This window comes from Paraburkholderia dioscoreae (assembly GCF_902459535.1).
GTDB lineage: Bacteria > Pseudomonadota > Gammaproteobacteria > Burkholderiales > Burkholderiaceae > Paraburkholderia > Paraburkholderia dioscoreae.
The window spans coordinates 4057502-4169523 of record NZ_LR699553.1; the positions used below are offsets into that span (position 1 = coordinate 4057502).

121 protein-coding genes, 1 tRNA gene and 1 riboswitch (2 of these 123 running past the window's edge) are annotated in these 112022 nt (G+C 62.2%); of the genes, 22 read left to right on the forward strand and 100 right to left on the reverse strand.

Features of this window, described 5'->3' with window-relative positions; all coding sequences use genetic code 11:
• A protein-coding gene (locus tag PDMSB3_RS18285; protein WP_007180250.1) for an Hsp70 family protein crosses the window boundary here: on the reverse strand, positions 1-1172 show its 5' portion. Its footprint begins 79 nt before the window's first position; only the first 1172 of its 1251 coding nucleotides appear in the window; its start codon is at positions 1170-1172; the stop codon falls past the left edge of the window.
• 188 nt (positions 1173-1360) lie between these two features.
• Here PDMSB3_RS18285 and PDMSB3_RS18290 point away from each other — a divergent pair, with 188 nt between their 5' ends.
• Positions 1361-2854, forward strand: a complete 1494-nt coding sequence (locus PDMSB3_RS18290; RefSeq protein ID WP_007180249.1) for an MFS transporter — start codon at positions 1361-1363, stop codon at positions 2852-2854.
• A gap of 55 nt (positions 2855-2909) precedes the next feature.
• Here the strand turns inward: PDMSB3_RS18290 and PDMSB3_RS18295 are convergent, their stop codons facing one another.
• Both PDMSB3_RS18295 and PDMSB3_RS18300 read right to left on the reverse strand, forming a co-directional pair.
• Positions 2910-3503 carry a nitroreductase family protein gene (locus PDMSB3_RS18295; protein WP_007180248.1) on the reverse strand — a complete coding sequence of 198 codons (594 nt, stop codon included), beginning with the start codon at positions 3501-3503 and terminating at the stop codon, positions 2910-2912.
• Positions 3504-3692: 189 nt separating this feature from the next.
• Positions 3693-4976, reverse strand: coding sequence for an MFS transporter (locus PDMSB3_RS18300; protein ID WP_165187130.1), 1284 nt, complete (start codon positions 4974-4976; stop codon positions 3693-3695).
• A 155-nt stretch (positions 4977-5131) separates the two neighbouring features.
• Here PDMSB3_RS18300 and PDMSB3_RS18305 point away from each other — a divergent pair, with 155 nt between their 5' ends.
• Both PDMSB3_RS18305 and PDMSB3_RS18310 read left to right on the forward strand, forming a co-directional pair.
• The gene (locus tag PDMSB3_RS18305) at positions 5132-5782 is read left to right on the forward strand and encodes a TetR/AcrR family transcriptional regulator (protein WP_007180246.1); all 651 of its coding nucleotides are present in this window, start codon (positions 5132-5134) and stop codon (positions 5780-5782) included.
• Positions 5783-5876: 94 nt separating this feature from the next.
• Positions 5877-6431 carry a DUF1415 domain-containing protein gene (locus PDMSB3_RS18310; RefSeq protein WP_007180245.1) on the forward strand — a complete coding sequence of 185 codons (555 nt, stop codon included), beginning with the start codon at positions 5877-5879 and terminating at the stop codon, positions 6429-6431.
• 43 nt (positions 6432-6474) lie between these two features.
• Here PDMSB3_RS18310 and PDMSB3_RS18315 read toward each other — a convergent pair whose 3' ends face one another.
• A complete protein-coding gene (locus PDMSB3_RS18315) occupies positions 6475-7317 on the reverse strand; it encodes a class I SAM-dependent methyltransferase (RefSeq protein ID WP_007180244.1) in 843 nt (280 codons plus the stop codon).
• Positions 7318-7704: 387 nt separating this feature from the next.
• Between PDMSB3_RS18315 and PDMSB3_RS18320 the strand changes: the two genes are divergently transcribed.
• The gene (locus PDMSB3_RS18320; RefSeq protein ID WP_007180243.1) at positions 7705-8025 is read left to right on the forward strand and encodes a type II toxin-antitoxin system HicA family toxin; all 321 of its coding nucleotides are present in this window, start codon (positions 7705-7707) and stop codon (positions 8023-8025) included.
• Positions 8026-8117: 92 nt separating this feature from the next.
• Here the strand turns inward: PDMSB3_RS18320 and PDMSB3_RS18325 are convergent, their stop codons facing one another.
• Positions 8118-8327, reverse strand: coding sequence for a DUF1059 domain-containing protein (locus tag PDMSB3_RS18325; protein ID WP_007180242.1), 210 nt, complete (start codon positions 8325-8327; stop codon positions 8118-8120).
• A 384-nt stretch (positions 8328-8711) separates the two neighbouring features.
• Here PDMSB3_RS18325 and PDMSB3_RS18330 point away from each other — a divergent pair, with 384 nt between their 5' ends.
• The gene (locus tag PDMSB3_RS18330; RefSeq protein ID WP_007180241.1) at positions 8712-9995 is read left to right on the forward strand and encodes a TIGR03862 family flavoprotein; all 1284 of its coding nucleotides are present in this window, start codon (positions 8712-8714) and stop codon (positions 9993-9995) included.
• Positions 9996-10040: 45 nt separating this feature from the next.
• Here PDMSB3_RS18330 and PDMSB3_RS18335 read toward each other — a convergent pair whose 3' ends face one another.
• From PDMSB3_RS18335 to PDMSB3_RS18370, 8 genes are all read right to left on the reverse strand, one after another.
• A complete protein-coding gene (locus PDMSB3_RS18335) occupies positions 10041-11165 on the reverse strand; it encodes a methyltransferase (protein ID WP_165187132.1) in 1125 nt (374 codons plus the stop codon).
• Positions 11166-11856: 691 nt separating this feature from the next.
• Positions 11857-11932, reverse strand: a tRNA-Thr gene (locus PDMSB3_RS18340).
• 19 nt (positions 11933-11951) lie between these two features.
• The gene (locus tag PDMSB3_RS18345; protein WP_165187134.1) at positions 11952-12461 is read right to left on the reverse strand and encodes a ClpXP protease specificity-enhancing factor; all 510 of its coding nucleotides are present in this window, start codon (positions 12459-12461) and stop codon (positions 11952-11954) included.
• A 70-nt stretch (positions 12462-12531) separates the two neighbouring features.
• Entirely contained in the window at positions 12532-13143 is a 612-nt protein-coding gene (locus tag PDMSB3_RS18350; protein WP_006052302.1) for a glutathione S-transferase N-terminal domain-containing protein, read from the reverse strand.
• A gap of 95 nt (positions 13144-13238) precedes the next feature.
• The gene (locus PDMSB3_RS18355) at positions 13239-13994 is read right to left on the reverse strand and encodes a cytochrome c1 (protein ID WP_007180225.1); all 756 of its coding nucleotides are present in this window, start codon (positions 13992-13994) and stop codon (positions 13239-13241) included.
• 21 nt (positions 13995-14015) lie between these two features.
• Positions 14016-15395 carry a cytochrome b gene (locus PDMSB3_RS18360; RefSeq protein WP_007180224.1) on the reverse strand — a complete coding sequence of 460 codons (1380 nt, stop codon included), beginning with the start codon at positions 15393-15395 and terminating at the stop codon, positions 14016-14018.
• Positions 15395-16015, reverse strand: coding sequence for a ubiquinol-cytochrome c reductase iron-sulfur subunit (gene petA / locus PDMSB3_RS18365; protein ID WP_035517856.1), 621 nt, complete (start codon positions 16013-16015; stop codon positions 15395-15397). Before petA ends, PDMSB3_RS18360 begins: the two co-directional genes overlap by 1 nt.
• 231 nt (positions 16016-16246) lie before the next feature.
• A complete protein-coding gene (locus PDMSB3_RS18370; protein WP_165187136.1) occupies positions 16247-16993 on the reverse strand; it encodes a Nif3-like dinuclear metal center hexameric protein in 747 nt (248 codons plus the stop codon).
• A 19-nt stretch (positions 16994-17012) separates the two neighbouring features.
• Here PDMSB3_RS18370 and PDMSB3_RS18375 point away from each other — a divergent pair, with 19 nt between their 5' ends.
• Positions 17013-18236 (forward strand): Do family serine endopeptidase, encoded by a 1224-nt coding sequence (locus tag PDMSB3_RS18375; protein WP_007180221.1) that lies wholly within the window; start codon positions 17013-17015, stop codon positions 18234-18236.
• A 21-nt stretch (positions 18237-18257) separates the two neighbouring features.
• On the opposite strand, the gene PDMSB3_RS18380 is transcribed toward PDMSB3_RS18375, so the two are convergent.
• The 30 genes from PDMSB3_RS18380 to PDMSB3_RS18525 all read right to left on the reverse strand — a co-directional run bounded on the left by PDMSB3_RS18380 (position 18258) and on the right by PDMSB3_RS18525 (position 40937).
• Positions 18258-18608 (reverse strand): DUF1493 family protein, encoded by a 351-nt coding sequence (locus PDMSB3_RS18380; protein ID WP_007180220.1) that lies wholly within the window; start codon positions 18606-18608, stop codon positions 18258-18260.
• Positions 18609-18770: 162 nt separating this feature from the next.
• Entirely contained in the window at positions 18771-19550 is a 780-nt protein-coding gene (tatC, locus tag PDMSB3_RS18385) for a twin-arginine translocase subunit TatC (RefSeq protein ID WP_007180219.1), read from the reverse strand.
• A gap of 34 nt (positions 19551-19584) precedes the next feature.
• Positions 19585-20112, reverse strand: coding sequence for a Sec-independent protein translocase protein TatB (gene tatB, locus PDMSB3_RS18390; protein ID WP_007180218.1), 528 nt, complete (start codon positions 20110-20112; stop codon positions 19585-19587).
• 39 nt (positions 20113-20151) lie between these two features.
• The gene (tatA, locus tag PDMSB3_RS18395; protein ID WP_007180217.1) at positions 20152-20391 is read right to left on the reverse strand and encodes a Sec-independent protein translocase subunit TatA; all 240 of its coding nucleotides are present in this window, start codon (positions 20389-20391) and stop codon (positions 20152-20154) included.
• A 239-nt stretch (positions 20392-20630) separates the two neighbouring features.
• On the reverse strand, positions 20631-20996 hold the full coding sequence (locus PDMSB3_RS18400) for a histidine triad nucleotide-binding protein (protein WP_007180216.1): 366 nt from the start codon (positions 20994-20996) through the stop codon (positions 20631-20633).
• An 81-nt stretch (positions 20997-21077) separates the two neighbouring features.
• Positions 21078-21473, reverse strand: a complete 396-nt coding sequence (locus tag PDMSB3_RS18405; protein ID WP_165187139.1) for a DUF4870 family protein — start codon at positions 21471-21473, stop codon at positions 21078-21080.
• Between the two features lie 128 nt (positions 21474-21601).
• The gene (locus tag PDMSB3_RS18410; protein ID WP_011489988.1) at positions 21602-21997 is read right to left on the reverse strand and encodes a phosphoribosyl-ATP diphosphatase; all 396 of its coding nucleotides are present in this window, start codon (positions 21995-21997) and stop codon (positions 21602-21604) included.
• Complete coding sequence (gene hisI / locus PDMSB3_RS18415; protein ID WP_197740238.1) at positions 21994-22404, reverse strand: phosphoribosyl-AMP cyclohydrolase; 411 nt, start codon at positions 22402-22404, stop codon at positions 21994-21996. Before hisI ends, PDMSB3_RS18410 begins: the two co-directional genes overlap by 4 nt.
• Position 22405: 1 nt before the next feature.
• Entirely contained in the window at positions 22406-23179 is a 774-nt protein-coding gene (gene hisF, locus PDMSB3_RS18420) for an imidazole glycerol phosphate synthase subunit HisF (RefSeq protein ID WP_007180212.1), read from the reverse strand.
• A gap of 217 nt (positions 23180-23396) precedes the next feature.
• Entirely contained in the window at positions 23397-24149 is a 753-nt protein-coding gene (hisA, locus tag PDMSB3_RS18425; RefSeq protein ID WP_007180211.1) for a 1-(5-phosphoribosyl)-5-[(5-phosphoribosylamino)methylideneamino]imidazole-4-carboxamide isomerase, read from the reverse strand.
• 214 nt (positions 24150-24363) lie between these two features.
• Complete coding sequence (gene hisH / locus PDMSB3_RS18430) at positions 24364-25005, reverse strand: imidazole glycerol phosphate synthase subunit HisH (protein ID WP_165187143.1); 642 nt, start codon at positions 25003-25005, stop codon at positions 24364-24366.
• Positions 25002-25622 (reverse strand): YchE family NAAT transporter, encoded by a 621-nt coding sequence (locus PDMSB3_RS18435; protein WP_007180209.1) that lies wholly within the window; start codon positions 25620-25622, stop codon positions 25002-25004. Before PDMSB3_RS18435 ends, hisH begins: the two co-directional genes overlap by 4 nt.
• A gap of 75 nt (positions 25623-25697) precedes the next feature.
• A complete protein-coding gene (gene hisB / locus PDMSB3_RS18440) occupies positions 25698-26285 on the reverse strand; it encodes an imidazoleglycerol-phosphate dehydratase HisB (protein WP_064267519.1) in 588 nt (195 codons plus the stop codon).
• 114 nt (positions 26286-26399) lie between these two features.
• On the reverse strand, positions 26400-27470 hold the full coding sequence (hisC, locus tag PDMSB3_RS18445) for a histidinol-phosphate transaminase (protein WP_007180207.1): 1071 nt from the start codon (positions 27468-27470) through the stop codon (positions 26400-26402).
• A gap of 120 nt (positions 27471-27590) precedes the next feature.
• The gene (gene hisD, locus PDMSB3_RS18450) at positions 27591-28913 is read right to left on the reverse strand and encodes a histidinol dehydrogenase (RefSeq protein WP_007180206.1); all 1323 of its coding nucleotides are present in this window, start codon (positions 28911-28913) and stop codon (positions 27591-27593) included.
• 53 nt (positions 28914-28966) lie between these two features.
• A complete protein-coding gene (hisG, locus tag PDMSB3_RS18455; RefSeq protein WP_007180205.1) occupies positions 28967-29665 on the reverse strand; it encodes an ATP phosphoribosyltransferase in 699 nt (232 codons plus the stop codon).
• The gene (gene murA, locus PDMSB3_RS18460) at positions 29662-30924 is read right to left on the reverse strand and encodes a UDP-N-acetylglucosamine 1-carboxyvinyltransferase (RefSeq protein ID WP_007180204.1); all 1263 of its coding nucleotides are present in this window, start codon (positions 30922-30924) and stop codon (positions 29662-29664) included. Before murA ends, hisG begins: the two co-directional genes overlap by 4 nt.
• Positions 30925-31035: 111 nt before the next feature.
• Complete coding sequence (locus PDMSB3_RS18465; RefSeq protein ID WP_007180203.1) at positions 31036-31275, reverse strand: BolA family protein; 240 nt, start codon at positions 31273-31275, stop codon at positions 31036-31038.
• 15 nt (positions 31276-31290) lie between these two features.
• A complete protein-coding gene (locus tag PDMSB3_RS18470) occupies positions 31291-32055 on the reverse strand; it encodes an ABC transporter permease (protein WP_007180202.1) in 765 nt (254 codons plus the stop codon).
• A complete protein-coding gene (locus tag PDMSB3_RS18475) occupies positions 32052-32984 on the reverse strand; it encodes an ABC transporter ATP-binding protein (RefSeq protein ID WP_165187145.1) in 933 nt (310 codons plus the stop codon). The genes PDMSB3_RS18470 and PDMSB3_RS18475 overlap by 4 nt, the downstream gene beginning before the upstream one ends.
• Before the next feature lie 171 nt (positions 32985-33155).
• A complete protein-coding gene (locus PDMSB3_RS18480; protein ID WP_007180200.1) occupies positions 33156-33449 on the reverse strand; it encodes an STAS domain-containing protein in 294 nt (97 codons plus the stop codon).
• Positions 33446-34078 (reverse strand): MlaC/ttg2D family ABC transporter substrate-binding protein, encoded by a 633-nt coding sequence (locus PDMSB3_RS18485; RefSeq protein WP_035518479.1) that lies wholly within the window; start codon positions 34076-34078, stop codon positions 33446-33448. Before PDMSB3_RS18485 ends, PDMSB3_RS18480 begins: the two co-directional genes overlap by 4 nt.
• Positions 34079-34195: 117 nt before the next feature.
• Positions 34196-35227 (reverse strand): MlaA family lipoprotein, encoded by a 1032-nt coding sequence (locus PDMSB3_RS18490; RefSeq protein WP_007180198.1) that lies wholly within the window; start codon positions 35225-35227, stop codon positions 34196-34198.
• Between the two features lie 11 nt (positions 35228-35238).
• On the reverse strand, positions 35239-35784 hold the full coding sequence (gene mlaD, locus PDMSB3_RS18495) for an outer membrane lipid asymmetry maintenance protein MlaD (RefSeq protein WP_007180197.1): 546 nt from the start codon (positions 35782-35784) through the stop codon (positions 35239-35241).
• A 91-nt stretch (positions 35785-35875) separates the two neighbouring features.
• Positions 35876-36643: a lipid asymmetry maintenance ABC transporter permease subunit MlaE gene (gene mlaE / locus PDMSB3_RS18500; RefSeq protein ID WP_165187147.1), complete on the reverse strand. Its 768-nt coding sequence runs from the start codon at positions 36641-36643 to the stop codon at positions 35876-35878.
• A complete protein-coding gene (locus tag PDMSB3_RS18505) occupies positions 36640-37461 on the reverse strand; it encodes an ABC transporter ATP-binding protein (protein WP_007180195.1) in 822 nt (273 codons plus the stop codon). Before PDMSB3_RS18505 ends, mlaE begins: the two co-directional genes overlap by 4 nt.
• A 94-nt stretch (positions 37462-37555) precedes the next feature.
• Positions 37556-38659, reverse strand: a complete 1104-nt coding sequence (gene thiE / locus PDMSB3_RS18510) for a thiamine phosphate synthase (protein WP_007180194.1) — start codon at positions 38657-38659, stop codon at positions 37556-37558.
• Positions 38656-39471, reverse strand: a complete 816-nt coding sequence (locus tag PDMSB3_RS18515; protein WP_007180193.1) for a thiazole synthase — start codon at positions 39469-39471, stop codon at positions 38656-38658. The genes thiE and PDMSB3_RS18515 overlap by 4 nt, the downstream gene beginning before the upstream one ends.
• Before the next feature lie 56 nt (positions 39472-39527).
• Positions 39528-39725, reverse strand: a complete 198-nt coding sequence (thiS, locus tag PDMSB3_RS18520) for a sulfur carrier protein ThiS (RefSeq protein ID WP_007180192.1) — start codon at positions 39723-39725, stop codon at positions 39528-39530.
• 81 nt (positions 39726-39806) lie between these two features.
• Positions 39807-40937 carry an FAD-dependent oxidoreductase gene (locus tag PDMSB3_RS18525; RefSeq protein WP_007180191.1) on the reverse strand — a complete coding sequence of 377 codons (1131 nt, stop codon included), beginning with the start codon at positions 40935-40937 and terminating at the stop codon, positions 39807-39809.
• Positions 40938-41154: 217 nt separating this feature from the next.
• A riboswitch (TPP riboswitch) is annotated at positions 41155-41278 on the reverse strand.
• A 383-nt stretch (positions 41279-41661) separates the two neighbouring features.
• Between PDMSB3_RS18525 and PDMSB3_RS18530 the strand changes: the two genes are divergently transcribed.
• The 5 genes from PDMSB3_RS18530 (at position 41662) to PDMSB3_RS18550 (ending at position 46504) form a co-directional block, all read left to right on the forward strand.
• Entirely contained in the window at positions 41662-43413 is a 1752-nt protein-coding gene (locus PDMSB3_RS18530; RefSeq protein ID WP_007180190.1) for an ABC transporter ATP-binding protein/permease, read from the forward strand.
• Positions 43410-44210 (forward strand): SDR family NAD(P)-dependent oxidoreductase, encoded by an 801-nt coding sequence (locus tag PDMSB3_RS18535; protein WP_007180189.1) that lies wholly within the window; start codon positions 43410-43412, stop codon positions 44208-44210. The genes PDMSB3_RS18530 and PDMSB3_RS18535 overlap by 4 nt, the downstream gene beginning before the upstream one ends.
• Positions 44211-44496: 286 nt before the next feature.
• On the forward strand, positions 44497-44964 hold the full coding sequence (locus PDMSB3_RS18540) for a hypothetical protein (RefSeq protein WP_007180188.1): 468 nt from the start codon (positions 44497-44499) through the stop codon (positions 44962-44964).
• 68 nt (positions 44965-45032) lie between these two features.
• Positions 45033-45674: a hypothetical protein gene (locus tag PDMSB3_RS18545; RefSeq protein WP_007180187.1), complete on the forward strand. Its 642-nt coding sequence runs from the start codon at positions 45033-45035 to the stop codon at positions 45672-45674.
• Between the two features lie 92 nt (positions 45675-45766).
• A complete protein-coding gene (locus PDMSB3_RS18550) occupies positions 45767-46504 on the forward strand; it encodes a response regulator (RefSeq protein WP_007180186.1) in 738 nt (245 codons plus the stop codon).
• A gap of 72 nt (positions 46505-46576) precedes the next feature.
• Here PDMSB3_RS18550 and PDMSB3_RS18555 read toward each other — a convergent pair whose 3' ends face one another.
• The 3 genes from PDMSB3_RS18555 to PDMSB3_RS18565 are packed head-to-tail and all read right to left on the reverse strand — an operon-like array spanning position 46577 to position 48182.
• Entirely contained in the window at positions 46577-47245 is a 669-nt protein-coding gene (locus PDMSB3_RS18555; protein ID WP_007180185.1) for a flagellar basal body L-ring protein FlgH, read from the reverse strand.
• Positions 47246-47297: 52 nt separating this feature from the next.
• Positions 47298-48011, reverse strand: coding sequence for a hypothetical protein (locus PDMSB3_RS18560; RefSeq protein WP_007180184.1), 714 nt, complete (start codon positions 48009-48011; stop codon positions 47298-47300).
• Positions 48012-48014: 3 nt separating this feature from the next.
• A complete protein-coding gene (locus PDMSB3_RS18565) occupies positions 48015-48182 on the reverse strand; it encodes a DUF6726 family protein (protein WP_007180183.1) in 168 nt (55 codons plus the stop codon).
• Between the two features lie 638 nt (positions 48183-48820).
• On the opposite strand from PDMSB3_RS18565, the gene PDMSB3_RS18570 reads away from it, so the two are divergent.
• A complete protein-coding gene (locus PDMSB3_RS18570; RefSeq protein ID WP_007180180.1) occupies positions 48821-49561 on the forward strand; it encodes a response regulator in 741 nt (246 codons plus the stop codon).
• Positions 49558-50829, forward strand: a complete 1272-nt coding sequence (locus PDMSB3_RS18575) for an ATP-binding protein (protein ID WP_007180179.1) — start codon at positions 49558-49560, stop codon at positions 50827-50829. Before PDMSB3_RS18570 ends, PDMSB3_RS18575 begins: the two co-directional genes overlap by 4 nt.
• Positions 50830-51003: 174 nt before the next feature.
• On the opposite strand, the gene PDMSB3_RS18580 is transcribed toward PDMSB3_RS18575, so the two are convergent.
• On the reverse strand, positions 51004-51951 hold the full coding sequence (locus tag PDMSB3_RS18580) for a tyrosine-protein phosphatase (protein WP_007180178.1): 948 nt from the start codon (positions 51949-51951) through the stop codon (positions 51004-51006).
• Between the two features lie 221 nt (positions 51952-52172).
• On the opposite strand from PDMSB3_RS18580, the gene PDMSB3_RS18585 reads away from it, so the two are divergent.
• Together PDMSB3_RS18585 and PDMSB3_RS18590 are read left to right on the forward strand one after the other, a co-directional pair.
• Positions 52173-53432, forward strand: coding sequence for an MFS transporter (locus PDMSB3_RS18585; RefSeq protein ID WP_007180177.1), 1260 nt, complete (start codon positions 52173-52175; stop codon positions 53430-53432).
• 17 nt (positions 53433-53449) lie between these two features.
• Entirely contained in the window at positions 53450-54724 is a 1275-nt protein-coding gene (locus tag PDMSB3_RS18590) for a D-amino acid dehydrogenase (protein WP_165187149.1), read from the forward strand.
• 165 nt (positions 54725-54889) lie between these two features.
• Here PDMSB3_RS18590 and PDMSB3_RS18595 read toward each other — a convergent pair whose 3' ends face one another.
• The 3 genes from PDMSB3_RS18595 to PDMSB3_RS18605 form a co-directional block, all read right to left on the reverse strand.
• Entirely contained in the window at positions 54890-56359 is a 1470-nt protein-coding gene (locus PDMSB3_RS18595) for a glutamate synthase subunit beta (protein ID WP_007180175.1), read from the reverse strand.
• Between the two features lie 115 nt (positions 56360-56474).
• Entirely contained in the window at positions 56475-61178 is a 4704-nt protein-coding gene (locus PDMSB3_RS18600) for a glutamate synthase-related protein (protein WP_007180174.1), read from the reverse strand.
• A 304-nt stretch (positions 61179-61482) separates the two neighbouring features.
• The gene (locus tag PDMSB3_RS18605) at positions 61483-62190 is read right to left on the reverse strand and encodes a transposase (protein ID WP_007180173.1); all 708 of its coding nucleotides are present in this window, start codon (positions 62188-62190) and stop codon (positions 61483-61485) included.
• Between the two features lie 187 nt (positions 62191-62377).
• On the opposite strand from PDMSB3_RS18605, the gene PDMSB3_RS18610 reads away from it, so the two are divergent.
• Both PDMSB3_RS18610 and PDMSB3_RS18615 read left to right on the forward strand, forming a co-directional pair.
• A complete protein-coding gene (locus PDMSB3_RS18610) occupies positions 62378-63103 on the forward strand; it encodes an OmpW/AlkL family protein (protein WP_007180172.1) in 726 nt (241 codons plus the stop codon).
• A gap of 349 nt (positions 63104-63452) precedes the next feature.
• The gene (locus tag PDMSB3_RS18615; RefSeq protein WP_007180171.1) at positions 63453-63833 is read left to right on the forward strand and encodes a DUF883 family protein; all 381 of its coding nucleotides are present in this window, start codon (positions 63453-63455) and stop codon (positions 63831-63833) included.
• A 138-nt stretch (positions 63834-63971) separates the two neighbouring features.
• Here the strand turns inward: PDMSB3_RS18615 and PDMSB3_RS18620 are convergent, their stop codons facing one another.
• From PDMSB3_RS18620 to pilM, 7 genes are all read right to left on the reverse strand, one after another.
• Entirely contained in the window at positions 63972-65177 is a 1206-nt protein-coding gene (locus PDMSB3_RS18620) for a deoxyguanosinetriphosphate triphosphohydrolase (RefSeq protein ID WP_165187151.1), read from the reverse strand.
• 72 nt (positions 65178-65249) lie between these two features.
• Positions 65250-66335, reverse strand: a complete 1086-nt coding sequence (aroB, locus tag PDMSB3_RS18625; protein WP_007180169.1) for a 3-dehydroquinate synthase — start codon at positions 66333-66335, stop codon at positions 65250-65252.
• Positions 66335-66886: a shikimate kinase gene (locus PDMSB3_RS18630; RefSeq protein ID WP_035517848.1), complete on the reverse strand. Its 552-nt coding sequence runs from the start codon at positions 66884-66886 to the stop codon at positions 66335-66337. The genes aroB and PDMSB3_RS18630 overlap by 1 nt, the downstream gene beginning before the upstream one ends.
• Positions 66887-67091: 205 nt before the next feature.
• Entirely contained in the window at positions 67092-68867 is a 1776-nt protein-coding gene (locus PDMSB3_RS18635) for a type IV pilus secretin PilQ (RefSeq protein WP_165187153.1), read from the reverse strand.
• Positions 68864-69796, reverse strand: a complete 933-nt coding sequence (locus PDMSB3_RS18640) for a hypothetical protein (protein WP_007180166.1) — start codon at positions 69794-69796, stop codon at positions 68864-68866. Before PDMSB3_RS18640 ends, PDMSB3_RS18635 begins: the two co-directional genes overlap by 4 nt.
• Positions 69793-70524 carry a hypothetical protein gene (locus PDMSB3_RS18645; protein ID WP_007180165.1) on the reverse strand — a complete coding sequence of 244 codons (732 nt, stop codon included), beginning with the start codon at positions 70522-70524 and terminating at the stop codon, positions 69793-69795. The genes PDMSB3_RS18640 and PDMSB3_RS18645 overlap by 4 nt, the downstream gene beginning before the upstream one ends.
• Positions 70521-71513: a type IV pilus biogenesis protein PilM gene (gene pilM, locus PDMSB3_RS18650; RefSeq protein WP_007180164.1), complete on the reverse strand. Its 993-nt coding sequence runs from the start codon at positions 71511-71513 to the stop codon at positions 70521-70523. Before pilM ends, PDMSB3_RS18645 begins: the two co-directional genes overlap by 4 nt.
• A gap of 253 nt (positions 71514-71766) precedes the next feature.
• Between pilM and PDMSB3_RS18655 the strand changes: the two genes are divergently transcribed.
• Positions 71767-74166, forward strand: coding sequence for a penicillin-binding protein 1A (locus PDMSB3_RS18655; protein ID WP_007180163.1), 2400 nt, complete (start codon positions 71767-71769; stop codon positions 74164-74166).
• 129 nt (positions 74167-74295) lie between these two features.
• On the opposite strand, the gene cyaY is transcribed toward PDMSB3_RS18655, so the two are convergent.
• Complete coding sequence (gene cyaY / locus PDMSB3_RS18660) at positions 74296-74613, reverse strand: iron donor protein CyaY (protein WP_007180162.1); 318 nt, start codon at positions 74611-74613, stop codon at positions 74296-74298.
• 35 nt (positions 74614-74648) lie between these two features.
• Here cyaY and lptM point away from each other — a divergent pair, with 35 nt between their 5' ends.
• Positions 74649-74990 (forward strand): LPS translocon maturation chaperone LptM, encoded by a 342-nt coding sequence (gene lptM / locus PDMSB3_RS18665; protein WP_007180161.1) that lies wholly within the window; start codon positions 74649-74651, stop codon positions 74988-74990.
• A gap of 9 nt (positions 74991-74999) precedes the next feature.
• The gene (gene lysA / locus PDMSB3_RS18670; protein ID WP_007180160.1) at positions 75000-76262 is read left to right on the forward strand and encodes a diaminopimelate decarboxylase; all 1263 of its coding nucleotides are present in this window, start codon (positions 75000-75002) and stop codon (positions 76260-76262) included.
• 83 nt (positions 76263-76345) lie between these two features.
• On the opposite strand, the gene msrQ is transcribed toward lysA, so the two are convergent.
• The 5 genes from msrQ to PDMSB3_RS18695 all read right to left on the reverse strand — a co-directional run bounded on the left by msrQ (position 76346) and on the right by PDMSB3_RS18695 (position 82550).
• Entirely contained in the window at positions 76346-77068 is a 723-nt protein-coding gene (msrQ, locus tag PDMSB3_RS18675; protein WP_007180159.1) for a protein-methionine-sulfoxide reductase heme-binding subunit MsrQ, read from the reverse strand.
• A gap of 11 nt (positions 77069-77079) precedes the next feature.
• Positions 77080-78075, reverse strand: a complete 996-nt coding sequence (gene msrP, locus PDMSB3_RS18680) for a protein-methionine-sulfoxide reductase catalytic subunit MsrP (RefSeq protein WP_007180158.1) — start codon at positions 78073-78075, stop codon at positions 77080-77082.
• A 197-nt stretch (positions 78076-78272) separates the two neighbouring features.
• Positions 78273-79484 carry a c-type cytochrome biogenesis protein CcsB gene (ccsB, locus tag PDMSB3_RS18685; protein ID WP_007180157.1) on the reverse strand — a complete coding sequence of 404 codons (1212 nt, stop codon included), beginning with the start codon at positions 79482-79484 and terminating at the stop codon, positions 78273-78275.
• A 4-nt stretch (positions 79485-79488) separates the two neighbouring features.
• Positions 79489-81702, reverse strand: a complete 2214-nt coding sequence (locus PDMSB3_RS18690) for a cytochrome c biogenesis protein ResB (RefSeq protein WP_007180156.1) — start codon at positions 81700-81702, stop codon at positions 79489-79491.
• 194 nt (positions 81703-81896) lie between these two features.
• Positions 81897-82550, reverse strand: coding sequence for a c-type cytochrome (locus PDMSB3_RS18695; protein WP_007180155.1), 654 nt, complete (start codon positions 82548-82550; stop codon positions 81897-81899).
• Positions 82551-82814: 264 nt separating this feature from the next.
• Between PDMSB3_RS18695 and yihA the strand changes: the two genes are divergently transcribed.
• Positions 82815-83468: a ribosome biogenesis GTP-binding protein YihA/YsxC gene (gene yihA, locus PDMSB3_RS18700; RefSeq protein ID WP_007180154.1), complete on the forward strand. Its 654-nt coding sequence runs from the start codon at positions 82815-82817 to the stop codon at positions 83466-83468.
• Positions 83469-83719: 251 nt separating this feature from the next.
• On the forward strand, positions 83720-84718 hold the full coding sequence (hemB, locus tag PDMSB3_RS18705; protein ID WP_007180153.1) for a porphobilinogen synthase: 999 nt from the start codon (positions 83720-83722) through the stop codon (positions 84716-84718).
• Between the two features lie 100 nt (positions 84719-84818).
• Here hemB and dsbD read toward each other — a convergent pair whose 3' ends face one another.
• From dsbD to rpoC, 37 genes are all read right to left on the reverse strand, one after another.
• Positions 84819-86705, reverse strand: a complete 1887-nt coding sequence (gene dsbD, locus PDMSB3_RS18710; protein WP_165187155.1) for a protein-disulfide reductase DsbD — start codon at positions 86703-86705, stop codon at positions 84819-84821.
• Complete coding sequence (gene cutA, locus PDMSB3_RS18715; RefSeq protein WP_007180151.1) at positions 86698-87030, reverse strand: divalent-cation tolerance protein CutA; 333 nt, start codon at positions 87028-87030, stop codon at positions 86698-86700. The genes dsbD and cutA overlap by 8 nt, the downstream gene beginning before the upstream one ends.
• A gap of 431 nt (positions 87031-87461) precedes the next feature.
• Positions 87462-87854, reverse strand: a complete 393-nt coding sequence (gene rplQ, locus PDMSB3_RS18720) for a 50S ribosomal protein L17 (RefSeq protein ID WP_006052227.1) — start codon at positions 87852-87854, stop codon at positions 87462-87464.
• A 179-nt stretch (positions 87855-88033) separates the two neighbouring features.
• A complete protein-coding gene (locus PDMSB3_RS18725) occupies positions 88034-89011 on the reverse strand; it encodes a DNA-directed RNA polymerase subunit alpha (protein ID WP_006052226.1) in 978 nt (325 codons plus the stop codon).
• 124 nt (positions 89012-89135) lie between these two features.
• Positions 89136-89759: a 30S ribosomal protein S4 gene (gene rpsD / locus PDMSB3_RS18730; RefSeq protein ID WP_007180123.1), complete on the reverse strand. Its 624-nt coding sequence runs from the start codon at positions 89757-89759 to the stop codon at positions 89136-89138.
• A gap of 147 nt (positions 89760-89906) precedes the next feature.
• The gene (gene rpsK, locus PDMSB3_RS18735; protein ID WP_006052224.1) at positions 89907-90311 is read right to left on the reverse strand and encodes a 30S ribosomal protein S11; all 405 of its coding nucleotides are present in this window, start codon (positions 90309-90311) and stop codon (positions 89907-89909) included.
• 28 nt (positions 90312-90339) lie between these two features.
• Positions 90340-90705 carry a 30S ribosomal protein S13 gene (rpsM, locus tag PDMSB3_RS18740; protein WP_006052223.1) on the reverse strand — a complete coding sequence of 122 codons (366 nt, stop codon included), beginning with the start codon at positions 90703-90705 and terminating at the stop codon, positions 90340-90342.
• 41 nt (positions 90706-90746) lie between these two features.
• Positions 90747-90863, reverse strand: a complete 117-nt coding sequence (gene rpmJ, locus PDMSB3_RS18745; protein WP_004199844.1) for a 50S ribosomal protein L36 — start codon at positions 90861-90863, stop codon at positions 90747-90749.
• Between the two features lie 20 nt (positions 90864-90883).
• A complete protein-coding gene (gene infA, locus PDMSB3_RS18750) occupies positions 90884-91102 on the reverse strand; it encodes a translation initiation factor IF-1 (protein ID WP_004521905.1) in 219 nt (72 codons plus the stop codon).
• 8 nt (positions 91103-91110) lie between these two features.
• On the reverse strand, positions 91111-92457 hold the full coding sequence (gene secY, locus PDMSB3_RS18755; protein ID WP_091798353.1) for a preprotein translocase subunit SecY: 1347 nt from the start codon (positions 92455-92457) through the stop codon (positions 91111-91113).
• A gap of 46 nt (positions 92458-92503) precedes the next feature.
• Positions 92504-92938 carry a 50S ribosomal protein L15 gene (gene rplO, locus PDMSB3_RS18760; RefSeq protein WP_007180125.1) on the reverse strand — a complete coding sequence of 145 codons (435 nt, stop codon included), beginning with the start codon at positions 92936-92938 and terminating at the stop codon, positions 92504-92506.
• A gap of 29 nt (positions 92939-92967) precedes the next feature.
• Positions 92968-93150 carry a 50S ribosomal protein L30 gene (rpmD, locus tag PDMSB3_RS18765; protein ID WP_007180126.1) on the reverse strand — a complete coding sequence of 61 codons (183 nt, stop codon included), beginning with the start codon at positions 93148-93150 and terminating at the stop codon, positions 92968-92970.
• 10 nt (positions 93151-93160) lie between these two features.
• On the reverse strand, positions 93161-93679 hold the full coding sequence (gene rpsE / locus PDMSB3_RS18770; protein ID WP_007180127.1) for a 30S ribosomal protein S5: 519 nt from the start codon (positions 93677-93679) through the stop codon (positions 93161-93163).
• 14 nt (positions 93680-93693) lie between these two features.
• Positions 93694-94059, reverse strand: coding sequence for a 50S ribosomal protein L18 (gene rplR, locus PDMSB3_RS18775; RefSeq protein WP_006052218.1), 366 nt, complete (start codon positions 94057-94059; stop codon positions 93694-93696).
• Positions 94060-94071: 12 nt separating this feature from the next.
• On the reverse strand, positions 94072-94602 hold the full coding sequence (rplF, locus tag PDMSB3_RS18780; protein ID WP_012434569.1) for a 50S ribosomal protein L6: 531 nt from the start codon (positions 94600-94602) through the stop codon (positions 94072-94074).
• A gap of 18 nt (positions 94603-94620) precedes the next feature.
• Positions 94621-95016, reverse strand: a complete 396-nt coding sequence (gene rpsH / locus PDMSB3_RS18785; protein WP_006052216.1) for a 30S ribosomal protein S8 — start codon at positions 95014-95016, stop codon at positions 94621-94623.
• Positions 95017-95030: 14 nt separating this feature from the next.
• Positions 95031-95336, reverse strand: coding sequence for a 30S ribosomal protein S14 (gene rpsN / locus PDMSB3_RS18790; protein ID WP_006052215.1), 306 nt, complete (start codon positions 95334-95336; stop codon positions 95031-95033).
• Between the two features lie 7 nt (positions 95337-95343).
• Positions 95344-95883, reverse strand: a complete 540-nt coding sequence (gene rplE, locus PDMSB3_RS18795; RefSeq protein WP_006052214.1) for a 50S ribosomal protein L5 — start codon at positions 95881-95883, stop codon at positions 95344-95346.
• 17 nt (positions 95884-95900) lie between these two features.
• On the reverse strand, positions 95901-96209 hold the full coding sequence (rplX, locus tag PDMSB3_RS18800) for a 50S ribosomal protein L24 (RefSeq protein ID WP_006052213.1): 309 nt from the start codon (positions 96207-96209) through the stop codon (positions 95901-95903).
• A 9-nt stretch (positions 96210-96218) separates the two neighbouring features.
• Entirely contained in the window at positions 96219-96587 is a 369-nt protein-coding gene (gene rplN, locus PDMSB3_RS18805; protein WP_006052212.1) for a 50S ribosomal protein L14, read from the reverse strand.
• A 290-nt stretch (positions 96588-96877) separates the two neighbouring features.
• The gene (gene rpsQ, locus PDMSB3_RS18810; RefSeq protein ID WP_007180129.1) at positions 96878-97150 is read right to left on the reverse strand and encodes a 30S ribosomal protein S17; all 273 of its coding nucleotides are present in this window, start codon (positions 97148-97150) and stop codon (positions 96878-96880) included.
• Positions 97147-97341: a 50S ribosomal protein L29 gene (rpmC, locus tag PDMSB3_RS18815; RefSeq protein ID WP_007180130.1), complete on the reverse strand. Its 195-nt coding sequence runs from the start codon at positions 97339-97341 to the stop codon at positions 97147-97149. Before rpmC ends, rpsQ begins: the two co-directional genes overlap by 4 nt.
• A 10-nt stretch (positions 97342-97351) precedes the next feature.
• Positions 97352-97768, reverse strand: a complete 417-nt coding sequence (rplP, locus tag PDMSB3_RS18820; RefSeq protein ID WP_007180131.1) for a 50S ribosomal protein L16 — start codon at positions 97766-97768, stop codon at positions 97352-97354.
• A 2-nt stretch (positions 97769-97770) separates the two neighbouring features.
• Positions 97771-98577 carry a 30S ribosomal protein S3 gene (gene rpsC, locus PDMSB3_RS18825; RefSeq protein WP_007180132.1) on the reverse strand — a complete coding sequence of 269 codons (807 nt, stop codon included), beginning with the start codon at positions 98575-98577 and terminating at the stop codon, positions 97771-97773.
• 11 nt (positions 98578-98588) lie between these two features.
• Positions 98589-98921 carry a 50S ribosomal protein L22 gene (rplV, locus tag PDMSB3_RS18830; RefSeq protein ID WP_007180133.1) on the reverse strand — a complete coding sequence of 111 codons (333 nt, stop codon included), beginning with the start codon at positions 98919-98921 and terminating at the stop codon, positions 98589-98591.
• 7 nt (positions 98922-98928) lie between these two features.
• Entirely contained in the window at positions 98929-99204 is a 276-nt protein-coding gene (rpsS, locus tag PDMSB3_RS18835) for a 30S ribosomal protein S19 (protein WP_004199273.1), read from the reverse strand.
• Between the two features lie 10 nt (positions 99205-99214).
• Complete coding sequence (gene rplB, locus PDMSB3_RS18840; RefSeq protein WP_121315897.1) at positions 99215-100042, reverse strand: 50S ribosomal protein L2; 828 nt, start codon at positions 100040-100042, stop codon at positions 99215-99217.
• A gap of 2 nt (positions 100043-100044) precedes the next feature.
• Entirely contained in the window at positions 100045-100359 is a 315-nt protein-coding gene (rplW, locus tag PDMSB3_RS18845; protein WP_007180135.1) for a 50S ribosomal protein L23, read from the reverse strand.
• Positions 100356-100976: a 50S ribosomal protein L4 gene (rplD, locus tag PDMSB3_RS18850; RefSeq protein ID WP_007180136.1), complete on the reverse strand. Its 621-nt coding sequence runs from the start codon at positions 100974-100976 to the stop codon at positions 100356-100358. Before rplD ends, rplW begins: the two co-directional genes overlap by 4 nt.
• Positions 100976-101635 (reverse strand): 50S ribosomal protein L3, encoded by a 660-nt coding sequence (rplC, locus tag PDMSB3_RS18855; protein WP_007180137.1) that lies wholly within the window; start codon positions 101633-101635, stop codon positions 100976-100978. Before rplC ends, rplD begins: the two co-directional genes overlap by 1 nt.
• A 201-nt stretch (positions 101636-101836) precedes the next feature.
• Positions 101837-102148 (reverse strand): 30S ribosomal protein S10, encoded by a 312-nt coding sequence (gene rpsJ, locus PDMSB3_RS18860; protein ID WP_006998489.1) that lies wholly within the window; start codon positions 102146-102148, stop codon positions 101837-101839.
• 131 nt (positions 102149-102279) lie between these two features.
• A complete protein-coding gene (gene tuf / locus PDMSB3_RS18865) occupies positions 102280-103470 on the reverse strand; it encodes an elongation factor Tu (RefSeq protein ID WP_007180138.1) in 1191 nt (396 codons plus the stop codon).
• A gap of 47 nt (positions 103471-103517) precedes the next feature.
• Complete coding sequence (fusA, locus tag PDMSB3_RS18870) at positions 103518-105620, reverse strand: elongation factor G (protein ID WP_007180139.1); 2103 nt, start codon at positions 105618-105620, stop codon at positions 103518-103520.
• A gap of 134 nt (positions 105621-105754) precedes the next feature.
• Positions 105755-106225, reverse strand: coding sequence for a 30S ribosomal protein S7 (gene rpsG / locus PDMSB3_RS18875; protein ID WP_006053291.1), 471 nt, complete (start codon positions 106223-106225; stop codon positions 105755-105757).
• A gap of 179 nt (positions 106226-106404) precedes the next feature.
• Positions 106405-106785: a 30S ribosomal protein S12 gene (rpsL, locus tag PDMSB3_RS18880; RefSeq protein ID WP_006998493.1), complete on the reverse strand. Its 381-nt coding sequence runs from the start codon at positions 106783-106785 to the stop codon at positions 106405-106407.
• Between the two features lie 221 nt (positions 106786-107006).
• Entirely contained in the window at positions 107007-108854 is a 1848-nt protein-coding gene (gene recQ / locus PDMSB3_RS18885) for a DNA helicase RecQ (protein WP_165187157.1), read from the reverse strand.
• A 219-nt stretch (positions 108855-109073) separates the two neighbouring features.
• Positions 109074-112022, reverse strand: the 3' portion of a protein-coding gene (rpoC, locus tag PDMSB3_RS18890; protein ID WP_007180141.1) for a DNA-directed RNA polymerase subunit beta'. Its footprint extends 1290 nt past the window's final position; only the last 2949 of its 4239 coding nucleotides appear in the window; its start codon lies beyond the right edge, outside the window; its stop codon occupies positions 109074-109076.

Below are 112022 nucleotides of genomic sequence, written 5' to 3' on the forward strand. Positions count from 1 at the left end.
TCGGGAAATGCCGCCGCCAATGCGCCCGATAAAAACGCCAGACCCGTCGAGCCGCCGGTGAAATAAATCGCGTCGACGTCGCGTGTCGCGACGCCGGCAGCCTGCACCGTATCGCGCGCTGCCTGCACGATGCGCAGCGTCTCGTCCTGTCCGGCCGCGATGAGTTGTGCTTCGTCGAATGCAAGGCGCAGATCGTCTTCCACTTCGTCGAGATCGATTACGGTCTCTCCACCCGCCGCCACGCCGATCTTCGCCTCTTCCGCATGCGCTGCCAGCGCATGGCCGAGGCGCCGGTCCACGACGCGCATCAGGCGGTCGTGATGCTTGACCTCGGTGAATAGATGGCGCATCAGCGCGAGTTCGCTGACCCGCTTCGGGGAGTAGACGGTGTTGATCAGATGCCAGGTCGCCAGATCGAAGTAGACCCGGTTCGGGATCTCGCGCCCTTCCGGATCCAGCGTTTGATAGCCGAGTTCGCGCAAAATCGTCGCCAGTTCCACGCGACGGTCGAAATCCGTGCCCGCGACGTGCACGCCGTGGTGAGCCAGCACGTCGTCCTTGCGCTCGACGCGCTTCATCCGCTCGGGCCCCACCCGCACCAGCGAGAAGTCCGAGGTGCCGCCGCCGATGTCGGCCACCAGCACGAGCCCTTCTTCCGCCAGATGCGATTCGTAGTCGAACGCGGCCGCGATCGGCTCATACTGAAAGTGGATCTCCTGCAAGCCGACCGAGCGCGCGGCGGCTTCGAGTTGCCGCTGCGCCATCTGATCGGCGCGCGGGTCGTCGTCGACGAAAAACACCGGGCGGCCCAGCACGGCGCGATGAATCGGGCCACCGACGCTTTGTTCGGCCGAGCGCTTGAGGTGATCGATGAAAATCGCGATCACATCGGTGTACCTGATCGCGGAACCGTCGCCCAGATCGGTGGAGTTCTCGGCGAGCGGCGAGCCGAGAATGCTCTTCATGGAACGCATCAGGCGGCCGTCGAAGCCGTCGATGTACGCGGCGAGCGCCGCCCGCCCGAATTCGCGGGTGTCCTCGTCGGTATTGAAAAAGACCGAGGTGGGCAGCGTGGTATAGGCGCCCTCGACCGGCGCGAGCTTGAGCGCGCCGCCGTCAGGAACGGCCACGGCCGAGTTGGAAGTACCAAAGTCAATCGCGCAATAGTTCATGGCAGGAATCGCCGCTCACGGCTGGCGCGGACAGAAGGGGAGCGGCTTTGTAACACGAAAGACCGATGAGCATCAACTGACGTTTTCAGCGCAGTCACGATAACGGAGAACGGCAGTTCGACGGAACGAATATTGCTCATTTCGACAGGATACGCCGCCAATTTTCGGATTTCAGGAGACTTCAAGCAATGAGCGCGCCGCCCACTGCCGCAGTTCATGAAAAAAGCACGACGCTCGTCGAGACGGATCTGCCTTCGCGGCTCGACCGCTTGCCGTGGGGCCGGTTTCACTCACTGATCGTGGTGGCGCTGGGTGTGACGTGGCTGCTTGACGGGCTGGAAGTAACGCTGGCGGGCGCGGTGGCGAGTGCACTGAAGTCCAGTCCGTCGTTGCACTTTACCAACGCCGACGTCGGTCTGGCCGGCAGCGCCTACATTGCCGGCGCGGTGCTGGGCGCGTTGGGGTTCGGCTGGCTGACCGACCGGCTCGGCCGCCGCAAGCTCTTTTTCATCACGCTCGCCCTTTATCTGGCGGCGACGGCGGCCACCGCGCTGTCGTGGAATCTGGCCAGCTTTCTGCTGTTTCGCTTCCTGACCGGCGCGGGCATTGGCGGCGAGTACACGGCGATCAACTCGACAATCCAGGAATTCACACCGGCGCGTGTGCGCGGCTGGACCGATCTGGGTATCAACGGCACGTTCTGGATCGGCGCGGGGCTCGGCGCGGCCGGCTCGCTGGTGCTGCTCGATCCGCATCTGCTGCCCGCCGATTGGGGCTGGCGCGCCTGCTTCTTCATCGGCGCGGTGCTCGCGCTGGGTATTCTGCCGATGCGCATCTGGGTGCCGGAAAGCCCGCGCTGGCTGCTCACGCACGGTGACGAGCGCGACGCACGCGCGATCGTCGAAGGAATCGAAACGCGTTTTCGCAGCGAAGGCCACATGCTCTCCGACAACGACCTTACGCGCTTGCGACTGCGCGCTCGCGGACATACGCCGCTGCGCGAGGTATTTCATACGCTCTTCAACGTACACCGGCGGCGCGCGCTGGTCGGCCTGTCGCTGATGACCGCGCAGGCGTTTTTCTACAACGCGATCTTCTTCACCTACGCGCTGGTGCTCACCGATTTCTACCACGTGCCGGGCGACCACATCGGCTGGTATCTGCTGCCCTTCGCGCTCGGCAATTTCCTCGGACCGCTGCTGCTCGGCCGACTATTCGACGTGATCGGCCGACGCAAGATGATCTTTGCGACGTACGCGATGTCCGCCGTCCTGCTGACACTGAGCGGCTACCTGTTCGAGCAGCAGTTGCTCACCGTCGTCACGCAGACGATCGCGTGGATGGTGATCTTCTTTTTCGCGTCGGCGGCTGCGAGTTCGGCTTATCTGACCGTCAGCGAATCGTTCCCGCTGGAGATTCGCGCGCTGGCCATCGCGGTTTTCTACGCGTTCGGCACGGCGCTCGGCGGTATCGCTGGGCCCGCGTTCTTCGGCAGGCTCATCGACACGCATCAGCGCAGCGAAGTGTTTTCGGGCTATCTGGTCGGCTCGGCGCTGATGCTGGCGGCGGCGGTGATCGCCGCGATCTGGGGCGTGGATGCGGAGCGCAAGTCGCTGGAGAACGTGGCGACGCCGCTGTCGAGCGTCGTGGATGACGCGGAGGGCGCGGAGGGCGCGGAATAAAAAAACGCGCGGTCATCGCCGCGCGTTTCACTTCGGCAAGAAAGCGGCAAGCCGTTCAGAACGCCTTTTTCCAGCCGCCGCCGTAGGCGATTTCCGCCAGCGGCAAACGCTGACGCACCGACTTCTCGCGCTCGCGCAACACCGGATCCAGCTTGTCGACGTCGCCGTAATGGCCGAGCGAAATGATCGCGATCACGTCGACGTCGCTCGGCAGCTTGAATGACGTGCGGAACGCGTTCACGTCAAAACCGCTCATCTGATGCGCGGCAAGTCCGAGCGCATGCGCCTGCAAGACCAGCGCCATTGCCGCGGCGCCCGCATCGTACGGCGCGCAGCGATTCACCTCGCCCTTGTTGGTGAGCGTGTGCGTGGTCACCGCGATCAGCACCGGCGCCGGCGCATTCCAGCCCTGGTTGAACGGCACCAGCGTGGCAAAGGCTTGCTTGAACGAGACTTCATCGACGCTGCGGTCGAACACGAGGAAACGCCACGGCTGCGCGTTATACGAAGACGGCGCCCAGCGTGCCGCTTCGAGCACCGATTGCAAATGCTCGCGGCTCACCGGTTCGCTCGAATACGCGCGCGGGCTCCAGCGGCCCGCAATCAGCTCGTGAATGGCAACTGCGGTAGGGGCGGGTTTGTTGGTCATGCGCTTCTCTCGGTCGAAATTCATGATCGACGGGCGACTTGCCCGGGGTCACATAGCATAACCGGGCTTCGGCGCGCGTGCTCCATCGGGCGAACAGTTTGTTTCCGCGCCGGCGGGCAATAGCAAAACGGCCCCATTCGGGGCCGTGGTCCTGACAAGCGCGCTGTCCTCCGCGCGCGACGCGCGGCGTCACACCGCCTGCGGCTCCGGCACCTTGGCGGGCCGGTTGATCCGCAATACGATCATTGCGGCGACGAGGCACAAACCGCCCGAAATCATCGACGCCACCGTGTAGGTGCCGAGGCTCGCCCGCAGCATGCCCGCGCCGAGCGCGGCGAATGCGGCGCCGAGCTGGTGGCCGGCGACAACCCAGCCGAACACCACCGGCGCCGCCTCCTTACCGTAGACGTCGGTGGCCAGACGCACCGTGGGCGGCACGGTCGCGATCCAGTCCAGGCCGTAAAACACGGCGAACAGCGGCAGACCGAAAAAGTCGATGCCGAACGCGTGCGGCAGATACATCAGCGACAAACCGCGCAGACCGTAGTACCAGAACAGCAGCACACGGCTATTGAAGCGGTCCGACAACCAGCCTGAGAGCGTCGTGCCGAACAGATCGAAGATGCCCATAGCGGCAAGCAGCGAAGCGCCCTGCACTTCCGTCATGCCGTAGTCGCCGCACATCGCGATCAGATGGGTGCCGACGTAGCCGTTGGTGCTCGCGCCGCAGATAAAGAAGCTGAAAAACAGCAGCCAGAAGTCGCGGGTTTTGCTCGCCATCGCAAGCGTGCCGAAGGCGATAGCCAGCGGATTCTGTTTGATGACCGTGCTGTTGACCGGTGTATCGTGCGGTTCGCCGTACGGACGCAGCTTCATGTCGGACGGACGTTCGGGCAACAGAAACGCAACAAGCGGAATCACGATTGCGGCAGCAATGGCGACGACCCACACCACTTGCCGCCAGCCGTAATGCTCGGCGATGGCGGCGAGCATCGGCAGGAACACCAGCTGGCCGGTCGCCGAACTGGCCGTGAGAATGCCCATGACGAGGCCACGCCGCGTCGTAAACCAGCGCGTCACCACGGTCGCCGACAACGACAGCGCCGCGACACCCGTCGAGCCGCCGACCATCACGCCCCAGATCAGCACCATTTGCCACGGGTGCGTCATCAGCGAGGAGAGCGCCACGCCCGCTGCCATCGTGCCGAGCGCGGCCAGCAGCGTGGGACGCACGCCGAAACGTTGCATGGCCGCAGCCGCGAACGGGCCCATCAGACCGTACAGCGCAATATTCACCGAAATCGCCAATGAGATCGTTGCGCGGCTCCAGCCGAATTGATGCTCGAGCGGCACCATCATCACGCTCGGCGTGGCGCGCGTGCCCGCTGCCGCCAGCAGCACCAGAAAGACTACGGCGACAGTCAGCCAGCCATAGTGAAAACGGCCGCCGATCAGTTTCGCTGCCCAGTTCATCGGTTCTCCAATCGACACTTGCCTGGCTGGCCGCGCCGCTCACATCGTTACGACTTCGGTAAAGGACTTGTGACAGCTCTGTCACAATGAGTGTTGCGATGTTAGTTACTGATCGGTAACATGTCAAGGCGTCAGGTTCATTCAGGTAGCCACCCATGTCCGATAGTGAAACCCAAAAGCAGGCCAGTGCACGCCGCACGCGCGGCGCGCAGACGGCGGGGCCGCAGGCCCAACAGCATCTGCTTCGCGCCGCGGACGAATTGTTCTACCGTGAGGGTGTGCGCGCCGTCGGCGTCGATGCGGTGGTCGAACGCGCCGGTGTGAACAAGATGAGCTTGTACCGCCAGTTTTCGTCGAAGGACGATCTGGTCATGGCTTATCTGGAGCGCAAGGACGAGCAGTTCTTCGGCTACGTGGAAAGAAGCTTCGCCAAACATCCGGGCGAGCCGGCGAAACAGCTTCAGCAATATTTCGACGACCTCGCGGTGCGCGCGTCGGTGGACGATTATCGCGGCTGTCCTTTCGTGAACGTATCGGTGGAGTTTCCGGACGCGGCACATCCGGCGCGGCAGTTCGTGTTCCGCAACAAGGCGCGGTTGATGACGCGCCTCACGGAACTCGCCACGGCGGCGGGTGCCGACGATCCGGTAGCGCTCGCCAATGGGCTAGGTTTGATGATCGAAGGCGTGTACGCAGCCAGTCAGACCTACGGGCCAGGATGCGGGCCCATTCTGGCCGCGCCGAAGGTCGCCGCGCAGTTGATCGCCGCCGCATGCGGCACGGCAGCGGCAGCTTCGGATAGCTGAGATTCGCGCTTTGCGATCCTGTTTACGCGAGGCATGAATCGATGCCGAGCCGCGCCGTTAGAATGACGTTTTGTCTCACACGCCACCGCCCGCCATGTCGTTGCCCGCCGAATCCCACGATGCCGTCATCGCCGCTACTCGCCACTGGCTGACCGAAGCGGTGATCGGTCTGAACCTGTGCCCGTTCGCGAAGGCGGTGCATGTGAAGGGCCAGATTCGCTACGCAGTCAGCAATGCCGCGGACATGGAAAGTGTGCTGACCGATCTCGAAACCGAGCTTCAGACGCTGATGGCAGCCAGCCCGGACGCCGTCGACACGACGCTGTTGATCGTGCCGCAGGCGCTTGGCGATTTTCTCGACTATAACGACTGCCTGTTTTTCGCCGACCGCCTGCTCAAGCAGCTTCGGCTCGAAGGCATCGTCCAGATCGCCAGCTTTCATCCTCTGTATCAGTTCGATGACAGCGGGCCCGACGACATCGAGAACTACACGAATCGGGCGCCCTATCCGATTTTGCACTTGCTGCGCGAGGACAGCATCGAGCGCGCGGTTCAAGCCTTTCCCGATGCGGAAGAGATTTACGAGCGGAATCAGGAAACGCTTCGGCGGATCGGCCTTGCCGGGTGGAATGCCTTGATGAAGCGGTGATTCACCGGGAAGGAGAGGCCTTGCCGCAGGAAAGAACGGCCCGTCAGGCCGAAACAAAAAACCGCTCTTTCAGTTCCTCGATACCGAGCGTTTCCATCACCTCGTTCAGACGCTCGGCCGGCCGACGCCTCGGCAAATCCTTGTACTGGGCGATGATGAGTTCATTCTTCATGGAATGCTCCCACCCCACGAGTTCGGTCACGCTGACCTGATAGCCGTGCGCTTCGAGCTGCAAACACCGCAGCACATTGGTGATCTGGCTCCCAAACTCCCGTGTATGCAACGGATGCCGCCAGATCTCCGTCAACGCGCTCCCCAGAGACTTCCCCTTGTTCTGCCGCAGCACGCCCGCCACCTCGGCCTGACAGCACGGCACGACCACGATGTACTTCGCCTTCTTTTCCAGAGCAAAGCGCAGCGCGTCGTCGGTTGCCGTATTGCAGGCGTGCAGCGCCGTCACGACGTCGATCCGGGCAGGCAGGCCATCCGACGTGATCGAGTCCGCGACCGACAGATTCAGGAACGACATGCCCGTAAAGCCCAACCGGCCCGCCAGTTCCTCCGACTTCGCGACGAGCTCCTCGCGCGTTTCAATGCCGTATATGTGCGACGCACCACCCGCCTCCGCCTGAAACTCCTTGAAGAAAAGGTCGTACAGGATAAAACCTAGATAGGACTTGCCCGCGCCGTGGTCGACGAGGGTCACGGCGCCCTGGTTGTCCCTGAGCTCCTTGAGCAGCGGCTCGATGAACTGGAACAGGTGGTAGACCTGTTTCAGCTTGCGACGGCTGTCCTGGTTCATCTTGCCGTCGCGCGTGAGGATGTGAAGCTCCTTCAGCAGCTCGACGGATTGGTTTGGCCGGATTTCGTGGGTTTTGCTGGACATCGGGGGGAAACCGTCATCATTTGCAACGCGAACGTGCGACAGGTGACGGAAAAAGGGAAAAGTTGCTGCCAGTTTACCCAAAGTGCGGCTTGCTTACCGGAAGAGCCGCGCGTATCACGCAAGAAATCGCGTCAATCTGGAACAATTCCTGCTCCAAAAGGCTTCATGCAGGGGATTCAGATGGGCGCAAAAAGCAGCGTGCGTATCGGCCCAGCCCCGTCGGCGTCGGCCGTGTCGCCTATAACAACTGGCTGCGGTCGTGGCTTTGATCACGCGAACCGGATGCATGTGGGGAGGACGGACCCGGAACACGGGCCGAACGTTACGTAACCAGTAGCGCGCCGAGACTTCAACCGGACGCGCGCTCGGAAAATAGAAGAGGCAGCAATGGATACGGTACCCAACGGAAACGTCGAACAGAAGTTTCAGGAAATGCTGGCGAAGCTCGTCGCCACCCCCGCCTGGTCGGAAAAGCAGCAACTCGAACTGGAAATGGCCCGCGACATCTCCACGGAAATGCTGCGTCTCGCCGAAGTCATGCGCGATGGCAGCGTGGACATGGAAACCTGCCTGACCATGCTCAAGTACGCCAAAGTGCTCGACTTCGTCATGACTACGCTCGCCTCGCGGCGCGACATCAAACCGCAAACGCTGCGGGTCATCTTCAAGCTCGCCGGGCTGAAGGTCGACGAGGCGTACCCCGGCTAGAACAGTTCAAAGAGGCCGCGATCCGCACGGGCGGCAAGGCGCCGCTCACGCGGCTCGCACGGCCTGTCTCATTCCCGGAGGAAGAGGGCAACTCATGCGCGCGGCGCTTCGACCGGTGGCGTGCCGTCGTGAAAGAGCGTCTTGAGTTGCGAGCGCAATTCCGGCGAATCCGTATGTTTATGCACAGCGACCGCATGCTGAACCGCCGCGTCGAGCAATTCGCTCTCGCTGTCGGCGGATAAGGCGACCGAGCAGTTCATTTCGCTCGGAAACTCGCGGCAATCAATGTATTTGCGGGACATGACAGTCTCCTTTGATCCAGACGTTCAGATAGCCACGCAGGCAGCAGACGCGCGAACCACATCGCCTTCCGTGACGCGGTGCCACAGGCAGTAAAGGTAGCGTCGCGTGGCGAGAAGGAGAGAACCTGGGTTTGACACGGAAAAGACGCGCGCGGCGTCCGATGGAAGGTGTTTGAAAATTATAGGTCGCGGCTGTCCGCAGCGAAGCCTACGGCACAGGCTTACCGGACGCGGGACCGCCTGAACCCAGTCATTTTCGGCCCGCTGGCCTGCCCGCGCGTTTGCCCTGCGCTGACCGCGGTGTGAAAATAGCGCCCTTCGCGCCGCCCGTTTCTCACCCGATCCAGCCGGCGCGCCGCCTCTTCCCCTCATCTGCAGGTCCGCATGTCATCCTCATTCGATTCCGCCCGCGTCGCCGTGATCGGCGGCGGCCCCGCAGGCTTGATGGCCGCCGAGGCGCTTGCCTCGCAGGGCGTGCAGGTCGACGTCTACGACGCCATGCCATCGGTCGGGCGCAAATTCCTGATGGCGGGCAAGGGCGGCATGAACATCACGCATTCGGAGCCGCTCGAACCGTTCCTCGGGCGCTATGGCGCGCGCCGCGAGCAGCTCGCACCGCTCGTGAAAGTCTTCGATCCGGACGCCTTGCGCGCGTGGCTGCACGGGCTGGGCGTGGAGACTTTCGTCGGCAGTTCGGGGCGCGTTTTCCCAGCCGATATGAAAGCCGCGCCGATGCTGCGTGCCTGGCTGCATCGGCTGCGCGAAGCAGGGGTGCGTTTTCACATGCGACACAAGTGGATCGGCTGGGATACCGCAGCAGACGGCGACACCGCCACGCATGCGCTCCGATTCGCGACGCCCGGCGGTGAACAGGCTGTCACCTTCGACGCCGTAGTATTCGCGCTTGGCGGCGCAAGCTGGCCGCGTCTTGGATCGGACGCCGCGTGGGTGCCGCTGATGGCTTCGCGCGATGTGCCCGTAGCCCCCCTGCTGCCGGGAAACTGCGGCTTCGACGCGGACTGGAGCCCTTATCTGCGCGAGCGTTTTGCGGGCCAGCCGGTCAAGCCGGTAGCCATCGCGCTCACCGGCGTAGACAATAAAGTCCACAATCGACAAGGTGAAATACTTCTGACTGAAACGGGCCTCGAAGGCAGCCTGATTTACGCCTTGTCGGCCCTCATCCGCGACCGAATTCTGGCCGACGGGGCGGCGACAATCGCGCTGGATCTGGCGCCAGGCTTGCCTTTGGAGCGAATCATCGCCGAGGTCATACGACCGCGCGGCTCACGCTCGATGTCGACTCATCTGCATGGCAGGATCGGCATTGGCGGGGTCAAACTGGCTTTGTTGCATGAGATTTTGTCGAAAGAAGCCTTCGCCGACGTGGACCGCCTCGCGCACGCAATCAAGGCGCTGCCGGTGCGCCTCACGCGCCCCCGACCGATCGCAGAAGCGATCAGCACCGCAGGCGGCATTCCCTTCGAAGCACTCGACGAGCGCCTGATGATCGAGCGCCTGCCGGGCGCATTCTGCGCGGGCGAAATGTTGGACTGGGAAGCGCCAACGGGTGGCTACCTGCTTACGGCTTGCTTTGCCAGCGGCCTCGCGGCGGGGCGGGGCGCAGCGGCTTACCTCGCCGGACTCAAGGCGCGCAGCGCATCGGCGTGATGCGCCGCGTTGCCCGCTTCACGGCGTGGCGACTCCTCTCACCGCCTATCGTGCCTTGAGACGCCACAGCGATGTCACTTCGGCCATGCGCGCCGTGTGCAGCGCGTCGGTTTCATCGGTCGATTTGGGGTGGCGCGGACGAATGTCCTCGCGCCCCGCCACGACCAACCCCGCCTTGTCGATGGCGGCAAGCAGCCGGTCGCGCGTGCGCAAGCCGAGATGCTCAGCGAAATCCGACATGATCAGCCAGCCTTCCCCACCCGGCGACAGATGGTCCGCGAGTCCATTCAGGAAACTGAGCAGCATGCGGCTTTCCGGATCGTAGATCGCATACTCGATCGGAGAAGCCGGCCTTGCCGGCAACCACGGCGGATTGCAAACCACGAGCGGCGCCCGGCCTTCAGGAAACAGATCGGCCTGCACGACCTCAACCTGCTGATCGTAGCCAAGGCGAGTCAGGTTCTCGCGCGCGCAGGCGAGCGCACGAGGGTCCTGATCGGTAGCGATGATCTTCTTTACACCGCGTTTTGCCAGCAGCGCGGCCAACACGCCCGTGCCCGTACCGATATCGAATGCCTTGTTTAGCGAAGGCAGCGGCGCGCGCGCGACGAGATCCACGTACTCGCCGCGCACCGGTGAAAACACACCGTAGTGGGGATGGATCCGGTCGCCGAGCGCCGCAATCTCGACGCCCTTCTTGCGCCATTCGTGCGCGCCGATCATGCCGAGCAGTTCGCGCAGCGATACGACGGATGCCTCGCCAGTAGCCGGTCCATAAGTTTCGATGCAGGCTTGCTGGACATCGGGCGCGCGGCGCAGCGGAATGCCGTATACGGCGTCGAGTGGAATCAGAATCATGCCGAGCGTGCGCGCGCGTTGCGACTGCGCCTGTCGATGCAGATTGAACGCGTCGATCGGCGTCTCGCCGTGCTTGCGAGGCTTGCGCTCGAGTCGGCGCGTGACCGCCTGCAGCAGTTGGCGAGCATTCTGGAAGTCGCCGTTCCACAGCAGCGCCGTACCTTCGCAAGCGAGGCGGTAAGCGGAATCGGCGGTAGTACGGTCATCCGCGACGATGACGCGCCTGGGCGGCGGCAAGGCCGCTTCGGAGCGCCAACGCGCGGCGCGGGGGCCGTCGGCTTCGGGCCAGGTGATGGTTGCAGGGCTGGTCATGATGAAGGTGGGATCGGTGTTGCAGGAGCGACGCGCTGGGAAGCCGCGTCATCGGGGGGCGTTGCCCGCCGGAGTACTTGATAGCGTTGCCGACTGACGCCCGAATAGTACCTCTGTCGTCCGGGTTCGCGGTGCGCTATTCGTCGGCGAAAATCTGGTGACGCGGGTGGGCTGTCGCGATCGGCGGACAAATTCTAGACAAAAAAGTCCATAATCGACAAGGTGAAAGAGATATGGTGATTTTGGACACTATCGAGCCTCACCGATGTCATGGACCCGGCTCCTTTGGTGCCGTCTGCTTCTTATTCGATAAAAGATAGGCGACACGATTATACGAGTCCGTCAACTCGTGTATCAGGCGGCGCTGCGTTATGTAGGGGTTTACGGCCAATTAATAGACAGAAAGGAGTATGCCCGGTATAGTTTTCTCAATTAATGGAATACAGCCGTATCCCGAAGAACCTGAGAGACCAACCGCGGCGCCGGATCACATCCACAGCGTTAGCTCAAAAATAAGCCTTCAGTTGCGGACGTTCATTGGCGTCCGCAACTGGTTTTTTCATTAATCTGGTTATTCCCGACAACGTCCATTTATGCGCGGTGGATTTAATCACCCGCCGCTGGCAAACGCGTGCGCACGCACAAATAAAAACGGGGTTTCTGAATGAACAGAAACCCCGTTTAGTACAACTGGTGCCGGCTGCAGGACTCGAACCCGCCACCTCATGATTACAAGTCAAGCGCTCTACCTGATGAGCTAAGCCGGCATGAGGCCGTGATTCTACTTCATTTTACGATCTTGAGGCGAGCCCTTCCGCCACCTTTCGATCCGTCGTCGTCAGGCTGCGGGCCGTCCGTCGCGCTATCCGTTTTGGCGGCGACGGCATCCGTGACCGGCGCCGTTTCGACCGCACGCGGCACGGGCGACTCCGCCTCTTCTGCCACTTCCGCGTCAGCCCCCGAATCCAGCGCTTCACCGCCCGGGGACTCGACCGGAAACGCCATGCCCTGGCCGTTTTCACGCGCGTAGATCGCGAGAATATTGGCGATCGGCACTTCGATCTTGTGCGACTTGCCGGAGAAACGCGCGCTGAACTCGATCCACTCGTTGCCCATCTGCAACTGGCTGGTCGCCTCGAAGCTGATGTTCAGCACGATTTCGTTGTCGCGCACAAACTGGCGCGGCACGCGCGTCTGATTGTCGACCCGGACCGCGATGTGCGGCGTATAGCCGTTATCCGTGCACCACTCATAAAGCGCGCGCAGCAGATAAGGCTTGGTGGAAATCTCTTGCATCAACAGTCCTCTTGCCGGGCGCGGGCCCGCGCTCAGCCAGCCGCGCGGCACCCTCACCCCAAAGCCAAACTCAACGACGCATCACCTTTTCCGAAGGCGTCAGCGCTTCGATATAAGCCGGGCGGCTGAAAATGCGCTCGGCGTACTTCATCAGCGGCGCGGCGTTCTTCGACAATTCAATGCCGTAGTGGTCCAGACGCCACAGCAACGGCGCGATCGCGACGTCGAGCATCGAGAACTCTTCGCCGAGCATGTACTTGTTCTTCAGGAAGATCGGCGCGAGTTGCGTCAGGCGATCGCGGATCGCGAGACGGGCCTTCTCGTGATTCTTCTCGGCGGCCTTGCCTTTTTCGTTTTCGAGCGTGCCGACGTGCACGAACAGCTCTTTCTCGAAGTTCAGCAGGAACAGGCGTGCGCGGGCGCGCTGAACCGGATCGGCCGGCATCAGTTGCGGGTGCGGAAAGCGCTCGTCGATATACTCGTTGATGATGTTCGATTCGTACAGAATCAGATCCCGTTCGACGAGAATCGGCACCTGACCATACGGATTCATCACAGCGATGTCTTCCGGCTTGTTAAACAGGTCGACGTCGCGGATCTCGAAGTCCATGCCCTTTTCGAACAACACCAGCCGGCAGCGCTGGGAGAACGGGCAAGTTGTGCCGGAATACAGAACCATCATATTTACGTTTCCTCAAAAAGCTGAAAGGCCAGCGCGCGGAAAAACCGTTCAGCAGGTTTTTCCTGGCGCCGGCCCCACGCCGGGTGACGGCGTGATTATTTGATATGTTTCCAGTACGCGGCGTTCAGTCGCCAGGCGAAAAAGCTCAGGATACCGAGGAACATCAGCACCCACACGCCAAGCTGTTTGCGGGTTTTCTGGGTCGGTTCGGACATCCATGACAGGTACGACACGAGGTCGGCCACAGCAGAATCATAATCTACCGGCGACATCGTCCCCGGAGTGACCTGCTGGAAGCCCACAAATTTGTGTACCGTCTCACCGGTTTTTTCGTCGGTTTCGTCACCGAACTTCGCGGTACGTTGCCCCTGAAGCTGCCACAGCACGTGAGGCATGCTCACGTTTTCATACACCAGATTGTTCCAGCCTGTCGGCCGCGTATTGTCGCGGTAAAAGCTGCGCAAATACGTGTACAGCCAGTCTTTGCCGCGCGCCCGCGCTTCCACCGACAAATCCGGCGGACTCGCGCCGAACCACGCTTTCGCGTCTTCGGGGCGCATCGCCACGGTCATTGTGTTGCCGATTTTATCCGTGGTGAACAGCAGGTTCGCCTGAATTTCGTTCGGCGTAATGCCGAGGTCGGTCAGCCGGTTGTACCGCATCAGGTTCGCGCTGTGGCAATTCAGGCAATAGTTTACAAACAATTGCGCGCCGTGCTGCAAAGAAGCGAAATTCTCCGCGTTATCCGGCGCACGGTCGAGCGGGAAATTCTCGTCCGCGTAAGCCGGGGCGGCCAGCACCGCAAGCAGTGTCGCGCCGATCAGCGCGCACTTCGTAAGCAGTTTTTTCATTCGTGTTCTCCTGGCTCGCGATTAGTGAGGCTTGAACCGCACCCGTTCGGGCGGCTGCTTGAACGTGCCAAGCCGCGTCCAGAACGGCATACCGAGGAAAAACGCGAAGTAGATCAGTGCGCAGATCTGGGCGATCAGCGTGGCGGCCGGCGACGGCGGTTTGGTGCCGAGAAAGGCCAAAGTCAGAAACGCGGCCACGAAGATGCCATAGAACACTTTGTGAAAAAACGGCCGATACCGGATCGACTTGACCGGCGAGCGGTCGAGCCACGGCAGGAAGAACAGCGAAACGACCGCGCTGCCCATCACCACCACGCCCCAGAACTTCGATTCGGTGAACGCCATAGCCAGAATCACCAGCACCGCGAGCACCGGCAGACCGAGCCTCCACTTGCCGCGCGCGCGCACCAGCGCGAGCAGGCCGAGCAGCGCGATCACGACCATCAGCACGATCTTGAACGGATCGGTGGTGGCGCGCAGCATCGCGTAGAAAGCGGTGAAGTACCATACCGGCGCGATTTCGGGCGGCGTTTGCAGCGGGTTGGCCGGCACAAAGTTGTTCGCTTCGAGGAAGTAGCCGCCCATCTCCGGCGCGAAGAAGATGATCGCGGCGAAGATAAACAGAAACACCGTCACGCCCATGAAGTCGTGCACCGAGTAGTACGGGTGGAACGGAATGCCGTCGAGCGGAATGCCGTCCGGGTCCTTCTTCGCCTTGATCTCGATGCCGTCCGGATTGTTCGAACCGACTTCATGCAGCGCGACCAGGTGGGCGACCACCAGACCGATCAGCACGAGCGGAATCGCAATCACATGAAACGCGAAGAAGCGGTTCAGCGTGACGTCCGAGACTACATAGTCGCCGCGAATCCACAGCGACAGATCCGGCCCGATGAACGGAATCGCCGAGAACAGGTTCACGATCACCTGCGCGCCCCAGAACGACATCTGGCCCCACGGCAGCAGATAGCCGAAAAACGCCTCGGCCATCAGGCACAGGAAAATCGCGCAGCCGAAGATCCACACCAGTTCGCGCGGCTTGCGGTACGAGCCGTACATCAGCCCGCGGAACATGTGCAGATAGACGACGACGAAAAACATCGACGCGCCCGTGGAATGCATGTAACGGATCAGCCAGCCCCACGGCACCTCGCGCATGATGTACTCGACCGACGAGAACGCGAGCGTCGCGTCGGGCTTGTAGTTCATGGTGAGGAAAATGCCAGTCACGACCTGATTGACCAGCACCAGCAGCGCGAGCGAACCGAAGAAGTACCAGAAGTTGAAGTTCTTCGGCGCGTAGTACTCGGAAACGTGCTTCTTCCAGGTGGAGGTCAGCGGAAAGCGCCGGTCGATCCAGCCGACCAGCCCGGTCGTCTCTACTTCGTGTTCGATCGCCATTACGCTTCTCCTTTCTCGTCCTTGCCGATCACGAGGCCGGTGGCCGAGGTGAACATGTAAGGCGGGATGTCGAGGTTCTGCGGCGCAGGTTTGTTCTTGAAGACGCGGCCGGCCATGTCATAGGTCGAGCCGTGGCACGGGCACAGAAAGCCGCCTGGCCAGTCGTCCGGAAGATTGGGCTGCGCGCCCTCCTGGAAGCGCGGCGTCGGCGTACAACCCAGATGGGTGCACACGGCGACGGCGACGAACAGATTCTTGTGGTCGGCGCGTGAACGGTACTCGTTATTGCAGTACTCCGGCAACGGCATTGAAAAAGGATTCTTGGTGTGGGGATCCGCTACTTCGTTATCGGCTTTCTGGACATCGGCGAGCATCTTGTCGGTGCGGTTGATGATCCACACCGGTTTGCCACGCCAGGCTACGGTCTTCATGTCGCCAGGCTTGAGATCGCCGATATCGACTTCGACCGGGGCACCTGCTGCCTTGGCCTTTTCAGATGGTGCAAACGAACTAACAAAGGGTACGACAGTGGCAACGCCTCCTATGCCACCTGCTACGGTCGTCGCTATCAGCCAGGTACGGCGGCTGCCGTCGACGCGTTCATCTTCCTTGTCTCGCATCACACGCCCCACTTCTGAGTTGGATTTTTCCTTCACGTCGCTTCTACCGCCGCTAGTTTGCGCGAATGGAGTCGCCATTTACAAGGGCCGATTGCCAAAAACCGTGCGAAGCCCTTGATAAATCAGGGTTTCTCCGTACGGATCGCAAACTTTTTTGCACCTCCTTTTAAGTGCCCTCTGCGTTATTCCTGCTTTTTTCTTCTCTAATGCGTTTTATCTGAATTTCGCGATTCAAACGGGATTAGGGATATCGATAAAGAGGTGTTCGATATCGAACTGCTCGGACAGGTGCTTGCCCACCGCCTGCACGCCGAAGCGCTCCGTGGCATGGTGGCCCGCCGCAAGAAAAGCGACGCCGCTTTCCGCCGACGTATGCATCACCGACTCCGACACTTCGCCGGTCAGGTAGACGTCGGCACCCGCGTTGATAGCTGCGTCGAACATGCCTTGCGCGGCGCCCGTGCACCAGGCCACGCGACGCAGTTCGCGCTCCGCGTCGCCGAACACGAGCGGCGTGCGGCCGAGCGTCTGCTCGACCTGCGCGGTGAAGTGGGCGAGCGTGATCGGCATCGGGAAGGTGGCGAGCCAGCCGAGGTCGTTCTCGCCGAAGCGCGCGTCGCTGATCCAGCCCATCTTCGCGCCGATCTGCGCGTTGTTGCCGAACTCGGGATGGGCGTCGAGCGGCAGGTGATAGGCGAACAGATTCAGCTCGTTGGCGATCAGCAGTTTGAGACGCCCATATTTGCGGCCGGTGATCTGCGGCGCCTCGTTGCGCCAGAAGTAGCCGTGATGGACCAGCACGGCGTCCGCGCCCCAATCCAGCGCGGCTTCCAGGAAGGCCGCCGAAGCGGTTACGCCGGTCGCCAGCTTGTTGATCTTGCGACGCCCTTCGACCTGCAGCCCATTGGGGCAATAGTCCTTGAAGCGCGCGGTTTCAAGGAGATTGTTCAAGTACAATTCAAGTTCGATCCGATCCATATAAACCTCTAGTCTTCAGATGCTTAGACGCTTTTGGCTGTTCTTTGCCCAAGCGGTGACCGTGCTGTTGGCGCTCATGTTCATCGTTGCGACTCTCAAACCGCAGTGGCTGCAGCGTCAGGGGCAATTCGGCAAGCAACTCGCCGAACCGATCGTCGCCCTGCGGGAAGTGGCGCCAGGTATCGGCAGCGGCCCAGCCCAGGCGTCGTATGCAGACGCCGCGCAAAAGGCCATGCCGGCGGTCGTCAACGTGTTCTCCAGCAAGGATGGCTCACTGCCGCCCGACCCGCGCGCGAAAGATCCGCTGTTCCGCTACTTTTTCGGCGACAAGAACAATCGCAAGCAGCAGGAGCAGCCCGCATCCAATCTCGGCTCCGGCGTGATAGTGAGTTCGGAAGGTTACATTCTAACGAACCAGCACGTCGTGGACGGCGCCGACCAGATCGAAATCGCGCTGGCCGACGGCCGCACCACGAATGCGAAGGTCATCGGTATCGACCCGGAAACGGATCTGGCCGTGCTCAAGGTCAACATGACCAATCTGCCCACCATCACGCTCGGCCGTATGGATCAGACGCGCGTCGGCGACGTGGTGCTGGCGATCGGCAATCCGTTCGGCGTCGGCCAGACGGTGACAATGGGCATCGTCAGCGCGCTCGGGCGCAATCACCTCGGCATCAACACGTTCGAAAACTTTATTCAGACCGATGCGGCCATCAACCCGGGCAACTCGGGTGGCGCACTGGTCGACGTGAACGGCAACCTGCTCGGCATCAACACCGCCATCTATTCGCGCTCAGGTGGCTCGCTCGGCATTGGCTTCGCGATTCCCGTGTCGACCGCGCGCAGCGTGCTGGAGAGCATCATCACCACGGGTTCGGTCACGCGCGGCTGGATCGGCGTCGAACCGCAGGACGTCACGCCGGAGATCGCGGAATCGTTCGGGCTGGATCAGAAGTCGGGGGCGATTGTCGCGGGCGTATTGAAGAACGGACCCGCGGACCGTGCGGGCATCAAGCCGGGCGATATTCTCGTGAGCGTGAACGGGCAGGAGATCACCGACACTACGCGCCTGCTGAACGTGATCGCGCAGATCAAGCCGGGTACGGCTGCAAAGGTGCATCTGGTGCGCAAGAGCCGCGAGATGGATCTGGACGTCACCATCGGCAAGCGTCCGCCTCCGCCGAAGCAACCGGTTGAGGATAATGGCGGCAGTGATCAGCAGGATGATGATGGGGGTTGAGATTCAGGCGCTGGAAGACCGCTACGCGTCCCACCGCCGCGTTTTCATAGCCTCCTCGAGCATGCCGAGAGTAAGAGATCTACCGCCAAGGGTTTCGCGCGCACTGGCGCTGAACGGCGACTTGGCCACTGTTGCGAAGAAGGGTCCGCTATTCAGCTTCGCAGCCGGATAGTAGTGGTGCGGATCAAAACCGCCTATGTCGACACCGAAGCGTGCGGCCCATGCCTTAATAAATTCCGCGATACGCCCTGGATTCATGTCCAGATCGTGATAAAGGTCCGCGTCTCTCGTTAGTTGCAGCCGGCCGACAATCGGTTTGCCGGCATCTTCCGCGACAAACGCTTTCAGACTGTTCCAGATCTCTGCTGTCACCGGTGGTTCTCTGCTTTTACAAGGCCCGTCATATCCAATGGTCGATCGATAAGCGGTTGTGGATGCACCAAAGCTTCGGGTGAACTAATCGCGAACCACAGGCGCTCAAACAAAAGGGCAGCCTGCAATGAACTGCCCTTTTTATCGGCCTGCACCTCGGGTTCACTCCGACGCGCCCGCATCCTCGATCACCACCGGCTGCTTGCCCACAATCAGCCGCGCCGCAATGATCCCCGCTTCGTAAAGCACGATCAACGGAATCGCCAGAATCAGCTGCGAGAACACGTCCGGCGGCGTGACCACGGCGGAGATAACAAAGGCGCCGACGATCACATACGGACGAATCTCCTTGAGCTTCTTGAGCGTCACCACGTTCATGCGGACCAGCAGCACCACGACGATCGGCACTTCGAACGTCACGCCGAACGCGATGAACATGGTCAGCACAAAGCTCAGGTAATTGTCGATGTCCGTGGTCATCTCCGCGCCGAGCGGCGCGTTGTAGTGCGCCATCACGCGGAAGATAGTCGGGAACACCACGAAGTACGCGAACGCCATGCCGCACAGGAACAGCGTGTAGCTGCTGCCCACCAGCGGCCCGACCAGTTTTTTCTCGTGCTGGTAAAGACCCGGCGCAACGAATGCCCAGATCTGATACAGCACGATTGGCAGCGCGATCACAAAGGCCACCAGCATGGTCACCTTCATCGGCACGAAGAACGAGCCGGTCACATCCGTGACGATCATCTTGCCGTCCTTCGGCAGATTCTGCATCAACGGCCGCGCCAGCAGCCGGAAGATATCCGGCGCCCAATACACGAGTCCCACGAACACCACGACGACGGCAAGGCCGGCGCGAATGATACGGTCGCGCAATTCAACGAGGTGGGAAATGAAGGTCTCTTCAGTGCCTTCGTTCTGGGTTTGCTGGGGGTCGCTCACACCGGCCCTCGGTTAGAGATTGTCGTTCTGATCATCAGAAGAACCGCGTCGGACGACGCATGGTGGCCGGTGTATGCCGCGCCACGCGCGCCGCACCCGACTGCACACGCGTGCGGCGCGTGGTCGCGCGCTTGTACCAGGTGGGCATGGCTGTCTGCTTGACGCGCCAGTTCTTGTGTTTGGAGCCCGCAGCCGACGTGCTGCGCGGCCACGCTGAGTTGCCTGCATTGCCGACGTCTTCGAGCGCGCCGCCCGCAATGCTCGGCGACACCGACGTGCCGCTGTTCCACGCGTCGTTCAACTCGCTCTCATGCTTGCGCAGATTGTCCTGAACGGAAGTTTCGACGTTGGTCGCGGCCGCTTCGAACTCGCTTTTCATGCGGCGCAGTTCGTCGAGCTCGATTTCGCGCGTGACTTCCGCCTTCACGTCGTTGATATACCGCTGCGCGCGGCCGAACAGCGCGCCCGCCGTGCGGGCGACGCGTGGCAGGCGCTCAGGGCCAAGTACGACCAGCGCGACGACGCCGATCAGCGCCATCTTGGTTAGACCGAGGTCCAGCATGGAGTGGAATGTCCGTCAGTAACGCGGTTAAGCCGCGGCTTAGCGGTAATCGCCCGAACGCGGCGCCTTTTCCTTCGCATCCACATCTACGGCGCCGTTACGCGGCAGTTCGCGCTGTTGCGCTTCGCCTGCCGGCGTTTCGGCTTCCTTCATGCCTTCCTTGAAGCCCTTCACGGCGCCACCCAGATCGGTGCCGATATTGCGCAGTTTCTTCGTGCCAAACACGAGTGCCACGATCAACAACACGATCAACCAATGCCAAATGCTCAACGAACCCATGACTACTCTCCTTAACCCCGATATCGCACCGTGATGCGGTGAACTCGGACGCCTTGCAGCGTGAATCGAAGCGCGTACGCTTCATCTATATATACGTTACCGCGAGCCCTTCCGGTTCAACCCGCGACACGGAATGCCATTGTGGCCAGACGATCGCGTCGGCGACATTACAATGCGGCAAAAACAACGGCCGCGCTATTGTCCGTGACCAAAACTCACCGCGCCGCCCGGTTGCCCTGTCAACCCATGCGCTGCCAGGGGCGCGGTCCCGCGAGAATATGAGCGTGCAGGTGATACACCTCCTGCCCGCCGCCCGGACCGGTATTGATTACCGTGCGAAAACCCGTTTCGCCGCCCGTGTACGCCACGCCTAACTGATCCGCCAGACGCGCGGTCAGGACAAGCATTCTACCAAGCAGCGGTGCATCGCTTTCGGTGCAATTCGACAGGGTGGCGATGTGCTTGCGCGGAATCACCAGCACGTGGGTTTCAGCGGCCGGGCGAATGTCGCGGAAGGCAACGAACTCGTCGTCTTCGTGGACTTTGGTCGACGGAATCTCGCCGGCGGCGATCTTGCAGAAAAGGCAGTTCGGGTCGTGACTCATCGTATTCCTGACACAGTATGGCTGGAGCGCGAAACGTGCGCGGCGCGGTTCATGTCAGGCCCGGCAACGCCCGGACGAAACTCAGAACCAGCCGCGCGGATTCGCGAGCGGCTTGTTATCGTACAGATACAGCCAGCCTTTGATAATACGGTACAACATCCAGATGCTCACGGCCCACAGTACCGGAATGCCGATCACCACGAACAGCAGCACGCCGCCGATCGCATAACCCAGCAAGGCCATCCAGAAGGAACGGATCTGCCACTCGAAATGGGCTTCATACGGCGTGCCCACCACGTCGGGCCGCTTGATGTAATTGATGATGATCGCGATCAGGATGGTCAGGCCGCCCGTCAGCCAGTGGACCGCGTACAGCGCGTAGAGGACGTGGGTGAGCGTGCGCAGGCTGCGCTCGCGCTCCGGCTCGATCGCGTTGCGATAAACCGTTGGCGGATAGCTTTCGTGCGACTGTTCCATGCTTGCGTCCTCCCGAGGATGCGCGTCAGATGCGTTCAGTGCAATATGGGCGCCGTTGCTCGCCAGTTCAAGACGGTGCGCCGAACGTCCGTCGTTCGGCCTCCGCTCAGTTGCCGCTCAGTCGTCGCTCAATCGCCGTTCTGCTCGCGGTCGCGGCTCTTGCGCAGCGCCTTTTCCTCGATACCCGACATGCCTTCGCGGCGTTCGAGTTCGGCGAGCACGTCAGCCGGGCTCAGATCGAAGTGCGACAGCATGACGAGGCAATGGAACCATAAGTCCGCGACTTCGCCGACCAGCGCCTTCGGCGCGCCGCCGTGGCGTGCGTCCTTGGCGGCCAGCACGACTTCGGTGGCTTCTTCGCCGATCTTCTTCAGCACCGCGTCGTCGCCTTTGTGGAACAGGCGCGACACATACGAGACCTCCGGATCGCCGCCCTTGCGGCTGTCGATGATCGCCGCGAGGCGCAGCAGCGTGTCGGTGGTGGACGCGGCGTTGGACGGCGTGGTTTGCGTGGATTGCGTCATTTGTAGATCTGTTCGGGGTCTTTCAGCACGGCTTCGACGGCGACCCAGTCGCCATCTTCCACCGAGCCTTCGAATTTCTGGAAAAAGCACGAGTGGCGGCCGGTGTGGCAGGCAATGCCCGACACCTGCTCCACCTTCAGCAGCACGACGTCTTCGTCGCAATCGAGCCGCAGTTCGTGCACGTGCTGCACGTGGCCGGACTCTTCGCCCTTGAACCACAGGCGCTGACGCGAGCGCGAGAAATACACCGCGCGCCCCGTTTCGACGGTTTTCGCGAGAGCTTCGCGGTTCATCCACGCGAACATCAGCACGTCGTTCGTCCACGCTTCCTGCGCGATCACCGGCACGAGGCCGTTCGCGTCCCATTTGACCTTGTCGAGCCAATTGACTGCCGAGGGATTCACCACGTCACAACCTCACCGAAATGCCCTGATCGGCCATGAAGCGCTTGGCCTCGCCCACGGTGTGTTCGCCGTAGTGGAAAATGCTCGCGGCGAGTACCGCGTCCGCGCGGCCTTCCTTGATGCCGTCGGCCAGATGCTGCAGGTTGCCCACGCCGCCCGAGGCGATCACCGGGATCGGCACCGCGTCGGACACGGCGCGCGTGAGCGCGAGATCGAAGCCGCTCTTCGTGCCGTCGCGGTCCATGCTGGTGAGCAGGATTTCGCCGGCGCCGAGTTCGGCCATCTTGCGCGCCCATTCGACGGCGTCCAGCCCGGTGGCCTTGCGTCCGCCATGCGTGAAGACTTCCCAGCGCGGCGCTTCGCCTGCTGCGGAGACGCGCTTCGCGTCGATTGCGACCACGATGCATTGCGAGCCGTATTTGTCCGTCGCGTCTTTCACGAGCTGCGGATTCGCCACCGCCGACGAATTCATGCTGATCTTGTCCGCGCCCGCGTTCAACAGGCGCCGCACGTCTTCGACGGCGCGCACGCCGCCGCCGACCGTGAGCGGAATGAACACCTGGGAGGCGACCGCTTCGATGATCGGCAGGATCAGATCGCGCTGATCCGAGGTGGCGGTGATGTCGAGGAAGGTGAGTTCGTCCGCGCCCTGATCGTCGTAGCGGCGGGCGATTTCGACCGGGTCGCCCGCATCGCGCAGTTCGACGAAGTTGACGCCCTTGACCACGCGGCCAGCCGTGACGTCGAGACAGGGGATGATGCGTTTAGCTAGAGCCATGATCTTGCAATTCTGCCAATACCGCTGATGAGGCCGCTCGCCTGGACGAGCGGCACAGTGCCGGCGCGGTCAGTCGCGCCGCCGGTGAGTTCCACGCAACCGGCTCGAGACGGTATGCCGGTGTCAGGTCGCGCCGCTCGGACGCCGGCGATTCGCTCGCCGCGACGCCGAACGCACGAGGCGCGAGCGGCAAGCCTGCCGGCCCCGCCTCCCCGTTTTAAGCGTCGTCCGATTCGCGCAGCCGATCCGCGAGGGTTTGCGCCGCCGCGAAGTCGAGATCGCCCGAGTAGATGGCCCGGCCGCAGATCACGCCTTCAATGCCTTCGTCTTCGACTTCGCACAGCGATTCGATGTCCGCGAGGTTCGACAAACCGCCGCTCGCGATCACCGGAATCTTCACCGCGCGAGCGAGACGCACCGTGGCTTCGATGTTGATGCCCTGTAGCATGCCGTCACGGCCGATGTCGGTATAGATGATCGACTCGCAGCCGTAGTCCTCGAACTTGCACGCGAGATCGGCCACTTCATGGCCGGTCAGCTTGCTCCAGCCGTCGGTCGCGACCTTGCCGTCTTTCGCATCCAGCCCGACGATGATATGACCGCCGAACGCCGTGCAGGCATCCTGCAGAAAGCCGGGATTCTTCACCGCCGCCGTGCCGATGATCACGTACGACAAACCGTCGTCCAGATAGCGCTCGATCGTATTCAGATCGCGAATGCCGCCGCCCAGCTGAACGGGAATCTCGCCGCCCACCTCCTCGATGATTGCGCGAATCGCGTCTTCGTTCTTCGGCTTGCCGGCGAACGCGCCATTCAGGTCGACGAGGTGCAGACGCCGGGCACCGCGATCGACCCAATGTCGGGCCATCGCCGCCGGTTCCTCGGAAAATATCGTCGCCTGGTCCATATCGCCCTGTTTGAGGCGTACACACTGACCGTCTTTCAGGTCGATGGCGGGAATCAGCAGCATAGCAATCGGGTGTTGTCTGGGAATGGGTTGAAGGTCGGCGCGAGCGGCTGAGGGTTCAGCCCGCCGGGACGCCGTTTCGCTAGTTTAGTACAACTCTTTCGACGCCCTTGCGCGGCGTCGTGGGCAAGCGAAATCGTGGTGCTGCGGGTGCGGCGCGCGGCAGGCGTTCCGCTTGTGGCAGAACGACGCACGGCGACAGGATGAAGAAAGGCGCTCACGGGTTCCAGTGCACGAAGTTGCGATACACGCGCAGCCCCGCTTCGGCGCTCTTTTCCGGGTGGAATTGGGTCGCGAAGATGTTATCGCGCGCCACCGCCGACGTAAAGGGCACGCCGTACACCGTTTCGCCCACGGTATGGGCGGCATTGTCCGGCACCACGTAATAACTATGCACGAAGTAGAAGAACGCGTTGTCCGCGACACCGTCCCACAGCGGATGCGGCTGCGTCTGATGCACGCGGTTCCAGCCCATTTGCGGCACCTTGAAGCGCGAGCCGTCGTCCTGCAGTTGGCCTTCCAGATCGAAGCGCAGCACCTTGCCGGGCAACAGGCCGAGGCCGGGTGTGCCGCCCTCCGCGCTCCAGTCGAACAGCATCTGCTCGCCGACGCACACGCCCATCAACGGCTTGGTGCGTGACGCTTCAATCACCGCTTCCTGCAGGCCGGACTCGCCGAGACTGCGCATGCAGTCGGGCATCGCGCCCTGCCCGGGCAGCACCACGCGGCCGGCGGCACGGATCGCTTCCGGCCGGTCGACGATCGCCACATCCGCTTCCGGCGCGGCTTTGCGCAGCGCCTGGGCAACCGAGCGCAGGTTGCCCATTCCGTAATCCACAATCGCTATCGAAGTTTTCATTTCAAATTAGGCAGCAATGCCTTCAATCCATCGACGATGAATTCCACCGCCAGCGCCGATAACATCAAACCCATGAGCCGCGTGCCGATGTTGATACCCGTGCGACCCACCCAGCGGGCAATCGGTTCGGCAAGGCGCAGCGAAAAAAAGCAGATCGCCGCCAATACCGCGCCGATCGCGACGAGGCTGATCCGGTCGTACCAATGCGCCGAGCCGGCCGCATAGATGATCGTAGTACTGATCGCGCCCGGACCGGTCAACAACGGAATCGCCAGCGGCACGACCGCGATGTTGTCCTTCTGCTCCGCTTCGTGGCGCTCTTCCGGCGTGGAACGGCTGTTGCCGATCTGCGCGTTCAGCATGTTGATCGCCATCAGCAGCATGATGATCCCGCCGCCCACTTCGAGCGAGCCGACCGAAATGCCGAAGAAGCTGATGATCTGCTGCCCGAGCAGCGTGGTCACCGCAATCACGCAGAACACCGAAATGGCTGCGATCCGGATGGTTCTACGCCGCTCGGCGTCGCTCTGATGCGCCGTCAGGCTCATGAAGAACGGGATGGCGCCGACCGGGTTGATCAACGCCAGCAGCGAAATAAACGACTTCAGAATGTCCATCGCACACCGGGCGCGAGCGCAAACGGCGCTGGTCCCGGTCCAGGTAAATAGGCCAATGAGCCGGCTCGTGAGCGCTTAAAGGCTGCCCTTGGTCGACGGAATCTGTCCGGCCGCGCGCTCGTCCAGTTCGGTGGCCATGCGCAATGCACGCCCGAACGCCTTGAACACCGTTTCCATCTGATGATGGGCGTTCAGGCCGCGCAGGTTGTCGATATGCAGCGTCACGCCGGCGTGATTGACGAAGCCGCGGAAAAATTCGATGGACAGATCGACGTCGAACGTACCGATGCGCGCGCGCGTGAACGGCACATGGAATTCGAGCCCCGGACGACCGGAAAAATCGATCACGACGCGCGACAGCGCTTCGTCGAGCGGCACGTAAGAATGACCGTAACGGCGGATCCCCTTGCGGTCGCCGATCGCTTTCGCGACGGCCTGGCCGAGCGTGATGCCGGTGTCTTCGACCGTGTGATGGTCGTCGATATGCAAGTCGCCATGCGCTTCGATTTCGAGGTCGAACAATCCATGCCGCGCGATCTGGTCGAGCATGTGGTCCAGAAACGGCACGCCGGTGGCCAGCTTCTGCTGACCGGTGCCGTCCAGATTGATCTTCACACGGATCTGCGTTTCGCTGGTGTTGCGAACGACTTCCGCAAGGCGCATGGTAATTCCTCGAATCTAGCTAGAAAGCGACAGGTATGTGGGATGGAAAAACGGCGGGCTGCGCGCGCTTTTCCGCAGTGGGGAAAAGCGCTTGCACGGCCATTCGGTACGCCTTCAATGCAATACGAGCTTCAGTGCAGCCAGCAATTGCGCATTTTCTTCGGGCGAACCGACGGTCAAACGCACGCAATTGGCCAGCAATGGATGCATTTTACTCACGTTTTTGATCAAAACCCGTGCCGCCAGCAGCGTTTCGAACAGGACCGACGCGTCCGGCACGCGCACCAGCAGAAAATTGCCGGCGCTCGGGAACACTTCGGCGCCCGGCAACCCGGCGACCGCGTGCGCGAGTTTCGTGCGTTCTTCGCGCAATTGCGCGGCTTGCGCGTCGAGCACGTCGACGTGGTCGAGCAGGAAATCGGCGGCGGCCTGCGTGAGCACGTTGGTGTTGTACGGCGGCCGCACCTTGTCGAATTCAGTCAGCCAGCCCGGTTTGCCGACCAGATAGCCGAGACGGATTCCGGCCAGACCGAGCTTGGACACCGTGCGCATCACTACCACGTTGTCGAACGCGTCGGCGCGCGGCAGCCAGCTTTGCTGAGCGAACGGCTGGTAGGCCTCGTCGATCACCACGAGGCTGCGGTTCGCCGCGGCGATGATGCGCTCCATGTCGGCGTCGTCGAACAGCGTGCCGGTCGGGTTGTTCGGATACGCAAGGTAGACGATCGCCGGCTGGTGCTCGGCAATCGCGGCAAGCATCGCTTCGGTGTCGAGCGTGAAATCCGCGTTCAACGGCACGCCGACGAACTCGAGATTCGCCAGCTTCGCCGACATCTGGTACATCACGAAGCCCGGCACCGGCGCGAGCACCTTGGCGCCCGGCTGCGCGCACGCGACCGACACCATGCTGATGATTTCATCCGAGCCGTTGCCGAGCAGCACGTCGCAGCCGGGCGGCACCTGCATCACACGCTTGATCTTCTCGATCAACGCATCCGGACGCGGCGCCGGATAGCGGTTCAGCGCGACGCCGGCCAGGTGCTCGCCCAGATGCGCGGCCAGCACCGGCGGCAGCGGGAACGGGTTTTCCATCGCGTCGAGCTTGATATAGCCCGTCGCGTCCGGAACCGGATAGCTCGTCATCGCGAGCACGTCGCGGCGGATGATGTCTTGAGGTGTCGTCATAGGTCGGTGGAGCGGGTCGCAAGGGAACGCGAGCCCGGCGTCGGCGGCATGCTGGCCGCCCGAGGTTGGTCTGTTTGTCTTGTCTGTATTTAACGTGGAATCGCGCGCAATCCGACGCACTCAGCCGTTTTGCCGCATCCGGTATTCGGCGCTGCGGGCATGCGCCTGCAGGCCTTCGCCGTAAGCGAGTTCGGCGGCGATCTCGCCAAGCGTCTGCGCGCCTTCCGCACTGACCTCGATCACGCTTGAACGCTTGAAGAAATCATAGACGCCCAAAGGAGACGAGAACCGTGCGGTACGAGACGTAGGCAAAACGTGGTTGGGCCCCGCGCAGTAGTCGCCGAGGCTTTCGCTGGTGTAGCGGCCGAGAAAGATCGCGCCGGCATGGCGGATCAACTGGCCCCACTGCTGCGGTTCCAGCGCGGAGATTTCGAGGTGTTCCGGGGCGATGTCGTTGGCGATCGCACAGGCTTCCGCCATGTCGCGCACCTTGATCAACGCGCCGCGGCCTTCCAGCGACGCGCTGATCACGTCGCGGCGCGGCATGGTGGGCAGCAGTTCGTCGATCGCATCTTTCACGCGGCCGATGAATGCGTCGTCCGGGCAGAGCAGGATGGACTGCGCGAGTTCGTCGTGCTCGGCCTGCGAAAACAGGTCCATCGCGACCCAGCGCGGGTCAGTGGTGCCGTCGCACAGCACAAGGATTTCCGACGGCCCGGCGATCATGTCGATACCGACCGTGCCGAACACGCGGCGTTTGGCCGACGCGACATACGCGTTGCCCGGACCGCAGATCTTGTCGACCGCGGGCACCGTTTCCGTGCCGTACGCGAGCGCCCCCACCGCCTGCGCGCCGCCAATCGTGAATACGCGATCCACGCCGCCCAGCAGCGCGGCCGCGAGCACCAGCGGATTCTTCACGCCGTCCGGTGTTGGCACCACCATGACGATTTCGCGCACGCCGGCCACCCGCGCCGGAATCGCGTTCATCAGCACCGACGACGGATACGCCGCCTTGCCGCCCGGCACGTAGATACCCGCGCGATCGAGCGGCGTGACCTTCTGGCCGAGCACCGTACCGTCGGCTTCCGTGTACTGCCAGCTATGGCTGCCGCATTCGATCTTCTGCTTCTCGTGGTAGCCGCGCACCCGCGCGGCCGCCGCTTCGAGCGCCGCGCGACGCTTCGGCTCGAGGCCTTCCAGCGCCGCTTCCAGCTCCGACATCGGCAGTTCGAGCGCGCCGACGCTCTTTGCCTCGACACGATCGAAGCGGCTCGTGTACTCGAGCACCGCGGAATCTCCGCGCGCCTTCACGTCGTTCAGAATCTGCGCGACCGAGCGCTCGATTGCTTCGTCTTCGCTCGCCTCGAACGCGAGCACCGCGTGCAACGACTTCTGGAAGTCGGGAGCGGTGGAATCGAGTTTGCGAATCTTGATAGACATACGGGTATCCGTTCCGGTAAGGCGCTCGTTACTGCATGTTCACACTGACGCGATCAGGCCGTCGTGGAGCCGGCTTTCGACGCACGTTCGAACGCGTCGAGGATCGGCCGCAACGCGGCGCGCTTGAGCTTGAGCGCCGCCTGGTTCACCACGAGGCGCGACGAAATCTGCATGATCTCCTCCACCTCGACAAGATTGTTAGCGCGCAAGGTATTGCCCGAGCTCACCAAGTCGACGATCGCGTCGGCGAGGCCCACCAGCGGCGCCAGTTCCATCGAGCCGTACAGCTTGATCAGATCGACATGCACGCCCTTGGCGGCGAAATGCTCACGCGCGGTTTCGACGTACTTGGTCGCCACGCGCAAGCGGGCGCCCTGGCGCACCGCGTTCACATAATCGAAACCGGCCGCGACCGCGACCGACATGCGGCAACGCGCAATATCCAGGTCGACCGGCTGATACAGGCCGCTGCCGCCGTGTTCGAGCAGTACGTCTTTACCCGCCACGCCGAAGTCGGCCGCGCCGTATTCGACATAGGTAGGCACGTCGGTGGCGCGCACGATGATCACGCGCAGGTTCGCGTCCGTGGTCGGCAGGATCAGCTTGCGCGAAGTCTCCGGATCTTCGGCCACTTCGATGCCGGCTGCCGCGAGCAGCGGCAACGTCTCTTCAAAGATACGCCCTTTCGACAACGCCAGCGTAAGCGGCGCACTCACCGCCGGCGACGACGAAGTTTGCGGCATTGCGCTCATGCCTGGCTCCCCGAGACACGGCGCACCTTCGCGCCGATAGCGGTGAGCTTGGTTTCCATCCGGTCGTAACCGCGGTCGAGGTGATAGATCCGGTCGATCAGCGTTTCACCGTCGGCGCGCAATGCGGCAATCACGAGGCTCGCGGACGCGCGCAGATCGGTCGCCATGACCTTCGCGCCGGAAAGCTGCTCGACGCCGGTCACGAGCGCGGTGTTGCCGTCGATCGTGATGTTCGCGCCCAGCCGGTTCAATTCCTGCACATGCATGAAGCGGTTTTCGAAGATCGTTTCGACGACCTGCGAGGTGCCGGTCGCAATCGTGTTCAGCGCCATGAACTGCGCCTGCATGTCGGTCGGGAACGCCGGGTATTCGGAGGTGCGGAACGTGACCGCGTTGGGACGCTTGTCCATGCGTACGCGCATCCAGTCGTCGCCCTCTTCGACCGTGACGCCGGCTTCGCGCAGCTTTTCGGTCACGGCTTCGAGAATCAGCGGACGGACCTTGCGCAGCGTGACGTCGCCACCGGCAGCCGCCACCGCGCACAGGAACGTCCCGGCCTCGATCCGGTCCGGAATCACCGTGTGCTTCGCGCCATGCAGCTTGTCGACGCCCTGGATCACGAGGCGATCCGTACCGATGCCTTCGATCTTCGCGCCCATCTCGACCAGCAGATGCGCGAGATCGCCGACTTCCGGCTCACGCGCCGCGTTCTCGATCACGGTCTCGCCTTCGGCCAGCACGGCTGCCATCAGCAGGTTTTCGGTGCCGGTCACGGTGATCATGTCGGTGACGATGCGCGTGCCCTTCAGCCGCTTCGCGCGTGCCTCGATGAAGCCGTGCTCGATCGTGATCTCCGCGCCCATTGCCTGCAGGCCCTTGATGTGCTGATCCACGGGGCGCGCGCCGATCGCGCAGCCGCCCGGCAGCGAGACGCGCGCGTGACCAAAGCGCGCGACCAGCGGGCCGAGCACGAGGATCGACGCACGCATCGTCTTGACCATTTCGTACGGCGCGACGAGGTTATCCACCTTCGACGCGTTCAGCGACACGCGGCCGTCGCCGCTCTCGATCTGCACGCCCATCTGGCCGAGCAGCTTGAGCATCGTGCGCACGTCCTGCAGGTCGGGCACGTTTTCCAGGTGCACAGGCTCCGCGCTGAGCAGACCCGCGCACAGAATCGGCAACGCCGCATTCTTCGCACCCGAGACGACGACTTCACCCGACAGCGGGTAGCCACCTTCAATGACGAGTTTATCCATGCCTGTCAGTTCCTGATTGCCCCGGACTTCGGCCGGAGCGGCTTTGACTGTGTTCGACGCGCCGCTACCGGCGTCGCGCCCTTCTTGAGTAATTCGCACTAAATTTCCAGATTACGCGTTCTGCCATTCGGCGGGCGTCAGCGTCTTCATGCTGAGCGCGTGGATTTCTTCGCGCATGCGGTCGCCGAGCGCCGCGTACACGAGTTGATGGCGCTGGATAGGACGCTTGCCTTCGAAGCTCGGCGAAACGATGGTCGCAAAGAAATGCTGGCCGTCGCCTTCGACTTCGAGATGCTGGCAGGCGAGCCCAGCCGCGATGTATTGCTTGACCTGTTCGGGAGTCGGCAACATAAGAGAAGCTCCTGATCAGTGGCGCAGTTTGTAGCCGGAAGCGAGCATGCGCATCGCCACCACGGCCAGCACCACAAAGAAACCGGCAACGATCGCGAGGCTCGCGAGCGGATTGATATCCGACATCCCGAAGAAACCGTAGCGAAAGCCGTCGATCATGTAGAAAAAGGGATTGAGCCGCGACACTTCGCGCCACACCGGTGGCAGCGTATGCGTGGAGTAGAACACGCCCGAGAGGAACGTGAGCGGCATGATCAGAAAATTTTGAAACGCCGCGAGCTGATCGAACTTTTCGGCCCAGATCCCGGCGATCAAGCCGAGCGTGCCGAGAATCGCCGCGCCGAAAATCGCGAACGCGACGATGTAGAGCGGCGCGCTGAAACTGACCGGCACGAACCAGATCGTCACGATGAACACGCCGAAGCCGACCGCCAGCCCTCGCGCCACGGCCGCGAGCACATAGGCGCCGAACATCTCGTAGTGCGACAGCGGCGGCAACAGGACGAACACCAGGTTGCCGGTAATCTTGGACTGGATCAGCGAGGACGAACTGTTGGCGAATGCATTTTGCAGCACGCTCATCATCACGAGACCCGGAATCAGGAAACTCGTGTATTCGACGCCCGGATAGACCTGCACATGACCGCGCAAAGCGTGGCCGAAAATCGTCAGATACAGGAGCGCGGTGATGATCGGCGCCAGCACGGTCTGGAACGCTACCTTCCAGAACCGCAGGAGTTCCTTGTAAAACAGCGTGGTGAATCCACTGTAACCGCTCATGCAAGCCCCTCGATCACTTCCGGACCGTTCATCACCTGAACGAACACATCTTCGAGATCGGCTTTGCGAACCTCGATTTCTTCGAATGCGCAGCCCGCTGCGCGGCACTGCGCGAGAATTTTCTCGACGTCGTCGTAACTCGCGAGACGCAGCAGATGCTGGCGGCCATTGCCGTTGCCCGTGCCGCTTTCCACTTCGAGCGGACGCAGATCGGCGGGCAGGACGCCTTGCGAGAAGCGCAGGAACAATTGCATGCCGGCAAAGCGTTGCAGCAGCGTGCTGGTGCGCTCGAGCGCCACGACCTCGCCGCGCCGCAGCATGGCGATGCGATCGCACAGCGACTCGGCTTCTTCCAGATAGTGCGTGGTCAGCACGATGGTGTGGCCTTCGCGGTTCAGGCGCGAAATGAATTTCCACAGCGTTTGCCGCAACTCCACGTCGACGCCCGCGGTCGGCTCGTCGAGCACGATCACCGGCGGCCGGTGCACCAGCGCCTGCGCGACCAGCACGCGACGCTTCATGCCGCCCGACAGCGCGCGCATGTTGGCGTCGGCTTTATCGGTGAGGTCGAGATTGGCCATGATCTCGTCGATCCAGGCGTCGTTGTTGCGCAGACCGTAATAGCCGGACTGGATGCGCAAGGTTTCGCGCACCGTGAAAAACGGATCGAACACGAGTTCCTGCGGCACCACGCCAAGCGCGCGGCGCGCGGCGCGGAAATCACTCACGACGTCGTGGCCACGCACCGCGATGCTGCCCTCGTCGGCTCGCGCGAGCCCGGCGAGGATGCTGATGAGCGTTGTCTTGCCCGCGCCGTTCGGACCGAGGAGTCCGAAGAACTCGCCTTCTTCAACTGTGAGGCTGACGCCCTTGAGCGCTTGCAAGTCCTTGTAGCGCTTCTTGACGTTACGAATTTCTATGGCTGACATTGACTGTGGGCCGCGTGCGTCGCGGCGCCTAAAGGAGCCCTGAGGGGGCGCACAAATGCTGGAAGGAACGGAATTGGGGCCGGTTATGGGCCCCAAAAAACGTTTGATTATAGGGCAAAAATCAGTGGCCCTATCTCAGCCGGGGGGTTGGGAAGTGACGCGGTTAGCGCGTCAATGTCGCGCCGATAGCAGGGTATCGACGCCGTAGGCTTGCGCAAGGCTGGCAAGGCCAGCCGGCAGATTGACGATTTCGAACGGGGTCCGGCGTGCCTGGGCGGCCCGCTGCCATGCGATGAGGACAGCCAGCGCGGACGAATCGAATTGCGCGAGCGGCGCGCAATCCACGCCGTTCGCGCCCGCCGCGATGCGTTGCAAACCCGCCGCGAGCGCGGCGCTCGCGCTCTCGTGGGTCAGCGTCGCGCCGCTCTCGAAGCGGCTGGCGACAGGGTTCGACACTTCGCTCACGACTGCTTGCCCGCGGCAAGTTGCTGGTTGCGCTGCGTGAGGAACTGGATCAGTCCGTCCACGCCCTTCTGCTGGATCTGCTCGCTGAACTGTTGCTGATACGCCTGGATCAGCCATGCGCCGAGCACATTGATGTCATACACGCGCCAGCCTTGCGGCGTCTTGTACAGACGGTAGTCGAGTTCGATCGGCGAGCCGTTGTTCATCACGACCGAGCGCACCACCGTGTCGGTGTCGTCCGGGCTCATGCGGAACGGCTTGTATTGAATCTGCTGGTCACGCACCTGAGCCAGCGCGCCCGAGTACGTACGGATCAGCAGCATCTTGAACTGCTCGACCACCTGGCTTTGCTGCTCCGGCGTGGCCGTGCGCCAGTTGCGGCCCATTGCCAGTTGCGTGGTGCGGCGGAAATCGGTGTACGGCAGGATCTTTTCGTTGACCAGCCGGGTGATGTGCGAGATGTCGCCTTGCTGGATCGACTTGTCTGCGCGAATTGAGTCGATCACCTGCTGGGTAACCGTCTTGATCATGCCGTCGGGCGAATTGGTGTCGACCGTTTGTGCTGATACACCGGCACTGGCAAACGAGAACAGCGCGGCGAACAGCGGAATCAAGAAGAATTTTTTCATCATAGGGAGCCTTGCCTTAAAAATAGTGCAACCGTTTGAGCCGACATTAGCACGCGAGTTCAGCCGCAATCCATGCGCAAACTGCGAGAGTCGTATCGATCTGTTACGGCTGCACGATCAACGCAATTTGAATGACGGAAAATTGAAACGCGTAGGCGGGACCAGTTGGCCGGCCGGGATCTGCGTCGTTTCAGGGCCGCCATTCAGGTCGAGCGGCGGCGTTTCGGCGCTGCCCGACGCGGCTTCCGGTACTGCCGCAGTGCCCGACGCCGCTTGCGGCGACGTTGCCGCCGTCGCGCCGGAAGCCGGCGCCTTCGCGGCAGCAGCACCTTGCGTGCCCGCCGTGCCGGTTACGGCGCCTGCCGGCGCACCGGCCGCGCTGCCCTCCATATCGTCGTATTTCGGCAGCGGCGCTTCGTCGCCGTAGTTCGGCAGCGCCTGCGACTGTTTGCCGTCCGACAACAGGTACTGACGGCGTTGCAGATACGCATTGCGCACGAACGAGTATTTGTCGAGCGCGGCGCCTTCCAGCACGTCGCTCGCGCCCAGCAGATTGGCACGCGTGTTGACCACGTTCAGGCCGTACAAAGCCCAGCTCAGACCAGCCGGATCGACGTAGCTGAGCGGGTTGATATAGTAATTGCCGATCGAGCCGACCGCGTCGCGCACGGTGCTCGGCCCGAACAACGGCAGCACGAGGTACGGGCCCGCCGGCACGCCGTAGTGACCGAGCGTCAGGCCGAGGTCGTTGTCGTGCTTGGGCAGCTTGGCGAGCGTCGCCACATCGAACAGGCCGCCCACACCGAACACCGTGTTGATCACGATCCGCATGATGTCTTCGACACCGTCGGTGATCTTCAGCTGCAGCAGGTTGTTGGCCGCAATGTAGACGTCGCCGATGTTCGAAAAGAAGTTCGTCACGCTGTCGCGCACCGGCTGCGGGGTCGCCCACACGTAGCCCTTCGCGACCGGCTTGAGCGCGTACTGGTCGAGCTTGTCGTTGACGGTGAACATCGTGCGGTTCAGACCTTCGAGCGGGTCGCCCTTGGTCGGTGTCTGCACGGTGGTACAGCCGGCGAGCAGCGCTGTGACGACTGCCAGTTTAGCGATCGGGAAGGCATGCGCGGCCCGGATGCGTGTGGTCTGCATTCTTTTTCTCCTTATTGAGCGCCCGCGCCGGAGGCGGGCAGGCCCGGTGCCGCAGGCGCTGCTGCGGGTGCGCTCCCGGCCGCGCCAGGCTTGGACGCACCGGAATCCGCAGCCTTGCTATACAGGAATTGTCCGATGAGGTTTTCCAGCACGATCGCCGATTGCGTCATGGAGATGGTGTCGCCCGCCTTGAGCATCTCCGTGTCGCCGCCGGGCTCGAGCCCGATGTATTGTTCGCCGAGCAGACCCGAAGTCAGAATCTTCGCCGACGTGTCTTTCGGAAACTGGTACTGCTTGTCGAGATCGATCGTGACGACGGCCTGATACGCGTTGCTGTCGAAGCCGATCTCACCGACCCGCCCGACCGTCACGCCCGCGCTCTTCACAGGGGCGCGCGCCTTCAGTCCGCCGATATTGTCGAATTTGAGCTTGACCGGATATGTTGCCTGGAACGACAACGAGCTCATGTTGCCGGCCTTCAGCGCAAGGAACAGCAACGCCACGAAACCCAACACCACGAACAGGCCGACCCAGAAGTCGAGAGCAGTCTTTTTCATCGTCATCCCAAAGTGAATCCGCCACGCCGTCGACACTTCCGCCGCGTGCGTCCGGTAGACGCGCCGCCAGCGAAAAAAATGTGGCGCAGTCTTAGCTGAACATCAGCGCGGTCAGCAGAAAATCGAGGCCGAGCACGGCAAGCGACGCGTACACGACCGTCTTGGTCGTGGCGCGCGACACGCCTTCCGGCGTCGGCTTGGCTTCATAGCCCTGAAACAGCGCAACGAACGTCACCGCGAGGCCGAATACCGCGCTCTTGACGACGCCGGCGCCCACGTCGTGCCAGACATCGACGCCGCCTTGCATCTGCGACCAGAACGCACCGGCATCGACACCGATCAGCAGCACGCCCACTACATAGCCGCCGAACACGCCGACCGCGCTGAAAATCGCGGCGAGGATCGGCATTGAAATAATGCCCGCCCACAGGCGCGGCGCGATCACGACCTTCACCGGATCCACCGCCATCATTTCCATTGCGGTCAGTTGCTCGCCCGCTTTCATCAAGCCGATCTCGGCCGTGAGCGACGTACCGGCGCGCCCGGCGAACAGCAGCGCCGTGACCACCGGCCCGAGTTCGCGCACGAGCGAGAGCGCGACCAGCAGTCCGAGCGCCTCCTCGGAGCCGTACCGGGTCAGCGTGTAATACCCCTGAAGACCGAGCACGAAGCCGACGAACAGGCCCGACACGGCGATGATCACCAGCGAATAATTACCCACGAAGTGGATCTGCTTCGTGACAAGACGCGGACGGCGCAACAACGGGAAAAACTCGAGCAGCAGCCGGAAGAAGAAACGCGTGGCATAGCCGGCCGTGCCCAGCCCATCGAGCACCGAGCGGCCGATCGCACTGATCATGACTGACCTCCGCCAATGCCGAAGTCCGCCGCGAGCGGCGTCTTGCTGGGATAGTGAAATTTGAAGGGGCCGTCCGGCGCGCCGTCGATGAACTGGCGCACGGTGGGATCGGTCGACTCCCGCAGTTCGGCGGGCGTGCCTGCGGCATGAACTCCGCCGTTGGCCAGAAAGTAGACGTAATCGGCAATCGCGAACGATTCCGGCACGTCGTGAGTGACGAGGATCGACGTGGCGCCGAGCGCCTGATTCAGCGCGCGGATCAGGTTCGCGGTAATGCCGAGCGAAATCGGATCGAGACCGGCGAACGGCTCGTCGTACATCATCAGTTCGGGATCGAGCGCGATGGCGCGCGCAAGTGCCACGCGCCGCGCCATGCCGCCTGAAATCTCCGACGGCAGCAGGTCGCGCGCGCCGCGCAAGCCGACCGCGTTGAGCTTCATCAGCACGAGGTCGCGGATCAGTTCGTCGGGAAGGTCGGTGTGCTCACGCAGCGCGAAGGCGACGTTGTCGAACACGGACATGTCGGTGAAGAGCGCGCCGAACTGGAACAGCATGCCCATCTTGCGCCGCAGCGCGTAGAGGCCGTCGCGCGTTTGCCGGCCGATGTCCTGGCCGTGAAACAGGACCTCGCCGCGCTGTGCGCGCACCAGACCACCGATCAGGCGCAGCACCGTGGTCTTGCCGCAGCCCGAGCCGCCCATGACCGCGACGACCTGGCCGCGCTTGAAGCGCAGGTTCAGGTTCGACAGGACGAGCCGGTCGCCATAACCGAAGTCGACGTCGCGCAACTCGAGTAAGGTCTCGGGTGAGGAAGACACGAAACTGACAGTCCTTTTACACGGAAGGCCGAATTATAGGGCCATCGTGCAAAAGTTGCCCTGAGGGTGCCCCGTCGTTAACCAAACGTGACGATTATTGCGTAAACGCTTGTTGCAGTGCAGAAACGGCAGAACCCGGATCCGCTGCTTCGGTCACCGCACGCACCACGGCCGCGCTGCCCACGCCCGTGGCCAGCACGTCGGGCAGCACTTGCAGGTCAATGCCGCCGATCGCCACCAGCGGCACGACGCCATCGAGCAGCCGCACGTAGCGGGCCAAACGCCGCAGGCCTTGCGGCTCGGTCGGCATGATCTTGGTGGTGGTCGGAAACACCGCGCCCAGTGCAATGTAGCTTGGCCGGAAATGCAGCGCTTTCAGAATCTCGTAGAAACCGTGGGTCGACAGACCGAGACGTACGCCTGCCGACGCGAGCGCGGCGAGGTCCGCCGTATGCACGTCTTCCTGGCCGAGGTGGACACCGTAAGCGCCGGCTTCGAGCGCAGCCTGCCAATGGTCGTTGATGAACACCTGCGCATCGTACTGACGGCCGACCGCCACGCAGCGGGCAATTTCGCGCTTCAGTTCGTCGGCGGGTTCGGCGGATTTGCGGCGCAACTGCACCGTCTTCACGCCGAAACCGACTACCCGCTCGACCCATTCCGCGGTCGGCAGCACGGGATACAAGCCGAGCCGCTCCGGGCAGCGCGCGAACGCCTGCGCAGGCGCGTCGGGCAAACCGGCGAGACGCGGAAAGCGGCTGAGATCAGCGGGAAAGGCGTCGTCGGCACGGGTTTCGTCGCCGTCGCGCCAGGCCAGCGCCAGCACCAATGCGTCATGCGGATCGAAACCACAGTCCAGAAAAGCCGCCAGCGCGGCAATCCAGTCTTCCGCCAGATGGCCTTCCAGGCGGTATTTTTCGCCGCCCAGATGCAGCGTGGCCTTCTCCTCGGCGGCTTCGATCACGCCGGCGCCGCGCACCAGCCAGCGCGCCATCTGCTCGCCGTGCTGCTGCGCGTCGGCAATCACGATCAGGTCGCTGCCGTTCAGTTCGTCCGGCGCGGTCAGGCAGATGCGCCACGGCGCATGAGTTGGCGGCCAGTCGCCCAGCCGGGCGCGGATGCGCTCGGCGGCCTCGGTGAGTTCGTCGGCGGGCGGCCAGAAAAGGTCGCGATCTTTCAATGTCAAAGTCTGCGTCATGCGGCGCTCCCGTCTTGATGCCAGAACGGCATGCCGACCACCGGCGTGCTCGCGTGCGCGCTTTCGCGCTCGGCCATCGGCCCCGCCAGAAAAGCCTGGCGGCCCGCTTCGACGCCCAGCGCAAAGGCGCGTGCCATCGCGTCGGGGTGCGTTGCCTGCGAGACGGCGGTGTTCAGCAGCACGCCGTCGAACCCCCACTCCATGACCTGCGCAGCATGCGACGGCACGCCGAGCCCGGCGTCGACGATCAGCGGCACGTCTGGCAGCCGCTCGCGCAACACGCGCAGGCCGTACGGATTGATCACGCCCTTGCCGGTGCCGATCGGTGCGCCCCACGGCATTAGCGCTTCACAGCCGGCGTCCAGCAGACGGCGGCCGATCACCAGGTCTTCCGTGCAATACGGCAGCACCTTGAAGCCGTCCTTGACCAGTTGCGTGGCCGCTTCGATCAGGCCGACCGGGTCGGGCTGCAGCGTGTAGTCGTCGCCGATCAGTTCGAGCTTGATCCACTCGGTGTCGAAGATTTCGCGCGCCATATGCGCGGTCGTCACCGCCTCGCCGACGGTCAGGCAGCCGGCCGTGTTCGGCAGGAGCGGCACGCCGTGACGCTTGAGCAGGTCGAAGAAGCCGGCTTCCGCGCCGCCTTCGTTCATCTGCCGGCGCAGCGCGACGGTCACCATGCCGGGGCGCGCCGCGCCAATGGAATCGGACAGCGATTGCAACGACGGATAGCGCGAGGTGCCGAGCAGCACACGGCTCGCGAAGGTCTGTCCGTAAAGCGTGAGCGCGTCGGCGGTCTGGAGGGAAGTCATTTGCATAATCCTTGGTTTCGTGCACACCGGCAGCCCGGCAATGCGTGGCGAGACGCTCAGCCGCCGGCCACGGGTTGCACGACGTCGAGTTTGTCGCCTGCCTGCAGCGCGCGCGCCGCATGCTGGGTGCGCGCCACGAAATCGCCGTTCAGCGCGACCGCAAACGGCGGGCGGGCGCCGTACGCGGTGAGCGCGTCGGCGACAGTCGCGCCCTCGGGCAGCGACAACGGCTTCTGATTGATATGAATGTCCATGATGTCCGAATACGGTTCAATCGATGGCGAAAGCCGCGCGCAGCGCAGCGCTCGTCCGGATAAAGACCACTCGCGCAACGCTCATGCCGGCTCCCGCGCGGAGTCCAGTTGAAAGAGCTCGCTCCAGCGAGCACCGCGTTGCCAGTCGGCGAAAGCATCGGCGTCGCCGATGCGGCCGTCGAGCCGCGCCGCGGCAAAGCGCACGGCTTCGTCGGCGACTTCGGGCACGATCATGTAGCCGTGCCGGTACAGGCCGTTCACGCGCAGCGTCTGCGCGCCGTCCCACAGCAAAGCCGGACGGTGGTCCGGTAAAGTGGGGCGGCACTGCGAATTCAGTTCGAGGATGCGTGCCTCGCCAAAGCCGGGATGCACGGAAAACGCCGCGCTCAGCAGTTCGAGCGCCGAGCGCACGCTGACCGGCGACATGTCCTCGCCTTCCACTTCGGTAGCGCCGATCACGTAGAGATCGTCCTGCTTCGGCGCGATATAGAGCGGATAGCGCGGATGCAGCAGCCGCACCGGCCGCGTCAGTTTGATACCGGGCGCATGCACGCGCGCCACTTCGCCGCGAATGCCGCGCAGCGTGGGCAGCACGGACTTCGCGCCGAGGCCGCGGCAGTCGATCGTGATATGGGCGGCCGGCAGCGCGTGATCGTCGACCGGCGTATTCCAGTGTGTTTCGACACCGCGTTGCGCGAGGCCTGCGGCGAGCGCCGCCAGCACCTGCCGGTTATCCAGCTGGCCTTCGCGCGGCAACAGCCAGCCCTGATTGAAACGCCCCGCCAACGCAGGCTCGGCCGCGCCGAGCTGCGCGCCCGCCAGAGTGATGAAGCCTCCGTCCAGCAATTCCGGCGGGGCATTCGAGCGCACCCGGCGCTCGAACAGCGGCGCTTCGGTGCGGTCGGCGTGATGCCAGACAACCAGCGTGCCATTGCGCTGAAAGAACACCGGCTCGGGCAACTCGGCCAGCACTTGCGGCCAGCTCTCGAGCGAACTCGCGCCGAGGCGCGTGATCAGCAACTCGGCACTGGCTGCTTCCGCGAGCGGCGCCAGCATGGCCGCGGCGACCCACGCGGCGGCTTGCGAACCGGCGGCGTCGCCACGCTCATAGAGCGCCACGCGATGCCCCAGTCCGGCGAGACGCCACGCGACCAGCCGCCCGCACAGGCCACCGCCGAGCACGGCGAAATCGGGTTGTGCAGGACGCGTCATCGCGCACACTCCGTTTCAGGACGGCAAGCAACGCTGAAGCACGGCGCGCCGACGGCGGCGTGACGAAGAGCAAAACACATATCTGAAGAATAGGCGGTCATCGAGTCCTTTCCGTACGGCCACAAAAACGCACGTACCCAGGACGAAACCGGCGGGTGAGGCCGGCCGGGCAATGCGCGCTCCAATGACTAACGCCGCCCGGCGGGGAATGGAAGACTGGCTGCTTCCGGAAACTTCCCGCGCCGGTATTACCCGGATCGGGTGCAAAGGGTCTCTCTCAGCCTCGCCGCCGCAGCATGAAAACCATGCCGCCTGTGCGCGAAGCACCCCTGTTTCGTCGAAGCCCATTAGACCATAAAAGGCGCGGCGCCCGCAAACCAGCGGCTCGCCACGCCGCACGGAATTTGATCCGGCACCATCTTTCTCACTATCAATACGGTCCAAGGCGGCGCTCTGGCACAATGCCAGCACAGGATGCCGCGCGAATGCGGCGCGGACGGCACGCCAGCCGACCTCGCCACGTTCCCGGCGGGATCCGGCAAGGCCTCGCGGCGAGCATTAATTTTCGCTTAAGGGCTTCGCGCCAGAATCGGACGCTCACCCGGGCGTGCGTTCGTCGAGCACGACGCCCGGGCATGTAACGCAAACCCGCCGCAGGGCAGCCCGCAGACGGACCTGCTCCACGGGTCAGCCCCGAATGGGCCAGCACTACTTCAGGATGCTCATGACACCGAATACCTCTGCCAGCCACGCGCTGCCGCCCGACGAAAAAGTCTCCGCCTGGAGCCTGATCAAGCCCTACTGGGTCTCCGAAGAACGAAACACGGCATGGGGCCTGCTCATCGCGATCATCGTGATGAATCTGCTCGTGGTGTGGATCAACGTGCGTCTGAACCGCTGGAGCGCCGACTTCTACAACGCGCTGCAAACCAAGAACGTGCACGACTTCCCGCACCTGCTGATGGTGTTCTCGGCACTCGCGTTCGGCTTCATCATTCTCGCCGTGTACGGCCGCTACCTGCGCCAGATGCTCGGGTTCCGCTGGCGCCAGTGGCTCACCACGCGCTATCTGAACGAGTGGCTGAAAGACAGCGCGTTCTACCGGATCGAGCGCGACCGCCTCGCCGACAACCCCGACCAGCGGATCAGCGACGATCTGCAATCGTTCGCCACCAGCACCCTTTCGCTGACGCTCGACCTGCTGTCCACGGTCGTCACACTGGTGTCGTTCATCACGATCCTGTGGTCGCTCGCCGGCGCGCTGACCATTTCGCTCGGCGGCATGCCGATCGAGATCCCCGGCTACATGGTGTGGGCCGCGGCGCTTTATGCCGTGGTCGGCTCGCTGATCATCCAGAAAGTCGGCCATCCGCTCGTGCCGATCAACTACCAGGCGCAGAAAGTCGAGGCGGATTTCCGTTTCGGCCTGATCCGTCTGCGTGAAAACGCCGAGCAGATCGCCTTCTACAACGGCATGGAAACCGAGAAGAAGAACGCGCACTCGTTGTTCGCGCGCATCCGCGACAACTGGTGGCAGGTGATGAAGTACACCAAGCGCCTCACGTTCGTGCTGAGCTTCTACGGCCAGATCGCGATCATCTTCCCGCTGGTGGTCGCCGCGCCCCGCTACTTCGCCGGCGCCTTCACGTTTGGCGTGCTGATGCAGATTTCCAGCGCATTCGGCACCGTCAGCGATTCGTTCTCCTGGTTCATCAACAGTTACGGCACCCTGGTCGAATGGCGCGCCACCGTGAACCGGTTGCGTGAATTCAAGCGTGTCGTGCACGCGCCGCACCTGAAGGAATCGGTCTCGCCGGCTACCGCGCATGGCGGTATCAATCTGCATTTCGTCGACGAAGACAAACTCACCACCGAAGGTCTCAAACTCGCCCTGCCCAACGGCAATCCGCTGTCGCGCATTCGCGATGTCGCGATCCGGCCGGGCTCGCGCTGGCTGGTACGCGGCCCGTCGGGTTCGGGCAAAAGCACGCTGATGCGCGCTCTCGCCGGCTTGTGGCCGTTCGGCGACGGCTCGATCGACGCCCCGGTCAACGCGCGCATGATGTTCATCCCGCAGGTCAGCTACATGCCGATCGGCACGCTCAAAGCGGCGCTCGCCTACCCGTCCGCCGCCGACACCTACACCGACGACGAATGCCGCGAAGCGCTCGTCGTCTGTCATCTGTCGGAGTACGCGGACCGTCTGCAGGAATCGGGACACTGGACCCGCATTCTCTCGCCCGGCGAGCAACAGCGCCTTGCCGCCGCGCGCGTGCTGCTGCACAAGCCGGACTATCTGTTCCTCGACGAAGCGACCAGCGCGCTCGACGCGGAAAACGAGGCGCGCCTGTATCGCCTGTTCACGGAAAGGCTGCCGAAGGCGGCGATTGTCAGTGTCGCGCATCGCGAGTCGCTGGCCGCGTTCCATGACGAAACGCTCGACGTCGAGCGCTCGGACGAAGCGGTCGCGGCATGAGCGACGTCGGCGATCTGAACGAAGCGGGCAGCGCCGGATTCGAGCGCGTCGTGCTGATCACCGGCGCCGGTTCCGGCATCGGCGCCGCGCTGGCCCGGCGCATTGCCGCGCCACGCTCGGCCTTGATGCTGCACGCACGCGGCGCCGACCACGAAGCGCGTGAACGGCTCGCGCAGGTCGCCGCCGATTGCAGCGCGAACGGCTCGCGCTGCGCGACGGTGTACGGCGATCTCGCCGAACGCGGCGCCGCGGAGCATCTGATCCATCAAACGCTGGCGAGCTTCGGCGCGCTCGATCAACTGGTCGCCAACGCGGGACACGCGCAGCGCCAAACGCTTGGTGGACTCGATCCGGACGCGTTCAGCGCAGCCTTCGCGGCCATGCCTGCCGCATTCGCGGCGCTCGTCAAACGGGCGACGCCCGCGCTGGAGACGTCGAAGCGCGGCCGCGTGATCGCGCTCAGTTCGTTCGTCGCGCACCGCTATCGCGCGGACGCGCCGTTTGCCGCGACAGCCGCCGCGAAAGCGGCGCTCGAATCGCTGGCGAAAACCGCCGCGGCGGAACTGGCACCGCACGGCGTGACGGTCAATTGCGTGGCGCCCGGCTATACGCGTAAAGATCGCGGCCCGAGTGCCGATAATGCAGCGGTGTGGAGTCGCGCCGCCGAAGCGACGCCGCTCGGCCATGTCGCCGAACCTGCGGACATCGCCGCGCTGATCGCGTTCCTGCTCTCCGACGAGGCGCGCCACATCACCGGCCAGGTGATCCACATCGACGGCGGCCTCACGCTCGGCTGAGCGAAAGGCGCCACGCAAGCCGCAGGTACCTCACAAGAGCCACACGTGCGGCACCTCGGCCGCAACGCCTCCTCACGCAGCCACGCCAGAACGCAGCGCGCCGGCCGCCAACCCTGGCGATGCCAGGCTCGCGCCGCAACATCCCGAAACACGCGAGAAGAGTTCGAAAGCATTTGCGAAGCCGGCAAGCTGTTCTGTGCTTTGAAAATGCCCTCCGGCGGCGACGATAGTCGTGCGGGCCGTACCACGTCCTGCCCCACGTCATTCACCGCTACTGGATTCTCACATGTCATTCGATCGCCGCTTCCATCCTTTGACCCAGCGTCTCGCGCTTGCGCTCGGCGCGCTGCTCGTCGCGAGCGCCGCGCATGCGGCACAAGCGAACCAGGCCAGTCTCGCTCACGAGCCGGCCGACGTTTGCCCCGCGCTCAAGCACATCGTCGACGCCGCTGATTTCCGGCAGTTGCAGACCCAATCCGCCGCGCAACTGCCGGGCACGGAAAGCGTCGACGACTGCCGCGCCAGCACGCATGCATACGATTGCCACTGGCGCGCGCACTGGCAAGCCGACGGTGTCGTCTCCGATCCGCTCGAAGAATTCGGCGCCGATATCGCGGCCTGCTTCCCGAATGTCGTGCATGACATCAACACTCCGACGCGCCAGCATTTCATCGTGACCACCGCCGAGCGGCGCGTCAGTGTCACGGCAAGCGTGCAGGGGCAGAACGAATTGCGCCTGCGCGTCACGCGCTGAGCGTGAGCCCGATCGCCGTTACCCGCTGTGATTCCCGCAATTCTCCGACCGCCGCCCGACGCCGCCTCATGACCTTCATGCCGACCATGCGCGCTGACGCTTTCACGCGAGCCCCACGGGCCGCGTGGATCGCGTTGTGGCGTCCGTGCGCGTGGCTCGCCGTCTCCGCGACCCTGGCGCTCGGCTTGAACGGCTGCGCATGGACGCTGATCCAGGCCGCCGACGCCACCGGTTCAGTCATACAGGCGGGCTACGCGATCGCCGCGAACTACTCGTCGCCGACCTTCGTCAACGGCCGGCCGGCCGACGTGCGCCACGTCTGCGTCGAAGTGAATCAGAACGTGTCGGTCGGCGATTTCGTGCCGGCGCTGCAACTCGCGCTCGACCGGCGCGGCATTCGTTCGGACGTCTACAATCCGGGCACATCGCCCGCCGGCTGCGAGGCACGCCTCGTCTACAACGCCGCGATCGATTACGGCCGCCGCTCGTTCAGCGACGAAACGATCCAGTACCTGTCGATCATCGACCTGACGCTGATCCAGAACGGCCGTATTCTGGTCACGGCCCGCTATCAGACCGGCGGCCTGAACACCGACCGCTTCTCTTCGGCCTCGACCAAGCTCAATGGCCTGATCGCGCGAATGGTAGTGGATCGGACCGACTTCGGGCGCCAGCCGCCGCAGACCATTCAGACTTCCCAGGCGAACTAGGCGCGCGGGCCTCTTGCTTTCTCTTACATGGGAAAGGATTCGAAAGCGTGACGTGCTTTGCTGCGCGCGCACGCTTCTCTAAGATGACCTGAATGAACCCATCCATTCTTGTCGTCGACGACGACCCCGTCGTACGTGAGCTCGTCAGCGGATATCTGCAGGGACGCGGCTTCAAGGTCGACACGCTCGAACACGGCATGGCGCTGCAGCGCCAATTGCAGGACGAGCGGCCAGCCCTGATCGTGCTCGACATCATGATGCCGGAGCTCGACGGCATCAGCGCGCTGCGCGCGTTGCGCGTAGCCGGCGACGACATTCCCGTGATTCTGCTGACCGCGCGTGCCGATCCCATCGACCGCGTGATCGGCCTCGAACTCGGCGCGGACGACTATCTCGGCAAGCCCTTCGAACCGAGCGAACTGGTCGCGCGGATTCGCACCGTGCTGCGCCGTCGCGGCTCCATTGCCCCGAGCGCGCCGGAGCAGCGCGCGCCATACCGCTTCGGCCGTTTCGAAGTGAATTTCCCGGCGCGCGAATTGCGCCGGGACGGCGAGCGCATTGCGTTGCGTTCGAGCGAATTCGCCATGCTCAAGATATTCGTCTCCCACGCGATGACCGTGCTCACGCGCGCGCAGTTGCTGGAGAAGCTGCACGGCAATAGCGAGTTGCATCGCAATCGCAGCCTGGACGTCTCGATCTGGCGTTTGCGCCGGCTGATCGAAGTCGATCCGTCCGAGCCGCGCTATGTGCAAACCGTGTGGGGACGCGGCTACGTGTTCGTGCCGGACGGTGAAATCGGCGCAGCCGAACGCGACGCGCCGCTGGCCTGACCGGGTGACGCAAGGTGCGATGGATATCGCCTCTTGCACCGCTGCGCGTCAGCTATCCAGCACGCCGGCCGCTCAGAACGTCAGCACGCTCAGGAACATTCTCTGCAGCCAGCCCATTGTCGTGGCGTCGGACACCATCCCCACACCGGCCTGTTCGATACGCGCGTTCGCCACCTTGCCCGACGCAACATAGTTGCCCGCTTCGATATCCTTGGGATTGACGATGCCCGACAGGCGCAGCCGGTCGCGGTTGCCGCTCATCGCAATGACCTTCTCGCCCGACACCACCAGGTTGCCGGTCGACATCGTGCCGATCACCGTGACGGCAAGCGTGCCGCTCATGCCGCTGACATCGGTGAGACTGCCTTGCCCCTTGTAGTCGGTGCTCGCCGAGCCGATGTTGAACAATCGCGCGAGTCGCGCGGCGGCATTGGTGGAGTGGTCGGCGGCGTCGGCGGTAATACTGCTCGAACGGCTCGCCGCGGCGGTCGCGCTGTTATTGCCGCTATACGATTCCGCGAGACGGATCGTCAATACGTCGCCGATATGTTGCGCGCGCGGTGTTTCGTATAGCAGCAACGGAGCGCCGGCCTGATAGATCGCGCCTTGCGTGTTGACGTTCAACGGCGCCGAGGCGAGCGGGGGCGCCATCGGCGTATCCACGATCGAATTTTGCCGGCTCGCGCAAGCCGCGAGGCAGGCCGCCGCGCCTAGCGCGACAGTGAGACGTAGCGCAGTCATGCATGCTCCTTGTTCGAAACGGGCCTCACGGCCACACACTCAATGCCGCTCATCAACCCGCCTCGGCGCCGCTCGCCTGCCATTGCCGCACGACCGACTTCACCCACGCATCCGAGCCCTTCAGCAAATAGGTGAGCGTGCCGTTGCGAGTGCCCGGCAGAAAGCACAACGTGATCGAACTCACCGCGTTTTCCCAGACGTACGTGGGCATTGCGCCCGAGGCCGACACGTTCTGCGTCGCCTGACGCGGTGGCCCGTAGCGGTCCGCGAGCGCGTCGCGCAAGTCCTCGGCGGTGATCTCGTCGATCACGAAAGAAATTTCGTACAGCCGCAGCGCGCGTTGCCCGTCCACGCGCGCAAAGCGCAGCACATGCTCCAGCGCGGGCGCGCCGTCGACCACCGCTTGCGACACCACCCAGCCGTTGTCCGCGCGATATGCCCAGCGGCATGCCACCGTCAGGCTCTCGTGCGACTTCAGCCGCATGCCGAGCGCGCCCGCCTGCACGTCCGTCTCGCAGACCGGCACGCTGCCGGGCGGCGTGGCCCGCACGGTCGAGCCCGCACGGAATTCGTCGAGCGTGATGCCGAGCGCGACGCCACGGAACGCGAACGGCGCGTCTTGCGGGCGCCGCCGTGCATCGGCGGAAGGTTCTTTCGACGCGGCGCTCGACGCACCCGTCTCACGCACGAGCGGCTGCGCTTCAACGGTCAACGAAAACACGCCGCCCAGCAATGCCAGCGCGCAGGCAATCCGTTTGAGTGTCATGATTCAGTCGATGGCGGATGAACACATGTCGAACGGCGAGGCCGCGGCATGGCCGACGACCGGGATGATTTTCAGTGTGGCCGAGGTCAGCCGGCACGGCAGCGCGGCGACGGCACAGCCACCCAGAGGCAGCAGCGCCGCGCCGAGCGTCAACCACGCGGCAATTCGCATGAAGCGGTGAAGAATTCTCGGGGTCGACACACGGGCCTCTGTACGTCAGGCTGTGGTATTGACGTGATGCCCGACGAGCCCGGCAGGCAGCGACGGCTGTGTCCGGCTGGCGGACTCCCGTGTCTGCGCGGCGGCACTCGAACTGTTGGCGGCTGCGGGCCTTTCCGTCGGCGGCGTTGGCGCCAGCGAAGAAAAGCGGGTGGAGGTGAGATTGCTGGGAACGGTCATGATGAGCCTCGCGTGGCGCTAGGTTTCGATTTCACGCCGCCTGCCGTGGGCCCAAGGCGTTAGGCTGTTTTCAGCATGCGGCGCAACGTACTGCACGACGAATCATCTCGCTGCACACGCGGTGCCGATGCACGAAGGAACGCGCGCTTTCCGGCGGTTCTTACGAGCCGTTGCGCGCCGTTTCGGCCAGTTCCAAATACGCGCAAATTCTTTCTTGGGAGGAATGTTGGGGATGCGAAGCGGGCCGCGGGCGCTGCTGCGCACATTGCCGAATATGGCCGCGCTGAATATCCCGTGAGCCTTGTGTGACGGTCGCCGCAAACGAGCCGCCGACAGCCGCGCAGCGTGACGTAAGCATTGGTAAGAAAACAGTCGGACGCCTGTCGCACATGCCAGTCTAGAATTTCGCCATGAATCCACAGGTCCTTATCGTCGACGACGATCCGGTCGTACGCGATCTGCTTTGCAAGTTTCTGCAATCGAACGGCTTCGATGCGTCCGTGCTCCACGACGGCACCCATCTCCAGCGCCGGCTCGAACGTGAACGGCCATCGGTCGTCGTGCTCGACATCATGATGCCGAACACCGACGGCCTGCGCGCGCTCACCGCGCTGCGCGCCGCCGGCGACGATATCCCGGTGATCTTCGTGACGGCGCGCGGCACGGTGGCCGACCGCATTGTCGGACTCTCGCTCGGCGCGGACGACTACCTGACCAAGCCGTTCGACCCACGCGAATTGCTCGCGCGCATCCACACGGTGCTGCGCCGGCGCGGGCCGTCCACCACGAGCGCGCCGGAAGCCCGCAAGCCGTATCGCTTCGGTCCGTTCGAGCTCGACTTCGCAACCCGTTCGCTGTGCCGGGACAGTTCGAAACTGCCGCTGCGCGACAGTGAGTTCGCGCTCCTGAAGATCTTCGTCAACAATCCGTACAAGGTGCTCTCGCGCGTGCTGATTCACGATCTCGTGCATCGCGACAATCTCGCCTTCCGCGACCGCAGCCTCGACGTGCCGATCTGGCGCCTGCGCCGCGTGATCGAAGACGATCCGTCGAACCCCTGCTACGTGCAGACGGTGCGCGGCAAAGGCTATGTGTTCGTGCCCGACGCCGACGGCACACCCTTCGCCGACGAGGCCGCCAGAGGCGCATGAAGAACCCGCTGAACACGCTGTTCGGCAGGATGGCGTTACTCTCGGCGGCGGTGTTGTTCGCGATTCAGGCCGGCTGGTTCGTGCTGGTGGTGATGCAGCCGCCGCGCCATGAAATCGACGGCTTCGCGCGCGGCATCCTGCTGGTGTTGCAGGCGATCAACGGCGAGCCGATGAAAGGCGCCGCGCTCGCGCCCGCCATGCGCGTGCATCTCGTGCCCACCTGGAACATGCCGGCGAGCGTGCATCTGCACGAGCCGGCCAATCATCCGCTGGTCGAACTGAGCCGGCATCTGCGCGAGAATCTGCCGCCCGGCACCCGGATCGCCGTCGACGACCTGCGCCCGCCGCAGTTGTGGGTGCTGTTTCCCGGCAAGTCGAACTGGGTTGTCGTGCCGGTGGACGTACCGCCGCGCCCGCGCTTCCTCATCGAGTCGATCTCGATGCTGCTCGCCGCGCTGATCCTCTCCGTGTTCGCCGCCTGGCAGATGCAGCGGCCGCTGTCGCGCGTCGCCGACGCCGCGCGCGCGTTCGGCTCGGGCGGCCGCCCGGAGCCGGTGACAGTGCAAGGCCCGCGCGAGCTGCGCGATCTGATCGGCTCCTTCAACGACATGATGCGGCGCCTGAACGAAGCCGGCGACGACCAGGCCGTGATGCTGGCCGGCGTCGCGCACGATCTGAAAGCACCACTCACGCGGCTGAAGTTGCGCGCGAGCGTACTGGTGGCGGAAAACGAGCGCGCCGGTTTGATCCGCGATGTCGACTCGCTGACCAACATCGTCCAGCAGTTTCTCGAATTCGCGGGCCAGTCCGCAGAAGCCGGCCCGCCGGTCGAGGTCGACGATTTCCTGCGGGAACAGTTCACCGCCGGCGACAGCACCGAAACGCCGCTCTTCAAGCTCGACCTGCGTGCCGGTTCGGCGTTCACGTTGCCGCGCACGCTGCTCGACCGGCTGGTCACGAACCTCGTCGATAACGCGCTCGAACACGGCGCGCCGCCCGTGGATATCGGCACCGCGCGCCATGACGGCCATTGGGTGATCAGCGTACGCGACCACGGTCCCGGCATTCCCGACGGGCGCATTGCCGCCGCCATGAAGCCGTTCGTACGGCTCGACGCCGCGCGTGGCGGCGAAGGCCATTGCGGCTTGGGTCTCGCGATCGTCGCGCGGCTCGCGCACGACCGCGGCGGACGGTGTCACGTGCGCAATCACGCGCAGGGCGGTCTGGAAGTGCGGATCGAATTGCCCGCGGTGCCAGCGCTGACGTGAGCGGAAGTTGCGCTGGCGCTTCTTATGGGCGCTTACGCGCCCTTACTGGACGGACTCTCGCAGGCGCGGCGGCCTTATAGTCGGCCCCGGCAACCTCGATGCCGCCCTTCTCCGTCCGCCCGCTCCCTTGGGGCGGACTTTTTTTGCCTGCGGTGAACGCAACACGCTGACGCTTCAGACCACGAGGCGGCTGTGCAAAGTGTCGATGGTCGCCTGCGAGACGCCGAGGCCTTGCGTCAGGTAGCTCACCATCGTGCCGTAGCTCGCCTGCACCTGGTCGAAGCCGGCCTGCAAGTAATTTTCCTGAACGCTCAACAACGGCGCTTCGACCGAAGCGGCGGCGTCGCCGTCCTGCGTGCGCAGCGTGTCGGTTTGCGCCTTGATCTGCGGCGCCAGATAGACGTTGCTCAACAGATAGTCCTGAATGATCACGTCGAGCGGCACATTCGCAATGCTGAGCAGGAGCGCCGCGATCCAGCCCGCGCGATCCTTGCCCGCGCTGGAATGAAACAGTTGCGCGCCGGGAGCGTCGGCCAGATTCGTCAGGAGCGCACCGTAAGCGGCGCGCTGCGCGGCGCCGGTCACGTAGCCGCGCGCCTGCGCCTCCATGAACGCGACGGCGGCGGCCGCCGTGTCGAAAGCCGGCGCGACGAAGTCGGCGGTGCCCAGCACGTTGAGCGTCCGGGTTGTCGCGCCGCGCGGCAGAATATCGGCGGTTCGCGCGATTTCAGCCGGCGTGCGCAGATCGTAGACCGAGGCAATGCCGAGCCGGTCGATCGCGGCCTGGTCGGCGGCGTCGAGCGTCAGCGCGTTCGCGCGATAGAACGCGCCACGGCGCATCTGTTTGCCGTCGACGGTCGGATAGGGCGCCGCCCCCGCGAGGTCGCGAAAGTTGCCGACCGACGCAAGGCGTGGCGTTGCAGGCGGATCGTCGCTGAGGTTGCCCCCGCCGCAAGCGGACAGCAGCGAGCCGCCCACGCCGGAGATCAGCAGGGCGCCGGCCGAGCGCTTCAGAAAGTTCCGGCGCGACGCCACGGCCTCACGGGCCGAAATCCGGCTTGTCCGCAGGAACGTGCTCGCGGAGCGACAGAACGGCGAGCAGGTTTTTGCGGTAGCGGGCATTAGGCGTGGCTGGCGCGGACGTGAGAAGGTGAGTCGCAGCATCGGCACTGCGAGTGCAGTTTAACCACGCTCTGTATATTTTGGGTTACACGGTAGTAGTTGGTAAGGAATGACCGCCATTTTTGACCACAACTGGCCCCACTACGCCACGCCCCGTAGAATACGAACACCCCACATTCGAGCCCACGGCAGGCCGACACGTCCTGGCGACCACAACAAAAATGCCCTCTCTCCAATGGTTTACCGAACTGACCCAGCGCGAACGCCGCACCTTGTACGCCGGCTTCGGCGGCTACGCGGTCGACGCCTTCGACTTCATGATCTACTCCTTCCTCATTCCGACGCTGATCGCGACATGGGGCATGACGAGGAGCGAAGCCGGCATGATCGCCACCAGTTCGCTGATCTCGTCGGCGGTGGGCGGCTGGCTCGCCGGCATTCTCGCCGACCGCTATGGCCGCATCCGGGTGCTGCAGTGGACTATCGCCACCTTTGCGCTCTTTACCTTTCTGTCGGGCTTCACCCACTCGTTCTGGCAACTGCTCGCCACCCGCACGCTGCAGGGCATTGGCTTCGGCGGTGAATGGTCGGTCGTGACGATCATGATGGCCGAAACCATTCGCTCGCCTCAGCACCGCGCGAAAGCCGTGGGCACCGTGCAAAGCAGCTGGTCGTTCGGCTGGGCGGCTGCGGCGATCATCTACTGGGCCTTTTTCGCGCTGCTGCCGGAGCAATATGCGTGGCGAGCCTGCTTCTGGATCGGCCTGTTGCCCGCGGCGTGGATCATCTATATTCGCCGCAACGTGAGCGATCCGGAAATCTTTCTCGAAACGCGCCGCGCCCGCGAGAGCGGTTTCGACACCTCGCACTTCCTGCAGATCTTCTCCGCCGCTCACCTCAAAACCACCCTGCTCGGCAGCGCGCTGTGCACCGGCATGCTCGGCGGCTATTACGCGATCACCACCTGGCTGCCGACTTATCTGAAGACCGTGCGCCATCTGTCGGTGTTCAACACGAGCGGCTATCTGATCGTGCTGATCGTCGGTTCGTTCACGGGCTATATTGTCGGCGCGATTCTGTGCGACAGGATTGGCCGGCGTGCGTCGTTCGTGCTGTTCGCAATCGGCTCGTTCGTACTCGGCATGTTCTACACCATGCTGCCGATCACCGACGGCATGATGCTCGCGCTCGGTTTTCCGCTCGGCATCGTGGTGCAGGGGATTTTTGCAGGCGTGGGCGCATACCTGTCGGAGCTGTATCCGAACGCGATACGCGGCTCGGGACAAGGCTTCTGCTACAACCTCGGGCGCGGGCTCGGCTCGTTCTTTCCGATTCTGGTCGGTACACTGTCGCAAACCATGACGCTGGTGAAGGCGATGGGCATCGTGGCGGGCTCGGGCTATCTGCTCGTGATCATCGCGGCGATATGTCTGCCTGAGACCAAGGGCAAGGTACTCGGGACCACCCGCCCCGCTGCCTGAATCCGCAGTACACACACATGAAAACGATTGTTCTGGGCGGCGGCGTGATCGGCGTCGCCACGGCTTTTTATCTGCGCCAGCAAGGCTGCGAGGTGACGGTGATCGAGCGCGAGCCGGATGTCGCGCTCTCCACCAGTTTCGGCAACGCGGGGGTGATCGCACCGGGCTACGTGACGCCCTGGGCCGCGCCCGGCATGCCGGCCAAGATTCTCAAATACCTGTTCAAACCGGCCTCGCCGCTGATCTTCCGCCCGACTTTCGATCCCGCTCAGTGGCGTTGGATCGTGCGCTGGCTGCGCGAATGCGATCTCGAACGGTTTCGCGTCAACAAGCAGCGCATGCAGCGCATTGCTTACTACAGCCGCGAATGCCTGCATGAATTCCGCGGCCGCCATCCGTTCGACTATGGCCGCAGCCAGGGCTATCTGCAGTTGTTTCGCAGCGAGTACGACGTCGAACTCGCGCAACCGGCGCTTGCGGTGCTGCGCGATGCCGGCATCGCGCACCGGGAAGTCAGTACGGCGCAGTGTGTCGAGATCGAGCCGGGCTTGCGCTGGGCGCGTCAGGCGCCGCTCTCAGGGCTCTATCTGCCCGACGACGAAGCCGGCGATTGCGCCCGCTTTACCCGCGAACTGCGCGCGATCTGCGAACGCAACGACGTGCGCTTTCGTTTCGACACGCGGGTGACTTCGCTCGACGTGCAAGGCGGTGCGGTACGCGCGGTGCGTATCGAGAGCGAACGCGGCACCGGGATGTTGCACGCGGATGCCGTGGTGGTGGCGCTGGGCGTCGACAGTGCCGCGCTGCTCGCGCGGCTCGGTGTGAAGGTGCCGCTTTATCCGGTGAAAGGCTATTCGGCGACGCTGCCCATCACCGACGAAGAAAAAGCCCCGCGCGCCGCGTTGATGGACGAATCGCTGAAAACGGCGATCACGCGTTTCGGCAACAACCTGCGGGTGGCCGGCACCGCCGAACTCGGCAATCGCGAGAGCACCTTGCGCGAACAGGCTCTGCAAACGCTAATGAAAGTGCTCGGCGACTGGTTCCCACACGCGGCCAATCCTACGTCCGCGCATTTCTGGGTGGGCCGCCGTCCGATGACACCCGACGGTGCGCCGCTGCTTGGTCCGTCAGGCGTGGAGAAACTGTGGTTGAACCTCGGGCACGGCTCGACGGGCTGGGCGATGTCGATGGGTTCGGGTCGCGTGGTCGCGGACCTGATTACGGACCGCAAGCCGGAGATCGATCTGGATGGACTGACATTGGCGCGGTATCGCAAGTCAGGCACATAGCGCCACGGCGCGTTGGCGTTAAAAAGCCGGGTCACCCTCGCAGGTGCCCGGCTTTGTTTTTTCACCGCTCGATGTGCCGCTCACGTGGCACATTTGTCGCCTCCACCTCTTCCTGCAAGCAGAAGCCGGCTTTCGCGCCGGAGCGTGAAAGCCGGCCGGAGACGTTTAGCGCGGCAGTTCCGAATGACCCATCAGGAACGCGTCGACGGAACGCGCGCACTGGCGGCCTTCGCGAATCGCCCACACCACCAGCGACTGGCCGCGGCGCATATCGCCCGCGGTGAACACCTTGTCCACCGACGTGTAATACGCTTTGTCGCCTTCAGTCGACGCACGCACGTTGCCGCGAGCATCCTTGTCGACGCCGAACGCGTCGAGCACCGGCGACACCGGCTGCGTAAAGCCCATGGCGAGCAGCACCAGATCGGCCTTCATTTCGAATTCAGAGTCCGGCACTTCCTGCATCTTGCCGTCCTTCCATTCGACGCGCGCCGCGATCAGCTTCTCGACCTTGCCGTTCTTGCCTTCGAGGCGCTTGGTCGCGACCGCCCAATCACGCGAGCAGCCTTCGTCGTGCGACGACGACGTGCGCAGCTTGATCGGCCAGTACGGCCACACGAGCGGCTTGTTCTCTTCTTCCGGCGGTTGCGGCAGCAGTTCGAATTGCGTGACGCTCTTCGCGCCATGACGATTCGACGTGCCCACGCAGTCCGAACCCGTATCGCCGCCGCCGATCACGACCACGTGCTTGCCCTTCGCGAGCAACTGGTTCGCGACCTTGTCGCCGGCATTGACCTTGTTCTGTTGCGGCAGGAATTCCATCGCGTAGTGGATGCCTTCCAGCTCACGACCCGGCACCGGCAGATCGCGCGGCGTTTCCGAACCGCCCGCGATCACCACCGCGTCGAACTCTTCCTTCAACTGATCCGGCGTGATGGTTTCCTTCGCCGTGTTGCCGATATGCGCCGGCAGCGAATCCGCTTTGCCGATGAACACGTTGGCGCGGAACGTCACGCCTTCGGCTTCCATCTGGCGCATGCGGCGATCGATCAGCCACTTCTCCAGCTTGAAGTCGGGAATGCCGTAGCGCAGCAAACCGCCAATGCGGTCGTTCTTTTCGAACACGGTGACATCGTGCCCCGCGCGCGCGAGTTGCTGCGCGACGGCCAGACCGGCGGGGCCGGATCCGACCACGGCAACCTTCTTGCCGGTCTTGTGCTTCGGCGGCAGCGGCGCGACCCAGCCTTCGGTCCATGCCTTGTCGATGATCGCGTGTTCGATCGACTTGATACCGACCGGGTCGTTGTTGATGCCGAGCGTGCACGCCGCTTCGCACGGTGCCGGGCAGATGCGGCCGGTGAACTCGGGGAAGTTGTTCGTGGAGTGCAGCACTTCGATCGCGTTCTTCCAGTCCTGATGAAACACCAGGTCGTTGAAGTCCGGGATGATGTTGTTCACCGGGCAGCCGTTGTTGCAGAACGGAATGCCGCAGTCCATGCAACGTGCGCCTTGAATCTTCGCTTCGTCGTCGCTCAGTGCGGCGACGAATTCCTTGTAGTGCTTCACACGCGTGAGCGGAGCTTCGTACGCCTCGTGGCGGCGTTCGAACTCGAGAAAACCGGTTGCCTTGCCCATGTGGTTCTCTTCTCTATCTAATCAGGTGGGGTGGTCTACACCCACCGCGTGCGACCGATCAACGGCGCCACACGGCGGGTACGGCTTGGTTGTGACGTCTTTGGCTTACGGCCGGTCAAGCGGCGAGCACTTCCTTGTTCGCCTTCTTCGCGGCCATTTCGCCCAGCGCGCGCTTGTACTCGGTCGGGAACACCTTCACGAACTGACGGCGCGACGCGTCCCAGTTTTCGAGCAGCGCTTTTGCACGCGGCGAGCCCGTGAACTGGAAGTGACGCTCGATGAGTCCCTTGAGCAGCGCTTCGTCGGTCGTGCCGGCGTGCCACAGGCCCTTGTCGACCGTGCGTTCCTGTTCCGCCTGTTGCAAGACCGGATCGAGCGCGACCATCGACTTGTTGCACTTGCCTGCGAACGTGTTGTCCGGATCGAACACGTAAGCGATCCCGCCCGACATGCCGGCCGCGAAGTTACGGCCCGTTTCGCCGAGCACGACCACCGTGCCGCCCGTCATGTATTCGCAGCCGTGGTCGCCCGTGCCTTCGACAACCGCCGTCGCGCCCGAGTTACGCACGCAAAAACGCTCGCCCGCGACGCCGCGGAAGAACGCTTCGCCTTCGATCGCGCCGTACATCACCGTATTGCCGCAGATGATGTTCTCTTCCGACTTGCCGCGGAAATCGTTGGTCGGACGGATGATGATGCGGCCGCCCGACAGGCCCTTGCCGACGTAGTCGTTACCGTCGCCGACCAGATCCAGCGTGATGCCCTTCGCGAGGAACGCGCCGAAGCTCTGACCCGCGGTGCCCTTCAACTGGATGTGAATCGTGTCGTCGGGCAGGCCGTCGTGGCCGTACTTCTTCGCGATCGTGCCGGACAGCATGGCGCCGACCGTACGGTTCACGTTACGCACCGGCTGGATGAACGAGACGTGCTCGCCCTTCTCGATCGCGGCCTTCGCCTTTTCGATCAGCGTGTGGTCGAGTGCCTTGTCGAGACCGTGGTCCTGCACGTCGACGTGCTTGCGCGCCACTTCAGCCGACACTTGCGGCAAATAGAACACGCGCGAGAAGTCGAGACCCTTCGCCTTCCAGTGCTCGATGCCCTTCTTCGTGTCGAGCAGTTCGGCGTGGCCGATCAGGTCGTCGAACTTGCGGATGCCCAGTTGCGCCATGATTTCGCGCGCTTCTTCCGCAACGAAGAAGAAGAAGTTCACCACGTGTTCCGGCTGGCCCTGGAACTTCGCACGCAGCACAGGATCTTGCGTCGCGACGCCGACCGGGCAGGTGTTCAGGTGGCACTTGCGCATCATGATGCAGCCTTCGACGACGAGCGGCGCCGTCGCGAAACCGAACTCGTCCGCGCCGAGCAGCGCACCGATCACGACGTCGCGGCCGGTCTTCATCTGACCGTCGGCCTGCACGCGGATACGGCCGCGCAACTGGTTCAGCACCAGCGTTTGCTGCGTTTCGGCCAGACCCAGTTCCCACGGCGTACCGGCATGCTTCACCGACGACAGCGGCGACGCGCCCGTGCCGCCATCATGGCCGGCGATCACGACGTGATCGGCCTTGGCCTTGGCGACACCCGCGGCAACCGTACCGACGCCCGATTCGGACACCAGTTTCACCGAGACGCTGGCCGCCGAGTTGGCGTTTTTCAGGTCGTGAATCAGCTGCGCCAGATCTTCGATCGAGTAGATGTCATGGTGCGGCGGCGGCGAAATCAGGCCGACGCCCGGCACCGAGTAACGCAGCTTGCCGATGTATTCCGACACCTTGTGGCCCGGCAACTGACCGCCTTCGCCCGGCTTCGCGCCCTGCGCCATCTTGATCTGGATCTGATCCGCGGAGGCGAGGTATTCCGCCGTCACGCCGAAACGGCCCGACGCCACCTGCTTGATCTTCGAGCGCAGCGAATCGCCATCCTTCAGCGGAATGTCGACGATCACTTCGTCGCCGATCACGGACTTCATCGTGTCGCCGTTCCTGATCGGAATGCCGCGCAATTCGTTGCGGTACCGGTTCACGTCCTCGCCGCCTTCGCCCGTGTTCGACTTGCCGCCGATCCGGTTCATGGCAATCGCCAGCGTAGCGTGCGCTTCCGTGCTGATCGAGCCGAGCGACATCGCGCCGGTGGCGAAACGCTTGACGATTTCCTTCGCCGGTTCGACCTCGTCGAGCGGGATGGCCTTGGTCGGATCGAACTTGAATTCGAACAGGCCGCGGAACGTCATGTGACGCTTGGTCTGATCGTTGATCAGATGCGCGTATTCCTTGTACGTCTGATACGAGTTGCTGCGCGCCGAGTGCTGCAGCTTGGCGATCGCATCCGGCGTCCACATGTGTTCTTCGCCGCGCACGCGGTACGCGTATTCGCCGCCGGCGTCGAGCATGTTCGCGAGAACCGGGTTGTCGCCGAACGCGTCGCGATGTAGACGGATCGCTTCTTCCGCCACGTCGAACAGGCCGATGCCGCCCACCTTCGACGACGTGCCCTTGAAATACTTCACCACCAGGTCTTCAGCCAGACCGACTGCTTCGAAAATCTGCGCGCCGGTGTACGACATGTAGGTCGAAATGCCCATCTTCGACATGACCTTCATCAGGCCCTTGCCGACTGCCTTGGTGAAGTTGTAGACCGCCTTCTCGGGCGACAGGTCGCCCTTCAGCCCGGCTGCAAGCTGGCCGAGCGTTTCCATGGCGAGGTATGGGTGCACGGCTTCCGCGCCGTAGCCCGCGAGCAGCGCGAAGTGGTGCGTTTCACGCGCCGAGCCGGTTTCGACAACCAGACCCGTGCTCGTGCGCAGACCTTGCTGCACGAGGTGCGTGTGGATCGCGGCTGTAGCCAGCAGCGCCGGAATCGCGACGTTGTCGCGGTCGGTCTTGCGGTCCGACACGATCAGCATGTTGTAGCCGGACTTCACCGCATCCACGGCTTCCGCGCACAGCGAGGCAAGGCGCGCTTCGATACCTTCCTTGCCCCACGCCACCGGATAGCAGATGTTCAGTTCATACGAGCTGAACTTGCCGCCCGTGTACTGATCGATCGCGCGGATCTTTGCGATGTCCTTGAAGTCGAGCACCGGCTGCGACACTTCGAGACGCATCGGCGGGTTGATGTTGTTCGTGTCGAGCAGGTTCGGCTTCGGACCGACGAACGACACCAGCGACATCACCATGTTTTCACGGATCGGGTCGATCGGCGGGTTCGTGACCTGCGCGAACAGTTGCTTGAAGTAGTGGTACAGCGTCTTGTTCTTGTTGGACATGACCGCCAGCGGCGAGTCGTTGCCCATCGAGCCGACAGCTTCTTCGCCGGCTTGCGCCATCGGCGCCATCAGGAACTTGAGGTCTTCCTGCGTGTAGCCGAACGCCTGCTGGCGATCCAGCAAGGCAGCGGCTTCGCGGCGTTCCGTCGCGACGTCTTCGGCCTTCGCCTCGATTTCGTCGAGCTTGATGCGCACTGCGTCGATCCAGCTCTTGTACGGCTTGGCGTTCGCGAGGTTGTCCTTCAGTTCCTTGTCGTCGATGATGCGGCCGTGCTCCATGTCGATCAGGAACATCTTGCCCGGCTGCAGACGCCACTTCTTGACGATCTTCGACTCGGGGATAGGCAGCGTGCCGGCTTCCGACGCCATGATGACAAGATCATCATCCGTGACGATGTAGCGCGCCGGACGCAGGCCGTTACGGTCGAGCGTCGCGCCGATCTGGCGGCCGTCGGTGAAAGCGATTGCAGCGGGGCCGTCCCACGGCTCCATCATCGCGGCGTGGTATTCGTAGAACGCGCGGCGGTTGTCGTCCATCAGCGTGTGCTGTTCCCAGGCTTCCGGGATCATCATCATCATGGCGTGGACGAGCGGGTAGCCGGCCATCACTAGCAGCTCGAGACAGTTGTCGAACGAAGCGGTGTCCGATTGGCCCGGATAGATGAGCGGCCAGAGCTTCGGCAGATCGTCGCCGAGCACGTGCGACGCGATCGCGCCAGTACGGGCGTTCAGCCAGTTGACGTTGCCCTTGACCGTGTTGATTTCGCCGTTGTGGGCAATCATGCGGTACGGGTGAGCCAGCTCCCATGCCGGGAACGTGTTGGTTGAGAAGCGCTGGTGAACGAGCGCCAGCGCCGAGACCGTGCGCTCGTCCTGCAGGTCGCGGTAATACACGCCAACCTGGCCGGCCAGCAGCAGCCCCTTATAGACGACCGTGCGCGCCGAGCACGACGGCACGAAGTATTCCTTGCCGTGCTTGAGCTTGAGCGCCTGGATGCGGTGACTCGCGGTCTTGCGGATCACGTACAGCTTCCGCTCAAGCGCGTCAGTCACCATGATGTCCTTGCCGCGGCCGATGAAAATCTGGCGAATCAGCGGCTCGCTCGCCTTGACGGTGGGCGAAATCGGCATGGTGTGGTCGACCGGCACGTCGCGCCAGCCGAGCACGACCTGGCCTTCCGCCTTCACTGTGCGTTCCAACTCCTGTTCACAGGCGAGACGCGACGCATGTTCCTTAGGCAGGAAGACCATGCCGACGCCGTATTCACCGTGCGGCGGCAGTACTACGCCCTGCTTCGCCATTTCCTCACGGTAGAAGCCGTCCGGAATCTGGATCAGGATACCCGCGCCGTCGCCCATCAGCGGATCGGCGCCGACGGCGCCCCGATGGTCGAGGTTTTCGAGGATCTTCAGACCCTGCTCGATGATCTCGTGGCTTTTCTTGCCCTTGATGTGAGCGACAAAGCCGACGCCGCAGGCGTCGTGCTCGTTTTGCGGGTCGTACAGACCTTGCGCGGCGGGAACCGGGTGGATCGGTTGCTGGTGGTCGTTCATGGGGACACCGTCTGTGAGGGGCCGGACAGGCCGTTAAACCATTTTTCTATTGCCGCAGTGCGATTCACAACCGCGTTCGCAACACGACGGCGCGCTCAACGCTCGATGCTAGCGTGTCAAAAAGCGCCGGAATTCGGAATATACGCGACGAATCAATGGAATAGCAAATAAAACATGGTGATTGAACCCCAATTATCATGTTGGTGCATCGCAGCCAATTTTTATTGGTTCCATATCAAAACCGTGCAAAAGAAAACGGCATGCAAAGATGCCGTTCCGATGCAGCCCCTTGACGCGAAACGCTTTATTGCTGCTGTGGCGTTTCGCGTACCTTGCGCGGCCGCCCGCGCGGCAGCGGCGATACCCGCCGGTTGGCGGCCCGCGCCGCCCATTCTCGGTACGTGTCGCTGCCCAGAACCCAGCCCTTGAGCGTGGCCTGCTGAAGCTGGCTGGCTTCGCGTTCGTCGAGCGGCTGTTCGCACAGTTCGCGGTACGCGCGCTGCCGTTCGAACGGCGTATTGCCGAGCGACCAGTACAGGGGGTGGTCGGTGATCAGGCTGTCGAGCGTCAGGCCGATGTGATGGCGGTAGCTCGACCAGCGGTAATCTTCCGGCGCGCTCACGAGGCCCGCGCGCACCGGACACATCTCAACCACCCGGCTCGCCAGCAGGAAGTAGCGCTCGCCTTCGATCACCGTGGCGCGGTAGCGGCCTTCCCACAAGGTGCCGCGCCGCGCGTAGCGCCGGTTGAAGTGCGCCACATAGCGGCGCCCCACCGCCTGCATCGCCTTCGGCAGACTCGACTCCTCGGTCGGCGTGACGAGCAGTTGCACTGCGCCTGGCATCAACGCATACGCATGGATGGATAAGTGATGGTCGCGTGAAGCCGCTTTCAAACAATCGATGAAGAGCTCGTAGTCCTGATCGTCGACGAATGCGGGTTGCTGATCAAGGCCGCGGAGAATGACGTGCTGCGGCTGGTCAGGGACATAGAGACGTGCAAGCCGTGCCATGCTGGAGTATCCAATAGTCGCGTTGGTACATACCCGAAGGTCCGAGGAACCGCATCCGCGCAAGGTTCGGCGCGGCGCGGCAGAGCCAGAAACCGCGCGGAGCTTAGGGAGAAAGCTCTAACCGCCGCGTATGGTTTGTTTCAAACGTTCTAGTCATAATGAGCGGGCCTTTTTTGGAGGAGCACATATGAAATTAAAACAGGCCGTAACGGGGACCGCGGTGCTAGCCTGCATGACAACGGCAGCTCACGCGCAATCGGCCGGAAGCTTTTACGTCACGACAGGCTGGTTCCATCTAGCACCTCAATCGAACAGTGAACCGTTGAAGGTGACAAGCATTGGCGGCAGCCCGACCAATATCACAGAAGCCAACACAGGTGCATCACTCAGTTCAGCCGACACCATTGGCATCACCGCCGGCTACTTCGTTACTGACCACATCGCGGCCGAACTCGTGGTCGGTTACCCGCCGTCATTCGACCTTGAGGGCTCGGGCAGCCTCGCACAATTCGGCAAGCTGGGCCAGGCGAAACAGTGGAGCCCGACTCTGTTGTTCAAGTACTACTTCAATGCCCCGACCGCTGCTTTCCGTCCGTATCTCGGCGTGGGCGTGAGCCGTATCTGGTTCACCGACGAAAAGATCACCAACAGCGCATTCGAGGCAAACGTTCTGCATGGTCCGACCAGCGTCACTACGGATAGTTCGTGGGAGCCGGTGTTTAATGCCGGCTTCACTTACGCGTTCAACCAGCACTGGTTCGCGGGCTTTTCGGTCTCGTACCTGCCGCTCAGCACGACCGCCAAGCTGAGCACCGCCGCGAACACGCCGGTCGGTACGCTGAACGTGCAATCGCAAACGAAGATCAAGCTGAACCCGATCGTTACCTACGTCAACATCGGTTACCGTTTCTAACCTTCGGGAAATTAGGGGCCGTTGAGTTAGGGTAGTCGAATTTTCGTGGCTTGGACAACGCCGTCATATATCCAATGGCGGCGTTTTCACTTTTATGCACGCCTGGCATGGCTCCGCTTGGCGCATTTGGAGGAAACGTGCCAGTGAGGTATGGACATTTGTAAATTTGACCCGCAATTGCATCAGCTAGTGCAATATCTGCTGACGAATGTGTAGTTGCGCCACAGCGCGCGGGGCCCGCGGAGTTTGGCACCAAAGTTGCGTTCGCAGGGTGTTTCCCGCCTTGCGAGGTTAATCTACATCTTCGTGACAACGCGCGGGATCCTTTTACTTCATCGACGGAGCGACCATGACTGCACTTCCGAATACGCGAGACGCCCTCGGCGAATCCTGGACCAGCACCAGCCGCCGTGCGCGGCGTATCGCTCGCCACAGCCGCCATGCGGCCGAAGATATCGCGGGTGAACTGCGTACACTAATGTCGGAACTTGAATCGACATTGGCGGACGGCACCCAGGCTGACGCGGTGGCGCTGCGCAGCAAACTTCGCAAGCAACTCGAAGTGGCGCGCGCCCGTTTGAACGACACGCGCGAAGCCGTGCGCGAACGCGCCGAAGTAGCCATCTCCGATGCCGACGACTACGTTCACGAAAATCCGTGGCAGACGATTGCGATCGTCGGCGGCGTGGCATTGATCGCGGGCGCGCTGTTCGCCTCGCGGCTGCGCTAACGCCCGAGCGGGCGGGAAGCGGAGCCGTCTTTAGCAAGGGGCGGCTCGCCACGATTCGGCCTGCGCCCCAGACGCATGCTGATTCGAGGTCGTGCGGGTCGTGCCCGCCAAGGCGGGCGCAACCGCATGCCGTCTCGCTCAGTTGTCGTCGATCACGAACAACCGCTGGTATTCCTTAACCGCATACCGATCCGTCATACCCGCGATGTAGTGGGCAATGAGGCGCGGTTGCTGCAATGCGTCGGTTGACTGATAGCTCGGCGGCAACAGCCGCGGATCGTCTGTGAACGCGTCGAACAGTCCGGCGACGACACGACGTGCCTTGTTGGCCATGCGCATCACGCGGTAATGGCGATACAGGTTCTTGAATAGAAAACGCTTGAGCGTGGCCGCCTGCGCGGCAATTACTTCGCTGTGCGCAACAAGCGCGGGTGCTGCGCGCACGGCGTCCGGCGAGGCGGGCGCATGCCGGTCGAGATTCGACTGGGTCGTATCGATCAGATCGACGATCAGCGTATTGATGATGCGGCGCACCGTTTCGTGAATGAGCCTGCGCCCTTCGATTTGGGGAAAGTCGCTGCGCGCCGCTTCATAGTGCACCTGCCATAACTCCACTTCGGCGAGCTGCTCCACCGTGAGCAGGCCCGAGCGCAAGCCGTCGTCGACATCGTGGTTGTTGTACGCGATCTCGTCGGCAACGTTCGCGATCTGCGCCTCGATGGACGGCTGCCGACCTTCCAGAAAGCGCTCGCCCAATGCGCCGAGCCGCCGCGCGTTCTCGCGCGAGCAATGCTTGAGAATCCCCTCGCGCGTTTCAAAGCAGAGGTTCAGGCCGTTGAACGCACCGTAGTGCTCTTCCAGATCGTCGACTACCGCCAGGCTCTGCAGATTGTGCTCGAAGCCGCCATGCTCGCGCATGCATTCGTTGAGTGCCTCCTGACCCGCGTGGCCGAAAGGTGTGTGGCCCAGATCGTGGGCGAGCGAAATAGCCTCGACGAGATCCTCGTTCACACGCAGATTGCGCGCGACCGAACGCGCGATCTGCGCAACTTCCAGGCTGTGAGTCAAACGCGTGCGAAACAGGTCGCCTTCGTGATTCACGAACACCTGTGTTTTATATTCGAGCCGGCGGAATGCCGTCGAATGAACGATACGGTCGCGGTCCCGCTGGAATTCGGTGCGCGCGCTGGGAGCGGCTTCCGGATAGCGGCGGCCGCGCGATTGCGCGGAATGCGCGGCGTACGGCGCGAGGTGAGCTTCGAGTGCCTCCTGCGTCGGCACGCCGGCCTTGGCCGTGCCTGCCGACGGGTCATGCTTTACAACGTCGCTGCGCCTGTCAGTCACCGGGTTCTCCGAAACATGGGCGGCGCCTCGTGACGCTGGGTGCGTGATGCGTTGCTGGATGCCCCGCGAGATTCAGACGGCGGCGGCCAGCGTGGCGTGCACCTCGGCATCGGGCGCCTGGGTGATCAGCGTCTCACCGAAACGCTTCAGCAGAATGAATTTGATCGCGCCGGCTTCCGCCTTCTTGTCGACCCGCATGAGTTCGACATAGCGCGAGTCGCCGAGCGCGGGCGCCCGGGTGGGCAAATGCGCGGCGACGATCACGTCGACCAGGCGCTTGCGCGCGGCTTCGTCGAGATAGCCCATGCGCACGGACAGATCCGCAGCCATCACCATTCCGCAGCCGACCGCCTCGCCATGCAGCCACTCGCCGTAGCCGAGACCGGCTTCGATCGCATGGCCGAAGGTGTGGCCGAAATTGAGGATGGCGCGAAGTCCGCCTTCGCGCTCGTCCTGCGCGACCACCGACGCCTTGATCTCGCACGACCGCCTGACGGCCTCGGCCAGCGCCGCCGGTTCGCAGCGATTCAATGCTTCGATATTGGCTTCGATCCAGCTGAAGAAACCTGCGTCGGCGATCGCGCCGGTCTTGATGACTTCAGCGACGCCCGCCGCCAGTTCACGCGCCGGCAGCGTACGCAGCGCGCCGATATCGGCAATCACGGCCTGCGGCTGGTAGAACGCACCGATCATGTTCTTACCGAGCGGGTGATTGATGCCCGTCTTGCCGCCCACCGACGAATCCACCTGCGACAGCAACGTGGTCGGCACCTGGATGAAGGGCACGCCGCGCATGTAGCAGGCCGCCGCAAAACCCGTCATGTCGCCGATCACGCCGCCGCCCAACGCAATCAGCGTGGTCTTGCGATCGGCCCGGGCGCCGAGCAGCGCGTCGAAAATCAGGTTCAGGGTTTCGAGGTTCTTGTACGCCTCGCCGTCCGGCAACACGACCGTGGAGACCTGCTTGCCGAGCGGCGCCAGCGCGGCGCGCAGCTTGTCGCCGTACAGCGGGTCGACAGTGGTATTGGTAACGACGGTGATCGAATTGCCGGCGATGTGCGGCGCGAACAACGCGGTCTGGCCGATCAGATCGGCACCGATATGGATGGGGTAGGCGCGCTCGCCCAGTTCGACGTTGACGGTAATCATACGGTCCATTATGACGCAGGAAGTTTGGCGACGCCGGCCATCTCGAGCTGCATCAGAACCATGTTGACGAGTCCGTTAACCGAAGGCCGGCCGGTTTCGATCACGAAATGGGCGCATTCCCGATATAACGGGTCGCGCACTTCGTAGAGAGCTTCGAGACGCGCTTTGGGGTCTTCGGTCTGCAAAAGCGGGCGATTCTTGTCGCGGCGGGTGCGCAGCCACAGGTCGTGCGGATTGGCGCGCAGATAGATCACGACTCCGCGATTTCGCAGCGCCTCGCGGTTTTCCGGCCGCAGCACCGCGCCGCCGCCGGTCGCGAGCACGATATTCTCGCGCGCGGTGAGGTCGGAAATCACGTTCGCCTCGCGCTCGCGAAAGCCCGCTTCGCCCTCCAGCTCGAAGATCACAGGGATGCGCGCGCCCGTCCGTGCCTCGATTTCGTGGTCGGAATCGAAGAAGGGACGATCGAGACGGCGCGCAATGGCCCGGCCCACGGTGGTCTTTCCTGCCCCCATGAGCCCTACAAAAAATACATTGGCGTGTGCGTCCCGCGCTTGCAACGGTGTCCTCTGGCTAATCCGGTATGGTTCGTGCCGCAGCTTACTGGCAAAGCGGCTGCCTTGTCGAGCCTGCGCGCCGCCTGGGAGCGCCACCAGCCCTGTCGCTTCGCGCCTGGCGCCCAAATGGGAATCCCCAAGTGGACGCGCTGTAAAGCGAAAAACTTAGGGCCGTCCGGCGTTTTCCCGGCAGCGGCAGGAGCGCGCCCTAATTTGTCTGAACGACGCGCGGCGTGATGAACACGGCCAGTTCGCTGCGCCGGTCGCGATGAGCCCGATGGCGAAAAAGCGCACCTAAAACCGGTATTTTGCCCAGGAGCGGCACCTGCGTCACATCGTCCCGGTCGTCGGTCGCGTAAATGCCGCCGATCGACACCGTACCACCATCCTCGACTTCGACGCGCGTTTGCACGTGTTTGGTGTTGATCGCGGGCCCGGCATCGGTCTGTTCGCCGACGCTGTCTTTGGCGACGTCGAGGTCCAGCACCACACGGCCGTCCGGCATGATTTGCGGCTCGACCTCCAGTTTGAGGGTGGCGCGGCGAAACTGCACGCCCGACACGCCCTGCCCCACTTTCGCCTGATACGGCAGCTCGGTGCCCTGCTCGACCACCGCCTTCATCCGGTCCGCGGTCACCACGCGCGGGCTCGAAACGATTTCGCCGCGCCCCTGTGCTTCGAGCGCGCTCAGCTCGATGTTCAGCAAGCGCGTCGCGCCGGCGGCGAATAACGTCAGACCGGCGGTCGCCGCGTCGAAACCGGCGATCGGGCGAGCCGACAGATCGTAGGCGGCGTCGGTCAAACCTTTGGCGGTGCCGTCGGCATTACTGGCCGCCATCGAGAGCTTCACGCCGAGATTGCGCGAAAAACCGTGTTCGCCCTCGACGATACGCGCTTCGATCAATACCTGGCGCGTCGGCCGGTCGACCGAGGTAAGCAGTGCCGCAATCTGCGCAAGGCGCGCTTCCAGATCGGTCACGAATAGCAGATTGGTGCGCGGATCGGCTGTCGCGGCACCGCGTTTGGACAGGACGCGCTGGGCGCCCGAACCGGTCAGCAGCCGCCTGACGTCCTCCGCATGCGCGTAGTGCAGCTCGAACGTGCGGCTGGCGAGCGGCTCGAGATCGGCGGCACGGGCGTGCGCTTCGAAGCGCTGCCGCTCGCGCGCAGCCAGATCCGCAATCGGCGCGACCCAGATCACGTTGCCGTGCCGCTCCATCGCGAGGCCGTTGACGTCGAGCAGCGTGTCGAACGCGATGCGCCACGGCACCTTGTCGAGCCGTAGCGAGACGGCGCCGCGCACCCTCTCGCTCGCGACGATGTTCAGCCCCGTGAACCTGGAAAACGCATTGAGCACGGCGCCGAGTTCGGCACGCTGAAAATTCAGCGAGAGCGGTTTGTCGTCGGGGGCGAGGCTGGGATCGGCGGCGCCGTGCGGCTCGCCGCTCAGACGCGCGAGCGGCGGCAGCGGCACCGGCGGACCTTCGAGCCCGGTGCTGCCGGCGGCATTGTCGCGCGTCGCCGCGGTAGATTGTCTGCGCAGCGGCGCGGAGCCGTGGGCGGCGTTGGCGTTGGCGTTGGCGTTGGCGTTGGCGTTGGCGTTGGCGTTGGCGTTGGCGTTGGCGTTGGCGTCGGCGTCGGCGTCGGCGTCGGCGATAGGCTCGTCCGTGTGGGCATCGGCGGCCGTCGCGCTCGCACGCGATGCGTCTGGATCGTCTGCAGAATCCTGACGAAACGGATTGGGCACGTCGGCGGAAACTTCGCGTGGCAGCGATGGCGCGCTGTACGGGGTATCAGCCGGGGTAACCGCGCCGTCGAGCGGCATCTCGGTGGGTAACGGTGGGAGCGGCGGAGTCGACGCCCGCGCAACGCCGACCGCTAGCACCGCGCTGACACACAGACCGAAACATACTTTCAGTCGAGGCGATGCACCCGTGCCGACGCTCGACAATCCAAACGGAAATGGCTTCGCCAGTCTCATCATGAAGTCTCCGTCAGCGCCAGCAGGCGCGTCGCGCTGCCCTTCGCGAGCGTGATGCCGAGCGCGTCCAGTCTCGTGACGCGTTCCACGCCAATCTGCTGTCCGGGCTCCACGGCTGTGACGCCATCAGGTGTATCGAGCAACGCCAGCCCACGCGTGCGATCACGCAGCAATCCCACCAGGCGCAGTTGCGAAACATCGGGCGAGTCATCTGCAGCCTGCATCTGCGGCTGCGAAAACGGGTCGAAGAAAACGACGTTTTCTTCGTCATCCGAATCGAGGCTGTCTTCGGCGAATGCATCCGCGAAAGCTGCCGATGGAGCCGGCCGCAGCGCATTGAATACACGCAGCGTGGCGTTGACCGACAGGGCGGCGGCATCCCGCTTGACGGTCACATCCACAGGCACGATCAGCACTGGCAGGTCCGACAGTCCGCGTAGAAACGCCATCAAGTGGACGAAGTCCGTGCGCGCTGTGAGTTGCAGCGAACGCATGTTTTCAGCGCCCGCACCGCTAGCAGCGCCGGGTTCCACCGCCAGCAACTCGACACTATTCTGCGCGGCCAGTTCGGAGACGAGACGCAGGTCTTCGGCGGTGCTCCACGGCCCAGACGAACGTGCGATCGGAGCGGCACCCGGCCTCCCGTCGACCTCGCGGCGCAGCGCGGGCAATTGCGCAAGGGCGCGCCTTGCGCTCGCGAGACGCAGGCTGGTGGCCTCCAGCGCCATCCGGCTCGCTTCGACACCACCCAGGTCGGCGACAATCCAGCCATGTGCGCCAACACCGAACACCAATACGGCGATCAGCAACGCCACCACCCACCGCCGGCGCCGGCTCCATGCATGGAGCGGCAAACGCACGTGTTTCATCCAATAAGAAAGCGACAGTCGCTCGCTTGCCGCGCCGCCAGATTCGACAAACGTCGTACTCATTTCGTACCTCCTGATTGTTCTGACTTCACAGGACGCGGTGCTGCGGACGCAGCCGTGCGATCCGCTTTCTGCACGAGCTCGTTCCATCGCAGATGCGCGCCGAATTCGATCGGACCGGTCATGCTTGCCTGCGCAGCCGCAGCCGCAGCCGCGGCGCCGCGTGAAGGCGAGCTATGCAGGTCACTCATCTCCGCCCCTTTCACGCCATGAATCGCACTGAGGCGTTTGAGCCACTCGGCCGAAGCGATATGGCCGCGCGAGCTCGCCAGCAACTCGGTCTCATCTTCACGGTGGCGCAACTGCCGCAACACCACGCCGTCGCCCGGTTCGAAACTGAGCGCATCGAGCAGATCGCGTAAATGCGTAAGCGGTTCGGACAAGCTCTTTGCGCGCGCCGCGTTCTGGCGATGTTCGTCTCGCGCCTGCAGCAATGCCGCGTGCTCCGCGAGCGGTGCAGACAATTGCTTGAGCGATTGTTCGATCGACGCGCGCTGCGCATCGAGCCGCGCCCGCTCGACTGCCTGCCAGCCGGCCAATGCCAGCACGGCGATGCCACCGGCGCAGACCGCGGCAAACCATTCGAGCATGCGCCGCCGACGCGCGAGCCGCGCGTTGCGTTGCCGGTGGGGCAGTAGATTGAAACCGCCGAGCCACGGCCGCGCGAAACGCGCGCCGCGTACTGGCGTCCCCGTGTTCGAGACCGCCGCGTGCAACAGACCGCCCGTCATTCGAGCACCCCGCGCAACGCAAGCCCGAATGCCACCGCACCGGACGGCTCGTGCAGCAGCGGATCGGTCAACGGCCGTTCGAGGCCGCCGAGCGCCGCACATTCGAACGGCAGAACCGTGCAGCCCAACACGTCCGCGATATCCGCCATGGTGAAACCCACGCCGTCCAGCAAATCGACCTCGCCGCTCAACAACGCACAATCGAGCTCCAGGCCATGCGCGAGGTCGCGCAATGCATCGGCGAGATCGGCGTGTTCCGGCGCCGGGTAGCGCATTTCGCCGGCAATACCGTCGTCGACGATCCGCCAGCCATGCACGCCGTCCGTGCCGATCCACAGCGCGACATAGGGCTCGTGCGGATCGAGCTCGTAGCTCGCCGCGTAGCGCATGGCGCGTAACGCCGCGTGCGGCTCACCGTCGATGGCGGTGAGCGAGATGCCGGCGATCGCTGCGCATTCGATTCGCGCTTCGAGATGTTGCCGCGCGGTCGCGGCAATGGTTACGGAGCGGACCGGCGAAGGCGCTTCGTCGACATACCAGTCGACGGCGAGCGCATGCCGTTCCAGCCCGGCAATGCGCTCGACTTCGCTCATCACCGCCGGCTCGAGTTCAGCCAGCTGATGCCCGCCGTCTTGCGCGCAACCGCTCTGCGCGGCAAGCCGCGCGAGCGGCACCGTGGCGGTCATGGTGGCCGACGCGGGCAGCGCCATCGCGCAGCGCAGGGCGCGCGTGGCGCACGCGTGCGGCAGTCCGGCAAACGCGTCGCGCAACGCACGCGCCACCGCATGCCGGTCGGCGATCTCGGCGCCGGCCATTGCACCTGCGACAAGCGGCACGGTGCTCACGTATTCGATATGCAGCGCGGCAGGCGGACGCGCCCGCTGACTGAGCACGATCAGACGCACGGCCTGCGGACCGACATCGATCCCCGCAGCGAAACGCTGCGCACCGGGTTGCACTGCCTGAAGCCAGGAACTTTTCAACGCCATGACGCCCTCCCTCTGACTCTCGCGACGAACCATTCGAACGCGAGTGATGAGGAAGAATTGTGCGTAGCCGCGTCGCCGCGCGACACTCAGCCAAACGGCTAACGTTGAGCAACGCGCGTCCAGTACGCGATCAAAGCGACTACAGTGAAGTCATTCCCGCGCGGCGCGCAGACTTGTCAAGAGGTGTCAGTAAGCATGCCGAAAGCTGAAAAGCCAGGCGGCTATAATCGCGGGACTGTTTTTTGGTGCCCATATGCAATCCACGTCTCCTACGTCCCCCCCGCCCGCGCCGCAGAAGCGCAAACGCCCGTTGTGGCTGAAGCTCATCATCGGCTTCGTGGGTCTGATCGTCGCAGGCATTCTGTGCGTGCTGCTGGTGCTCGGTTATGCGCTCGTCGTCGCCACGCCCAATCTGCCGTCGCTCGATGCATTGACCGACTACCGGCCCAAGGTGCCGTTGCGCATCTATACGGCCGACCACGTGCTGATCGGCGAGTTCGGCGAGGAACGACGCGACATCGTCCACATTCAGGACGTGCCCGATCATCTGAAGAAGGCGATCCTCGCCATTGAAGACGCGCGCTTCTACGATCACGGCGGCGTCGACCTAACGGGCATCGCGCGCGCGGGTATCGTGGCACTGACCAACGGCCACGCCACGCAGGGCGCGAGCACGATCACCATGCAGGTGGCGCGCAACTTCTTCCTCTCCAGTGAGAAGACTTACACGCGCAAGATCTACGAGATGCTGCTCGCCTACAAGATCGAATCGAAGCTGTCGAAAGATCAGATTCTCGAGGTGTACATGAATCAGATCTATCTCGGTCAGCGCGCGTACGGATTCGCGAGCGCGGCGCGCGTTTACTTCGGCAAAGACCTGAAGGATCTGACGCTGGCCGAATCCGCCATGCTGGCCGGACTGCCCAAGGCGCCGTCCGCCTATAACCCGGTGGTCAACCCGAAGCGTGCAAAGGTGCGGCAGGAGTACATCCTGCAACGCATGTACGAGCTGCACTACATTACCCAGGAACAATACGACGAAGCGAGCCGGCAGCCGCTCGTGGTCAAGGGCGCGGGCAAGGAGTTCAGTGTGCACGCGGAATACGTCGCGGAAATGGTGCGTCAGATGATGTACGCGCAGTATCGCGAAGAAGCCTACACGCGCGGCCTGAACGTGGTGACCACGATCGATTCGGCCGACCAGGACGTCGCTTACCGGGCACTGCGCAAAGGTCTGATGGACTACGAACGGCGCCACGGTTATCGCGGCCCGGAGGCGTTCATCGAGCTGCCGTCCGACGCCGACGACCGCGAACAGGCCATCGACGACGCGCTGCTCGAACACCCGGACAACGGCGAAATCATTGCCGCCGTGGTCACCGCGGCGAGTCCGAAACAGGTGCAGGCCGCTTTCATCGACGGCAATGTCGCCACGATCCAGGGGGACGGTCTGCGCTTTGCCCAGTTCGCACTCGGTCCGCGCGCGCAGCCGAACCAGCGTGTGCGGCCGGGCGCGATCATCCGGCTCGTCAAGAACGACGACGGCGACTGGTCGATCACGCAGTTGCCGCAGGTGGAAGGCGCGTTCGTTTCGGTGGTCCCACAAGATGGCGCGATCCGCGCGCTGGTCGGCGGGTTCGACTTCAACAAGAACAAGTTCAACCACGTCACGCAGGCGTGGCGTCAGCCGGGTTCGAGCTTCAAGCCGTTCATCTATTCGGCGTCGCTCGAAAAAGGACTCGGGCCGGCAACCGTGATCAACGACGCGCCGCTCTTCTTCAGCGCGGCTGAAACCGGCGGCCAGGCGTGGGAGCCGAAGAACTATGGCGGCGGCTTCGACGGCCCGATGACCATGCGCACTGCGCTGCAGCGCTCGAGGAACCTGGTGTCGATCCGCATCCTGAACCAGATCGGCACGAAATACGCGCAGCAGTACATCACGCGCTTCGGCTTCGACGCGGATCGTCATCCGGCTTATCTGCCAATGGCGCTGGGCGCCGGTCTCGTCACACCGTTGCAGATGGCGGGCGCCTACTCGGTGTTCGCCAACGGCGGCTATCGGATCAACCCGTATCTGATCGCCGAAGTCACCGACCAGCGCGGCATCGTGGTCGCTCACGCACAACCGCTGGTGGCGGCGCAAAGCGCGCCGCACGCAATCGAACCGCGTAATGCGTACGTGATGAACAGCCTGCTGCAAAGCGTGGCGCAACGCGGCACGGGCGCCAAGACCAATGTGCTCAAGCGCACCGACCTCGCCGGCAAGACGGGTACGACCAACGATTCCCGCGACGCGTGGTTCGCCGGTTATCAGCACACGCTCACGGCCATCGCGTGGATCGGCTACGACAACCCGCGCAGCCTCGGCGACAAGGAGACCGGCGGGGGTCTGTCATTGCCGGTGTGGGTCGAATACATGGGGCGCGCGCTCAAGGGCGTGCCCGAGTACAAGATGCCGATGCCCGACGGCTTGACGGAACTCGGCTCGGAGCTGTATTTCGACGACTTCACGCCGGGGCATGGTTTCGTCGCCACGGTCGGCATCAGTCAGGCGGCGCTGGATGCCGAGGCGAGCGGCGCGTCGGCGGCCGCGCCCGAGCAGGTCGGCGAGCAGGAGAAGCAGGACATCATGAATCTGTTCCGCGGACACTGACGCCACCGCTCGAAGTCCCTCAGAAAGCAGAGCGGCCGCGCTGAATGCGCGGCCGCTCTGCTTGTGCGGTCTGGATGATGATCGAAATCGAGGGAGCCGCGTTTGCGGCGCTCCTCCAAACTGCGCGTTTTACGCTTCGAAGTGAACCGGCTCGCCGGCCTGCTGCGTCGCGTACTCCGACAGCGCGGCGAAAAACTCCGCGCCGCTGCGCGTGTCACGCCACTCGCCATCGACGAAACGGAAGTGGAAACCGCCCGCTTTCGCGGCGATCCAGATCTCGCTCATGGGCGGCTGAAGGTTGACGATAATCTTCGAGCGATTCTCGAATTCGAGGGTCAGGACGTTGCCGCTGCGCTCGAGTTCGATGTCGGCATCCGTGTCGTCCAGCGCGCGTTCGATGGCGGCTAGCGCGGCTTCCGCGCGGGTCAGGTATTCACTATCGGACATGCTAAACTCCATCGATTATTTATTCAGGGACAGTCATGCGAGTCGTATCTCGGATGCGCGCGGCGGCGCCCGGCCGCGCGATTGTAGCGGTTTTGGCCATTCTCGCAGGTTGTGCACTTGCCGGCTGCGGGCAACGCGGCTCGCTCTATTTGCCCACCGTGCCGCCGCTGCCGGCCAAGCCGATCGATCGCACGCAAACCCCGCCGGACGTCGCGCAATCCGCCCCGGCAACCTCCACCGACCTGAGCACCGTTCCGGATACCTCCGGCACGCCGCTTTCGTTGGCGCCGGAAAACGAACTCGCCACGCCGCCCGCCTCCGCTGCATCCGCTACGGCGGCCCCGCTGCCGGCCTCCGCCGCTAAATCCGTTCAATAAGACTTTCGCATGACTCGATCCGCATTTGACTACGTCAACGGCGTGCTGCACGCCGAAGGCGTGTCCGCCGTCTCCCTCGCCGAGCAGTTCGGCACACCGCTGTACGTGTATTCGCGCGCAGCACTCACCGAGGCGTGGAACGCCTACGCAGGCGCTTGTGCCGGCCGCCGTGCGAGCGTGCACGTCGCCGTCAAGGCCAATAGCAACCTCGCGGTGCTGAACGTGTTCGCACGCCTCGGCGCCGGCTTCGACATTGTGTCCGGCGGCGAACTGGCACGCGTGCTGGCCGCTGGCGGCAAAGCGGAAAACACCGTGTTTTCCGGCGTCGGCAAGAACGCGAACGAAATGCGCGAGGCGCTCGCGGCCGGCGTGAAATGCTTCAACGTCGAATCGATTCCCGAGTTGGACCGCCTGAATGCGGTCGCCGCGGAAATGGGCAAGAAGGCGCCCGTCTCGCTGCGCGTGAATCCCGACGTCGACGCGAAGACGCATCCGTATATCTCGACCGGCCTGAAGTCGAACAAGTTTGGCGTCGCATTCGAAGACGCACGCGCCACGTATCAGGCGGCCGCAGGCATGGCGAATCTCGAGGTGGTGGGGATCGACTGCCATATCGGCTCGCAGATCACCGAGGTCGCGCCGTATCTCGACGCGGTCGACAAGGTGCTGGAACTGGTCGAGCAGATCGAGCAGGACGGCCTGAAGATTCGCCACATCGACGTGGGCGGCGGCCTCGGCATCACGTACGACGACGAAACGCCACCGGAAATCGGCGAGTTCGTGCGCACCGTGCTCGATCGCATCGAAGCGCGCGGTCACGGTCATCGTGAAGTGTATTTCGAGCCGGGCCGCTCGCTGGTCGGCAATGCGGGCGTGCTGCTTACGCGCGTCGAATTTCTGAAGCCGGGCGCGGAAAAGAACTTCGCTATTGTCGACGCGGCCATGAACGATCTCGCGCGCCCCGCCATGTATGAGGCGTATCACGCGATCGACCCTGTCGTGAAGCACGACGTGCCGGCTCACGTGTACGACGTGGTCGGCCCGGTTTGCGAGAGCGGCGACTGGCTTGGCCGCGAACGCTTGCTGGCGATTGAACCGGGTGATCTGCTGGCAATCCGCTCGGCCGGCGCGTACGGCTTCGTGATGAGCTCCAACTACAACACCCGTCCGCGTGCGGCCGAGGTGATGGTTGATGGTACACAGACGCATGTGATTCGCGCCCGCGAAGAGGCCAGACAGCTGTTTTCGGGCGAAACGATTCTGCCGGCGTAACCTTCAATAGTTGCGTAAACGTAAAAAGGCGATGCCGCAGCGGCATCGCCTTTTTACGTTTACGTGAGGTGCGCTAGCGCCGGTCAATGCGCCTTCGACATCCGGTCACGCAACCAGACGACCAGACGCCAGCCGAGCAACGCCACCATGATCGCGCCGTAAATCTTCGGCAAGATCAGATCATGCTTACCTGCCTTCATCCACCAGAAGTGCAGGATCGCGAGCGCGCCGATCGCATAGATGGACCGATGCAGCATCTGCCAGCGGCGCCCGAGCTTGCGCACCATCGCGCGCGGCGACGTCGCGGCCAATGCGATCAGCAACACGAACGCCGCGAAGCCCACCGTGATGAACGGCCGCTTGCCGATGTCCTTGATGATCTCGGCGACGTCGAACCACTTGTCAAACCACAGGTAAGTGGTGAAATGCAGCGTCGCGTAAAAGAACGCGTAGAGCCCGAGCATGCGGCGAAAGCGCACGAACGCGGCGACGCCGGTGAGCCGGCGCAACGGCGTCACCGCCAGCGTGATGCAGAGAAAGACGAGCGTCCACAGACCCGTCGAACGCGTAATGAACTCGATCGGATTCGCGCCGAGCCGGTCGGTCAAGCCGAATAGCACGATGCGCGCGAGCGGATACCACGCTGCGATAAACACCGCGACCTTGACCGGCACGATCCAGCGCGCGCCAGCGGCGGGCCGCCTCGCCGCCATCGGCGATGCGGGCGCCTGCGCGCGCGAAGCTGGGCGTGCGGGTTGAGCGCCGGGCTGAACGGGCTGAGCAGCAGGTTGCGTATCGGAAGCCATGGTCGCGCCGCCTAGAAATTCTTCTTCAGGTCCATGCCCTGATAAAGCGACGCGACCTGATCGCCGTAGCCGTTGAACATCAACGTCTTGCGCTTGGGTGTGAAGAAACCGTCCTCGCCGATACGCCGCTCGGTCGCCTGACTCCAGCGGGGATGGTCGACGTTCGGATTCACGTTCGAATAAAACCCGTATTCGTTCGACGCGTACGTGTTCCAGCTGGTTGGCGGCTGCTTGTCGAGGAAACGGATCTTCACCAGCGACTTCGCGCTCTTGAAACCATATTTCCATGGCACCACGACGCGCACCGGCGCGCCGTTCTGATTGGGCAGCACCTGACCGTACAGACCCATCGTCAGCAAGGTCAGCGGATTCATCGCTTCGTCCATGCGCAGACCTTCGGAGTACGGCCAATCGAGCACGGGCGTCGACAGTCCGGGCATTTGCGACGGATCGGCCAGCGTGATGAATTGCACGTATCTGGCGTTGCCCGTCGGCTGCACGCGCTTGATCAGCTCCGAGAGCGGCACGCCGATCCACGGAATCACCATCGACCAGCCTTCCACACAGCGCATCCTGTACACGCGCTCCTCGAGCGGCGCGAGCTTGAGCAATTCGTCGATGTCGTAGACCTTCGGATTCCTGATCTCGCCCTCGACGCTCACCTTCCACGGATGCGGCCGCAGCGTCCCGGCGTTGCGCGCAGGATCGGCCTTGTCGGTGCCGAATTCGTAGTAGTTGTTATACGTGGTGATGTCCTTGTACGGCGTGATCTTGTCGAGCGCAACGAATCGGGTATTGGTCTTCGCCGCCAGCTTCTGCGCCTTCGGGTCCGGCGACGCGTAAGCCGCCAGCGCCTCGCCGTTCACACCGATCAGACTGCCGAGCGCCACCGCGCCGGCCGCCTGCAACACACGCCGCCGGTTCTGAAAAACACGTTGCGGCGTGATTTCGCTGCGCGCAATGTCGTCGCCGCTGAGTTGAATTCTGTCGCTACGCTTGATCCACATCGTGGTACTCCTTGCCGGCCCATCGGTCCATGCAGCTTAAGGGGCCATATTGATGATCGCTCGCCCGGGCGTCCGTCCAGTCATCCATAGGTACTGTGAGAACGAACACTCTGGATGCAGCAAATATTCCATCGGCCATAAAAAAACCGCCGGTGCGAAGCACACGGCGGTTTTGCGTCGGTTCAGAGCGGCAGAGCTTACAGTTTGCCGTAACTATGCAGGCCCGACAGGAACATGTTGACGCCAAGGAAGGCGAAGGTCGTCACCAGCAACCCGGTCAATGCCCACCATGCCGCGACCGCGCCGCGCAGCCCCTTCATGAGCCGCATATGCAGCCATGCCGCATAGTTCAGCCAGACGATCAGCGCCCACGTTTCCTTCGGATCCCAGCTCCAGTAACCGCCCCAGGCTTCAGCGGCCCACAGCGCGCCGAGAATCGTCGCAATCGTGAAGAACGCAAAACCGACGGCGATGGATTTGTACATCACGTCGTCGAGCACTTCGAGCGCCGGCAGGCGGTCGGCCAGCACGCCACGCTCTTTCGCCAGATACGCGACGCCCACCATGGCGGACAGCGCGAAGCTGCCATAACCGATGAAGTTGGCCGGCACGTGAATCTTCATCCACCAGCTTTGCAGCGCCGGAACGAGCGGCTGGATCTGCTGTGCGTCACGCGCCACCGAGTACCACATCAGGAAGCCGACCGCAGCGCTGATGACTAGCAGCACGAACGCGCCGAGCGCGCGGGTGTTGTAGTGCTGTTCGTAGTACAGATAGAAGAGCGCGGTGATCAGGCTGAAGAGCACGAACACTTCGTACAGGTTCGAGATGGGAATATGGCCGACATCCGCGCCGATCAGATACGACTCGTACCAGCGCACCATCAGGCCGACAAAGCCCATCAGCACCGCCGCCCACGTCATCTTCGAGCCGATCGCCGCACCGGTCGGCGAACGCGACAGCAGGCCGATCCAGTAGAACACGGTGGCGAACACGAAGAGCGCGCTCATCCACAGGATGGCGGACTGGCTCGACAGGAAATACTTCAGGAAGAACGCGTTATCCGCGCGGCTGAGATCGCCGTGGTAGATCTGGATGGCCAGCAGCGAAAGCGCCGTGATCCCCACCATCAGCGGACGCACCGGTTTCCAGCGCCAGCCGAGCACCATGAACACCGGCACGGCGCACACCAGCACCAGCTTGTCGTAGTAATTCATGAACGGGTGATAGCGCGACAGCGCAAACCCGGCGCCCGCGACCATCGCGACGGCAAATAGCCAGTCGACAATGCCGAGCCGTTTCAGGAACGGCCGCTCGTCGTACTGCGCGACGTTGGGCGTTTCACTCGCGAGCGCCTTCCTGGGCCGCGAGGGGGAAGAAGAGGATGAGGAAACCTGAGTCAAGTCCATGATCTTACCGGGTCGAATCGTGTGAGCTTGCGGACGGCGCGCCGGCGTTGCCGGAGGCGCTGGCGGCGTCGGATGCTTCAGCGAGTTTGGCGCCCAACGCGGCGCCTACGGCGTCGCGCGTCTGGACGAATTCTTTCTCGAAGTCGAGCGTCTTGCGCGCGCTCGACATCGCCATCACGACATGCGTGCCGTGATCGGTATCTTTAAGCCAGAACCAGAGGCGCCGTTCGCGGACGTAGAACATCGAAAAGATGCCTAACACGAGGAGCAGGCTGCCAAGATACACGACTTTTTTGCCCGGCGCGCGCGTCAGCTGAAATACCGAAGCTTGCACCTGCTTGAAAGAGTCAAGCTGCAAGTAGACCGGCGATCCATACAAAAAGCTGTCGGATATCGCGTTGATCGAGCTCTGGATGAAGCGGCTGGCGTCCGCATTGGCCGTCGCCTCGGGCTCGCCGAGCTGCTGGCGGGACAGCTGGTACAGATCCCATGTGGAGCCTTCGAGCATGCGCAGCAGCAGGCCGGCGGCCTTTTCCTGTTCGCCCTTCGGCACCGAATGGTCGATAAAACCGGCGATGGCCTGGAAGCCGCCAACCGTCTGCCCGTTCGGCATCTTGATCCCGTTATCCGCGCCCGCAAAAAGGGTCAGCACGCGCAGCGCGCTTTCTTCGAGATGCTGTTGCAGTTCCGCATTCGCGCCAGGCACCGAGCGCAGCGCGAAACGGTGAGCGGCCGAGGCGCGCATGGCCGGATCCTCGAGCGTGGCGCGCAGATTCATCCATTCCTTGACCGTGCCGCCGCTGTCGGCGGGAATGCGCAGATAGCGGAACGGATCGTCCGGATTCACCCGCATGCCGGCGAGGAACATTCTTTCGCCAGACACGTCGACCGGCAGCATGTAGTTGTTGTATTCGCGCGCCTGGCCGTCCTTGTCGCGCACCTTGTATTGCACCGACGGGCCGACGTTATGCAGATCGAGCGGCTTCGAGGTCTTCGCACCGGAGCCGAGGCGCTCGTCGAACGCTTCTTTCAGCGTGCGATGCGCCGCGACGCCGCGCGCGTCGGTCTGGCCGCTGCCATTCTGGATGTTTTCCACGTTGATAGCTCGGAAATCGGTGAATTCCACCGTCTGGCCATCGGCAAGCGGCGTGGCCGAGCTCAACGGCGCATTGCCGCCGATCGTGCCGCCGAACGGCGCGGTCTTCGCGCTGGCGCCGCTCATCGGGTAGGCCGTCATCTGCATTTGCGAGCCGCCGTCCTGGAAGCTCGATTGATAGATCGACACGCCGTCGTAAGTGAATGGCTTGTTCACTTCGACACGGGCCGGCACCCGCGCGCCGGTCTTGTGATCCACCACCACGATGTCGCTCGCGAACAGCTTCGGCATGCCCGTCGAGTAGTAATCGACGATGAACTTGTTCAGCTCGATCGAAAACGGCAGATCCTGAATCAACGAGCCGTCCGGCTGGTTCAGGATCGCCGTGGAAACGTGCTGCCCTTCCGGCACCCACGCGTAGCCGCGGAACGTCGGGTTCGATTGCGACAGACGATGTTCCGGCGGAATGTCATTGATCACCGTGTTGGCGCGAATCGGCGACTTGTCGAACAGCCACATTTGCAGCTTGATCGGCAGATTGCTGTCGAGCAGACCGCCTAGGCAGATCACCACGATCGCCAGGTGAGCCGAGATGTAGCCGAACTTGGTCAGCGCGCCGCGTTTGGCGGCGATCAAGGTCGCGCCGTCGGACTCACGCGTGACGAACTTGTAGCCGAGCTTGGCCGAGAGTCTGGCGAGCACGGCCGAGGTCTGCGCGCGCGTGCCCTGCACCGCGAACTCGCCTTTGTGATGGAACGCGCGCAGGCTGCCTTCGCGGACCTTGTCTTTCCAGCTCTTCGCGTCGGCGACCATTTTCGGCGCATTGCGGATCACGCACAGCGACACCGACACCATCAGGAAACCGAGAATCAGCATGAACCACCACGAGCTGTACACCGTGTACAGGCTCAGCGAGCGGAAGATGTCCGCCCAGAACGGGCCGAACTGATTGACGTAGTTGGGGTACGGATCGTCCTGCGTGAGGACGGTGCCAATGATGCTGGCGATCGACAGAATCACGAGCAACGAAATGGCAAAACGCATCGAACTCAAGACTTCGATGACGCTGCGCGTAATGCGATTGCCCGACTTCGACTGCAAACCCGACGTGGTGACGCTCATTCATACTCCGACTGAACAGCAAAAAAGGGTGAAGGGCTGTCGTAGGCACGACGCCCCCACCCTTTTCTTGTTTTGTACCGGCCTCGCCGGGCCGGTTGCACTTGCGTGCGGACTCGCAAGAGAGCCGGGCCATCCCAGGTTTTCTCCCTCTCGGGGAGCCCGGCGCGAAACGCCAGGTCTGGGCGCCCTCTATCCTAATGCAAGCCCGCGATGTAATCGGCTACAGCCTTGATCTCACTGTCCGACAGACGCGTTGCAATAGCATGCATTGCCTCGTTGTTGTTACGTGCGCCGGAACCTTGCGTGAACGCGGTCAACTGCGCCACCGTATATTCCGCCCACTGCCCCGACAGGCGCGGATACTGCGACGGAATTCCCTGACCGGTCGGCCCGTGGCAGCTTGCGCAGGCCGGCACGCCCTTGTCGGCAATGCCGCCGCGATAAATCTTCTGGCCGAGCGGAACGGTGTCTTTGTTGTGCGCGTAGCCGGGCTTCGGGGTCTGCGCAGCGAAATAAGCCGCGACATTGACCATATCCTGATCGGACAGCGCCGCAGCCATGCCCGCCATGATCGCATTGTTGCGCGCTGGCTGCTTGGCGCCCGGCTGGGTCTTGAAGTCGTTGAGTTCCTTGACGAGATACTCAGGGTGCTGGCCCGCCAGCTTAGGATATGCGCCGCCGGCGCTATTGCCGTCGGCTCCGTGACATGACGCGCACACCTGCACCGCGATTGCCTGCCCCCGATTGACGTCCGGCTTTACCGGATCTGCTGCTCGTGCCTGAATTGCCAAACCTGAAAGACCTGCCGCTACATGAAGCACCATCAGAGTCTTGCTCAGTCGATTCATTCGCACACCCTGTCTCGTCTTGTGGGATTTTTAGAGAGCCCCTAAACCTGCCGACTTGCGCCAGGCCCGGCGTTTTCTTGAAGGTTTTGCAAAATACGACGGCGACCGAGTGACCGCCGGGAGCCGCCAAGGCACGCGGGCCGGCCCCCTCAGGTTTTCAGTAAACCATCGTATTGTACAATAACTCGCTAATCGCTAAGACGCCAGTCGGGCTTGACCCGTCCCCACTCCGGGTTCCCCGGCGTCTCGAATTCTGGCCTGATCATGTCCTTCCTGCTCCACCAATCCCGCTTTTTCACGACCGTCAATCACTTGCGTGATTTGCCGGCCACTTCGCAACCCGAGATCTGCTTTGCGGGACGCTCGAACGCGGGCAAGTCGACGGCCATCAATATTCTGTGCAATCAGAAGCGGCTGGCCTTCGCCAGCAAGACGCCAGGACGCACGCAGCACATCAATTACTTTTCGGTGGGCAAGGCGGAGGAGCCGACCGCGCATCTGGTCGATCTGCCGGGCTACGGTTACGCGGAAGTGCCCGGCGCGGCCAAGGCGCACTGGGAAGCGCTCCTGTCCACCTATCTGCAGTCGCGCTCGCAATTGCGCGGCATGATCCTGATGATGGACTCGCGCCGCCCGCTGACGGATCTGGACCGCCGCATGATCGAGTGGTTCGCGCCGACCGGCAAGCCGATCCATACGCTACTCACCAAGTGCGACAAATTGACACGTCAGGAAAGCGTGAATGCGTTGCGGGCGACGCAAAAGGGTCTGGCTGAATATCGCGCCGCCGGCTATCGCGGAGAATTGACCGCTCAGCTGTTCTCGGCGCTCAAGCGTATCGGCATCGACGAAGCGCACGAGCTGATCGAAAGCTGGCTTATCCCCGACACGAAGGGCGAAACAGAGGCCTCTCAGTAAGCAGGGTGAGCACCGCCAGGTAACGGAAAACCGCCATTGCGGCTGCCCATAAAAAAACCCGCCGCTTTAACGGCGGGTCAAACAGCCTAATCGAAAAAACGACAGGCACCCGCTCAGGGAGGAGAAGCGGGGAGGTCAGCGCAAGGCGCCTTGCTCGATCGGTATGATATACCATTGTCTCGAAAAGTTTCCGGCAGCCGAGGCAGGCGTTACTTGTCCACTCCACACATCCACGTTTCTTCGATTCGTCTATGAGCTTCTATCCGCACTACCGTCCGCGCCGCATGCGCCGCGACGACTTCTCGCGCCGCCTGATGCGGGAAAACATCCTCACCACCAACGATCTGATTTATCCCGTCTTTATCGTCGAGGGCACCAACGTGCGGCAAGCCGTTCCGTCGATGCCGGGAGTCGAGCGCGTGTCGGTGGATCTGCTGATGGGCGTGGCTGAGCAATGCGTCGAACTGGGCGTGCCCGTGTTGGCGCTGTTTCCGGCCATCGAGCCTTCGCTGAAAACGCCCGACGGCCGCGAAGCGACCAACCCGGCTGGTCTGATTCCACGCGCGGTTCGCGAACTGAAAAAGAACTTCCCCGAGCTGGGCGTGCTCACCGATGTCGCGCTCGATCCCTACACGAGCCACGGCCAGGACGGCGTGCTCGACGAAGCCGGTTACGTCATCAACGACGAGACAGTCGAGATACTGGTCGAACAGGCACGTGCGCAGGCTGAAGCGGGCGTCGATATCGTCGCGCCTTCGGACATGATGGACGGCCGCATCGGCGCAATCCGCGAGATGCTCGAGAGCGAAGACCATGTCCACACCCGCATCATGGCTTATGCCGCCAAGTTCGCGTCGGCGTTTTACGGCCCGTTCCGCGATGCCGTAGGCTCCGCCACGAACCTCGGCAAGAGCAACAAGATGACCTACCAGATGGACCCGGCCAATTCGAATGAAGCGCTGCGCGAAGTGCAGGCGGACATCAACGAAGGCGCGGATATGGTGATGGTCAAGCCGGGCATGCCGTATCTGGATATCGTGCGCCGCGTGAAGGATGAGTTCCAGTTCCCGACGTACGTGTACCAGGTGAGCGGCGAGTACGCCATGCTGAAGGCAGCCGCACAGAACGGCTGGCTCGATCACGATAAAGCGATGATGGAATCGCTGCTGGCGTTCAAGCGGGCCGGCGCGGACGGTGTGCTGACCTATTTCGCATTGGATGCCGCGCGGATTTTGCGCTCGCAGAAGTAACTCGGCGCGCCGCCTTTCGAAGCGGCTCAGGCGTTGAAATGGACGGAGGCCGGCTGGTTTGTCGTGCCTCCCTGCGTTTTTTGTTCGGCACGTGTCTCCGTTAGACCCCGGTCCCACGCGCCCGATCCAGACTGCGCAAGAACTTATCCGCCGACTCATATCCGACGACGCGCAGCACTTCCTTGCCACCCTGATCGAAGAAGATGATCCCCGGCGGCCCGAACAGGCTGAAGCGCTTAAGCAGCGTTTGATCGTCGGCGTTGTTTGCGGTGACGTCCGCGCGCAGCAGATTCAACTGCTTCAATTTCGCCTGCACGCGCGGGTCGCTGAAGGTGAACTTCTCCATCTCTTTACAACTGACGCACCAGTCGGCGTAAAAATCGAGCATAGCGGGCTGTGCGGCCGTTTTGACGGCCTCGTCGAGTTCAATCGATGTACGCACCGGGGCGAACGTCAAATCGCTCTGTGACGCGCCGTCAGGCCTATACGACGCGTTCGCCACACCCACTTCCCCGCCGCGCGCCGCCAATACGGCGAGCGGGCGCAGGGGATCGGATGAGCCCGCAGCCAGCCCGACCAGCAGGACCGTCGCCCAGACGGCCAACGCGGCGCCGATGCCTCGGCCAAGCCGGCGCCACACGGACGCCTGCGCGACGGGCGCCGAGAACAAGCCGAGTGAGGCTGCTGCGATCAACAACCAGAGCGCGCTCAGAAGCATGGTCGCAGTCGCGCCGAGTACCGGCCAGACGATCCACAGCGCCGCTGCGAGCAATACCACGCCGAAGAACACCTTGACGCCGTCCATCCAGGCGCCGGCGCGCGGCAACAGCGTGCCTGCGCCAAGACCCAGAATGAGCAGGGGCACACCCAGGCCCAATCCCATTGAGAATAGCGCTGCACCGCCGAGCACGGCGTCGCCCGTATGCGCAATGAACGCCAGCACGGCGAAGAGCGGCGCGGTCATGCAGGCGCCGACCACCAGCGCGGACAGCGCGCCCATCAGAGCAACGGCAGCGAACTTGCCGCCGGAGCGACCCGCCGAGGCGCGTGAAACGCCGTCCTGCCAGCGCCGCGGAAGCGCGACGTCGAAGCCGGCAATCAGGGTCAGCGCGAAAATCGTCAGCAGCACGCCAAATGCACCGAGTACCCACGGATTTTGCAACCATGCGCCGAGACTTTGGCCGATCAACGCGGCAGCAATGCCAAGCGCCGTGTACACGAGCGCCATGCCGAGCACATAAGCAGCCGACAATGCGAATCCGCGGGCACGTGTCACTCGCGCGCCCTCCCCGATGATGATCGCTGAGAGAATAGGAATCATCGGGTAGGAACATGGGAGCAGACTGAGCACGGCGCCGGCGACGAAATAAAGTCCGACGATCGCGAAGAAGCCGCCGCCTTGCAGCAGCGACTGCGCGTAGTCTGCGTTGGTGGCGCGCTCATACCATGAGGTGCCCGCAGCGGATGACTGTCCTGACTGTTGCGCGACATCGGCGCTGGCTGCTTCTGGACCGCCGGCTGCCTGCAGAGCCGCGCCGCCTACGTGGTACACGCGCTCCATCGGTGGATAGCAGATGCCGGCATCAGCACAACCTTGCGACGTCACCGCGAGATCGAAGGGTCCGGCCGCCTGTTTAACGGGAATGCGGATCGTCAACTCGTTCCGGTACGTCTCGACGTTCTTGTTGAAGGTCTGATCGAACTTGACGTGGCCGGCCGGTAGTTGTGGCTCGCCGATCGTCGTCGTGCCGTTGCGTGTCGCGAAGGCGAAGCGCTCCCGGTACATGTAGTAGCCATCCGCAATCTTGTAGGTCACGTCGACTTCGCCGGGTTTCTCCGTCGCGCTGAATTTGAAAGCGGCTGCGGGATCGAGGAAGTCGTCCGCCGCGCGAGCGAGCGCGCCGAATTGCACGAGGACAAGACAACCGGACAGGAAAAACAGGCTACGCAACGCATTGCGCGCACGCCGGTCGAGACCTTTAAACATGGAGGGGACGTTGGGTTTCAGCAGTGATCCACTGGCCGTACGCGGCCGATGCCGTCGCTTGCCACGAGAGGATCTCCGGCGTGTCGTAGGGATGGTGGGCCTGAATGTAGCGCTCGAGTTCGAGCGCGCGTGCCGAGCTGGTCTTGAACAGTAACTGGATCTCCTGCGCCGTTTCGATTGCGCCCCGCCAATGATAGCTGGACTGCACGGCGCCTAGCTGAGTGACGCAAGCGCATAGCCGGGTGGCCAGCGCATCCGCGGCGAGCTTCTGAGCCACGGCCGCATCAGGCACCGTCGTCAGAATCAAGGTCACATTCAAGCTCACAAATGGCTCCGGCAAGGCACGATTCAGTTGCCGTTATCGTATCACCTAGCCTTGCCCTACCGCAGACGGCTCCGCGACTACGGTGCGCGGCATATGGCCGTCACGGCGACACCGCCGTAACACGTTCTGACGCTGATCGGCGCCCGGTCCGTCAACCTCGGGCTGCCAAACTCGCACTCGCCTCTGTCCGGCTTCGGATCGTCACACCCGTCGTACCGGACTGGACCCGTACGCCCTCTTCCGCAGTTTTTCACGGATCGCCGCTCTGCTTCACGCCCGCTTGCCAGGATCGGTCACCCTCTCGCAGCTATGCATCGCTCGTTGTGATCAACTTGCGGTGGAGCTTGCCCCCACCAGGGTGCGCCATATCGGGGCGCCGCAAACAAAAAAGCCAGGCTCGAATGCCTGGCTTTTTTTCGATGCGAGAAAACTTACTCAGCTTCTTGCACTTCAACTTCTTCAACTTCCGGACGGTCGAGCAATTCGACCAGTGCCATCGGAGCATTGTCGCCGACGCGGAAGCCGAACTTCAGCACGCGCAGGTAGCCGCCCGGACGGGTAGCGTAACGCGGGCCGAGAACTTCGAACAGCTTCGTGACCGAGTCACGATCGCGCAGGCGGTTGAACGCCAGACGACGATTTGCCAGCGACGGCTTCTTGCCGAGCGTGATCAGCGGCTCGACAACTTTACGAAGTTCTTTCGCCTTCGGCAGCGTGGTCTTGATGACTTCGTGCTCGATCAGCGAGTTGGACATATTACGGAGCATTGCCAGACGGTGGCTGCTCGTGCGGTTCAGTTTCCGCAAACCATGACGGTGACGCATGTTAATTCCTTCGATTCAAAGTTTTGGTCCAGCTCTTCTATCGCCTCGAACTACCCACGGTTTCCCAACGGTAGCGAGCGCACGGGCCGGTAGTGAAAAAAGACAAGACGCGGATTTTAAAGGAAAATCCGCGTCTTTGCCAGTGCAGCGGCGGGCTCTGGCCCGGGACTACTTGTCGATTACTTGTCCAGCCCAGCCGGCGGCCAATTCTCGAGTTTCATGCCGAGCGTCAAACCACGCGACGCCAGTACTTCCTTGATTTCGTTCAGCGATTTGCGGCCCAGATTCGGCGTCTTGAGCAGCTCGTTTTCCGTGCGCTGGATCAGGTCGCCGATGTAGTAAATGTTCTCGGCCTTCAGGCAGTTCGCGGAACGAACCGTCAGTTCGAGATCATCCACCGGACGCAGCAGAATCGGATCGATCTGCGGCGCACGCGACGGCGCTTCAGCCGTTGCTTCGGTGCCTTCGAGTGCAGCGAAGACCGACAGTTGATCGACCAGAATGCGCGCCGACTGACGGATCGCTTCTTCCGGCGAAATCACACCGTTGGTTTCGATGTTCATCACGAGCTTGTCGAGGTCGGTACGCTGTTCGACGCGAGCGCTTTCAACGGCGTAGCTCACGCGGCGAACCGGCGAGAACGACGCGTCCAGCACGATACGGCCGATGATCTTGGCCGACTCTTCGCCGTAGCGACGCACATTGCCCGGCACATAGCCGCGGCCCTTCTCAACCTTGATCTGCACGTCGAGCTTGCCGCCCTTCGACAGATGCGCGATCACGTGATCCGGGTTGATCACTTCGCAATCGTGCGCGAGTTCGATGTCGCCAGCGGTGACAACGCCTTCGCCTTCCTTGCGCAGCGTGACCGTCACTTCATCACGGTTATGCAGCTTGAACACCACGCCCTTCAGGTTCAACAACAGGTTGACCACATCCTCTTGCACACCGTCGAGCGTCGAATACTCATGCACGACGCCTGCGATCGTCACTTCGGTCGGCGCGTAGCCGATCATCGACGACAGCAGCACGCGCCGGAGCGCGTTACCCAAGGTGTGGCCGTAACCGCGTTCAAACGGTTCCATGACCACTTTCGCGTGGCTCTCACCAAGCGATTCAACTGCGATGATCTTGGGCTTCAACAAACTGGTTTGCATAGGTTTTCCTTTTCAATACCCTCGGCTCGTTACACCGATAAGGCTGACCGGTAACAACCTGAAAATAAACAGCCGAGACGCCTCCTTGCTTAGCGCAATCGAGGTGCCCCGGCCGTTAATCCGATTACCGCGAATACAATTCGACGATCAGGCTTTCGTTGATATCGCCAGCGATGTCGCTGCGTTCCGGCTTCTGCTTGAAGGTACCTTCGAACTTCTTCGAATCGACAGCGACCCAACTCGGCAGACCGCCTTGCTCAGCCAGCGATAGCGCTTCGAGGATACGCGCTTGCTTCTTCTTCTGTTCACGGACTGCGACGACGTCGCCTGCCTTCACTTGCATCGACGGAATGTTCGACACGACGCCGTTCACCGTGATCGCCTTGTGGCTCACTAACTGACGCGCTTCAGCGCGCGTCGAGCCGAAGCCCATGCGATACACGACGTTATCCAAACGCGATTCGAGCAATTGCAACAGATTTTCACCCGTATTGCCCTTCAGGCGGTCGGCTTCAGCGAAGTAACGACGGAATTGACGCTCGAGGACACCGTAGATGCGCTTCACTTTTTGCTTTTCGCGCAACTGCGTACCGTAGTCGGACGTACGGGCACCAGACGTGCGGCCGTGCTGGCCAGGCTTGCTGTCAAGCTTACACTTGTCAGCGAGCGAACGACGGGCGCTCTTCAGGAAAAGGTCAGTGCCTTCACGGCGGGACAGCTTGGCCTTAGGGCCGATATAACGTGCCACGTTGATTCCTTCTATGATTGATCACGCGAATGCATGCACCCGCGCTAGTCCGAACCCTATGGGTCGAACGGTGGGCTTAGTCAATTTAATAGCGCAAGCAGCCTGCCGCCGCATAGGGCGGCAACAGGCGCTAGCAAAACAAGCGTCTTAGATACGACGACGCTTCGGCGGACGGCAGCCGTTGTGCGGAACCGGAGTCACGTCGGAGATCGCGGTGATCTTGATGCCAAGACCATGCAACGCGCGCACCGCCGACTCACGGCCAGGACCGGGGCCCTTGATCCGCACTTCGAGGTTCTTCACGCCGTATTCCATCGCCACGCGGCCAGCCGATTCGGCCGCCACCTGAGCTGCAAACGGGGTCGACTTACGCGAACCCTTGAAGCCCTGACCACCCGACGTTGCCCAAGCAAGTGCATTGCCTTGACGATCGGTGATCGTGATGATGGTGTTATTGAACGACGCGTGAACGTGAACCACGCCCTCGGCGACGTTCTTCTTGACCTTCTTGCGAACGCGTTGCGCCGCGGAGTTGTTCGAAGCCTTAGCCATTACGTTTTCCTGTAACTGTCAGTTCCGCTTACTTCTTCAGCGATTGCGCTGCACGACGCGGACCCTTGCGCGTACGGGCATTCGTACGCGTACGTTGGCCGCGCAGGGGCAAGCCCTTACGATGCCGAACGCCACGGTAGCAGCCGAGATCCATCAGGCGCTTGATATTCATCGTCGTTTCACGGCGCAGATCGCCCTCAACGATGAACTTGCCGACTTCTTCACGCAGCTTTTCGAGGTCTGCGTCGTTCAGGTCTTTGACCTTCTTCGAAAATGCCACACCAGCAGCGACGCAAATGTCGCGCGAGCGCGTGCGGCCGATACCGTAAATAGCCGTCAGGCCGATTTCGGTATGCTGGTGATTCGGGATGTTAACCCCTGCGATACGAGCCATTGTTTTTCCTCAAACAAAAAGCGCAAGCAAAAGCGCGGCGTTCAGCCTTGACGCTGTTTGTGGCGCGGATCAGAGCTGCAAATCACGCGCACAACGCCTTTGCGCTTGATGATCTTGCAATTGCGGCAAATGCGTTTAACCGATGCCATCACTTTCATGATATTACCCTTTTTTCAAATCACTTCGCCCGGAACACGATCCGCGCACGCGACAGATCGTAAGGCGTCAATTCAACCGTCACCTTGTCGCCCGGCAAGATTCGGATGTAATGCATCCGCATCTTCCCAGATATGTGTCCCAATACGACATGGCCGTTTTCCAGCTTCACCCTGAAGGTAGCATTAGGCAGGTTTTCGATGACTTCACCCTGCATCTGGATAACATCGTCTTTGGCCATAAGTCCTTTCAACGCATCGGGACGCCGCCGCCTTTGAAATTAGCTTTCTTCAGCAGCGATTCATACTGTTGCGACATAACGTACGACTGCACCTGCGCCATGAAATCCATTGTGACGACGACAATGATCAGCAGCGACGTTCCACCAAAATAAAACGGCACGTTCCAGCGCAGTACCAGAAACTCGGGCAGCAGGCAAACAAACACGATGTAGATCGCACCGGCCAGCGTCAGACGTGTCAGGATACGGTCGATGTATCGCGCCGTTTGGTCGCCCGGGCGGATGCCTGGGACGAAAGCGCCACTCTTTTTCAGGTTGTCGGCCGTCTCTCTGCTGTTGAACACCAATGCGGTGTAGAAGAAACAGAAGAAGACGATCGCCAACGCGTACAGCAACACGTACACGGGTTGACCGGGCTTAAGGGCTTCGGCTACGTTGTGCAACGTGTCTGCGAACCAGCTGGTACGCGACCCCGAACTAAACCAGTTCAGGATGGTTGCCGGGAAGAGAATGATCGACGATGCAAAGATCGGCGGAATCACGCCCGACATGTTCAATTTCAGCGGCAAATGCGAAGACTGACCGCCGTAAATCTTGTTACCGACTTGCCGCTTTGCGTAGTTCACAAGAATCTTGCGCTGGCCGCGTTCGATGAACACCACCAGATACGTCACAGCAGCAATCAGCGCGACGACGATAATCGCGGATATCGGACTCATCGAACCGGTTTGCACCAGCGAAACAAGACCACCGATTGCATTCGGGAAGCCCGCTGCAATCCCGCCGAAAATAATGATCGAGATACCGTTGCCAAGCCCGCGCTCCGTGATCTGCTCACCCAGCCACATCAGGAACATCGTGCCGGTCACCAGCGTCACGACCGTCGTCAACCGAAAAACCATTCCCGGATCAATCACCAGGCCAGGCTGATTTTCCAACGCCACGGCAATGCCGAACGCCTGGAACGTCGCCAGCAGGACCGTGAAGATACGCGTGTACTGCGTAATCTTCCGTTGACCCGCTTGCCCTTCCTTTTTCAGCGCTTCGAGCTGCGGCGAGACAATCGCCAGCAACTGCATGATGATCGACGCCGAAATATACGGCATGATCCCCAGCGCAAAAATCGTGAACCGCGAAAGTGCGCCACCCGAAAACATGTTGAACATGCCAAGGATGCCGCCCGACTGGCTTTGGAAAAGCTTTGCCAGCTGGTCCGGGTCAATACCCGGCACCGGAATATGCGCGCCGATACGGTAGACGATCAGCGCCAGCAGCAGGAACACTGCCCGCCGACGCAGATCGCCGAACTTCGCCGCGCCGCGACCGGGTTTTGCGAGACTCGGGCTGTTAGCCAAGTACCTTCTCCGATGCAAATGCTAGTGACGGCAATTAGCTTGCGCGTTACTCGGCAAAAGAGCCGCCGGCTGCTTCGATAGCAGCGCGCGCACCCTTCGTCGCACCCAGACCCTTCACAACGACCTTGCGCTTGAGCTCGCCCGTCGCGATGATCTTGGCGCTCTTGATCAACTCGCCGACCAAGCCGGCTTGCTTCAGAGCCAGCAGATCGATTTCATCGACCGGCAGCTTTTCCAGATCCGAGAGACGCACCTCACCAACGAATTCCTTCGTCAGCGAAGTAAAGCCACGCTTCGGCAGGCGACGTTGCAGCGGCATTTGACCGCCTTCGAAGCCAACCTTGTGAAAGCCGCCTGAGCGCGACTTCTGACCCTTGTGACCGCGGCCAGCCGTCTTGCCCAGACCGGAGCCGATACCACGGCCGACGCGACGCTTAGCGTGCTTCGAGCCTTCAGCCGGCTTCAGGTTATTCAATTCCATTATCAACTCCTTGAGTCCTGGTCAGCCGCTTAGCTGATGACCTTAACGAGGTACGAAACCTTGTTGATCATGCCGCGCACAGCCGGCGTGTCCTGCAACTCGCTAACCGAGTTGAGTCGGCGCAGGCCCAAGCCACGCACCGTTGCACGGTGCGTCTCACGGGTGCCGATCAGGCTCTTGACGAGCTGGACCTTGACAGTTTTATCAGACATGGTGTCCACCTTAGCCCAGAATATCTTCGACGGACTTGCCGCGCTTCGCCGCGATGTCGCCCGGCGTGGACTGCTTGCGCAGACCGTCGAGCGTTGCACGAACGAGGTTGTACGGGTTCGTCGAACCGTGGCTCTTAGCAACCACGTTTTGCACGCCCATTACGTCGAACACTGCGCGCATCGGGCCACCAGCGATCACGCCCGTACCGTCCTTCGCCGGAGCGAGGAGAACTGCGGATGCGCCGTGCTTACCATGCACTTCGTGTTGCAACGTACCGTTCTTCAGCGGCACCTTGAACATGTTACGGCGAGCTTGTTCCATTGCCTTTTGAACAGCAACCGGAACTTCCTTCGCTTTGCCCTTGCCCATGCCGATGCGGCCATCGCCGTCGCCGACCACGGTCAGCGCGGCGAAACCGAGAATCCGGCCGCCCTTCACAACCTTGGTCACGCGGTTGACCGAAATCATCTTTTCGCGCAGGCCGTCGTCGCGTTCGTCAGCCTGAACTTTCGCTTGCATCTTTGCCATGACGAATTCTTCCCTTAGAACTTGAGTCCGGCTTCGCGCGCCGCATCAGCCAGCGCTTTCACGCGGCCGTGGTAACGGAAACCCGAACGGTCGAAGGCGACGGATTCGATGCCGGCAGCCTTAGCCTTTTCTGCGATGCGCTTACCGATCAGCGTGGCAGCAGCGACGTTGCCGCCCTTGCCCGTTTGATCAGCCAATTGCGCACGCACTTCGGCCTCGAGCGTCGACGCGCTGGCGAGCACCTTGGTGCCGCACGGCGAGAACACTTGCGCATAGATGTGCGTGTTCGTGCGATGCACGGCGAGACGCGCGACCTGCAGCTCAGCGATCTTGATACGCGTCTGACGAGCGCGGCGCAGGCGAGATTGAGTCTTATCCATGATTGCGCACCCTTACTTCTTCTTCGTTTCTTTGAGGATCACAACCTCATTGGCGTAACGCACACCCTTGCCCTTATAGGGCTCCGGCGGGCGATAGCCGCGCACTTCTGCAGCGACCTGGCCAACTTGTTGTTTGTTGATCCCCTTGATCACGATTTCGGTTTGCGTCGGGGTCTCAGCCTTGACGCCTTCCGGCATCTGGTGCACCACAGGGTGCGAGAAACCCAGCGACAGGTTCAGCTTGTCGCCTTGCGCCTGTGCGCGGTAGCCAACGCCAACCAGCGTCAGCTTGCGCTCGAAACCCTTCGTCACGCCGTTCACCATGTTCGCAACCAGTGCGCGCATCGTGCCCGACATCGCATTCGCTTCGCGGCTTTCGTCAACCGGCTCGAAATTCAGCGTGCCGTTGTCGTTCACCACTTTCACGAGGCGGTTTGCCGCCTGCGTAATCGTACCCAGCGGGCCCTTGACGGTGATGCGATCGTCGCTCAGGGCCACTTCTGCGCCTTGCAGCGCGACCGGGCTTTTACCTACTCGAGACATGTTTCTCTCCTTTCGGCCTTAAGCGACGTAGCAGATGACTTCGCCGCCAACGCCCGTTGCACGCGCCTTGCGGTCCGTCATCACGCCCTTCGGCGTCGACACAATTGCCACGCCGAGGCCATTCATGACCACGGGGATGTCGTTACGGCCGCGGTACACACGCAGACCAGGCTTCGAAACGCGTTCAATGCGTTCGATGACCGGACGGCCAGCGTAGTACTTCAACACGATGTTCAATTCAGACTTCGCACCTTCGGACTTCACTGCGAAATCATCGATATAGCCTTCGTCCTTCAGGACCTGCGCAATCGCAACCTTGACTTTCGACGAGGGCATAGTCACCGAGACTTTCTCAACCATCTGCGCATTGCGGATGCGAGTCAGCATATCGGCGATAGGATCACTCATGCTCATTTACGTTTCTCCTATTACCAGCTCGCCTTGGTCAGGCCAGGGATCTCGCCGCGGAACGCGATTTCGCGAATCTTGTTACGCGCCAGCCCGAATTTACGGAACGTGCCACGCGGGCGACCGGTAATTGCGCAACGATTACGCTTACGGGTCGGATTAGAGTTGCGCGGCAGTTGTTGCAGTTCCAGACGTGCTGCGTAATGCTCTTCGTCCGACTTGCTCATATCGCCGATGATCGCTTTCAGCTCAGCACGTTTGGGAGCGTACTTAGCGGCAAGGCGAGCACGCTTCTTTTCACGTTCGATCAGTGCCAGTTTAGCCACGGTAACCTCAGTTTCTGAACGGGAACTTGAAGCTGGCGAGCAGGGCCTTTGCTTCGTCGTCGGTCTTCGCAGTCGTCGTGATGCTGATGTTCAGCCCACGCAGCGCGTCGATCTTGTCGTAGTCGATTTCGGGGAAAATGATCTGCTCTTTCACACCGATGTTGTAGTTGCCGCGACCATCGAATGCACGACCCGACACGCCACGGAAGTCACGCACACGAGGGAGCGCAACCGTCACGAAACGGTCCAGAAATTCGTACATTGCCTGACCACGCAACGTGACCATTGCACCGATCGGATAGCCCTGACGGATCTTGAAGCCAGCGATTGCCTTGCGTGCCTTCGTGATCACCGGCTTCTGGCCTGCGATCTTCGTCAGGTCGCCAACGGCGTTTTCGATGATCTTCTTGTCAGCAACCGCTTCGCCAAGGCCCATATTCAGGGTGATCTTGGTGATGCGCGGCACTTCCATCACGGACTTGTAACCGAACTTCTCGATGAGGCCGGGTACAACTTTCTCTTTGTAAAACTCTTGCAAACGAGCCATTTTTTTACTCCGCAGCGTCAGGCGCTCAGCTCGGCACCGGTCGTTTTAAGGAAACGGACTTTCTTGTCTCCCTCGACCTTGATGCCTACACGCGACGCCTTGCCATTCGCGTCGACCAATGCGACGTTCGAAATTTGCAGCGGCATCGTCTTGGCTTCCACACCGCCCGTCGTACCCTTCATCGGGTTCGGCTTGACGTGCTTCTTGACGAGGTTAATACCCTCGACAATCACTTTGCCTTCGCCAACGGACAGCACGACGCCGCGCTTGCCTTTATCTTTGCCGGTGATGACGATAACTTCGTCACCTTTGCGAATCTTGTTCATCGCGACTCCTTACAGCACTTCAGGTGCCAACGAAACGATCTTCATGAATCGTTCGCTGCGCAACTCGCGCGTGACAGGCCCGAAAATACGGGTGCCAATAGGTTCGAGCTTGGCATTCAACAACACAGCGGCGTTGCCATCGAACTTGATCAGCGAGCCGTCCTGACGGCGCACGCCCTTGGCGGTGCGAACCACCACGGCGTTATAAATTTCGCCTTTCTTCACGCGCCCGCGCGGCGTTGCTTCTTTGACGGTCACCTTGATGATGTCGCCAATGCTGGCATAACGACGCTTCGAGCCGCCGAGCACCTTGATGCACATAACTTCACGCGCACCCGTGTTGTCGGCCACTTCAAGCCGAGTTTCGGTCTGGATCATGGTTTATCTTTCCCAACTTAATCCGGTCACACCACCATGGCGTACCCGGTCAGTCTTGGTCCCGTCAGCCAATCGGCTGCTTGGGTTAGAACAGCAGCGACGGCAAACGAAACCCGCCATCGCAATCCGGTGAATCCTTCGGAACAGACTGGCGCCTGAACCGCTCCCCCCACCAACTTCGCCCGCGACGGGGCTCCCATAAAAGAGGGAAGACCGAAATTATAACAAATAATCTCGGTCTTGCAAGCGAAACTTACTGCGATTTCAATTACTTCTACAACACTGCGGCGTCAGATGACGCGAGCAGCCTCGACCAGGCGAGCCACAACCCAAGCTTTCGTCTTCGAAATCGGACGCGTTTCCTGGATTTCAACGAGGTCGCCCTCGTTGTACGTGTTCGCATCGTCGTGCGCGTGGTACTTCTTGGAACGCACAACGTACTTGCCGTAGATCGGGTGCTTCACGCGGTGCTCAACCAGCACGGTGACCGTCTTGTCCATCTTGTTGCTGACGACCTTGCCGACCAGCGTCCGCTTGAGCGAGGTTTTTACGCTATCGTTCATTTCTGGTTCGCCTTCTCAGTCAGGACGGTCCGCACACGTGCGATGTCGCGACGAACCTTCTTCAGCTGGCTCGTGTTCGTGAGCTGCTGGGTCGCGAGTTGCATGCGCAGGCCGAATTGCGCCTTCAACAGGTCCGACAGCTCCTTGTTGAGCGCGGCCTGATCTTTCTGGTGAAGTTCGGAAGCCTTCATCATTTGCTCCTTAGGCGCCGAGCTGACGCACGATAAACGTCGTCTTGAGCGGCAGCTTAGCTGCAGCCAGACGGAACGCTTCGCGTGCCAGCTCTTCGGTTACGCCGTCCATTTCGTACAGCATCTTGCCCGGTTGAATCTCTGCGACGTAATACTCAGGGTTACCTTTACCGTTACCCATCCGTACTTCAGCCGGCTTGTGCGAGATCGGCTTGTCCGGGAAAATGCGGATCCAGATGCGGCCACCACGCTTGATGTGACGCGTCATTGCACGACGTGCCGCTTCAATCTGGCGCGCGGTCAAGCGACCACGACCGATAGCCTTCAGGCCGAACTCACCGAACGAAACCGCGTTGCCGCGGGTAGCGATGCCGGTGTTACGACCCTTCTGCTCTTTGCGATACTTTCTGCGTTTCGGTTGCAGCATCGTTATTCTCCAGTCTTCCCGCCGTCGCCGGCACCGCCAGCACGACGAGGAGCGCCGCGGCGTGCACCTGCCGGGCCACCACCTTCACCATCGCGACGCGGACGGCGATCGCCACCCGGACGTGCGTTGCGGCGCGGACGCTTTTCTTCGGCGACTTCTTCAACCACCGGTGCGTCGTTGCGGCCGAGCGTGTCGCCCTTGTAGACCCACACCTTCACGCCGATGATGCCGTACGTCGTCTTTGCTTCCGACGTCGCGTAGTCGATATCCGCACGCAGCGTATGAAGCGGCACGCGACCTTCGCGATACCATTCCGTACGAGCGATTTCGATACCGTTCAGGCGGCCAGCGCTCATGATCTTGATGCCTTGAGCACCCAGACGCATTGCGTTTTGCATCGCACGCTTCATCGCGCGGCGGAACATAATCCGGCGCTCGAGTTGTTGCGTGATCGAATCCGCGATCAGTTGCGCATCGGTTTCCGGCTTGCGGATTTCTTCGATGTTGACGTGAACCGGAACGCCCATGCGCTTTTGCAGCTCGGACTTCAGCAGTTCAATGTCTTCACCCTTCTTACCGATCACGACACCCGGACGCGAGCTGAAAATAGTGATGCGGGCGTTCTTTGCAGGTCGCTCGATCACAACGCGGCCGACGGACGCGTTCTTCAGCTTCTTCTTCAGGTATTCACGAACACCGATGTCTTCCTGCAACATCGCCGCAAAATTGTTGTTGTTCGCGTACCAACGCGACGCCCAATTGCGGCTGACGGCCAAACGGAAGCCAGTCGGATGAATTTTCTGTCCCATCGTATGACCCCTTAATTCCCGACCGTCACAGTGATGTGACAGGATTGCTTCTCGATGCGGTTACCGCGGCCTTTAGCGCGCGCGGTAAAACGCTTGAGCGACGCAGCCTTGTCGATGTAGATGCTCGTGATCTTGAGCTCATCGATATCGGCGCCTTCGTTATGCTCCGCATTCGCGATCGCCGACAGCACGACCTTTTTCACGATTCCCGCAGCCTTCTTCGGCGAGAACGTCAGAACGTTCAGCGCCTTGTCGACCGGCAAACCGCGGATCTGGTCAGCCACAAGGCGCGTTTTCTGCGCCGAGATGCGGGCACCGCGATGAATTGCTTTCACTTCCATCATGAGCCCCTTATTTCTTAGCCTTCTTGTCGGCTGCGTGACCCTTGAACGTACGGGTCAATGCAAACTCGCCAAGCTTGTGGCCGACCATGTTTTCCGAGATGTACACCGGAACGTGTTGACGGCCGTTGTGAACGGCGATCGTCAGACCGATGAAATCCGGGAGGATCGTCGAACGGCGCGACCAGGTTTTGATCGGCTTCTTATCCCGCGAAGCTGCTGCCGCCTCAACTTTCTTCAGCAAATGGGCGTCGCAGAACGGACCTTTTTTTACAGAACGTGCCATTGCCTACTCCTTAACGCTTGTGACGGCGCTGGACGATCATGCTCGTCGTGCGCTTATTGCTGCGGGTGCGATAACCCTTAGCAGGCGTGCCCCACGGGCTCACCGGATCGCGACCTGCAGCCGTCTTGCCTTCACCACCACCGTGCGGGTGATCGACCGGGTTCATTGCAACGCCACGCACCGTCGGGCGGATACCGCGCCAGCGGTTCGCGCCAGCCTTACCGATTTGACGGAGGCTGTGCTCTTCGTTACCAACTTCACCAATCGTCGCGCGGCATTCAACGTGAACGCGGCGGATTTCACCCGAGCGCAGGCGGACCTGTGCGTAGATGCCTTCACGAGCCAGCAGCATCGCCGACGTACCAGCCGAACGCGCCATTTGCGCGCCCTTGCCCGGCAGCATTTCGATGCAGTGGATCGTCGTACCGACCGGAATGTTGCGGATCGGCAGCGTGTTGCCAGCGCGGATCGGTGCTTCCGAACCCGACATCAATTGCTGACCGACGGTGACACCCTTCGGAGCAATGATGTAGCGGCGTTCGCCGTCTGCGTACAGAACCAGCGCAATGTTCGCGCTACGGTTCGGATCGTACTCAAGACGTTCGACCTTCGCTGCGATACCGTCCTTATTGCGACGGAAATCGACGACGCGATAGTGATGCTTGTGACCACCGCCTTTATGACGGGTGGTGATGTGACCGTTGTTGTTACGGCCGGCGGTTGAGGATTGCGAGTCGAGCAGCGGCGCGTACGGCTTGCCCTTATGCAGATCCTTGTTGACCACCTTGACCATCGCACGACGGCCCGGCGAAGTCGGCTTAACTTTAACGATTGCCATGATTACTTGGCCTCCGCTTCAAAGTTGATTTCCTGGCCGGGCTTCAGGCAGACGTACGCCTTCTTCACGTCCTTGCGCTTGCCCATGAAACGGCCAAAGCGCTTGGCTTTGCCCTTCGAGACCAACACGTTGACGGAATTGACTTCCACCTTGAATAGCAGCTCGACTGCAGCTTTCACTTCCTGCTTCGTGGCATCGGGCGCGACTTCGAACACAACTTGCTCGTTCTTGTCGGCCACCAGCGTCGCCTTTTCGGAGATCACCGGCGCGAGCAGGACCTGCATCAAACGATGATCGTTCTTGCGAATCTCGCTCATGACAGCAACTCCTCGATCTGGGCGACCGCAGCCTTCGTGATCAGGATCTTCTTGAAGTAGATCAGCGACAGCGGGTCGGCGTAACGCGGCTCAACAACTGCCACATGGGCGAGGTTGCGCGACGCGAGGTACAGGTTTTCGTCAACCGTGTCGGTAATCACCAGCACGGAGTCGAGACCCATCGCCTTGAATTTTTCGGCCAGCAGCTTCGTCTTCGGCGCTTCGAGCGTCAGCTCGTCGACCACCGAGATACGGCCTTCGCGGGCCAGCTGCGAGAAGATCGAGCAGAGACCTGCGCGATGCATCTTCTTGTTGACCTTGTGCGAAAAGTTTTCTTCCGGCGAATTCGGGAAGATCCGGCCACCGCCGCGCCACAACGGGCTCGACGACATACCGGCACGGGCGCGGCCCGTACCCTTCTGGCGCCACGGCTTCTTGGTCGTGTGCTTGACTTGCTCACGGTCCTTCTGCGCGCGGTTGCCGCTACGGGCATTCGCTTGATACGCCACCACAACCTGGTGAATCAGGGCTTCGTTGTAATCGCGGCCAAACACGACGTCCGACGCGCTAACGCCTGCACCTTCCTGACCGTTGGCATTCAGGAGCTTAAGTTCCATTATTTCGCTCCTTTCACGGCACGCGTCTTCACGGCCGGCGTAACGAATACCTTGCCACCCTTCGCACCCGGAACGGCGCCCTTGACCAGCAACAGCTTGCGGTCAGCGTCGATACGAGCGATTTCGAGGTTTTGCACGGTTACCGTATCGTCACCCATGTGACCGGTCATGCGCTTACCCGGGAAAACACGACCCGGATCCTGCGCCATACCGATCGAGCCCGGCACGTTGTGCGAGCGCGAATTGCCGTGCGATGCACGGCCGGATGCGAAGTTGTAACGCTTGATGGTACCGGCGTAGCCCTTACCGATCGACACGCCTTGCACGTCGACCTTCTGGCCTACTTCGAACAGGTCGGGACCAACCACGGTGCCGTTCGACAACTCGGCAGCCTTGGCAGCATCGATCTGGAATTCTTTGAGGATTTCACCGGCTTGAACACCGGCTTTGGCAAGATGACCGGCCAACGGCTTCGTCACGCGCGATGCACGGCGCGTACCGAATGCAACCTGCACGGCTGTGTAGCCGTCGGTTTCAACAGTCTTGATCTGCGTCACGCGGTTGTCGGACACGTCCAGCACGGTAACGGGAATCGAATCCCCTTCTGCCGTGAAGATACGGGTCATGCCAACCTTGCGACCTACGAGTCCAAGGCTCATCGTTTTCTCCATTCCCGACTGCGATTGGTCGGGGCTAATTTACAAAATGCCGGCGCCGTTTCGGGCATGAATACATGCTGCAACACGCCGACTTTTTTGCGCAAATGCGCGAAAAGCCTTGCATTATAGCGAGGCTTTTCGTTTTCCGCAAGCAATCAATGACTTAGCGTTGCCCGACAGACCGGACAACCGCTGGCAGCCTTATTGCAGCTTGATTTCCACATCCACGCCAGCCGGCAGATCCAGCTTCATCAGTGCGTCAACGGTCTTGTCCGTCGGATCGACGATGTCCATCAGGCGTTGGTGCGTACGGATTTCGAGCTGATCGCGCGACGTCTTGTTGACGTGCGGCGAACGCAGGATGTCGAAACGTTGAATGCGGGTCGGCAGGGGCACCGGACCACGGACGATTGCGCCAGTCCGCTTTGCCGTGTCGACGATTTCAGCTGCCGATTGATCGATAAGGCGATAGTCGAAAGCCTTCAGGCGAATGCGGATTTTCTGGTTCTGCATGACAATTCCTTGGAAAAGAGCGAGGCGGTATTGCACCGCCAGACAATAAAAGAACGTAGAGCCGGGAGCCCGCTGAGGGCCGGCGCCCGGCTCCGGGGCACCACTTACAGCAAATACATCAATCCGCGATTTTACTCGAGGATCTTGGCAACCACACCAGCACCGACCGTGCGGCCGCCTTCGCGAATTGCGAAACGCAGACCTTCTTCCATCGCGATCGGGTTGATCAGCTTCACCGTGATCGACACGTTGTCGCCCGGCATCACCATTTCCTTGTCCTTCGGCAACTCGATCGAGCCCGTCACGTCCGTCGTACGGAAGTAGAACTGCGGACGATAGTTGTTGAAGAACGGCGTATGACGGCCACCTTCGTCCTTGCTCAGCACGTACACTTCAGCAGTGAAGTGCGTGTGCGGGTTGATCGAACCCGGCTTGGCCAGAACCTGGCCACGCTCCACGTCTTCACGCTTCGTGCCGCGCAGCAGGATACCGACGTTGTCGCCTGCCTGCCCCTGGTCGAGCAGCTTGCGGAACATTTCCACGCCCGTGCAGGTCGTCTTCACCGTCGGCTTGATACCGACAATTTCGATTTCCTCGCCGACCTTCACAACGCCGCGCTCAACGCGACCCGTCACCACCGTACCACGACCCGAGATCGAGAACACGTCTTCCACCGGCATCAGGAACGCACCGTCAACTGCGCGCTCCGGCGTCGGGATGTACGTGTCCAACGCGTCGGCCAGATTCATGATCGCCACTTCGCCCAACTCGCCCTTGTCGCCTTCCAGCGCCAGCTTGGCCGAACCCTTGATGATCGGCGTCTCGTCGCCCGGGAAGTCGTACTTCGACAGAAGTTCGCGAACTTCCATCTCGACCAGTTCCAGCAACTCGGCGTCGTCCACCATGTCGCACTTGTTCAGGAACACGATGATGTACGGAACGCCAACCTGACGCGCCAGCAGGATGTGCTCACGCGTTTGCGGCATCGGGCCATCAGCGGCCGAGCACACCAGGATCGCGCCGTCCATCTGCGCTGCGCCCGTGATCATGTTCTTCACATAGTCAGCGTGGCCCGGGCAGTCGACGTGCGCGTAGTGGCGGTTAGCCGTTTCGTACTCGACGTGTGCCGTGTTGATCGTGATACCGCGCGCCTTTTCTTCCGGCGCCGCGTCGATCTGGTCGTATGCCTTCGCTTCGCCGCCAAACTTCTGCGTCAGAACCGTCGTGATCGCTGCCGTCAGCGTGGTCTTGCCGTGGTCAACGTGACCGATCGTGCCGACGTTCACGTGCGGCTTGGTCCGTTCGAATTTACCTTTAGCCATGTTTCTCTTCTTTCAAAAAGTTAATCGTTGAATGACTTGCCGCGCGATTACTTCGACTTCGCGTTGATGATCGCTTCCGACACGTTACGCGGTGCTTCGGAGTAGTGCTTGAACTCCATCGTGTACGTTGCACGACCTTGGGTCAGCGAACGCAGCGACGTCGAGTAGCCAAACATTTCCGACAGCGGCACCTCGGCGCGAACAATCTTGCCGCCGCCAACCATGTCGTCCATGCCCTGCACGATGCCGCGACGACCCGACAGGTCGCCCATCACGTTGCCCATGTAATCTTCAGGCGTTTCGACTTCTACAGCCATCATCGGTTCGAGGATGACCGGTTGAGCCTTGCGCATTGCTTCCTTGAACGCCATCGAGCCGGCCATGCGGAACGCATTTTCGTTCGAGTCAACGTCGTGGTACGAACCGAACGTCAGGTGCACCTTGACGTCGACCACCGGGAAGCCTGCCAGCACGCCTGCCTTCAGCGTTTCCTGGATACCCTTGTCCACCGCCGGGATGTATTCGCGCGGAATGACACCGCCCTTGATCTCGTCGAGGAACTCATAGCCCTTGCCTTGCTCATTCGGCTCGAGCGTGATGACTGCGTGACCATACTGGCCGCGACCACCCGACTGCTTGACGAACTTGCCGTCAACGTCTTCCGCCTTGCCGCGAATCGTTTCGCGATAAGCAACCTGCGGCTTGCCGACAGTCGCTTCCACGCCGAATTCGCGCTTCATCCGGTCAACCAGAATTTCCAGGTGGAGCTCGCCCATGCCCGAAATAATGGTTTGACCCGATTCTTCGTCCGTTTGAACGCGGAACGATGGATCTTCCTGTGCCAGACGGTTCAGCGCCAGACCCATTTTTTCCTGGTCGGGCTTCGTCTTCGGCTCAACAGCCTGCGAAATCACCGGCTCAGGGAAAATCATGCGTTCGAGCACGATCGGGCTTTGCGGATCGCATAGCGTATCGCCGGTCGTTGCGTCTTTCAGGCCGACTGCAGCAGCGATGTCGCCTGCGCGGACTTCCTTGATTTCTTCGCGCTGGTTCGCGTGCATCTGCAGAATACGACCCAGACGCTCCTTCTTGTCTTTGGTCGCGTTCAGCACGGTGTCACCCGAATTCACGACGCCCGAGTACACGCGGAAGAAGATCAACTGGCCGACGAACGGGTCGGTCATGATCTTGAATGCCAGTGCCGAGAACTTCTCGTCGTCAGCAGCGCGGCGCTCGCCCTTTTCACCGTTTTCCAGCTCGCCCGTAACCGGCGGGATGTCGATCGGCGACGGCAGGAAATCGAGCACGGCGTCCAGCATGCGTTGCACGCCCTTGTTCTTGAACGCGGTACCGCACAGCATCGGCTGGATTTCGCAAGCGATCGTACGGTCGCGGATACCCTTGACGATTTCCGCTTCGGAGAGCTCGCCCTCTTCCAGGTACTTGTTCATCAGCTCTTCGCTAGACTCAGCAGCCGCTTCGACCATCTTTTCGCGCCACTCGTTGCACGAGTCGACCAGTTCGGCCGGGATTTCTTCGTACGAGAACTTGGTGCCTTGGGACGCTTCGTCCCAAATGATCGCTTTCATCTTCAGCAGATCGACGACGCCCGTGAAGTTCTCTTCCGCGCCGATAGGCACCACGACCGGAACCGGGTTCGCCTTCAGACGCAGCTTGAGCTGGTCGTAAACCTTGAAGAAGTTCGCGCCTGTACGGTCCATCTTGTTAATGAACGCGAGACGGGGAACCTTGTACTTATTAGCCTGACGCCACACGGTTTCCGACTGGGGCTGAACGCCGCCCACGGCGCAGTAGACCATGCACGCGCCGTCGAGCACGCGCATCGAGCGCTCAACTTCAATCGTGAAGTCGACGTGGCCCGGGGTGTCGATGATGTTGATGCGGTGCTCAGCGCGGTCGCCAGCCATGCCTTTCCAGAACGCCGTGGTAGCAGCGGACGTGATCGTGATGCCGCGTTCCTGCTCCTGCTCCATCCAGTCCATGGTGGCAGCGCCGTCGTGAACTTCACCAATCTTGTGGTTCACGCCGGTGTAAAACAGGATGCGCTCGGTCGTCGTCGTTTTGCCGGCGTCGATGTGAGCGCTAATACCGATGTTACGGTAGCGCTCGATAGGTGTCTTGCGAGCCACTTTGATCCTCTATTGGGATGACGCGATGCGAGAAAATACCCATCGCGCTGTAACACAAACGGGCGAGGCGCTTTGTAAGCGCACCCGCCCGGAATTTCTTTCCGTTTTTTCCGCTAAACCCGGATTCGGGAAGCTTAGAAACGGAAGTGCGAGAACGCCTTGTTGGCTTCTGCCATCCGGTGAACTTCGTCGCGCTTCTTCATTGCGCCGCCACGGCCTTCGGCCGCCTCGGAGAGTTCACCTGCCAAACGCAGGGCCATCGACTTCTCGCTGCGCTTCTTCGCGGCTTCACGCAGCCAACGCATCGCCAATGCCATACGACGCGACGGGCGCACTTCGACCGGAACCTGATAGTTCGCACCACCAACGCGGCGGCTCTTCACTTCGACCACCGGCTTGACGTTGTTGAGCGCTACCGTGAACACTTCCAGCGGGTCCTTGCCACCCTTGGTCTGGATCTGTTCGAAAGCGCCGTACACGATACGCTCGGCAACCGACTTCTTGCCGGAGAGCATCAGCACGTTCATGAACTTAGCTACATCTACGTTACCGAATTTCGGATCCGGCAACACTTCCCGCTTGGGGACTTCGCGACGACGCGGCATGTTTCTTCCTTTAACTTTTCAGTTGGAGCTATTTTTAGCCCCGCGGCCACCAACTAACCCGATTCATCTCTAACGACTTACCAGCCTGGTCGGGTGACCACTTACTCGACAGCACCGGCGATTCCGGTACCACCGCTATTACCGCCTTTGCAGGCGACCTGAAACTACTGATCGGCTAATTACTTACCGGCCTTGGCACGCTTCGCACCGTACTTCGAGCGAGCCTGCTTACGATCCTTGACGCCCTGGGTATCCAGCGAGCCGCGAACCATGTGGTAACGCACACCCGGCAAATCCTTGACACGGCCGCCGCGAATCAGCACGACCGAGTGTTCCTGCAGGTTGTGGCCTTCACCACCGATGTACGAAATGACTTCGAAGCCGTTCGTCAGACGAACCTTGGCAACCTTACGCAGTGCCGAGTTAGGCTTCTTCGGCGTCGTGGTGTACACACGGGTGCACACGCCGCGACGCTGGGGGCAGTCCTGCAAAGCCGGGCTCTTGCTCTTCGTCGTTTCCGACGCGCGGCCTTTGCGAACCAGTTGATTGATGGTTGGCATTGTTTATTCCTGAAATTGAACAAAATCGACGCATCTGTTTCCGGGCAAAGCAGAAACTATTGCGCATCGAACTTCCGGACCGGTAGCCTGCGCACGAATGGACTTCGCGCGCAGGCATTCCAAGAACCGGAACCTAGCATAATATTCCGAAATTACTAAGGGAGTCAACAGGTTGCGATGTTTCGCACCCCTGCCAACCTAGTCAGGCACTCGCTGAGCGCTCAGTCGGCGGCGACCACTTCCAGCAATTCGTCACCGAAACGGTCGAGTTTGCGAGCGCCCATACCCGGAATGCCGCGTAAATCCTCGATGGAATCGGGGCCGTTACGGGCAATTTCCGCCAGCGTCGCGTCGTGGAAGATCACGTACGCCGGCACGCCGTCGCTCTTCGCCGTTTCAGTGCGCCATGCGCGCAGGCGTTCCCAGCGGGCACGTTCGCGCGGTCCCATGCCGATTGTCGGGTCGGCACGTTCGCTGGTCCGGCCGGACGATTGACGCGTACGCGTCGGCTTCACGTACCGGCGCATCGTGACGTTTTGCTCGCCCTTTAGCACGGGTTTGCTTGCCTCGGTCAGGACCAGCGAGCCGAATCCCTCATGATCGACCGTCAGATAGCCGAACGCGACAAGTTGGCGAAATATCGCGCGCCACTCCGGTTCGCCTAGCGCCGAGCCGATGCCGAACGTGGTCAGTTTCTCGTGACCACGCTGCAGGATTTTCTCGTTGCTGTTGCCGCGCAGGATGTCGATCAGATGTCCCGCGCCGAAATGAAAGCCGCTCGCCCGCTGCGCGCGGAACACGCACGACAGCGCCATCTGTGCCTCACGCGTTGCATCCCAGGTGTCCGGCGGTTCGAGACAGTTGTCGCAGTTGCCGCATGGCTTGCTCGACTCGCCGAAGTACGCCAGCAACCGCACTCGCCGGCAGGTTGCCGCTTCGCAGAGACCGAGCAGCGCGTCCAGCTTGCCGGTCTGCACGCGCTTGTGCGCGTCGTCGGCGTCGGACTCGTCGATCATCTTGCGTTGCTGCACGACGTCGCCGAGGCCGTAGGCCATCCATGCATTCGCCGGCATGCCGTCGCGGCCCGCGCGCCCCGTTTCCTGGTAATAGCCTTCGACACTCTTCGGCAAGTCGAGGTGAGCGACAAAACGCACATCCGGCTTGTCGATGCCCATGCCAAACGCGATCGTCGCGCACATCACGATGCCTTCCTCGCGCTGAAACATCTCCTGATGCTTCTGACGGAATTCGAACTCCATGCCGGCGTGATACGGCAGCGCGCGCATCCCTTTTTCTTTCAGCCACTCCGCGGTCTCTTCGACCTTGCGGCGCGACAGGCAATAAACGACACCGGCGTCGGTCGTGCCATCGGGCTTTGAATGTTCTGCGCGGATGAAGTCCAGCAACTGCGTACGCGCGTTGTCCTTTTCGACGATGCGATAGCGGATGTTCGGCCGGTCGAAGCTCGACACGAAAATGCGCGCGTCGTCCAGCGCGAGCCGGTGGATGATCTCATCCCGCGTGATTGCATCGGCGGTGGCCGTCAGTGCGATTCGGGGCACGTTCGGAAACCGCTCGTGCAGCACCGACAACTGAATGTATTCCGGCCGGAAATCATGTCCCCATTGCGACACACAATGAGCCTCGTCGATGGCGAATAAGCCGATGCGCGTACGCTCCAGCAATTCCTGGAAACGGGGCGTCATCAACCGTTCCGGCGCCACGTAAAGCAGGTCGATTTCGCCTTCGCGCAATGCACGCTCGGTCGCCATTGCCTCGGCGCTCGACAGCGTCGAATTCAGATACGCGGCGCGCACGCCTACCTCTGTAAGCGCGGCCACCTGATCCTGCATCAGCGCGATCAGCGGCGACACAACGATGCCAGTGCCGAAGCCGCGTTCGCGGCGCACCAGCGACGGAATCTGATAGCACAAGGATTTGCCGCCGCCCGTCGGCATCAGCACGAGACAATCGCCGCCGCCGGCGACGTGCTCGACAATTTCGCCCTGCTGTCCTCTGAACGCGGGGTAACCGAAGACTTCGTTGAGGATTTCGAGCGGACGGGACATGAATTTGAGAGAAGCAGCGTGATGCCGGTGACACGAATTTTACCAACGCATTCGTGCTGCGCCCGCGCTTTACTGCAACGTTAGCCGTTCGGCCTACCAAAGCAGGGTTAAGCGCGCAAAAAAGAAAGCGCATAAAAAAAGCCGCTCAGTCGAAACTGAGCGGCTTCGCTGGCTGGTAAGCCCAGGCGGCTTGCGCCGCTTGGGCTTACTGACCTGAGCTTACTCGCCTGAGTGCTGCTGTTCGGCGGCCGGGGTTTCCGGCGTACCGAATTCGAACGACTCTTCCGCTGCGATCTGATCGAAACGCTCGCGGTCGGACAGTTCCTTGCTCTTGCGTGCCTTGTGGAACGCGAGACCCGTACCGGCCGGAATCAGACGGCCGACGATCACGTTTTCCTTCAGACCACGCAGGTCGTCGCGCTTGCCCATGATCGCCGCTTCGGTCAGCACGCGGGTCGTTTCCTGGAACGACGCCGCGGAGATAAACGAATCAGTCGACAACGAGGCCTTCGTGATACCGAGCAGCACGTTTTCGTACGTTGCCGGACGCTTGTCTTCCGCGATCATACGGTCGTTTTCGTCGAGCATATCCGACCGCTCGACCTGTTCGCCCGGGATGAAACGCGTATCGCCGTTGTCCGTAATCTGCACGCGGCGCAGCATCTGACGAACAATCACTTCAATGTGCTTGTCGTTGATCTTCACGCCTTGCAGACGGTACACGTCCTGCACTTCGTCCACGATGTAACGCGACAGCGCCTCGACGCCCTGCAAACGCAGAATGTCGTGCGGATCCGCCGGCCCGTCGACGATCATTTCGCCCTTGTTGACGACCTGACCATCGTGCACCAGAACCTGCTTTTCCTTCGCGATCAGGAACTCGTGCTGGTTGCCCTCGAGGTCCGTGATAACGAGACGCTGCTTGCCCTTCGTGTCCTTACCGAACGACGTCGTACCCGTGACTTCCGCCAGGATACCTGCGTCCTTCGGCGAACGTGCTTCGAACAGTTCCGCCACACGTGGCAGACCGCCTGTAATGTCACGCGTCTTCTGCGATTCAGTCGGGATCCGTGCGAGCACTTCACCGACCTGCACTTGCTGACCGTCCTTCACGGTAATCAGAGCGCCGACCTGGAAGCCGATCTGCACCGAGTGCTCGGTGTTCGGGATCTTGACTTCTTCGCCGTTCGCATCGAGCAGCTTGACCTGCGGACGCACCGTCTTCGACGCTTGCGAACCACGACGCTTCACGTCGATCACGACCAGCGTGGACAGACCCGTCACGTCGTCGATCTGCTTGGCAACCGTCACGCCTTCTTCGACGTTTTCGAACTTCACCGTACCACCGTACTCGGTGATGATCGGACGCGTCATCGGATCCCACGTCGCCAGTTGCGTGCCGGCCTTGATCTGCGCGCCGTCCAGTTGCAACAGCGTCGCGCCGTACGGCACCTTGTGACGTTCGCGCTCGCGACCGTGGTCGTCGGTGATCATCGCTTCGCCCGAACGCGAGATGACGATCTGCTCGCCCTTCGCGTTGGTGACGTAACGCATGGTTGCCGTGAAACGCACCGTACCGTTCGACTTCGCTTCAACCGACGAAGCCACCGCCGCACGCGATGCCGCACCACCGATGTGGAACGTACGCATCGTGAGCTGCGTGCCCGGTTCACCGATCGACTGCGCAGCGATCACACCGACTGCTTCACCGACGTTGACCGACGAGCCACGACCCAGGTCGCGGCCGTAGCAGGCTGCGCACAGACCGTAACGCGTTTCGCAAGTCAGCGGCGTACGCACGCGCACTTCGTCGATACCGAGGCGTTCGATTTCTTCGACCGCATCTTCGTCGAGCAACGTGCCCGTTTCGTACAGCGTTTCCTGCGATTCCGGATTGACGACGTCAGCCACCGTCACGCGCCCGAGGATACGGTCACGCAGCGCTTCGACGACTTCACCGCCTTCGACCAACGCCTTCATGGCGACGCCGTTGGACGTACCGCAATCGTCCTCGACCACCACCAGATCCTGCGTCACGTCGACCAGACGGCGCGTCAGGTAACCCGAGTTTGCCGTCTTCAGTGCCGTATCAGCCAGACCCTTACGTGCGCCGTGGGTCGAGATGAAGTACTGCAACACATTCAGGCCTTCACGGAAGTTCGCCGTAATCGGCGTCTCGATGATCGAGCCGTCCGGCTTCGCCATTAGCCCACGCATACCGGCCAGCTGACGAATCTGAACCGCGGAACCACGAGCACCCGAGTCCGCCATCATGTAAATCGAGTTGAACGATTCCTGACGCGTTTCGTTGCCGTCGCGATCCGTGACCGGTTCCGTCGACAACTGCTCCATCATCGCCTTACCGACCGCTTCCGACGTTGCCGACCAGATGTCGACCACGTTGTTGTAGCGTTCTTGCGACGTGACGAGACCCGACATGTACTGACGGTCGTATTCCTTCACCTTCTTCGCGGCGTCGCCGACGATGGTTTCCTTCTGCGGCGGCACGAGCATGTCGTCGACGCAGATCGAGATACCCGCGCGCGTTGCCAGACGGAAACCCGACTGCATCAACTGGTCGGCGAAAATCACCGTTTCACGCAGACCGCACTTGCGGAATGCAGTGTTGATCAGACGCGAGATTTCCTTCTTCTTCAGCGGCTTGTTCAGCACCGAGAACGGCAGGCCCGGCGGAAGGATTTCCGACAGGATTGCGCGGCCGACGGTGGTTGGGTACAGCGAGATCTTCGGCACGAACGCCGGCGCACCTTCCGACTTGTCTTCGTTATGGACCATTTCTGTGATCCGCACGTTGACGCGCGAGGCCAGCTCGACTTCCTTGTTCTCGTACGCACGCAATGCTTCCGACACACCGGTGAACGTCAGACCTTCGCCCTTGGCGTTCACTGCTTCACGCGTCGCGTAGTACAGGCCGAGCACGATATCCTGCGACGGCACGATCGACGGATCGCCGTTGGCCGGGAACAGAATGTTGTTCGACGCCAGCATCAGCGTGCGCGCTTCCATCTGCGCTTCGAGCGACAGCGGCACGTGAACAGCCATCTGGTCACCGTCGAAGTCGGCGTTGAACGCCGCGCAAACGAGCGGGTGCAGCTGGATCGCCTTACCTTCGATCAGCACCGGCTCGAAAGCCTGAATGCCGAGACG

Coding starts and splice junctions, on each gene's coding strand:
- PDMSB3_RS18410 (WP_011489988.1), bottom strand. CDS start 21,997: ATGACGCAATCCACGCAAACCACGCCGTCCAACGCCGCGTCCACCACC.
- PDMSB3_RS18725 (WP_006052226.1), bottom strand. CDS start 89,011: ATGCAAACCAGTTTGTTGAAGCCCAAGATCATCGCAGTTGAATCGCTT.
- rpsJ (WP_006998489.1), bottom strand. CDS start 102,148: ATGCAGAACCAGAAAATCCGCATTCGCCTGAAGGCTTTCGACTATCGC.
- PDMSB3_RS18615 (WP_007180171.1), top strand. CDS start 63,453: ATGACTGCACTTCCGAATACGCGAGACGCCCTCGGCGAATCCTGGACC.
- rpsS (WP_004199273.1), bottom strand. CDS start 99,204: ATGGCACGTTCTGTAAAAAAAGGTCCGTTCTGCGACGCCCATTTGCTG.
- pilM (WP_007180164.1), bottom strand. CDS start 71,513: ATGGCGTTGAAAAGTTCCTGGCTTCAGGCAGTGCAACCCGGTGCGCAG.
- hisH (WP_165187143.1), bottom strand. CDS start 25,005: ATGAAAACTTCGATAGCGATTGTGGATTACGGAATGGGCAACCTGCGC.
- rplQ (WP_006052227.1), bottom strand. CDS start 87,854: ATGCGTCACCGTCATGGTTTGCGGAAACTGAACCGCACGAGCAGCCAC.
- thiS (WP_007180192.1), bottom strand. CDS start 39,725: ATGGACATTCATATCAATCAGAAGCCGTTGTCGCTGCCCGAGGGCGCG.
- PDMSB3_RS18550 (WP_007180186.1), top strand. CDS start 45,767: ATGAACCCATCCATTCTTGTCGTCGACGACGACCCCGTCGTACGTGAG.
- PDMSB3_RS18315 (WP_007180244.1), bottom strand. CDS start 7,317: ATGTCCAGCAAAACCCACGAAATCCGGCCAAACCAATCCGTCGAGCTG.
- tatB (WP_007180218.1), bottom strand. CDS start 20,112: ATGCTGGACCTCGGTCTAACCAAGATGGCGCTGATCGGCGTCGTCGCG.
- PDMSB3_RS18470 (WP_007180202.1), bottom strand. CDS start 32,055: ATGAGCGGTTACAGTGGATTCACCACGCTGTTTTACAAGGAACTCCTG.
- PDMSB3_RS18530 (WP_007180190.1), top strand. CDS start 41,662: ATGACACCGAATACCTCTGCCAGCCACGCGCTGCCGCCCGACGAAAAA.
- PDMSB3_RS18565 (WP_007180183.1), bottom strand. CDS start 48,182: ATGCGAATTGCCGCGTGGTTGACGCTCGGCGCGGCGCTGCTGCCTCTG.
- hisA (WP_007180211.1), bottom strand. CDS start 24,149: ATGCTGCTGATTCCCGCCATCGACCTGAAAGACGGTCAGTGTGTACGC.
- murA (WP_007180204.1), bottom strand. CDS start 30,924: ATGGATAAACTCGTCATTGAAGGTGGCTACCCGCTGTCGGGTGAAGTC.
- rplV (WP_007180133.1), bottom strand. CDS start 98,921: ATGATGGAAGTGAAAGCAATTCATCGCGGTGCCCGCATCTCGGCGCAG.
- rpmC (WP_007180130.1), bottom strand. CDS start 97,341: ATGAAGGCTTCCGAACTTCACCAGAAAGATCAGGCCGCGCTCAACAAG.
- rpsG (WP_006053291.1), bottom strand. CDS start 106,225: ATGCCGCGTCGTCGCGAAGTCCCCAAGCGGGAAGTGTTGCCGGATCCG.
- rplO (WP_007180125.1), bottom strand. CDS start 92,938: ATGGAATTGAATAACCTGAAGCCGGCTGAAGGCTCGAAGCACGCTAAG.
- PDMSB3_RS18335 (WP_165187132.1), bottom strand. CDS start 11,165: ATGACCAGCCCTGCAACCATCACCTGGCCCGAAGCCGACGGCCCCCGC.
- PDMSB3_RS18435 (WP_007180209.1), bottom strand. CDS start 25,622: ATGGACATTCTGAAGTCGTTTATTTCGCTGCTGGCGTTGATCAACCCG.
- PDMSB3_RS18330 (WP_007180241.1), top strand. CDS start 8,712: ATGTCATCCTCATTCGATTCCGCCCGCGTCGCCGTGATCGGCGGCGGC.
- PDMSB3_RS18405 (WP_165187139.1), bottom strand. CDS start 21,473: ATGGAACAGTCGCACGAAAGCTATCCGCCAACGGTTTATCGCAACGCG.
- rplB (WP_121315897.1), bottom strand. CDS start 100,042: ATGGCAATCGTTAAAGTTAAGCCGACTTCGCCGGGCCGTCGTGCGATG.
- PDMSB3_RS18375 (WP_007180221.1), top strand. CDS start 17,013: ATGCTTAGACGCTTTTGGCTGTTCTTTGCCCAAGCGGTGACCGTGCTG.
- PDMSB3_RS18300 (WP_165187130.1), bottom strand. CDS start 4,976: ATGAACTGGGCAGCGAAACTGATCGGCGGCCGTTTTCACTATGGCTGG.
- PDMSB3_RS18360 (WP_007180224.1), bottom strand. CDS start 15,395: ATGGCGATCGAACACGAAGTAGAGACGACCGGGCTGGTCGGCTGGATC.
- PDMSB3_RS18325 (WP_007180242.1), bottom strand. CDS start 8,327: ATGTCCCGCAAATACATTGATTGCCGCGAGTTTCCGAGCGAAATGAAC.
- PDMSB3_RS18370 (WP_165187136.1), bottom strand. CDS start 16,993: ATGGATCGGATCGAACTTGAATTGTACTTGAACAATCTCCTTGAAACC.
- rplX (WP_006052213.1), bottom strand. CDS start 96,209: ATGAACAAGATTCGCAAAGGTGACGAAGTTATCGTCATCACCGGCAAA.
- PDMSB3_RS18485 (WP_035518479.1), bottom strand. CDS start 34,078: ATGAAAAAATTCTTCTTGATTCCGCTGTTCGCCGCGCTGTTCTCGTTT.
- rplF (WP_012434569.1), bottom strand. CDS start 94,602: ATGTCTCGAGTAGGTAAAAGCCCGGTCGCGCTGCAAGGCGCAGAAGTG.
- PDMSB3_RS18580 (WP_007180178.1), bottom strand. CDS start 51,951: ATGCCCGCTACCGCAAAAACCTGCTCGCCGTTCTGTCGCTCCGCGAGC.
- PDMSB3_RS18305 (WP_007180246.1), top strand. CDS start 5,132: ATGTCCGATAGTGAAACCCAAAAGCAGGCCAGTGCACGCCGCACGCGC.
- aroB (WP_007180169.1), bottom strand. CDS start 66,335: ATGGACCGTATGATTACCGTCAACGTCGAACTGGGCGAGCGCGCCTAC.
- rplE (WP_006052214.1), bottom strand. CDS start 95,883: ATGGCTCGTTTGCAAGAGTTTTACAAAGAGAAAGTTGTACCCGGCCTC.
- PDMSB3_RS18690 (WP_007180156.1), bottom strand. CDS start 81,702: ATGAGCGTCACCACGTCGGGTTTGCAGTCGAAGTCGGGCAATCGCATT.
- infA (WP_004521905.1), bottom strand. CDS start 91,102: ATGGCCAAAGACGATGTTATCCAGATGCAGGGTGAAGTCATCGAAAAC.
- msrP (WP_007180158.1), bottom strand. CDS start 78,075: ATGTGGATCAAGCGTAGCGACAGAATTCAACTCAGCGGCGACGACATT.
- hisB (WP_064267519.1), bottom strand. CDS start 26,285: ATGCGCCTTGCGGAAGTCGTTCGCAACACCAGCGAAACGCAGATCCGT.
- PDMSB3_RS18555 (WP_007180185.1), bottom strand. CDS start 47,245: ATGACTGCGCTACGTCTCACTGTCGCGCTAGGCGCGGCGGCCTGCCTC.
- PDMSB3_RS18400 (WP_007180216.1), bottom strand. CDS start 20,996: ATGAGTCACGACCCGAACTGCCTTTTCTGCAAGATCGCCGCCGGCGAG.
- PDMSB3_RS18590 (WP_165187149.1), top strand. CDS start 53,450: ATGAAAACGATTGTTCTGGGCGGCGGCGTGATCGGCGTCGCCACGGCT.
- PDMSB3_RS18595 (WP_007180175.1), bottom strand. CDS start 56,359: ATGGGCAAGGCAACCGGTTTTCTCGAGTTCGAACGCCGCCACGAGGCG.
- rplC (WP_007180137.1), bottom strand. CDS start 101,635: ATGAGCCTTGGACTCGTAGGTCGCAAGGTTGGCATGACCCGTATCTTC.
- petA (WP_035517856.1), bottom strand. CDS start 16,015: ATGCGAGACAAGGAAGATGAACGCGTCGACGGCAGCCGCCGTACCTGG.
- hisG (WP_007180205.1), bottom strand. CDS start 29,665: ATGAGCGCAATGCCGCAAACTTCGTCGTCGCCGGCGGTGAGTGCGCCG.
- rplD (WP_007180136.1), bottom strand. CDS start 100,976: ATGGAACTTAAGCTCCTGAATGCCAACGGTCAGGAAGGTGCAGGCGTT.
- tatA (WP_007180217.1), bottom strand. CDS start 20,391: ATGGGTTCGTTGAGCATTTGGCATTGGTTGATCGTGTTGTTGATCGTG.
- PDMSB3_RS18290 (WP_007180249.1), top strand. CDS start 1,361: ATGAGCGCGCCGCCCACTGCCGCAGTTCATGAAAAAAGCACGACGCTC.
- PDMSB3_RS18295 (WP_007180248.1), bottom strand. CDS start 3,503: ATGACCAACAAACCCGCCCCTACCGCAGTTGCCATTCACGAGCTGATT.
- PDMSB3_RS18695 (WP_007180155.1), bottom strand. CDS start 82,550: ATGAATCGACTGAGCAAGACTCTGATGGTGCTTCATGTAGCGGCAGGT.
- PDMSB3_RS18345 (WP_165187134.1), bottom strand. CDS start 12,461: ATGCAAGAGATTTCCACCAAGCCTTATCTGCTGCGCGCGCTTTATGAG.
- rpsQ (WP_007180129.1), bottom strand. CDS start 97,150: ATGAACGATAGCGTAAAAACCTCGCTCAAGCGGACGCTGGTCGGCAAG.
- yihA (WP_007180154.1), top strand. CDS start 82,815: ATGTCCTTCCTGCTCCACCAATCCCGCTTTTTCACGACCGTCAATCAC.
- PDMSB3_RS18515 (WP_007180193.1), bottom strand. CDS start 39,471: ATGACTTCCCTCCAGACCGCCGACGCGCTCACGCTTTACGGACAGACC.
- PDMSB3_RS18560 (WP_007180184.1), bottom strand. CDS start 48,011: ATGACACTCAAACGGATTGCCTGCGCGCTGGCATTGCTGGGCGGCGTG.
- PDMSB3_RS18355 (WP_007180225.1), bottom strand. CDS start 13,994: ATGAAAAAACTGCTTACGAAGTGCGCGCTGATCGGCGCGACACTGCTT.
- mlaD (WP_007180197.1), bottom strand. CDS start 35,784: ATGAAAAAGACTGCTCTCGACTTCTGGGTCGGCCTGTTCGTGGTGTTG.
- rpsC (WP_007180132.1), bottom strand. CDS start 98,577: ATGGGACAGAAAATTCATCCGACTGGCTTCCGTTTGGCCGTCAGCCGC.
- PDMSB3_RS18535 (WP_007180189.1), top strand. CDS start 43,410: ATGAGCGACGTCGGCGATCTGAACGAAGCGGGCAGCGCCGGATTCGAG.
- rplR (WP_006052218.1), bottom strand. CDS start 94,059: ATGGATAAGACTCAATCTCGCCTGCGCCGCGCTCGTCAGACGCGTATC.
- PDMSB3_RS18475 (WP_165187145.1), bottom strand. CDS start 32,984: ATGTCAGCCATAGAAATTCGTAACGTCAAGAAGCGCTACAAGGACTTG.
- PDMSB3_RS18655 (WP_007180163.1), top strand. CDS start 71,767: ATGCAATCCACGTCTCCTACGTCCCCCCCGCCCGCGCCGCAGAAGCGC.
- hisF (WP_007180212.1), bottom strand. CDS start 23,179: ATGGCTCTAGCTAAACGCATCATCCCCTGTCTCGACGTCACGGCTGGC.
- msrQ (WP_007180159.1), bottom strand. CDS start 77,068: ATGGCTTCCGATACGCAACCTGCTGCTCAGCCCGTTCAGCCCGGCGCT.
- rplW (WP_007180135.1), bottom strand. CDS start 100,359: ATGAGCGAGATTCGCAAGAACGATCATCGTTTGATGCAGGTCCTGCTC.
- recQ (WP_165187157.1), bottom strand. CDS start 108,854: ATGTCCCGTCCGCTCGAAATCCTCAACGAAGTCTTCGGTTACCCCGCG.
- PDMSB3_RS18540 (WP_007180188.1), top strand. CDS start 44,497: ATGTCATTCGATCGCCGCTTCCATCCTTTGACCCAGCGTCTCGCGCTT.
- tuf (WP_007180138.1), bottom strand. CDS start 103,470: ATGGCTAAAGGTAAATTCGAACGGACCAAGCCGCACGTGAACGTCGGC.
- thiE (WP_007180194.1), bottom strand. CDS start 38,659: ATGACGCAGACTTTGACATTGAAAGATCGCGACCTTTTCTGGCCGCCC.
- PDMSB3_RS18465 (WP_007180203.1), bottom strand. CDS start 31,275: ATGTTGCCGACTCCCGAACAGGTCAAGCAATACATCGCGGCTGGGCTC.
- rpmD (WP_007180126.1), bottom strand. CDS start 93,150: ATGTCTGATAAAACTGTCAAGGTCCAGCTCGTCAAGAGCCTGATCGGC.
- PDMSB3_RS18525 (WP_007180191.1), bottom strand. CDS start 40,937: ATGACGCGTCCTGCACAACCCGATTTCGCCGTGCTCGGCGGTGGCCTG.
- PDMSB3_RS18605 (WP_007180173.1), bottom strand. CDS start 62,190: ATGGCACGGCTTGCACGTCTCTATGTCCCTGACCAGCCGCAGCACGTC.
- PDMSB3_RS18545 (WP_007180187.1), top strand. CDS start 45,033: ATGACCTTCATGCCGACCATGCGCGCTGACGCTTTCACGCGAGCCCCA.
- PDMSB3_RS18490 (WP_007180198.1), bottom strand. CDS start 35,227: ATGCAGACCACACGCATCCGGGCCGCGCATGCCTTCCCGATCGCTAAA.
- PDMSB3_RS18570 (WP_007180180.1), top strand. CDS start 48,821: ATGAATCCACAGGTCCTTATCGTCGACGACGATCCGGTCGTACGCGAT.
- mlaE (WP_165187147.1), bottom strand. CDS start 36,643: ATGATCAGTGCGATCGGCCGCTCGGTGCTCGATGGGCTGGGCACGGCC.
- dsbD (WP_165187155.1), bottom strand. CDS start 86,705: ATGTTTAAAGGTCTCGACCGGCGTGCGCGCAATGCGTTGCGTAGCCTG.
- PDMSB3_RS18610 (WP_007180172.1), top strand. CDS start 62,378: ATGAAATTAAAACAGGCCGTAACGGGGACCGCGGTGCTAGCCTGCATG.
- rpsE (WP_007180127.1), bottom strand. CDS start 93,679: ATGGCAAAGATGCAAGCGAAAGTTCAGGCTGACGAACGCGACGACGGC.
- ccsB (WP_007180157.1), bottom strand. CDS start 79,484: ATGGACTTGACTCAGGTTTCCTCATCCTCTTCTTCCCCCTCGCGGCCC.
- rpmJ (WP_004199844.1), bottom strand. CDS start 90,863: ATGAAAGTGATGGCATCGGTTAAACGCATTTGCCGCAATTGCAAGATC.
- PDMSB3_RS18310 (WP_007180245.1), top strand. CDS start 5,877: ATGTCGTTGCCCGCCGAATCCCACGATGCCGTCATCGCCGCTACTCGC.
- PDMSB3_RS18645 (WP_007180165.1), bottom strand. CDS start 70,524: ATGACGGGCGGTCTGTTGCACGCGGCGGTCTCGAACACGGGGACGCCA.
- rpsH (WP_006052216.1), bottom strand. CDS start 95,016: ATGAGCATGAGTGATCCTATCGCCGATATGCTGACTCGCATCCGCAAT.
- rpsK (WP_006052224.1), bottom strand. CDS start 90,311: ATGGCTAAGGCTTCGAACAACTCCGCGGCGCAACGCGTTCGCAAGAAG.
- cyaY (WP_007180162.1), bottom strand. CDS start 74,613: ATGTCCGATAGTGAATACCTGACCCGCGCGGAAGCCGCGCTAGCCGCC.
- rpsL (WP_006998493.1), bottom strand. CDS start 106,785: ATGCCAACCATCAATCAACTGGTTCGCAAAGGCCGCGCGTCGGAAACG.
- lysA (WP_007180160.1), top strand. CDS start 75,000: ATGACTCGATCCGCATTTGACTACGTCAACGGCGTGCTGCACGCCGAA.
- rplN (WP_006052212.1), bottom strand. CDS start 96,587: ATGATCCAGACCGAAACTCGGCTTGAAGTGGCCGACAACACGGGTGCG.
- lptM (WP_007180161.1), top strand. CDS start 74,649: ATGCGAGTCGTATCTCGGATGCGCGCGGCGGCGCCCGGCCGCGCGATT.
- hisD (WP_007180206.1), bottom strand. CDS start 28,913: ATGTCTATCAAGATTCGCAAACTCGATTCCACCGCTCCCGACTTCCAG.
- PDMSB3_RS18600 (WP_007180174.1), bottom strand. CDS start 61,178: ATGAACGACCACCAGCAACCGATCCACCCGGTTCCCGCCGCGCAAGGT.
- hemB (WP_007180153.1), top strand. CDS start 83,720: ATGAGCTTCTATCCGCACTACCGTCCGCGCCGCATGCGCCGCGACGAC.
- PDMSB3_RS18575 (WP_007180179.1), top strand. CDS start 49,558: ATGAAGAACCCGCTGAACACGCTGTTCGGCAGGATGGCGTTACTCTCG.
- PDMSB3_RS18640 (WP_007180166.1), bottom strand. CDS start 69,796: ATGAGTACGACGTTTGTCGAATCTGGCGGCGCGGCAAGCGAGCGACTG.
- rpsM (WP_006052223.1), bottom strand. CDS start 90,705: ATGGCTCGTATCGCAGGGGTTAACATCCCGAATCACCAGCATACCGAA.
- PDMSB3_RS18585 (WP_007180177.1), top strand. CDS start 52,173: ATGCCCTCTCTCCAATGGTTTACCGAACTGACCCAGCGCGAACGCCGC.
- rplP (WP_007180131.1), bottom strand. CDS start 97,768: ATGCTGCAACCGAAACGCAGAAAGTATCGCAAAGAGCAGAAGGGTCGT.
- hisC (WP_007180207.1), bottom strand. CDS start 27,470: ATGACGACACCTCAAGACATCATCCGCCGCGACGTGCTCGCGATGACG.
- PDMSB3_RS18320 (WP_007180243.1), top strand. CDS start 7,705: ATGGATACGGTACCCAACGGAAACGTCGAACAGAAGTTTCAGGAAATG.
- PDMSB3_RS18350 (WP_006052302.1), bottom strand. CDS start 13,143: ATGATGGTTCTGTATTCCGGCACAACTTGCCCGTTCTCCCAGCGCTGC.
- PDMSB3_RS18635 (WP_165187153.1), bottom strand. CDS start 68,867: ATGATGAGACTGGCGAAGCCATTTCCGTTTGGATTGTCGAGCGTCGGC.